Raw genomic sequence first — 115,343 nt, 5'->3', positions numbered from 1 at the left:
TCTAACTTACATTCTTTCTCTTAATATATGATATAAATCTTATAAATATGCTAGAAGGATAAATCATTATGTGAACGAAAATAACATTTTAATAAGGTACGTTTTCTATTTCTAAATTGCTAAAAAATTATTTATATAAGGTCACTTTTACTAGTTAATAGGTGATGATATCGGGATGCTTTGCATGTACATCCAGGTTGTTCCTTTCAAGATATGTATCATTTTAAATACGCCCTTTATTAGAATACTGCTCATACTTTTTTTGAGATTCTTTAGTAATACGTGCGTTAAGTAAAATTGCTAACAACAAAAACACTCCATATGTTCCCCCTGTAGCTCCTATGATAATTACACTACTACAAACAAGTACAATTAATAGGAGAAACGAAACTAAATAAATACGTTCATAGTTCTTTGACATCTTCTCGTATTTTATGCGTTCTTTCCTTGCATCCATCTAAATTCCTCCTTTACACTATCCATTTCACTATCAAATAAATCTCGCCCTTAAAAAGGAAACAATATCTCGTTTTAAATAATTAGTTTGTTTTTTTATCAACTAATTCATATAACGTAAAAAGAAATCCTACCAATATTAAGCTTTCCACCATGATAATCCCGCCCCTCTCCTTTCTTTTAACCCCAACACATCAGATAAAAATTATGTATATCCCATATTAGCTGCAGCAAACAAAAAGGATCCTCCCTTCTTTTAAAGGCTGATCCTTTTCTTCGTGTATTCAACTATTCTTGATTAATTAGAATAACAGCTGGTCCATCTACACGAATTCCACCAACTTCGATTTTTTCATAAGGCTCAACTGTAATAGAAATGACCCCTTCCCGCTTCTTTAATTCATTACTTAATTCTTTTGTTAACGTTTTTTTCATGTGTGCACTCCTTCTTACTGCTTAATTTATTATTGTTATGTAAATGAAATTTAAAATGGTTTCCTGGTCCGGAAACCATTTTTTGTAGTTGACCATATGGTGTTACCAGTTTGCTTATCAATTTTACGTAAAGAAGATAAACAATTACTATTCACTGTCTCAGTAGATGTAAGAAATTCTTAAAGATAGCGGTGAGATTGATTGTTTTTTCTTCTAGAAATAATGACTTAGATAGTATATTACCTAAAACAATGAAAGCCCTACCTCTCTTTCATCCTTACGGCTCCTTGTCCGTGCCAGTGTGAATCAGGATTGCAAAAATCAAGTTACTATTTAATCGAGTTATTTGATGAAACTTCGAACGTTCGTAAAAGAAATTTAAAAATAAAAATGGATTAGATTGAAGTAATAACAAAAGAGGTTCCTACTCTAAAAGTGAGTTAAAGAAGTTGAATGTCTTTGAAATGATTTACTTTTAATAATCATCATATTCCCGAAAAATTCAGGATATTTTCGGGGGATGTAATACATTATCTATAATGAATCTTAACAGAAACTTTTTATTTGATTTTCAGTGATTCCTTTAATTAATCCTAGTTCACTAATCAAAAATTCATGTGCGTTATCCAACATTTTTTTTTCGCTTGTATTAAGTGCCTTTTCTTTCTTCATACGCATTAAATCACGTACAACTTCAGCACCTTCTTGTATTTCACCCGTTTTTATTTTGTCCGTGTTCACTTTATACCTTTGTTTCCACGGCAATAATTTATCTGATTCTCCATGCTGAAAAATTTGTATAATGTGTTTTAATGCAAGTATATCAGTAACTGGGCGTATACTCGAACTTAATATTTTCCCCATAGGAATCATGACTTGCATATTACTGATCGACATTTTTATAACATAATACTGTTGTTTTTTTCCTGAGAATTCTTTTTCTTCTATGGCTTCAATTATACCTGCTCCGTGCATTGGATAAACAATGTTATCGCCAATTTGAAACATATAATCCACCTCCATATATGGTAACCTTCTCAACCTTAACATATATGTGATTTTTTATCAAATATTTTATAATATCATAAAATTGTTTTTATCGTCAACTACTTTTTTGACAAAAATTAAATTAAGTAAAAAACACCCCAAAAACAATAGGGAGTGTGTCAGATTCCCCCGCTTATATTCAGAAATCTCTACTCATTAACGTAGATCAGTTTTCCCTTGAAAACGACCAAATCGATCCCGTATTTTTTTCAATCTTGTGTGGTATTCCAAAATCTCAATTCTTGCTTTTTCAGCTAAAGGTGCAATTGGTCGTAAGTCTTTTAACCCCCAATAATCAACCACTACATCAAGTACTTGATCAAAATATTGTAGTGGTCCATAATTCGCTTCTTTTGCAATCACAGCCATTCTATTTTCAAAATCAGGCATGACGGCACCTGGCATTTTAAAATTCTTAATCACATTGGCAATATGATAGCAATAATTAGGTTCCAATTCCAAATGTGTTCGAATGACGTCTCGATAAAACGCATAATGAAGAGTTTCATCTTTTGCAAGACGGCGTAATAATGTAGCAAGATCTGGATCGTGCTTACTTGCAACCTTAGCTACATTATTGTAAAACACCATCGTTGCAAGTTCTTGTAGCGTCGTATACGTCATTGCTTCGATTGGTGTATGAAAATCAGGCTCAAATCCACCCTCAACGACTGACTTTCTTAATTCATGTATTCGTTTAGGGTTCACACTTCGTGTGAGTAGTAAATATGTCTCCAATAAATTCGAATGTTGATCCTCTTCTGAGGTCCAAGTATGAATAAAGTCTGTAATAACAGAAAGGGATCCTTTAAAAGTCGCAGATAAATACGTTGTAAACCATGGTAAATTCACTTCTGTTAATAAAGCTGTTTCGATGGCCGTAATTACACCAGAAGGAAGAGTAACTTGACTTTCATCCCAAGGAACTCTTTTAAAGTCCATTCCCTTATCCCACGGTAAAAACTCATGATAACCCCAGTCTATCTTCTGCGCTCTTATTTTATGTTGTTCATACAGTTCTTTTAAACGTGGTTCTAATCGGAAATCTAAATCATTTGTTAGCATCTATAAGTGCCCCCTTTTCTTATCATATAAATAGTCATTCTATTTTTACTCTTAAAATTTTCTACAAATAAATAGTACGTTCCTTTTTTAAAGTCAAACATAATAAATTTGTAACAAAATTCTTTAAGAGCCCTGTGTTTTTATATGATTTTTTCATATAAAAAGGGATACTGAGGATAACATTCATGGATGAAGATACTCGTCATGTTGTAAATCTTGGTGAGTGTAAAAAGGTGCATGCCTATAAAGAATCGTTTTATAATAAAGATTGATAGTGTTTTATACACACTAACAACTTATTTAGACGTAAGATCCAATATATTAGATTAAGCGCTTGAAAAACAAATACAGTTGATGAGATAGCCTTAAACGACAATTCCCAACAAGAACAATGTACATTGGCTATGATGAGTTAGACCGATTTTGTGAAACAGTATACAACACAAAGGGAAGAGGCGATAAACATGCAGTCAACGGAAGCGCATATGAAGGAAAAACAACGTAGAGAAAAAATAGAAATAATATTCAGTCACACGGTAAAAGGAGAGAGTTATTTTCACGGTTCTTCTTATAAATGGAAAAACATTGTATATCAAAATTATAATAGAATACAACAAAAAGAGTTGAAAATTGAACAAATCATTTCGGAAATGGAAAAAGAAGGGGTTCGTTTTGCGCAACATCGTTCCCTCATACACTATCCCGTCATTGATTTTGTAAAATATATAGCTAAGATTTCTAAAGAAACCCTCGAAATACAATAATCATATTTAAAGGAAACCTTTATAAAATGTTTATTTTCGAAGCTTTGTTAACTAAAAGCCCAAAACTCACTCTAATATTCTTTTTATTCGCAATACTATTCGTTTTTGTTATAATAACAACCATAACGTATTCTAGTCGTTTGTATATCTTCAGATTTTGTGAATTTTATTACACAAAAAGACAACCCTTAATTGGAGTTGTCTTTTATTTTTTCTTGATATACATAATACTGTTCTGATGCAAAAACTCCAAGATTCTTACAACCAGAGAAAAAGTAGGATTTCTCATAGGAGAGATGCTACTTTTACCATTGTAGCTCCAATTCATCACAGTACACATCTAACTCCGTAAAACAGTTGTGTAAATCCGCTTCAAAATCAATTTCACGAATTATGCTATCTACCTTTTTTTCTAAATCTGAAATTGTTTTGTAAGGAACATAAAATATATATTCTCCTGAACGTTGTTCCATATTGTATTGTGATATGAGAAAGGATTCGATATTCTTTCGAACCTTCCCCTTTCTTTGTACAAATTTATTATTATTTTCCACACGTAACAACATACGAATAATGGCTGTTTGTTCTTTAGTTTGTTCGCCTTTTTCGGTTTGCTTATTTTTTCGTATATATCGGTAGAGTGTAGCTTGACTAATACCTGTCATGTTTACAATTTCTTGGATACTATATTCTTTAGAATCATATAACTTCAATGCTCTCTGAATGAAACTATCCTTAACACGAGGGCGTCCACCTACTCTTCCCCTTGCTCTTGCACTTTCAAGCCCTTCTTTAGTACGTTGAGCAATTAAGTCTCTTTCAAACTGGCTGAATGCTTGAAATACTGTTAACATCAATTTTCCTTGAGGTGTATTGGTATCAAATTGTTCTTTAATACTAATTAGCTTAACTTGTGCAGAAATAATAAAGTTGTTTAATTTTTAATAAAGTCATTTAAAAAATAATATAGTTGTTTAAAAATCCTTATTCCACGAACGGAGCAGGTTAGTGGAAGCAATAGTAATTAGGTTTGACTTGGAAAATTGTCGATGATATTAAAAAAGACACCGAAGTGTCTTATGTTTTTCAAATTAAGCATACCGATAAATTGAAATTTAATTACTTAACATTATGCTTATCTTGGGAGCGAGGTATTTTATCGGTGAGTGTATACAAACCATGTAATGCTTGCTGTTAATAATGCTGACGAAATCAAAGCTGTAAGAACACTATATGTTTGCCAAATAAGTATCGTTGACCAATCGAAAGCACAGCACAGTATACCCTGGGCAATCGTAGCGATCAGGAAAATAACTGTTACGGTTATTCTCTTTTTTGTCATTGGCTGCCGCTCATTCGTTTTCCTTCTGCGTAATCCTAAGAGAAATAGCAAAACGGCCAATAGGCAAAGAATAATTGTGATAGACGACAAAATGATATCCAAAAGCTGTGTGCCGCTTATTTCATATGACTGAGTTAGATTGCCTTCTAATATATCTTTAACTTTTAGTACCATATTTATATTGGTATTTGCGCCGTTGCTCAGCAAGGAGACGGCTGTTCGTTCATTTAGCAGTATGACTACTTCGGTTCTGAAATTTGGATTGCCCCCAGTGTGTTCTATAGTCGTTTGTTCGGCGTTTACGGACCAGCCTGCCGCATAATACATACCGTTGACAGCCGAAACAGACATATCACCCCTATGTGATTTTTCGATAACCGTGTGAAATATTTCGGGTATGTCCTGCACGATACCCATCTGTATGCCCATCCAACGCGCCATATCTTTTGTATTAGAAATGATGTAGCCTGCGGGTTTATTCCCAGCATAATCCGGAGCTTTAAATGGAGTTGTCATAAAAAAGGAAGAACGGTAGCCCTGTGCCAACTGTCCAGTGGCTTGAGCATCTTCTTTATAAACATACGTCTGGTGAAGACCTAACGGCTGAAATACCTGTTCCTTCATAAAGTCTTCATAGCTTTGTCGCGACACAATCTCAATAACCAAACCCAATACATCATAATTAACGGTTCCATAGTTATACTGTTCACCGGGAGGGAACGCCAATTCAGCATCCACGAGCATTTCCACAGTCTTTTGCAACATATCCGGTGTATTGCCTTGTGGAATATTTTGAAGATGCCTAATATTTGTTAGACCACTGGTATGGTAAAGAAAGTTATTTAGTGTAAGACTTTGCATATCAACAGGTTTCCCTTGATACTTTAATGTAAACCAAGGTAAATATTTTTGGACAGGGTCAGTCATTGAGAGCAGCCCTTGCTCTTCCAACAGCATAATACCCATACCGGTAAAAGCCTTACTGACCGAGGCTAACTCATAGAGTGTATTTTCACTTGCAGACACCCCCTTTTCACGGTCTGCATACCCTGAAGAAAAGTAGAACACTTCATCATCAGCAAGTATTGAGATTGACATTCCCGGCACACCTGATATACGACAGGCATCATCTAGCAACGCTTGTATTGCCGCAGATTTCGAATCTGACAACGCATAACTTTGTGTTGCGAATCCTGAGAATAATATAAATATCGTTAATACAAAAACAATAATCTTTTTCATAAATTCTCCTTTTTGAAAAATTTTAAGAGAATAATATAAATAACCTATTTTTACAACTACTAAACTAAATTTTAATTTATCTTTCTATTCACCTATATAATATCAAGTAATTGTGAAGAGTTACACTTAAACGAACAGATGCGTTAGTTCAATAAGAAGTAAACAACTTTATTATTCATTTTTTAAGTATTATATAAACAGATGGATGTAATTTGAAACAACTTTAAAGAGCCCTGCTACGTCGAATGTAGTAAGGCTCTTAGCTTTTATTAATCAAAATTCAATAACTTTATTATCATTATACATAACTCCCTTATTCTCAAAATAATCAATAAGTTCAATTAAATCTTTGGTACTTCTTCCTAATCTAGAAAAGCTTTCAACAACTAATGTATCACCAGGTCTAATTTTATCTTTTAATCGAGTAAGCTATGGACGATCACTTTTCGTACCTGTTATTTTTTCAGTTAAAATTTCAGTACAGTTATAATTTTGAAGCATGTCTAGTTGACGAATCAAATCTTGTTGTTGGGTACTTACCCTTGCATAGCCATAAATGTATGAATTCATGAAATCACCTAACCTTTACAAGATGATTTTATCATAAAGGGTAATTAAAGTTAATTTGATTTTGACAATAGTTTTGATAACGTAGATAAGCGATTTATAAAGATTAAATTTTGTTCATTTTATATTTATCAAAAACCATCGTTTTTGAAACGCCTATAAATAATAAATCTAATGATTCTGTACTTTGTAATTGGTAAGAGTTTATGATAAAAATAGGGAATATCCCAAAAAAACACACGAGGGGCGTTGATTATGATTTTTTTTAAAGACTTTAACTACATAAATGAAGGTGATTATTTATATCCAGTTGAGTATTATCAATTTCGCCAAGCAAGCACACATAATACATTCAAAGTTGAACTATTATGTTTTGATGATCGTTATGATTTCCATTTAACAATTGATAATGAAGCTATCCCTTCAAAGTATAGACTTGTAACAAGCATCTCCTTTGAAATTTATGAAGAATTTGGATTTGAGCCTTATGATTTTAGTTCTAAACAAGCTACTCTACAAAGGGCAATTGATATGGCAAGTGCAATTGCAAAGAAATATTGTGAAAATCCAGTTAATCAATAATAAGTAAAGACCGGATATTAATATCCGGTCTTTTTTTGTATTTGCTGTATGTTAAGGTGGCTTTTTATGTTAAATTATCACAATTATTAATGCGTATTTTAAATTTGAGGTTAAGGACTCAAATTTAAAATAAAAAGAGAACCCAAATGGATTCTCTTTTCTTGGCATTCTTAGTTCTTTAGCAATCGCATCATAACTCCGTCCAACATTTTTATACAAATGTACAGCTTTCAATTTAAATGTCTCTGCATATTTTTGAAATGTTGTTCTTTTTTTGCCATTAAAATATCCCTTCAAGTATAGTGTAACATTCCACATTAAGAATGTAGTCTTTTTACAATGTCTACTTAAAAGGGATAATACCAACTAATATTACCTTACTTGCACCAGCTTTAAGCAATAAATTTCTCGCGGTTTCAAATGATAACTTTTAGTATGTACATTAGAATTATTTTTTATGAAAACCTTGTGTAATTCGATCTAATATAATTGCAATTACTACAATAGCAAGGCCTGCTTCAAAGCCCATACCTATATTAACTTGTGTAACCGACCGATAAACGTCTACGCCAAGACCTGGTGCACCGACAAGAGATGCAGTGACAACCATTGATAGAGAAAGCATAATACTCTGATTTACACCAGCCATGATTGTTCCAGTTGCAAGTGGAATCTGTACTTTGAATAGTTTCTGTGACGATGTTGAACCAAAGGCATTAGCTGCTTCAATTAAATCTTCTGGTACTTGCCTAATCCCTAACTCAGTAAAGCGAATAGTAGGTGGCATTGCAAAAATAACAGATGCAATAATACCTGGTACTACTCCAACACCAAAGAATGTAATTGCCGGAATAAGATAAACGAATGCAGGCATTGTTTGCATAAAATCAAGAGTTGGTTTTAAAAATTTGGAAAACCTTCCGTTCTGAGATGCCAAAATCCCAATTGGTATACCGATAATGATAGAGATAATAACTGACGTCAAGACAAGCGCTAGTGTTTGCATGGTCTGTTCCCAATAGCTAATGTTAAGGATAAACAGAAATCCAATTAAAGAAAATACCATAAGTGAAACTTTACGGGAGGTGTACCAAACTAATAAGCATGTGATTGCAATAAAAATAATGGCTGGGATAAATATTAATAGATTTGTTAATAAATCAACAAATCCCCCGATAATAAAAGAAAATCCTTTGAAAAACCCTTCGAAATGCTGATACAAACTTGTAACAAGTGTGTCAACCCATTCTCCTAAAGGAATACGAGGAATACTATTCATTATCATTCACCTCTTCCTCTACATTTCCTGCTAAAGCTTGAATAATACTTTCACGCTTTATTATCCCTCGTAATCTATGTTTATCATCTATAACAGGAAGAGGTAACTTTGTCTTAACCATTTTTATATACATTTCTTCTAATAGAGTATCTAAATAAACAGGAGGAATGTCTGTTACTAATAAATCCGCTATCGGAACCTGTCTTTTAATAGCTTTACTAGCATCATCAGCAGTTAAGACACCTAAAAACTCATGTTTCTTATTCACTACATATACGCTAGAAACACTAGCATTTTTCATGATTTGGAGTGCAACACGTGGACCGCGATCAATTAATAAGGTTTCCGGTCTTTTCATAATGGATTCAGAGGTTAAAACTTTTCCTAAATTTACATCAGCAACAAATTGCTCTACAAATTCATTTGCAGGGCTCACCATAATTTCTTCTGGTGTTCCAATTTGAACAATTTCTCCGTCTTTCATTAAAGCAATACGATCACCAATTCGGAGTGCTTCATCTAGATCGTGTGTAATAAAAATAATCGTTTTTTTCATTTTATCTTGCAGTTCTAATAATTCATTTTGCATTTCTTTTCGAATAATCGGATCTAACGCACTAAATGATTCATCCATCAGTAGGACATCTGGATTATTTGTTAGTGCTCTTGCGATACCAACACGCTGCTGCATACCACCGCTAAGTTGTTCCGGATAACTGTCTTTATTGTTTTCTAGACCTACTAATTTTAGAGATTCTAACGCTTTTGTTTCTCGTTCTTCTTTTGATACTTTTTGTATTTCTAAACCATATGCAACATTTTGTAAAACCGTTCGATGAGGGAATAAGGCGAATTTTTGAAATACCATACTCATTTTGTTTCTTCTTACTTTTCGAAGAGATTCTTTTCCCATTGTTGCAATATCTTCACCATCAATATATATATGGCCAGAAGTCGGTTTGATTAACTGATTTAACATACGAACAAGTGTAGATTTCCCACTACCGGATAATCCCATAATCACAAATATTTCACCAGCATAAACATCAAATTTTGCCTGGTTCACGCCAATATTCATACCAGTTTCCTTTAATATAGCAGCTTTGCTTTTTCCCTCTTCTAGTAAAGCGATTCCTTTAGAAGGATTTTTTCCAAATACTTTTGTAACGTTTTCAACACGTAATTTCGTTTCTTTCATTCTTTCACTCCTTTTCTTTGATTCTATACAAATACTGTAACGATTTCTAAACCAAATAGTACATTCCAATAGTTCATCAAAGACTTTTTTTTGTTTTTTTGTTAAGCTATTAATAGTTAGTTTATATTATTCATAGTTATAATTATAAAATATTTATTTATAAAAATAAAATATTTAGCTTTACTGAAATGATTTTCCGCGTTAGTTAAAGAAGAAATATCTAATCATAGAGACTAGGAGGAGCTTGATGAAGAAAAAAATATGGCTTCTGTGCATACTATTATTAATTAGTATAATTACTACTTCTTGTAGTGGTTTGAACAGTAATGCAAAGGGCAAAATCAAAATTGGTGTAACGAGTTGGAAAGAAAACATAGCTACCGCAAATATGTGGAAAGTATTACTTGAGCAAAAGGGTTATAAAGTTGAATTGTTATATTTAGAAAAGGCAGCCGTTTGGACCGGAGTAGCACGAGGAGATGTGGATGCCAACTTAGAGGTCTGGTTACCAATTACTGATAAGCCATTATATGAAAAATATAAGGATGATGTTGAAATAAAATCAGCGTGGTATAAAGGCACTGGTCTTGGTTTAGTTGTTCCTTCATACATGACAGATATCAATAGTATTGAGGATTTGAATATAAATAAGGATAAATTCAACAATAAAATCATTGGTATTGAACCTGGCAGCAGTTTAATGGGCTTAACAGATAAAGCGATAAACAAATATGGGATAGAGCTAAATCTTGTTCAATCTTCAGAAGCCGCTATGATGAGTGAATTAAAAAAAGCATATAATCAAAAGAAACCCATTGCAGTAACATTATGGAATCCACATTGGGCTTTTTCAGAGTTTGATCTTAAATATTTAAAAGATCCTAAAAAGGTGTATGGAGAAAAAGATAATATTTATTACTCTGTTCGTAAAGGATTTGAAAAAGATTATCCAGAGCTTATAAAGTATTTTGATAACTGGAACATGACCGATGAGCAACTAGGAACGTTGATGACCATGATTAATGAATCGAATGACCCTGAACAGGCCGCTGAAAAATGGATAAAAAAGAATGAAAAATTAGTAGATGCATGGATGAAAAAGTAATCATTTATGGGGTACGGCAACATCGCCATCAAGCTAAGAAAAACATAATACAGAAATATGTAAAATTTTCTTTGTAAAACTTCAAGAAAAAGGGATATATAGAAAAAATGGCACGCTAAATAACCCTTACGGGCTAAGTTTTTTTAAACTATTTCATTTTTATTTTGATAGATGTTGTACGTATGCAATACCTAAGAGAGGTGTCACCTTACATGCCCATCAACTTAAGAGTGAAAGGAACCTGAGCTTTTGTCTCATTGGATCAAACCATACCTAAAATAGAAGCATACTCTTAAAAATATGTATTCCAAATAAACTCTTACGGGTTTCATTTTTTAAATTATGCAACTTTCTTTTGTTTTTTCAATCCATTATACTCATAGACAGCACCCATGATATCAAAGACAGTCTTCTTCTCATATCTGTGAGATTTGCGCCCATTCTTCTCTAGAAGGTGGAACAGGCGGATTAAGATCTTTGTTATTTCGTGGGTGTTTCTCTGTATGGGGTTCAGCTTTTTTTAAAATTATTATGTAAATTAAAGAGGCTATATACATAATAACGATAAAAATCGCTTTGTTTTTGTTGTTATGTATATAAAGGAAAAATAAAAGAAAACAAAATACAGTAAATTCAAGAAAGACAAGAATGGCTAATTTGTTTTGAAGTATGATTACAAATTTATTAATAATAGCTGTAATTACTGTGATGACTGCAAATATTTTACTCCATAACTGCAACTTTTGTTCATTAAACATATGCTGTCCTCCTCTATACACTTTCTGTTTTCCTTATTGTAACTTGTATGAATAGCTTTTCATTATAAAATAAACAAAATATTCAGAATAATAATAGTATCCGATTTAATATTTGTTAATGAGAAAAATGAATTGTTTTAGGGTATTTTTGCCCATCACCCTTTTCGGGGGATGGGCAAAAATATCCATCTCGGATTCAGAAACACGTCAAAATGCCTCCAGAATCTTTTTTGTTCTTTTAATACAAATATATTAGAAAGATACGTGAACTACCCGCCACTTAACGTCCTAACGGACTGTTTGAAGTGGGGGCTTCTCGGTTAGTCGTTACTTTTGATAGCTAACGAATTCGTCCTAAGACAGCCGAGCTAACTCCCTTGTTCCAAAGGTTATTTTATTGCTATTTATGCTAACGCTAATAGGCGTATTGCTTCATTTTTGATATTGATAGCTGCGTTATAATCTCTATCGAGATTTACACCGCATATGCAAGAATATACTCGTTCAGACAATGACATGTTTTTTACATTTCCACAACTGCTACATGTTTTTGTGGAAGGAAACCATTTGTCTATTTTCATAAGTTGTTTTCCTTGTTCGTATAGTTTATAAGCTAAAAAAGAAGTGAACATTCCCCAACTATTGTCAGCGACACTTTTTCCAAAATGAAGTGCTTGCGACATTCCTTTCATGTTTAGGTCTTCAATAGCTACAACATCAAAATGAGTAGCCAACTCTTTAGACTTATGATGAAGGAAGTTCTTACGTTGGTTCGCTACTTTTTCATGTAACTTAGCTACACGGATACATTGTTTATTCCGACGAATAGAACCTTTGGTTCTTCTTGATAATACTCGTTGTGCCTTTGCTAATCGGTCTAACATTTTACGATAGAACTTAGGATAATTGGCTTTCTCACCCTCAGAACTAACATATAATCCATCCATCGCAAAGTCTAATCCAACAACTGTTTCTACTTCTTTTTGTACAATCTCTTTTTCGTATTCAGTCAAGATGGACACATAGTATTTACCAGTAGGTGTCATAGAAATCGTACATGACTTGATCATATAATCTTGTGGTATCTCTCTATGCTGTTTGATACGTACCATTTTCAGTTTTGGCAATTTGATATGACCATTAAGCAACATAATATTTCCGTTTACTACATTCGTTGTATAAGACTTTCTGTCTTTTTTACTTTTGAATGTTGGGAAGTCATTTTGACCACTAAAGAAATTCTTATAGGCAGTTTGCAAGTTTAGTTGAGCATTTGCCAAAGCTAATGAATCAACTTCTTTTAACCACTCAAATTCTGCTTTATATTTCGCAGGAGTTGGAAGCTTTTGTTTCTTTAGTTGTTCCTTATCATCTTTGTATTTTTCGTACGCTTCTTTCCGTTCAGCTAACATTCTGTTATACACGAAACGTACACAACCGAAGGTTTTACGCATAAGATATGCTTGTTCTTCTGTTGGATACAAACGGAATTTATATGCTTTATTATGCTTTGTCATATCATTTCACCTCACTTTTCACCTTGATTTTCAATATACTTCATTACCACGTCTATTGGTGAACCACCAGTAGTTAGTAAGCAAAAACTTCTTGACCAAAACATCTCTTTCCAAAGTTTCTTTTTTACTTGTGGAAAATCTCTTTTAATGAGTCGAGAGCTTGCACTCTTATAAGCATTGATGAATTTTGTCATTTCTGTATTCGGATGTGCCTTGAACAAAATATGAACATGGTCTACATCATGATTCCACTCTACCAGTGTTATGTTGTAATTCTCGGATAACCTGATAAACATGTCTTTTGCATAATCTGACATATCATCATCAAACACATTTCTTCTGTATTTTACGACCAACACAAGATGATAATATAACAAGAACACTGAATGATTATTGCTGTCTAATTCCATTGATATACCAACCTTTTTTTCTTTATAAGACTGATTATATCAGAGGTAAAATAAAAAGCAAAGCCTTTTGGCTACGCCAAACCGAAATTCATCTCCCACCTACCGCTGGGCTACGCCCTTCACGCGCTTGAGGAAGGAGAATTCTTTCGAGGAATTCGTTAAAAATGAAAAAACGCCCAGTTGGGAGACAAGGCGTTTCTCGAAAAGTCGAAAGATTATGAGCTGTTATTATATCATATCAACTTTTACTAGTAAAGGGAGGAATGTGGAAATGAAAGGCAGCGTAGTTCTAATGTATTGCAAGGATGGAGTGCTATATCCAGTAGCATTAACAAATGAACAAAACGAGATGCTACAAATGTCATCAATGTTATTTCAAGCATTAAAAGTGGTTTTTGATAAACCGCAAGGACAAGCTATCAACTTAATGGAGGGACGCAAAAATAATGGTTCTGGTGCAAAAATGATTACTTAGACAATCCAACATGAATGTTATATTCTCATGAGAATGAGTTGTTCGGAAATCAGTATAAAAATCCGTATTTTTATACTTTGTAAAGATTGAATGTTCGTAATTACTCTCGTATTTTTGTGTATATTTTGACAGCATTCGAGGTTTTCACCAGAACCTGAAAAAACAGGGAAGGTAATTTGGGAATTAAATACAAAGGGGAAAATAGTTGCAATAACATTTGATGATGGGCCTCATCCTGTCTTCACCCCTCAAATACTTGATATTTTAGCTAAATACAATGCGAAAGCAACCTTTTTCGTAGCGGGTAATAAAGTTAAAAGATTTCCTGCGATTTAAAAAAGGCAAGTAAAAGAAGGACACGAAATTGCTAATCATACTTATAATCATATTTATGATAAAAATATTACCGCCGCTAAATTAACTGCAGAATTAGATCAAGCGGATGAAATTATCAAATAAATTACTGGCTATAAACCCACTCTCTATCGTCCAGTCGGAGGCCTTTACAATGATTTAATTATTAATACAGCTATAAAAAATGGGAAGCTTATTATTCTATGGTCATGGCATCAGGATCCTCAAGATTGGAGAAATCCAGCAGCTAGCAAAATTTCTAGATATATAACCAAAGGTGTTAAACCTGGTAATATCATTCTACTCCATGATTGGAATGGTAGTGAATTTTCTCAGACAGTTAAAGCATTAGAAAGGATTATGAGATATTTATACAGAAGCGATTACGAATGTGTAACAGTATCTGAAATGCTCTATCTTTCCAAAAAAATAATCCCCTCCCCTTTTGATACTTTTTATCAGTGAATCTAGGCTTATTTACTATCTGTTTTTTTAAGTCTATCTTACTAACGGAAATTTATGAGAATTATCTAGAGGATAATATTTTTTAGTAACTCTATATACTAAAGATCATAATGTAAAAAGGAGCTTGCCCTTATAGATAAAAACTGAATGAAGAATTGAAAAGTAATTTATTCCTTAATAAATTACAATTTTAAAAAAGGAGAGACGATGTGTCTCTCCTTTTTATCCATGCATATTTAAAGTTAACGATTAACTCCACCGCCAAGTTGTTGTTCAGCCATTGCTACTAGACGTTTTGTGATTTCACCACCAACAGAACCGTTTGCACGAGCTGTTGCGTCTGCACCAAGTTGTACACCAAATTCTTGAGCAATTTCATATTTCATTTGATCAAGAGCTTGTTCAGCGCCATGTACTAATAATTGATTGCTGCTTCCACTATTATTGTTTGACATGTTATGTCACCTCCTTTACTTTTTAATATGTTTAAAAGTAATCGAAAATATATAATCCATTTTTTGTATTTCATTTTTTCAGTTTTTTAAAGTATAAATTATACATATATTTCACAAAATAGTAATGTGTAGGAGAGCGAAATAAAAAATGCTTGCCATAGAGTATCATGTATTAAACAGACCTCCAGAACACGATGAAACGGGTTGTGCTTTATGAAGGCACAGCCCGTTTTTATTGAAGGGGTTTCTCTTACATACCGATTAAAGAATTGGAGGAATACATATGAAACATATTGTTGCCTTATTAATTAAATATACCGCTATTAGCGCTGTATTATTGATGATACTAGGTATTTTTCAGGGTATTTCGATTCCAAGAATATTGTTTATTTCATTAATAATTACTGCAGTCGCCTATTTAATAGGAGATTTATTTATTTTGCCTAAGTATGGAAACATGGCGGCTACCATTGCTGATTTGGGCGTGAGCTTTGTAGGAGTTTGGGCATTAACGTATCTTTTAGCAGATATAGACTTGACTCGTAATATTGGAGCATCTGCTTTTTTTGCAACTTTGCTTATTAGTGTGGCAGAAATATTCTTTCATATCTATATGAAGAAAGTTGTTTTACACGAGGATGAAGATTCACGAGAATCCACTACTATTGGTCATGATAAATATGCTATGGAGATTTCTGACGAGTATGTAAATTATTCCAAAATAAAAAGAGTTCATCCATCTAAAAAAGTGAAAGATAGGACTGATAAATTGAAATAAAAAAGTGGCCGAGAGCCACTTTTTTATTTTTATCGTCAAGCTTGTTCAGAATTTCGAACATGTAATGGTGGAGGGACTACCCAGCCCTTCTTCTTACTTAAACGTAATAAAGTTACTCCAGCTTGCGCTTTTTTCATGTGAAATTGTCCAAAGAGCATGCCTACATCTTCTCGAAGGCATTTCCCCATAACTTGACTACAAGTTACTAATCCTGCTGCAAGACTTGCTGCAACGGCTGCTGCAATTTCAGCATCATTGATGCGTGCGCCAGGGGGAATATCTTCAATAGAGGCAACCGGTCTTTCTGGAGGTGCTGGTGGTAAAGCAACTCCATTCACCTTTAAAAGAACTTTTAACTCTTCTATTTCAGAAGTCATATCATTCTCAATTAAGTTTTGTAAAAACTTCTTTAAATCTTCATCACCTGTGTGATTCATAAATACTTGATGTCCAGCAACAGCTCCTTGTGCCGCAAGAAGATAACTCCAAATATCAAATACTTCTCCGTAATGTAAAGGCTCATTTTGAGGATTTCCACTTAATACACCCATTTTAAAATTCCTCCCTTTCGAAAATATCATAATAAGTATAGTTTTCAATATTGAAAAGATATTTTTAAGTATGTTTTTTCCTACAAAAGACTTTCTATCATGCATTGGAAACACCTTCCCAACAATGTATGTTTGTAGTCTAGTAAAGAAATTTGCAAACAAAATACTGAAAGATTATCAATAATCTTTCAGTGAAAAATCGTTTGCTATAAGGGTTTATTTTTAAATTAATTAAACAACAGAAATTGGTTTGAATATCTGCTACGACCTATACCAATTAACTCTTATTTATAGTTAAAATTAGCGGTTAATTCCACCGCCAAGCTGTTGTTCAGCCATTGCAACTAAACGTTTTGTGATTTCGCCACCAACAGAACCGTTTGCACGAGCTGTTGTGTCTGCACCAAGTTGTACACCAAACTCTTGTGCAATCTCATACTTCATTTGATCAATTGCATTCTCAGCGCCTCGAACTAATAATTCATTACGACTTCCACTATTATTGTTTGCCATATTGTATCACCTCCTATGTTTTTAACATGCTACGAATCACGGAAAAATATTAATTCCTTTTTATGGAAAATGAATCCCTTTAATTATGGGGTAGTACTAGCGTTCTTATAACTAGGGGCAAAGTAGCATTTCTATAGGAGAGATGCTATTTTTGCACCAGAACCGCAATTAGTGCTGTTGGCTATTTAATTAAAGAATTTCAAAAAACTAGGAAAAGAACACTTGGAATTTCAATAGAATTTTTGGTTCTTTTCTGGTCAATATGGAGTATATCGACTATCATAATCTAATTTGTAAAATATAATGTCTCTTGGATAAAACTTAATATTCCGTCAATACTACGGATAGGCTGTTAAACAGCCGGAAATCTCTTGTGTGTAACCTTACTAATCGAGACTTCCTTCAAGACTGAGCAGTTAGCTTTTGCTAGCTGTTTTTCATTTGAAATCAAATAGTGTTTTTGTTCAAAATGATGCCCCATTCATTTGGACACATTTACCAGTGTTTTTACCAAAAAATTCATGATATGGTTAATTAGTCGAGTACGTCATTACTTGACGATTACCCTTAGAATCCCCGCAGACAAACGGGGTTTCTTTTATTTAAATAGCTTTTTGGTTAAAAGCCTTTCACACTTAAACTAGACAAGCATATGTTATTGTATGGAGACCTTCCAAGCATAGCAATCTACCTTTCAAGGAGCATACTTATTAGTGTGCTCTTTTCATTTGCTACTAAATAACGATTTTGTTAAATTTTTTCGCCTTTTAACTGGACAAGCATATGTTATTGTATGGAGACTTTCCACTCATAGAAATCTACCTTTCTTGTCAAAGAGCATACTTATATGTGTGCTCTTTTTCGCTTGTTATGAAATAAAGATTTTGTTCATTTTTTTGATACATTTATGAAACATTCATGTGTTATCTTCAGTAAGTCCTTTTAAAAACAGAAAGATTTATTATGTAAAAGACCCTAGTCCCCTCTAGGGCTTTTTACGTTCAAATAAGGATTTCATTAAAAAACTGCACATACATTAATCATGGTAGGCTTTTCGATATGAGTCTTGGTCATAGGGCGCCTTAAAAAGCGCTCTTTATTTTTATAGTGACAGGCTCAATAACTCCAAGTAACAAATACAATATAAAAAATTCACTCATGAAAATCTGATTACGATTTTTTGAATTTTTTATATCTCATGAGACATTCACCTATCTTACTAAGAGTGCATATAAAAATGTGCTCTTTTTATTTGTTGTTAAATAAGAATTTTGTTTAATTTCCATTAACCGTTTTATCCACTTTACATATAGTAATATCACATGGAATTTCATAGGTTTCTCTGGACCAGTTACCTTGTATTCCTTGTGAATCTTGTGGAAAGAATCCGTTTATGACTAACGGGTTCTTTTATTTATTTTTCATACAACGATTATGCGTTGGGTTCATCAGTATGGTCCTGAATTGGACAAACGAATCCGTCGTCACCTCAAACAAACAAATGACTCTTGGAGAGTCGATGAAACCTATATCAAAGTAAAAGGTCAATGGATAACTTATTCCTTACAATGGTAAAAGTGCTATAGGAATCTCGCTAATCCAAAAGTTATATGAATCATATTTTGAAGTTTTACGATATGAAATAAATGTCCTTGGATGGAAAGCAACCGAATTAAGACATCTTATAGGTCGTCTAGGTGAATTCTTTTGTGTTCTTTATACGAATGACGAGCTATCCAAAGTGACTAATCAGCATGGATATGATGTCATCAAAGATGGGAGAAGAATAAGTGTTAAAACAACTGCCCAAGGAAAAGGTTTTATCACGATCAATCAAAATACATTCTACCAATTCGATGATTTCTTCGTAGTTCAGTACAAAGATGATGATTTGAAACTATTATTTTACGGGCCAAAGGAAGAAATTCCATCGCTTAGACCATATGGGAATAATTATGAGGTCAATATAAGTTCTTTAAAGAGAGTAGAAAAGACACTCCTTTAAGAGTGTCTTTTCCTATATTTTTTTAGCAGAAGCAACTGCATCCGATAATGATTAATAGTATAAAGAGTACAACGAGTAAAGCAAATCCGCCACCAAAACCGCAGCCTTCGCCGCAACTACCACCATAGCCCATAACAATAGTTCCTCCTTTAGATAAGAGAGTGAAACTAGGATTCATTCCATGTATTTTAACGGGTTCACTTTACCTTATGTTTTTATGCCTGAATTGAGCAGGTCCTAAAAAAAAGACGCCATAAGGCGTCCCCCACAATTGGGTAGATAAGGTTTAGTTTTCTAATTTAAAGAAATTATGTATCACACCTTGAGAGTATATCATAATATCTATTAAATTTAATATTCTATGCATTATTACATAAAAGAAAAGAGACCCTAATGTGCCTTTCTACTCTGTAACAAATTTAAATACATAGTACATAAAAAATAAACAAGATAGATATGCTAGTCTGCCAGCAATCAATTCTTTCATAAATTTCATAAGTATCACTTTGACAAGCAATGCTAAAAATAACGGTATAAACAGTACCATAGCAAGTTTGATCGCTATGTCATTTATAGTTGGGTTAAACGGTTCAAAATTAATTATGATATTCACTTACCTTTCTCTTAATCCTTTTATTTTTATAATACAATTTATATTGTTTTGTCCACTAAAAAATGACACTTTAAGTTGCCTTCCTCTCACTTAAACCACCCAAACTTGAAATTTCTACATTTTAATAGGAAATATTAGGAGGTTAATTTTCACTTTCATGTTAAAATATTCAATATTCGTATTGATATTAGGGAGATGAATAGTATGTCTGGTGATTTCAACATGGATTCTAATTATTATGTAAGTGGTGCTGAAATCTTAGAGTTATTAGGTAGTTTAAGTCGTTTATTAATCGTACGTGAATTGGTTGTAAGTGGGACTTTAACAGTTTCTCAGTTGAGTGCTGCGACGCATATTTCGGAACCTATGATTTTACAACACTTACGCAAACTAACTATAGGTAATATTGTAATTAGCGAGCGCAAGGGTACAAGGCTTTATTGTAGAATAGAAGATAAGAAAGTTATTGATATTATCGATTTATTAGGATTATTATATTAAGTTTTATTTGATGTCTTTTTTGAATTTAAGCACTTTATAATTGAAACAATAACAAATAAAAAAGACACCCTAAGGTGCCTTCCTGCGACTTGAACCATCGTATTGTAATATGGTATCGGATGCCAATCCAATTATTATTTTACCACGTTAAATAATTTCGGTTATTGAGAAATAATAAAAGCCCTCTTTTGAGTGCCTGTTTCTAATTTATTACATCCTTAATTGATTGTAAATTGATTTGAATACGTGAATTCACCACGATATTTAATTGCAGCTACATAAGTACCACTTGTATAGCTATCTGTGATAGGAGTTTGCCAAATTTCTGTTCCAGGAAGAAATTCTGGTTCTATTGTTTGGAATCGTTCTAGGGTACCATTTGTGTGGACTTTAAAAATTTTCATTTGCGCACCAAAATGTTCTCTACCAAAGTGCTGTGTTAAGTAAAATGTATCACCAGTTATTAAATCCCCAATTTTCCAATCAGGTTGATATGTACTTTCCACGGAACTTTCCAGATCCACAATGGTTTTAAATCCCCAATCATCATTAAATGAATCTGAGTAAGCTGCAGTAACTTGTGAGGTAGGCTTAATCATTTCTATTGCAGTAAACCCGCTAAATGTTAACGCCCCAATTAATACTAATTTTCCTAATTTCATTATTGTTTCCCCCTATTAATTTTCAGAAATATTAAAAATCAAAAGTCATACACACATAATAATATAATTGATTGTATTATATTTCAAATATTTTCTAAAAAAATCCATAAACACAAAAAAGACACCCTAAGGTGCCTTCCTCCGACTTGAACCATCTGAATTTTAATAATATGTATTGTACCCCATGCCCATCAAGCTAAGATTTTTAATTCTCCCCATAACAAAAATTTTATGCATCGTTGACTGCTGATAATGAGACATTATGTTAACTAGACGTGTATGAAATATACAATCAAACAAAATTTTTTCCATTTTTATTCTTATTTTAAAATAGATGCACAATCAAAATTCCACCAACAAATAAGATTGAAAATCCTACGACTATATATAATCCGTTTTTTGGTATTCCTAATATAATTGCAAGATAACTAAAAGAAAAAGCCCATTATGCTAAAACTATGATTTCTAACATCTTCTTTTTCATTAAAAGTTAAGCACCCCAAATCCCCTTAAAAAAGTTGTATTCGTAATATTGTGAAAAAATAAAAAAAGACCCTACAAGAGGGTCTTTCATCAGCTAATATTAAGCTTTTTGAACATTAGTAGCTTGTAGGCCACGTTGTCCTTTTTCTACTTCAAATGTTACACTTTGTCCTTCGTCTAAAGATTTGAAACCGTCGATTTGGATAGCTGAGAAATGTACGAATACGTCTTCTCCACCTTCACGCTCGATGAATCCAAAACCTTTTTCTGCATTAAACCATTTTACTTTACCTTGTTCCATAATTGTTGCCTCCTAGTGTGGATACCCACACATATGTTACTACCCTTGCTCAAATACCTTAGACAAAAAACAAAATTTATTCTTAATCTCAAACCGAACAAAAATAGGTCTTTCTTAAATTAACATACTTTCTGAAAAATAGCAAATTTCAAAAATAAGTCCTTATGGTAATTAGCTACTAATAGTTGTTGCTGGAGAAAAAGTCACTATGATAGTCATCACAGCAAGAAATTGCCAAAGGATCTCAACAATATCATTGGTTTGATTTTTTTCAGACATTCAACAACTGATAAAATTAGCTATTTTCGAGTTAAATTTTACTTCTGATAACGGTAATTATGTAAATGAGCTGTCCATTTGGACAGCTTATTGTATTTTTGCTTAGCGTGGTTTTTTTGATGCATGTTGATCGTTTTTATCGTTTTGGAGTAACTCGTCCTTGTTAGCTTGATGGATATGTGGTGCGACCCCAATAAAGTCGCTTTAAAAATAATAAAGTTGTTTAAAAATCTAAGTTTTATTCAACAATCGGGCCATTTTGTGGAAGATCAGCAGAAACTTTTGAGATCTTAATCAAAATAGTAATTAATCTATCGAAGTTGTAAAATAAGGGTAAGAATAGTTCTGGGGGGATTTATATCAATTATAATGCTATTAATCTAAGCGAGAAACTGTCCAAATTCAGTGAACACTGGTCGCCCAAAGTCATTGGTGAAATGAATGACTATCAGTTTAAGTTAGTGAAGATTCTGGGGGATTTTGTATGGCACGATCATAAAGACACCGATGAGGTATTCATCGTGATAGACGGCGAGATGTCCATCACATTCCGCGATGGACAGGTCAAACTTTCCAAAGGAGAAATGTATGTGATACCAAAAGGTGTGGAGCATAAGCCTTATGCTGAAAAGGAATGCCATATAATGCTGGTAGAGCCTAAAGGTGTAGTCAACACTGGTGAAACTAATTCCAAACTAACTGCTGAAAATAATATATGGATTTAAATCAATAATTCAGTTACTTTCTTTGGATCAACATATAAAAGGAAGTTACATATTTTCCACAATCGGGCGCTATTGTTGAATAAAACTTAGATTTTTAAACAACAGGTATTCCTTGGGATTCTGTTTATGACAAAAGAACAAAAAATGTCAACTCGGAGAAGTTTTATCAAGAAGCATTAAAGCTTGCCGGGGATTCAACATCTGACGATGTTGAATTAATTGAAACAGAGGAAGAATAAGAGTGTCAGTTTATTTCTTATTAAGAGGGTGATTATTATGACTTGCGTACACGAATTTGGGATACTTGATGATTTTGACATTCAAAAAAAATACAATGATTATATCCCTCAGAAATACAATTGTATTTCTGTTGATGATGATATTATCAATAGTTTAATTGATAATTTATCTATAGTTTAATTGATAATTTATCTATAATGAAAACATACTTTCATTCATTTAATCGCCCTGAATGTGGATTAGCCTATTACGGAATAACAATTATCCTACCCGAATCATTATCATTGTTTTATGATGTAGTCACATCATCAGGGTATTTTAAAAATTCTACCGAACTTAGTGAGCTGGCTTCAAAAATTATACAAGCAACAGAAGAAAAGAAATATATGATACATTATGGGGTTTGAACCTAACTAAGTTCGTTTTTTAGGTTGTGCCATAAAGATTTAACAGCTCCTATTTTTTAACAGCATTATTATTTAAACAGTAAGTGTTTTAAAAGATAAAAAAACAGCTGTTTTCAGCACAAAAATAGTACTATTTCCAAGAGGGATTTTTCACTTCTCCTTAGGATAGCACTACACTACATTAAATAACTTTATTATCATTTTACAACTGTAACTTCATTCACCTTTATTAATATTATTATATATACATTCATTAATTAATATATCGATGTCTTGACTTAAATACAAAACTTGCTTATGGGTAAACCCATACTTCTCTACAAGTTTAATTAGTTCTTGTTTCTTTGATTCAATTAGTTTTTGTAAATCTCTCATCTCCATATCTTTAAAAGCTCCTTTAATACTATTTAGCAGTTAAATTATAGTATAAATATAAAAATAAGGGAACTGGTAATTTTGGCAATTGAGATTTAAGGTAGAATTATATATGTAGGAATCTATATATGCAGAATTGCATTTAAAATCTTCTATATTGATGTTATACTAAGATTAATCGAGAAGCATCTAATTAATCACTACATTTTCTTAAATAGCATGTCAACGTATAAAAAGACACTTTAAGTAGTGTCTTTTTATACGTTTTGACCCCTAATACTAGGGTAGAACTAACACATAGTTATAAACTGTATAGAATCCCCTATTGTATGTTGTTTGCTTTTTTTATTATTATTCTGGTACGTGAAATTATAGTAATTTTGTTTGTTCTTTGTGTCACTTGTTAAAATTAATATAGCATTCTATATGGATTATGTGGTAATATATAAGTAGAAAATTTGTTATCCATTGTTTATACTCTATTGTACGTAGCGTGAAGGACAAACCTTACGCCCTGTTAACTCGGGCGAGGTTTGTCCTTTTTTTATTTAAAGGAGGAATTTACTATGAAAAAAATCTACAAAATCGGAGCACTTGTAACCACCCTATTCGTTGTTTGTATCACGATCTTCACTTTAACAAAAAATGAATCCGTCAAAACAGAAACTGTAACACCAGAAAAAGCAATTGTATCTGCTGTAGATGCAGAAAGAGCAACAAAAAATATAAAAGATATTTCAAAAGAAGAATTAAAGCAAAAAATAGAGTCTCAAGACGAGTTCATTGCCTATTACTATCAACCAGCGTGTCAATATTGTAAAAAAGCTGCCCCAGATATCAATAGCATGTCGCAGAAACATGATAGGACCATTTACCGTATTGATATCTCTACACCAGAAAATCAAAGTGCCTTTCAAGAGTTCGACATTCCTGGTACTCCAGTTGTTGTAGCTTATAACAGAGGCGAAGAAATTGAACGCCTTGAAGGAGCAGTGTCAGCTGCGACATACGATGGATTCTTTGCAAGACGTAATTCGAGCGCTAGCTAATATAGTGCTCGTTTTTCTTTTTTGAGAAAGGAGAATTTAGATGCAACAAAACGTTCGTATTCATTCGTTAGACATGATAAGAGGTATAGCCATACTATGTATCCTATTTGCTAATCTACCTACTATGACAGGACTAGATTCCTTTAATCAAGCAGGTTACTCCGGTATAGATAAAGTAGTTCGTTTTCTGGTAGATTTACTGATATCATCAAAGTTTTATACCATTTTTGCATTCTTATTCGGCATGGGATTTTATATCTTTATGAGAAATACAGAAAAAAAGGGGTATCCCATATATAAGCTATTTAGTCGTAGGTTATGTATTCTATTACTATTTGGTGTAATTCACTTTATCTTTCTTTGGTATGGAGATATTTTACATGCATATGCTATAGCAGGTTTTGTTCTATTGTTCTTTTATAAGCGGTCTACTAAGCTTATTTTTATAACAGGTTGTAGTTTTTTACTTGCTAGTTATACTCTACATGTTATTTTATTTTTATATGCAAGCCCTTCTATTCCTGAAGAGATACCAAAATACTATCAATATATGTTTACAGGCAACACTACTAATCACACAGTGAATCTATTTTCGAATTATTTACATCAAGTAAAAGCTCGTTTGTTCTTTCTTATGACACAGGAATTTCAGCAACTTCTAATAGGGATCCCGGAATATATTGGGTTATTTTTAATAGGTTTATGGGCTGGAAAGAAGAATATTTTTAGACGCGTATCGGAACTCAGAGGGAAATTTCAAATTTTACAGTGGAGTTCGCTATTCCTATCATGTCTGCTCTCCCTCCCTATCATCTATTATTTTATAGAAACAGATGTCTATTACTCTATCCATATCCAGTTATGGATTCTATTCGGAGGAAAATCCCTCGCTATATTCTACATATGTTTTCTCCTTTTAATATGCGAGAATGAAAAATATGTAGGGTGGTTACAACCTTTTATGGCTATTGGTAAATTTGCCTTAACTAACTATATTAGCCAAAGTATACTCACGCTAGTGATTCTCTCAGCGTGCTTCCAGGACATTTCACAAGTAACATACTGGCAACTATGTATCTTTGGGATTCTTATTTGTATCGTACAATGTATATTCAGTACACTATGGAGTAAGTATTTCCGATATGGACCTATCGAATGGCTATGGAGAAAATGGACTTATAAATAAAAAGACGTGCTGTTTTATCAAGCATGTCTTTTTATTTACTCATATTTAGATTATTTGTAACATCAGTACAATGAAGTTCATCGCTGCATGAACAATATAAGAAACTAATAATTGATTTGAACGTTTATATACGAAGGCTAATACAACCCCAATACAGAAATACCCAAAGATAAATGGAAAATCAAAATGCATAATTGCAAAGAACAATGCACTGATTACGATACTCCCTGTTTCTTTAAACTTCTTCATTAAAATATTCATGGTTGCATATCGAAATACCAGTTCCTCTACTAATGGGGCAAGAATTACAATGGATACAATCGCAATTGGTGATATCACTGCAGCTGCGACTGTACTAGATGTATTTTCTGATTGCGTAGATAACTGGAATAAACTTTTATCTAAAAAGCTACCAATCATCTGTGCAAAAAAAACGAATACGATTCCTGCAAGAATCCACCCCCATGTGGCTTTCGATAATTTGATTGATAGCCTAGGTTCTTTAATCCATTCTTTCTTATATAAAAGAAATATGATTCCTAGTGTAAGCAGAAACCCTATTAACTCCCAATGTACAAGGATCTCTTGAATCGCTTGTTGCTGATTCCTCTGAATACCATACCAACCTGTCTTAGCCAGTAATTGTACTCCTATAATTCCGACAAATTGAGTCATAACAAAATAAATAAGAATGACATAACCTGATTTGTATATATTACTATTATTCATATTCTTGGATTCATCCTTTACCTTTTTCTCTAGTTGCGATAGGTAAAACTTTGAAGTTATCTCCATCTTTTCCCCCGCTTAGCACTGTACGTGCGACTTTCATCGCATACAGCGCCCCATCTTATTCTTCTATACTAAAGCAACCAGATTACAAATAATGTTGTACTCACCAACGTATTAATTCCCCTTTCTTACGAAAGGTCACATCATCTTACTCGATCCTGTGAGTTACATCTAATTGATTTAGTTTTCAAAGAATAAGACTAAGGACTATCCCTCCACATTTATTACATGCTTCGTCGGTACTATGTCCCCACCTTCACAAGAATGAAGCAATTTTGGTTCATTAGAACCTTATATGCATCTGTCCGCTAGTAGGCGTTGGTGACAGTTTCTTGCTTACCACGTTCCGATTGACTTAGCTATACATATATCCTTAGGCGCTTGCTTTAAGCCTGTTATCTTTACACCCTCATCGTTGGATGTTCCGAATTTCATACTATTTACTCTTACTTTTCGGTAGATAACGTCGTCGTTGACGACATACACATTTCTGATGTATTAAACGTTTAGACCCGTACATTCACAAGTTCGCCAGTCCTTTGTCGGACATTCTCATCATAGATATTTTGTAGCATCCCGACTTATCCATCACCATATGATTTCTCACTTAGGTTTTGTTCAGCCGACTTCACCTAGCTTCATACAATTTGTGACTACTATCATGCCTTGCATGTAGGAGTATCAGATAAGTAGTTTCAGCTCAACCTGACGGCTTTCATTTCTACTTTCAGTCAATCAGTTGTTGTTATCGAATTGATAACCCTCCTATTTCGTGTTTGCACACTTATAAGGAAACGTGTCGCGCAAATAGCGTTTTTGTTAGAAACTCATCTTTTTCGTTTCCTTACATTTAAACTCTTATATATGGTAAAATATAGTAGATATATATTTTAAGGAGGTTTTAATATGCCACACGCAGTTTGGCTGCCTATTCTCCTAGCAATATTCGTCGTATTTTTCCTTGATAAAGAGGAAAAACACAAACAATAGCTTTATTTCTTTTTCCCAGCTTAGATATTGCGTACATATATTTAAGCTGGGATTTTTTTAAATAATGATTTTGTTAAAAACTTCTCACATTTAAACCGGACAAGCATATGTTATTGTATGGAAGCTTTCCATTCATAACATTCTACCTTTCTTATTTGAGAGCACACTTATATGTGTGCTCTATTTTTTTTAAGATAAAATAACGATTTTGTATTAAATCCGCACACCCCTGAGAACCTTACATACGATAGCATGTGGTATTCTTTTTCAATTTTAGTTTTAATCAGAGAGTGCCTTGGAAAGCACTCTTTAGTTTTCAAGTAAAAATTCTGGTCAAATGATTCACATTCTTAGAAAAAGTCACATATATTATCCTGTACTCTTTTACAGTAAGAGTCTTGGTCCTAAGAGCACTGTCAAAAGTGCTCTTTTAATTTATTGCAATGGATCACGTTTTACATACAATGCAATGAGCAGACAAGACATAGTTTCTATATAATCGTGTACATTTTTTGTACGCGATTTTTTTATTAAATAAGGATTTTGTTTAATTTCCATTAACCTTTTTGATCCCTTTGAATACATTATTATTGCAAGGAATTCCACAGAGTACTCTCGTCCAGTCACCTCGAATTTCTTGCATACCTTGTGTAAATAACCCGTTATAACTAGCGGGTTATTTTATTTTTGATTACAAGATAACTATTTTGTTTAGTTTCCTTGGTATTCAAGTTTGCTAGCATCGATTGATTCAATGTTTTCAATTGAACCAAATCCAGGATACTCATTTATCCCTTTTAGCCATTCTGTTGTTACTTTATTTATTTGTTCTTGAAGCTTTTCTCCCTCATCTGCTGGTATACCTGAAAGCCAAGATTCTGCAACCTCTCCACATTCATCGGTTGCTCGTTCATATAATTCATCTAACAATACATCCGCATTTATCCATGGTACATACTGTTTGAATTGTCCAATTTGGAATTCATTATCAACTGACGCTCTATCTGCAACCATTCTATCTGTCCAATCCTTTAAAGCCGCTTGAATAGCTTCTTCTTTAGTTTCGTATTTATCGCTTGTCCAAATATCGCTATTACTATTAAGGTTGTACATCCATTTCATATCTCTCATTCCCCTTTACGAATAATCATTTTTGTTTTGTGCATACTACATCTGAGCCGACTTCCCACCGGCTGTACTCTTTCAAAACGGAGCTCTCTCCTCCGTGTCGCTTAAGAACAGGCGGGTAACTTAATTAGTTGCCTGCCGTTTTTACGTATAATCGTAAAATTTCTTGTCCATACTATTTAGAGAAAACATCTTATGCCATTTGGAGCGACCTCCAGCACATGATATTTGTACGGCCGTTCCTATAAAAGGAACGGTCTTATTTTATCTTCACGTTCCCCTTTTCGATTAAAATAACGCTTTTATATGAAAAACGTGCACAGTTTTGACACATCAACCATCACAATTACTTGAAAATTCGTGATAATATTAATTTGTTGAATTCGCCAAATTTCGACATTGTACGACAACAATATCTCTCCTAAAAAGTCCCTGTCCCCGCAGGGATTTTCTCTTTTATTTATTACTTTTGGTTATACTGAATCCCCATCCCGAATGAAATTTAAATTGTATATTATTAAAATCTTTCGAATTATTATCTTTATATAAAAATTATATGATTTATAATCCAAAATATTCTTTTCCTACTAATCTCACGCTGCCTGCAGGTGTTTTAAACCTATTTCTAACGCACCCGTTCCACCAAACCCTTGATTAAATAAAAGCGGAACATCATACTTCTTCGCGTATTCCTTTGCTACATCAATAGATACATGGCCACATGCACCTTTCTGCACAACAATGACATCACATTTTTTAATGACACTACGAAAAGTCTTCTTTACGCCACCATGATTCTTTCCGTCATGAAAAATTACCTGACAATCTCTTTTTTTCGCTAGTTTTTCTAACGTCCTACCATTTGATCCACCTAATACTAGAATTGTATTCATTCCCACTCACTCTCCTTATTTTTCTTTTTTGTGTATGTACTTGGCGATGTTAGCAGTACAAGGTTACAAACTACAATATTCATTAACACTACGGCTACTACTATTAATATGGCAAAGACCGGCAACAAAAGCATAAAGATAAAAGCACTTACGACCAAGCATACAAAGATGAACCCGTTGCTCATGTCTTCATAACCGTCTAATCCTCGCACTATATTTAGACTATGCATCCAAACCGTGATAGCATCCCAATGTTCTACTAATAGATATCCTCCACCCAAAAACAAAGCCCATCCGAATAATGTCCCTAAAAATCCTGATCCCCTTCCAGAAGAATATCCCGCAAAAAAGTTTGCTGCTGTTCCAAATAACATTCTCATTTTTTCTTTCCTCCATATCTATTTCAAATCAGTTATATATATAGATTTCATTTAGCTATGGTTTTATTATATCAGAAAATTATGAATATTCAATAAATGTTTTTAGGGTACTCTTTATTTTTTTTAGAAAGGGTTGTGTTTTTTCTTCCACAACCCTCATTTTCCACTTAATCCACTGGTACTTCTTCTTGCCCGTGCGGAATTTGTTCAATTGGTGTTACAATTTGTGCATATTGATTGACTTGCACTTTAAATTGACGTGGTTCAAGGAAATTCACTTGTTGAATTTGAACTTCAATGTGGTACGTATCTACTTTTTTTCCGCGTTCTATTTTTGTAATACGAGCATTATAGAATTTATCTCCATGCAGGAAATATCGTTGTACAGCTTCTGTTGCAAGCATGCGCTCATTACTTGTCATTTTCATTGGCTCAATACCAAATCCAGCCTTTGTAAACAAATATGGCACATCATAACTGCTGGAAGATATTTTTCGTAGTAAGTCTTCTACTGTTTTTGTTTTCGCGATATATTCCTCTTCTTTTGTATCAAATCCCTTTGGCTTATCTCCAAGCATTTCTATTTCATCTTGATTTACTTGTTCTTCCTCTTGTACTTGTGATTTCATCATGTAACGATGAATGGTATTATAGGTAGCTACACCTAGCACTAAAACTATGACCCCCAATACCACCAAGTACTTACGAGGCATATTGGACAAAATATTGATTACTTTCTTCATCTTCTCTCATCCCTTATCAGTCTATAACATTACGGATTTGAGTCATATGTTGTCCTCTTGCCGTATAGTTTAGACCTGTAATTTGTACACCCTTATCATCACCAATATGAATCATTTTCTGATTCCCCATATAAATTGCAACGTGTCCTGGGTTTTCATAGAAGATGAGGTCTCCTGGTTGTGCATGATTGATGTCTGGTACTTGTTTACCTTGTCCAACTTGAGCACCTGTCCACTCTCCAAGTTGTACACCTATACTTGTTCTAAAGACATACTGCGTAAATCCTGAGCAATCTGAAGTGCCACCTGGTGGATTACGATCCCCTAATACATATCTAACTTTTCCTTGCCCAAGCCATTTTTTCGCTTCTGCTAGTACCTTTTGTCTTTTGTCATTCGTCATAACAGGAGAACCGCCTGATGATAATCCCGGATCATCATTTTTCTTAAAGAATTTCATTGGATCTGTTGGTTGGTCGTTAATACGAATCTGGAAGTCTAAATGGACAGCGTATCCATTCATATTAAGTAAACCAGTATCTTTATTATAGTTAGAACCGCCCATCTCCCCAATGATTTGTCCTTTTGTTACCATGGTTCCTGGTGCAACTGATATTTTACTCAAGTGTAAGTAGCGAGATACAATGCCATTTCCATGGTCTACATAAACACCTAAACCACCACCATTTACATTTCCTGTTTGGTTCGTTACAATACCAACTTCCATCGACCACACAGGGTCTCCAGCTTTTCCGGCGGTCATGGCCCCAATATCTACAGCGTTATGTTGTTTTCCACCACGAACCGCATCAAACGTATCTGTAATACGCCCTGATTTCGTTGGCCATTTCCAACCTTTATCAGACACCCATTCTCCATCTCCAGACGCTACGCAACCTAAATCTTTGTAAAATTTCAAAACTTTGGTAACGTACGTATAATCCCCATAACACGCTCCAACTTTGGTTCGGAAGTTATTAGGGTCAGAACAACCACCCGGATTTAAATGTGCCTTACTTCTTGAGAATTCAATGGCTGTTTCCTCTGAATAACCACCTTTTGCTAATGCATAGCTAATAAAACCACTCCCAAAATTATATGACTGTAAGGCGAGAGCGACGTCACCATTCGCTTGTCCTAGCACATCTTTAAATTCCTGTACTCCTGCTTCAATAGAAATATTCGGATCTGTAATACACCCCATTCGAGCATTTCCTTTTACACCTATACAAGATGGACTCAAGTCTCCATAATGTCCCTCTGATGCTTGCATCGGGTCATTTCCTGCTCCAGCTGATTCCTGCATCATTTGAGCTGCCAGAATACCAACATATTGAGCAACACCATGTTTTTCTGCCATCTCTTTAATTTTGGGAAGATAGCCTGTTACTTTTTCATTGATATTAACAGGCTCTCCACCAGGACTAACAGAACCTACGCACATGCCCCCGATAAATCCACCAGTTGGGGCTAGATGTCCATACATTCCCTCTAACATCCCTGCAGCTAATATCTCACGCGCACGATCTTTTTGACTCTCACTAAATTTTGCAAGTTCCATCGCTTTCTCTAGCCCATGAGAAGAGGTTGTCACCTTTTTACTACCACTAGCATTAATCTCATCTATTTTTTTCTTAAAATCTGTATCTCCTAAAATCTTTTTTACATCTGGTCCGGAGTAACTCTCAGATTTTGTTTTTTGCATCTCCTTTTTCTTTTTTTCACAAGGACCGTTTGGTCCTGCCTCACATACCTCTTTTTCCGTATATTCTTCATATTGGATATCCAAAAAATATGAAATCGCATCATGTGGATCTTTACCGGTGAGATCATTATCATACCGTGCCATGTCAAAAGCAACAATCTCTTTCCAATCCACATTTAGAGCCATTGAAACTTCCATATACTTTTTTACTTGTTCTTCTGTTTTACTTTCATCTTTTGTAAACGGTACAAATGATGCTAAAATGACACACACCACAATAATCAGCGACATAATGATAGCTGCAGGTAATCCAACCGCGGCTAATATTGACCCTACAATTTTAAGCGTTGCCTTTTTTAGCAGTTTGGCAGCAGCTTTCGCTGCCGCCCTTCCTGCTTTTCCTGCCAATTTTGCCATTTTCCCGCCAGCTTGCATCCCTTTTTTCTTGATAAAGTGAGACGCTACATCTTTTAAGGGATTGCTTTTTTTCTGTTCATTTGGATCGTTTGGATTCTGACTCATAGACTTGTCACACCATACTTTCCATGCTCATCATTTCGTCTTTTTCGCTGTGCTAAACGCGGGTTTGGTGCAAATGGAATCAGATTTTGCGGGTCATGTTCTGATAAATTCAGTTGTGTCTCTGCACGTACTACTTCGTCCTGTGTATGTGTAACCAAAATTTCTTCTTTTGGTTTAATACTGCTATCTTTTACTTCACAGATTCTTTCAATTCTTTGGTTTGTTTGTAAACGTGTATCTCCTTTTCCGAATGGTGAGATACGTGAAACTGTACCTTCTGTTGTGGTAGCTACCATATAACTACGGTCTCTTTCTACGACCATTTGTACATTCTTATATCCACCCTGGTCTAAATCGGACATGTAGAAATTCCCATTGTCTATTTTATGATTCACAGTGATTGGCGGTTCGCTCATTACTGGTTTTTGTTGTATTGGTCTTGGATTTTGATTTCCTACCAATTGATTTGGATTTGCATTAATCGAGCGATTTATACTAATTTTCCCACCACTTGAATCTTGTATATATGCTGGGGATGCTTTCATACCATTTCGGTACTGTGTCAACTGCCCGTCTGCAATATTTAAATCTTGATATACCATTTGTCCGGAACGAATGCTACTATCTCCACTACCATAACGAGATACAACTTGTGTCATCCCACTGGAATCTTTTGCTTCAATCCATGACTTGTTATTCGTCGTAACTAAACGTACAGCCCCTTTGGCAACAGATTGTGTTCCTGTATGGTCTGTTGTTGTTGGTACCATTCTCTGAATCTCTTGAATTTCTTTTGCTTCAGTTTGAACTGCTTTATTGTACGGGTTATATTTACTTACCGTACGTGCAGCTGCTTGGTAAGCACCTGCGCCACCAATCACACCAGCAGCATAGCTTAATCCTTTTGTAACATTGTAATGGCGTTCTGCCGCGTTACCTCCTAATGAAGTATGAACAGCGGCTGCACTTCCACTTATCGCTTTTTGTACTGCATTCCCTCCTGCCTGCTGAACAGCACTTGACGCATTAAAGTATGCTTTTGAAACATTCTCTAGTGCATTTGTAGGCATAAAATGTTTGACACCTTCCATCACACTCATGCCAATCTTCGTACTTTGCTGTGTCATACGTCCCACAGCTGAAGTGGGGATAGACATTTTACCAGCACTTTGTGCAATACTTGCTACACCTGCAGACGCATCTGCATACGAACGTTGAATTTCAGAAACGGAAAGATTTCCTGCACGCGCCATACTTGCTTGCGTTTGTGTAGCTGCATACACAGCTTTATTAATTGCACCACCTGCAGCAACACCGTGTGATCTAACTCCTTGAATAGAACTTGTAATCCCTGAGCTTACTTGTTGGCTCACTGTCCCAAGGGTTGCATGACTCTGTAAGCCTTTCGTTAATTGCGAAGCAAAAGCATCTTTATTGATATACGACTGGGCATGTAGACTCTTACCACTCGTATCTTTTGCTTGTACTGGCATCGCTCCAGTTTGTACTGCTGCTTGCTGAGCTACTGCTTTAAATTCATTTCCTTTTTGGTTTAAATGTGTCTGCCAAGCCTGCTCTTTTTGCGGTTGAGACATGGTTGGGGACAAGTTTTTCATAAAGGTTGCTTGTTGTTCTGCCGCATATCCCTGTTTAAAGGATTCCGTAGAAGCTTGGACCAGGTTCCCAACATTACTTACTTGTTTGGCATTCTGGCTTCCATATCCACTTGTCAAACCATGTGTTTTCACGCCATTGACTGCCTTTTGAATGCCTGCAGTACTGGATACACCCATTGCATTTAAGTTTGGATTATTTTGTAACTGTTGTGATAAATGAGAAGCGAAAGCTTTCTTATTCGCATAGCTTGTTCCATCTTTTTGCTGAACAATATCTGCTTGCTCCGCAGCTTTTTGGGCATGATTTTCGAAACCTTGTACTTTGTGGCCTACATGCTTGTTCCATGCCGCTTCTTTTTCTTGTTGTGGTAAATCCGCAGGCAATTGCTTCATAAATCCAGCCTTATGATCTGCAGTATATGCTTTCTTAAACGCAGCGGTTGAAGCTCCTACAAGAGCACCAACCTGTCCCATGTTTTGATGGCCACTCTCTAACGTTTCTCCTTTTACATCCTCCACTGCTTTTCCGACTTTTCCTAATGCAAGTTGAGAAGCAAAAGCATCTTTATTCACATAGGACTTATCAAACAAGTTATTTCCTTGCTTATCTTTTGCATCAACTGGCATTGCTCCAGCTTTTGTTGCCGCCTGTTCTGCATGATTTCTAAATCCTTGTACTTTTGAGTCTAAATGGTCACTCCATTTTTGCTCTTTCTCTTCAGCTGGCATACCTTCTGGCAGTTGACTCATAAACGTATCTTTATGGTCTGCCTCATATCCTTTTTGGAATGCATTTGTTGCTGCATTTACTAAATCTTTAGCGTTTCCATATGGTGTAGCGTTTTTCTTCATATTCTGAAAATCTTGTTTACGCTGATTTTTAAAGTGAGACATTTGATCACTATTGCTTTTCGCTACTTTCTTAGCAATTTCTGCATCGGATGCACCAGGAAATGCTTGTTTTAATCGACTCGTAACTGCTGAATCAGGATTATCCGCTTTCCAAGATTCAAAATCTTTTGTAGCTAAATCCTGTGCAATATCTTCATCGGTTAATTCTGGATAGGATTCTCCATTTAAATTTGAATACGTGTCCGCACCCTTCTTCACACTTGAACCAATATGTTTCCCTAACGCTACAGCTCCTTCGCCGACTGTAGCAGCAGTTCTACCAGCCACTGCACCAGTAATTCCACCCACTATACTACCAACCATTGTCCCTATTGCCATTCCTTCTGGTCCAAGCCCAGCTCCTGCGGCCATACCCGCAAGTCCCGTTGCCGCTTTACCAATTGAACTTCCAATTTGCCCTGCTTTTAACATACGAGCTGCACGAGATGTTGTACCAATATCTGTTCCTAAATTCGCTCCTAATGCATTTTTGGGATTATCAGCATCTTCTTTTGTCTCTTCTTTATTCCCTTTATCATTAGGTTTCGCTTTCGAATTACGGTAGTCATCACGAACACCTTTAACCAGCCCAGCCACACTTGCTAAGGCCCCCATACCCATCATCGTACCCGCTTTATGAATACCACCTGATGCATTGGTGCTAAGACCAATAAAACTTTTCACAATCTCACCTATTGGGATAAACATAGCAAGTAACATTAATTTGAGTAACGGACTATTTGCTGCTCCAATTAAAGAAATAATGAGCCATAAGGTAATCGCATGAATCGCTTGTATGAACACTGCCCCCATAAATTCACGTATCCAATATAATGTCTGTTGTTTCTTTTGTGGGAATAGCCACATACCTACCATTAAAGGACCCATTAACATTAAGACATATAGTGACACCGCACGCATTAAATAGTAAAAGTTTGCCCAGACGATGAGACCAGCTTCTATAAACAAACCAAATATAATAAACATATAGTCATTTTCATGACCTTTCAGACTCAGCTCAGTAATTGTAAGTCCAGCCCCACCAAATCCAGGCTGTAGAAATTTAGTACCCTTATCCGGGTCAAAATTCCCTCCACTTACTCCATTGATAGCGTCTCTGAACTCTACTATTACCCACGAATTGATATCAAATATAAGAGTATAGAAGTAATCCAAATGCCAAAGACAAATCGAGATAATCATTAAATCTTTCGCATACTCTATTAATGCCGTTCGATTATTCGGATTAATAGCTGTCGCTGAATATTTTGCTGCCGTAATCACTACACTGATGAGGACACAAAAAGCAACAAACTTAAACATGACAGGCATACCTGTGTCTAATACTTTGGTTAGAGAATCTCCCGAAAATAAGAAATCTAAATTTGTCCCTTTTCCTTCTGTCCCATTTCCCCCAAACACTAAGACTGGAAGAGGGTCCAAAGTCGCATAAACCGGACCAAGAAAAGCCTTCACTAAAACAATAATTAGGCCTCCGACCCACTCTACTATTTTCTCTAGCATAATTTCACCTTCCTTTTCAAAGGTACGCTATTACCCTGCGTACCCTTGTACTTTCTTCATGTTATTTAAAAGCTCTTGTAGTACTGCTTCATTCGATTCAATGAACATCATTTCTTTGTCTGATGGATCTGTTTGAATCCAAACCGAACTATCCCCTACACGGAAAATTCCTTCTCCTTTTCCTGGGTTGTTGAGAATAATATCAAGCTCCCCAGCAGTTAAGTTAAAGTTTTCTTGGATCTTTTTCTTATCGATCTTATTTTGTTCTAAGAAAAAATAAGAGAAAGTGGATTGCAAGATACCACGTGCTTTTACATTTTCTAAAATACGAACAAAGTCCTGACTTGCCCAACACATACCTGCATTTCTCTTACGAGAGCGGCGTGCTACTTTTTCTAAGAAGTTAACTGTTTGTTCATAGTCGATAAACTGCCACATTTCATCCACATATAACACTTTTCGTTTGATAGCGTGTTCTGGGCTCTTAATCCAATGCTCCCAGATATAGTTCAGGATAACGTGGAAGGCGATTGGTTTTAAGAATCCTTCTTCTAAATGACTAATATTAAAGTTAACAACACGTGATTCATTTAACTGTGTTTCCACACCACGGCCAAAATGACTTTGTCCATCAAATAATGGTTTTGAACCATCACGTAAGAACGGACGAATCGCGGCAATTAACTCTTCTGCTTTCACATCGTCCCCATGATGTTCTACTATTACATCGTAGATTTCTTTTAACTCTGGCTCAGGCTTTCTCACTTGAGACTGAATTAATTGTCCATCCATTTTTTTCACTTCATCTGTATATAAAGATGAAGGGTGGGAAGTAATGCCATGTTTATCAAACACTTCGCGAATCGCATCTTCCAGCATCGTACGTTGGAATACATTTAATCCTGGTTGATCAAAATCTTGTCCGCGAATAATAATGTCAAAGAATCCTAGTATTTCATTAATTTTCTCTAAAATTGGTACGAATCTTACATACTTCACGCCATCACGTTCTATGAGTTCTTTCTTATCATATTGTTCAAGTGCTTCTAATTCTTCATCTTTATCTGTAATCTGAAGTTCTGTTACCGCGATTGCACAAGGGTTAATAATGATATTACTTTCTGGTGAAATATTTAAGTTAATACCGCCTAGACGTTTTGTAATCTTTACGAATTCTCCCTCTGGGTCGATAATCATTGCATGTGTATCTGCAAGTGACGTTTCACGAGCTAATTTCATTTTTAAAAGTAAACTTTTTCCCGAACCCGAAATCCCGGTCACACCAATGTTATAATTTGGTGGGCGATAATCTGCATTCCCGAACGAATTTAAAAATTCTATTTGCCCAGTAATTTTGTTCTTTCCTATTGGTATACCACCATTAAATCTTCCGGATCCTGACACAAACGGTGCAAATGTACATAAGGCTCGTCTATCGATATTTCGATATGTATCTTGCAAAGTGTTTGGTGCACCTAGTGGCATAACCGCTTTCAAACCACTTTTCACACGATTCCAAGTACTTGCTATCTTAAAGTGTGATGCTTGCATTTCATCCTCAAGATACTCACATAAAACGTCTAATTCTTTCTTTGATTCTGCATACGCAACAGCCATCGTACTCACCATATAGGAGTCATTCTCATTAAACTGAATTTCATCCATTAAATTGTTTGTATCTTGAATTTTTGCATCTAAGTCTTTTTCTTGGTCAATGTTTCCTCTTGTGCGTTGGAAAGAAAGGTTTGAACGTAACATCGTTAGCTGCATATCTAACGATCGCATCGCTTTCGCTTTTGGCTCTTTATGAATATCAATCATGACATCGACTTCCCCAGCTGAAGTTAACATGTTCAACCAATTGGTTTGCATCATACGAGGGTATCCATCACGTGGAATATAAAACGGACGGAAGAAGGTATTACTTCCTAAAGACTGCTTAATCACCCCATAGTCTTCTGCATCAATTTTCATGCCTTCTGGGGCAATGACATCAAACACGGTTGTTTGATTATCTAATTGAGTGGGTACCTCTTCTTGCTCCTGCTCTTCCTCCTCTAGTTCCAATTCATCCTTCTCTTCTGCTTCTAATTTCTTTTTTTCTTTTTTCTTCTTTCCAAACAACTTCATATTCACGCCACCCCATTATTTGATTTTTCAGCTTTTTCTTCTGCTAGAACTTTCTTTATTAACTCTAGTTTTCTCTCATTTGTTTCACCTGTTGAATACAGAGAGAAGTTTTCATTTTCAATTAAATCTTGGAAACGCGCTTTCACAGCTTTACGGCGATTAAACGATACGTATAAGAGTTCTATCAATTTATCTTTCGTTAACATTTCTACATTAATTTTTGCTTTTGATAATAAATTTCGCGAAGCATTATAACGACGATATAATTCGTTAAACGCTTTATCTACAATCTTTTCTTCCAATTCTTCCTCTGTATCAGCTGTAATCGTACTAATATCCACCTTGTATGGGTAAATTAAATAACGTTTTTGCTCATATCGGGGCTGTGAACATTGCCAGTACTCTAAGTTATCGATAACTTCTTGACCATATAGTATTGTCTCTGGTGTAAGGTCCTTCGCACCTTTCATCGTTTCTGTCATTTTTCGTACAGGATCTGTTAAATCTACAAATTTACTTTGGATATATACTTTTGTATTAAACTCTAATGTTGTTAACCATGATTCAATTTTGATATCAATTGCTTCTTGTTCCATGTTGGAAAGTAAGTAATAGTTTACTGGATGTGCTTCCGCGATTAGGACAAATGTGTCATCATGATATCGAATCATATGATTGTCAATTTCCTTAATGTCCTCTACAAAATTGCTAAAGAAGTCTACATTGTCCTCATCAATTGTCGATTCGGCAGGCGCATTCTTTTTGTTTTTCTTTCCACCTTTATCAGCAGTATGCTGCTCTACTCCCCCCTGTTTCTTTCCCTTTTTCTTAAATCCAAACAGCGGCTTCCCGTTCATTTTTCGATAAAAGAAAAATCCCACAATGGCTATCGCCGCAAAATATATCATCTCTAACATCTATAGATTCTCCTTTACCCATGTAATTGGCTCGTACCCTTTTCTCCACTTCCCTTTTTCGGAACGGCTACGCATTTTAATAAGTAAATACTTATCTAGATACATGTGTTGTTTTTCTTTATAAATAAACGCAAATGCTATCACACCTACTACCGTCGGTAGTGCTAAAATTAAGCAAATAAAAAATGCTACCACCACATCAATAGGTGCAAATAGCCGCCATAAGAACGGTACATATAAATATAGGGACGCCCCGCCACCTAATAGATAAATTAATTGACGTTTACTCAGCACACCTAACAGTGTTTTTTGTTCCGAAGTCATATCAACAGGAACAGTTACTTTTCTCATTCTGTTTTCTCCTTTGTATAAGAGAAGCTCTCCCCAAATAGAGGAGAGCTTGTATAAACTCTTATGTTAGATTGTTGTAACCCAAGAAGCGATGTCGTACGCTTTGATCATGATAAAGCCTCCAATTGCCGCACAAGCCAAACCAAGCATAGCTTGTGTACGATTTTCTGGGTTTTTCCCTTGTGCACCTGATAGTTTAATACTTGCGAATACAACACAAGCAACTACCCAAATACCACCAAAACCAATTAATGTTTTTACAAGGGTATTCATACTATTTTGAACGGTTTGCGCACTCGTACCACTACTTTTTCCAAGACCACTCGTAAAACTACTTTTTGCCAGTAAGAAATCTCCTACTGATGTTGTCATAAGTTTTGCAGACAACCAATTCAACATAATTCCTGCACCTCCGGGTGTTTTTGCTCGCAAAACGCAAAAAGACCCCAATATACGCACACGTCCCCTAAGGACATGGCGCATATTGAGGTCTTCTCTTATATGCGAACTGATTAATTTTTTATTTTATCGTTAAATCCTATTACATTTATATTATAGCAATACGATTTTTAAAACACAAGACTTTCTTTACATATTTAACAAAAATAAAAGCAAGATAGACATTTCTTCTGCCATCTTGCTTTTATTTTTGCTTATTTTCTTTGTTTGGATCGTATAAGATCATTTGAATTTGGAAAATGTCACTGTCCGTAATACCTAAAACATTCTTTTCTTCTTTAAATGAACGCCATGTTTCTATTTTTATGGATTTTGTAGTTTTGTCTCTAAGTGTATACACATTTACATAATAAGCTTCTTTTTTCTTTTGCATAATACGTTACCTCTATAGTCTTTATAATGTAATAATACAACACTTAAATATGTAAAAATTACACAATTAAGTGTTGTATTTTAAAGGGAATACTATAATTAGTATATATATATCATATCTTCTTTATCATTGTAATTAAATTGAATATAGCTCAATATATTATTGTATACTTAATTTAAGAGATTTATTATGAATTGAAGGTAAAAAACCAATACAATTATGTTTTTAGTGAATGGAGGTAATTTTTTGAAAAGAGAAAATTTGAAGATATTTACTAAAATTTCATTCTTAATAGCATTAGCTACAATTTCAATTATACCAATATCCTTATGCATTTCAGCACTAACTTCCAATGCGAATGTAGAATCAATATTAAAAGTCTTTATATCAGTTACATTTTTTGCTTCATTATTTGCAGTTCCTTTAAGCTTCATTTCAATGTTCAGCAAAGAAAAATTAGTCATAAGAATTTTCGCTTTATTTGTAAATTCATTGCCAATTGGGCTTTTCACTTATGCTTTCATTCTAGAATTTATAGACGAATTCTTCCAAACTGCACCTTAAAAGAATAAAAAAAGAGTATTAACTATTACATATTAGGAGAATGAAATAGAAAAGCTTTACCTGGAATATCAAAAGTTATTGGCTTATCTATTAGATTCAAGATGTATTAACAGCATGGATATTAAATTACTCTAAATCCTATTATGCTATATAAATAAAATATGGTATGAAACGACAATTTCATACCATATTAAAAAACTTATATATAATAATAACTACCTTCCTAATCTACTAAGCACGTTATATTTTTCAAAGCCTTTATAAATCTCGGAATTTCTTAATCCGTATTCATAAGCCTCATCTCCCGTTCCGTTATAACGTGACAATGTTTCTTGTATTTCTTTAACATTATATTCAAGCATATTAACACTAAATCCAAGGAGATGAATAGCACCCCATTTTAAGACCCAAGCCGCAGTCTCGATATTATAATCTGGACTTGTATGTAATGCTTCCCAAATAACCCTTAAATGAGTAGGATTACTAGGATCAAGAATTTCTTCTTCTAAATATCCATTGTATACGGCCCACCCTCTTGCTTTAATTGCCGTGGCTGCGAATATTTGAAAAGGACCTGTACTAGAGTCCTTTTCAAGATGCAGTAAAACTAGATAACGGAAATTATTCTTTAAAAAATAGCCAATTTAATGAAAAAAGAAAATGGGAAGAAAAAGAAGTGCAAAAAGTTATACATGAAATGTCTCACCAAAAGATTGGCGCTGAAGAAAAATTTGGATTTCTTTTAATTACACAAGAACGTATAAAAAGTCTACACAATATAGTAAACAATCATAAATTCATTTCAGAAGTTGCATATAAGGAAATTTTAAGAAGTTGGGAAAAAGGAGACTATAGTGATGCCGTTTCACAACATAATAAAGTTTGGAGCTTACAATATGGACAGATTGGTGAGGCACTTACAATTTTGTCATCGGAAGAAGAAGTAGCTTATATTAATAGTACATTAACAAGGAATCTTACTTATTCAGGAAATTCTATTGTAGGGTGGAGTAAAAAACAGAATCCGGAGATAAATTAATGCTTCCATTAATAATAGCTAAAATACAATAGTTGTTTATTAACAAAAAACATAAAAAAACAGGTAATTGTTTGTAATCACAATTACCTGTTTTATATCATTTATATTTACTCTTTATTTTTTAGAATTTCATTAACCTCTTCCACACTTAATTCAGTGGCTTCCGCTACTTTCTCAATAGGTACACCGACATTAATTAAATTGTGAATCATCTCTATCTTAGTTGCTATTCTAGCTTCTTTTGCTGCTTTTTCCGCGGCTTTTTCTTCTGCCGTCTCTATTTCTGATATTCTATCTTTGATTGCCTTCTCTCTCGCCTCATATAAGCGTAAAAAGTCCTTATCACTACTTAAACGCTCCCAATCCTCTATTGCCTTTTTCAAAACTGGATCTTTTTCCATCGCGATTCCCTCCAGGATTGTAGTTAATTTCTCATCTTCATATGCAGGAAATAATAATAGCCAACGTGCTAATATATCCTCCCATGGATCCATTCGTTCTTCTTGCCATTCTCGAATTACTTTTGGAATCTCTAGAAAGTGCAATTGCATATTCTCAGAAATTATGTGCTCTGATTTTTTGTTCATGACTACACCGACATTATGAAAGTCTTCTTCTTCTGGAAACAGAATGAAGTCCACTATATTAATACAAATAGTTGGTCTTAATTCTGTATACTTCATCCCCTGAGTCATTTGGGAATAATACATGCCAGCCCAGTAGAACAAAGATCGCTCGATCATGTCTTTTTTGTCGCGAACCTGTATCTCTATATTTAATTTTATACCACTATTAAGGGTAGCTCGCAAATCTAAAATAGATAATTTATCATCCTTTTGCTCCCTTGGAAGATGCGGATCATCTAAATGCAAAGAAATAATTTCCTCATCTAAAGAGGATTGTAATACTGCATTAAGAAAACCAATAAGTATAACCTCGTTTCCCTCTACTCCAAACAAGCGCTTGAAAGCAAAATCAACTCGTAAATTTACTAGATTTTTTTTCATAGATGTATTCATATTCTCTTCTACCTTTCTTTTAGTTAATTTAAACTCTCTATAGTAATTGGGTATAAGAAAAAGATAGAATTACAAACTCTATCTTTTTCAACCTACCTATTTATGAAAATATCAACCTAATTTTTGACTTTTATAGTCTCTGAAATACAGGTTTAAATCCCGCTTGCATCGTATCATCCAGACCCTTACCTTGCGTTGGATTCCAGGCAGCTATGATAACGTTATAGCCCTCTTGCTTTAACTTTGTCGCAAAGTCTATAAGAGCTTTTCTTACTTTTTTATTCTCTACTAAATCGGCATCAAACGCTAGATAGACATTTTCTACTCCCATATCCTTTAATACAGGTATAGCAATTCGCCAAGCATTTACACCAGGAATCGCAAGAACCGTTGTCCCTACTTCAGAAAGTTCCGCTTTATTAAATCTCTCTGGCAGCAAATCAGCAATCAGATCTGCTTTCATAGGTCCCTCTGTGATCATTACTGATTTCGTTTGATGTAAAGTACCAGAATTCCAATGCTTCAAGTGAGAGCTTGGTACCGCTACGTGTACAGGAAGTGGATTTTCACTACCTCCTCCTGCACCAGTTCCTTGATTTTTGTTTGCTGATGAGAGCCATAGGTATTTTTGTCCTTTATGAATCTTTACAACAATTCTTTCCTCTCGGAATGGAATTTCTACTTTTTTGCTCACTTCTAGTTCGCCTTCAAAGATACAATCACCATTCTTAGTTATCTTTACAACATTAGGTTGTTCAATTAATTCTGCTTGAACTCCAGTGGGGGCAGATTTCACATGAACTGAGTTTTTCACTTCATCCACACGAACCTGCCATCCAACAATTTGATTATACTGGTTTCGAAAAGGGATCAATATACCAGAAGAGCCTGACATCAAACGAAGAGAAAGTTGACCTTTCTTCATCTCATAAAATCCCGGAATACCCTGCCAGCAATTTTTTCTCCCAATTTGTTCAAATAGTTTCTCCCAAACTGTCGAGTACGTATTATCCTCTACTAACACAATTTGTTGTTTTAAGAACGAACGATATTGACGTACTTGTATTTGTTCCTCGTTCATTTTCCTATCTCTTAATAAATGTGCATGATGATGCTCTTGTAAGGGTATAAAATCCATTAACTTACGATTAAACACATCTAATTCCTCATTACTTTTCTTATCATGAATCTGAACTTCATCCGCCTCAGGCAATTGATACTTATCTTTTCCATTTATGTAGTGAATGTAGCTTGGGTTACCCGTGTTTTTTCCGTAAATCCATTTACTTTCTACACGTGTACATGCTACCTTCTCTTGCGAAACATGCAGCATGCAATTACCTGTATCATGACAAATCGGACACGTAACACGGTAAAATTCCCACCAGCTCCCTCTTGGATAAGCACTCGTTAAACGAAATTGACCTTTTTGAATGTTATAATTCATTATTCCCCACTCCTTGTATACTGTTTATTATATATGGAACAGCTATTTCCATTAAACTCTTTATACTTCTATTTAGATGTTTTCTTTGTTCTCCTAACGGATATACGAAAGAATATGTATCACAAACTAAATAATCGTTTCTATGTTTTTGATTTAGTAAAGCTGATTCTACATACGCTTCAAATGCTCTAGCAAACATTTCATGATTCGTAGACCAATACTTTTTGGTTCTCTTCTTATCTAACTTAATGGCTGTATCAAAGTATACAGACCCTTTCGCTTGATAAGATATTTCATTAAGTTTTTCGCCTGTTTTTTTATAGTGATAAGCAGCCAACATTTGTGCGGTTTTCTCAAATTCTTTTTCAATCTTACGTTCCATACGCGTCTTAGATGCCCCTGATAAGGTATCCAGATTTCTGTACGAACTTAAGTGATATGATTCTAGAATACCTGACACATTTCCCTTACATACATCATAACTATTAATGACATTACCATAGAAATACCACTTTCTATCATAGGCAGTTTCCACATTAATTACTCTGGCCACTTTTCCTTGTTTACAGGCATCTAGCACAGCTTGCATCTTATCTTTGATAATAGCAGGCAAGATATTCCCGACACTCTTCCCACTTGATAGGAAAGCAAAGCTACCGTTTTGAAAATCATGACTACAATCATACAAGAAATGATCCAATGCATGGCCCCATTCATGACACAATGCTCCAACTCCATTATCACGAGTTAAATTAATTATTTTGGTAGAAGGTTCATAATGTGCTAATGCATTGCCGCTTCCTCTCGCACCAATCGCAAGTCCTAAGCGTCCTCCTAGTCCTATATATTCAGGTGGAATCCCCAATATACGAGCTAAATCATGTAACGCTTCAGATACATGCCCAATATGCTCTTTTGCATATTGTTCGGTGCAATAATGCCCAAATTGCATTCCTTTTAAACCAAACATAGCAACTACGTCTTCAGGTTTGGTAGCAAGTTCTAATCCTGGTCCTTTTCTTTGCAGGGTATCTGGCAGTTTCCTACTCCAAGCAGCTGCGGATTTCTTACGAGTCGTAACCTTTTTTGTAAGTAAATCATTCCATGTTAGTTCATGTGATACACGATGATACGTAGAATTAATACTTTTAGAATTTGTACAAAGTGATATGAATTTCTTTCCTAGTATTAATAACTCCATACCATCTGCATCAACAAACTCATCAAAATATTCTTCCACCATTCTTTTAAATGTGTATGTGACACTCTTATTTTTTCTAAATGCAGACCAACCGTTGCTCATTTCCATACCATAAGAAACAACAAGATCTACCCATTGTTCTAAGGTATATACTGACTGTATATCATTCCATATTCTTCTACATGCTTGAACATACAACTTCCTTGCAGTCGGTGTGTCTACAATTGGCTTCTTATTTATTCTACCTACCAGTAGTTGCTTTAACTTTGCAACATGTGGCGGGATATCATTTTCTTTTTCTTGTTCAAAAGAAAATGGAATCAATGTGTTTCGATCCAATGCATTTAGCGCCTCTACTGCAGATTCTTTTTCAATTTCCGCTAAAATTTCTAAAGAAAATGATACTAAAAATGATTCTTTTAAAGCTCGTATCTCTTTCTTTGCTCCCACTAATTTCTCACCTACATCATAACTGTATCGATTGCGAACTTGTTTATCTGTTCTCACATCTTGTACCATTACGTTTTCTCCTACCTCTAAATCAAACATTTCAAATAAATTCATACTCTAATCCTCCTCAATAAAATAAAAAGACAGAAATTCATAGTAATTTTTCACTACGGATTTCTGTCATTCCCTCTGTCTGCATACTTCCATATGGTTTTGTAAATCATTCATTACGATACACTTACACCTGTTAAAGAGAATAAATCCTCTTTTGTTGGATTAAGTGATTGTAACCAGCTATCTACCTTTAGAAAGTTTACTTTTTTTAATTGTTCGCCTTTCTCCGCACGCTTAACCACTTCTAAACATCCATGATGATGAACAAGCATTGTAAGATCATCTTTCTTAAAAATACAATCTACATCTGAAGACTTTACATGATGGCTATGCAGAATCGGTTTCCATTGCTTGAGCAAATATCCCTCTACCTCTAAAAATCCACGGATGGCTGTAAAACGAAAACTCGTCCCACTAAAGCACTTTTCCAATAAAAAAAGGAAATCTCGTATACATCCATTAAAATAGACATGATACAAATAGATTTCCCCTGCTTGTTTTGCCTCTTGTTGCGACAAATTTGATGGTTTAATAGAAAACTGATAACAATCTCGTTCCCAAAACGCTCCTTCTTTTGTAACTCTCATTCGTAATGCACGCAAACTCGGTATAAAGTCATTTGGATGTGCAGAACAAAATATGGATACTTCATAACTCATTTTCACAATAAAATCCCCCATAAATAATAATTTTTGCCCGATATGATAATGGCTCATATAAATTCAACAGACTTGAAAACAACACAAAAAGGGCTTCTTCAAGTCGATTAATAATGTGCATAGCAAAATAAGCTATATATACACTAATCGGCTCAAAGAAGCCCTTTCACAATTGAAACAAGACGCAACTTGCTTCTACAACTCAACCACAACACATAAGGTGTGGGAATAAACGGAATCAATTAAACAATAACTATAATTTTATATTAATGAATTCATACCAGAATTTCAACAATTTTATGTTTCATCAAGATATTCCGCTCATTTCTTTTGCATTTTTTTCAAATGCTGTGTAATAAAAGTATCCTACACGAGATATTGAGTCGTATCTCATTCGTCATTTTAAAAAAGAGGGACAATAAAATGACCCTCTTTTTTGTTTCTTTCTCATAAAAATTTATTTATTTTTTTGGTTTTGAAATCACTAAATATAAAACTGTATATAGTATCGTTCCCACTATTACTATTAATAGGGAAATAAAAACATCTGAAATCAGGTTGAACCACTCTTTATTTTGAACATATTTGATAATATCTTTGTAAAATATTAGGTTCATAAAGAAAAACATTGGTATACCCCAAAATAAAAAATTTATTTTATATTCTTTTTTAAAGTTTGATAGATTCACTTTTAAACCTCCTTTCAATTTAAATATTATTATATTAAATTAAAACACTGTTTAATAGTTTATTTACCATAACAAGAAAAAGAGACCTAAGTCTCTTACATTATTTTAATGCTAACCATTCATAACTAGACCAATCTTTCGGCTGTTTGTCATACTTGATACGACCAGTTGTACAAAAGGAGGCAATAACCCATTGAATAAGGTTCATCTTTGCATAAGGATCAATACAATCTTCTAACTTTTTCAGCTGATAGCCTGTACTGTTTTTCTGCCAAATCACATACAAGCGAAAATGTGTAGTAGTAACTAGCCTAGCTTTTGTTGTAACTTGCCATTTTGCAATTTTCGTTAAATCCTCTTTGACTTTTCTCTCATACTCTTGTTTTATGACTTTATAGCTCTTATCTTTATTAATTAATCCATTAGAAAATGCAAAAGGCATTTGATGCACCTCATAGACAGTTCCTTCTTCATCTCCTAATATGTTTGATTCTACTAGAAATATATTTTTTAGTTTTAACTGTTCCGTTAATTCTTTTCCGCTCCAATAAAACGGCTTTTTTATCTTCTGAAGCAGGACAACCTGTACAATTAATCCTATAAGTAACGGATACGCTATTATAAAGACCATATTAATAAACATGTTTACAAGAAGTACTCCTACTAGTGCGAATATCGTGAAATAAATATACGTTTCTCTTTGATGAATGATTCTACTATTCAAGCCCAGATACCTCCGTTTTGATATATAGTGAAAGCAACATACACAATAGCTCCTAATAAAATAGAACAAGCCCCTGGAAAGCTCTGAATGAGCTGTATTTCTTTCTTTGGTAGTTTCGCACCAAATATAGAGGCAGCATGCTCTAATTGGTCTTTAATAGCTCCCACAAACCCTAAAATCTTAATTAACCGATACACACTAGCAATCCAAAAGAATAGTAAATGGAAAGCTGTTAATGTAATAGCGGTAAGCATAGCCGATTCTTCTACTACATTGCTAACATATAAAGCTACCACCACAAGCATTTTCGTATCACCGGGTGAAGAAAATTTAAACGTCTCTAACAATAAACCACATACTAAGGCCATGACTAGTACAATCGCAATCTCTTTTCCTGTTCGTATCCCATCAAAATAAGTGATTCCTATACCCACAAGTAAGAATAGTAGATGCCACATATTTTTTGTTTTTCTATACTTCAAATCAGTAATTACATTCAGAATCATATACCCTATCAGTATTCCCATTACATATATGCTCATATTTTCTCTCTCCTTATTTCATTCATGTTTAGATGACTTATTAAGGTCCACTTACTAAAGACCATGTGACCGTAGAAGTATAAGTTGCTTGCCGATTCTTCCCTACATAGGTTGTCCCTGGGTCTAGCTGAAGCTGAAATGCATTTTGACCAAAATCTATTTGATATTCTCCAATCGCTACATCTTTTGGAGCCTGAATAATGGTGTGTGCTGCCCCATTATCAATAGGAGCATTTGGAACCTGTACAGTAGGTTTTCCTGTCTCTGGCCCTTTTACTTTTGTTACACTCACTTGATTTTTCAAGTATAGAGAACCCTTTGGCAATTGTTTTGATATGTTCGACTCTGTAAATGGTGATATAGTAACATTCAATCTCCAACCATCCGCTTGATTCCGACTATCATGTATCATGATTTCCCCTAGCGTACCAAATGAATTTTGTTTTTCTCCATTTAATTGGATAGGACTGAATTCCACACTTTTTGGTACAGTGAGCATGTCTACATGCCCTTTTTGTGTGGTAGAAACATGCTTTGTTGCACTTTTATTTCCAGCTTTATCTACTGTTCGGATATGTACATATTGCGGCTTAGAATAATCCGTCGGAAACTGAATGCTAGTCTGACTTGTAAACTGAACACCACTTACTTTATCGATAGATGTATCGAGTTTATCATTTACTACATATTCATATCCCTTTACGCCACTTGTTACAGTTGCAGGAACCTCCTTAGAAAAGTCCGAAGCTCCATTCCTACCAACTCCACGAATTTTATAATGATAGGTACTCCCTTTATCTATCGCGGAATCAAATGTTACTTTTGTTTCCTTTAACTCTCTATTTTCTATTTGAAAACCTTCAGGTGCAGTTGGTACAGCTTGATCCCTTGCTTCTTTATCTACATAGTCAGAAAGTCTACCTTTATATATTTGCTGATTCCCTCGGTATACTTCTGCTTCTGATGCATATCCCACTTTTAATTCATCCACATATGTAATTCCTTCTGAATACGCAAGCATATAAAACGTTACGCCTCGTTGCTCAGTAATATAAAAAGGATTATTTGCAACTTGGGTATTCATACTAAATGTAGACCATCCATTTATGTCTTTATTAGAATCATCCTTTGTGACCGTACGATTATTTGGTAATTGGATAGGTGCTGCCCATTTTCTTGCTTTTAAGCGTTCTCCTTGTTTAATCGGATTCGCAATGGGAGCGTTTAAAATTAATTTCCCCTGTCCAGAACCATCCTGATAAGGAATTACTTTATCTACCATCGGAGAATCTTGATACACATCTTTGTTTACATCCGAAGTTATATGTTTTCTATCCCTTGGTATGTTGGTGCCTGGTTCTCTTTCTGGAAACAAGGATATATTACTAATTTCTAATTCTTTCGAACCGCTCGGCACATCTTTTAAAACAGTAGCGTTGTAGTAATCAAACTCTCTCCCCGTTTCCCAACTTCCATCCCCATAAAAGCTAATCTTTCCTACTCCTTGTGACTTTGCTTTAAAGGTAGCGGAAATATAAGCATTATTAGGCACGTTTAATCGCTTAAAAACAGCAATGGAACTTTCTCTTACTGTATAAGGATATAAGACTCGATTCCCTCCTAATTTTGTATCAAATACTTTGTATCCGCTGGTATCTGCACCATTTGGATAATAGACTTCTGATTGTAAACTTTGATTCCCATTCCCATAAAATTCTCCCCAACCATTCATAAAATTGACATCTTTAGGGTTATTAAAATCAATTTTCCATAGTACATCTTGATCTAAGATATCAATTGCCCATTCCAATTTGACCTCATTCTCTTTTCCACTTGCAGTGAGAGTTGGAATACCATTCTGCTGTTTTTCTACTTGATCAGCTAATATAGAATTATCTTTTGAATCAAGAAATAGGTATGAAGCACTTAAAAGCATGATTGAAGTGAAAAGCTTCCCCCATTTCACCGTTGTCCCCTCCTTTCGTTTTTTTGCTCTCTAAGAGGCTTTCTTTTCCTCTTGCTGTTTTGCATGCTTCTTTCTCCACCATACAAATACAAATATTGAAATGATTACTATAACAACACCAGCCACTATCATATATGTTTGATTAGAAAACGTCGGTAATACCTTTACTGCACCAGTTTGTTCCGCGTACTCTGTCACATTAGAAGCAGTTATCTGGAATTCTTCTGTATATGTTTTGGGTACACCATTCTCTTTTATTGTGACTTTTAGCATATACTTTCCATCTTTGTATTCTTTCGCTTTCCATGGAATAGCCAATCCTACCTTGGATTTCGGGGCAACATTGAACGCTGGGATATTCCCATGAAATAGAACGTTATCCTTAGATAAAACTTCATAGTAAACTGCCACATCCCTCACTATATTTGCATTTGTATTTTGAATAAGTGCATGTACTTGCGGTTGTGTTGGATATGATTCAATCGCTGTGCCATTTAACTTCAAAGATGAGTTATTAACTGAATTTTCAGTCTTATCTACATTCAATTGTATCGCGACCGCATATTCGATACGGTTATGTACAGAGAAGTTCAGTCCATCTTTTTCAAGATCCTGCGATTTTGTATCTTGTGCTAATTGAAATAATAATCCGCCCAAAAATACTCCATCTTGATTAGGTATCGTTACATGTATCTCTACGGTTTTCGTTTGATTTCCTTCTAAAGTAACAGTAGAAGGAGCTTGCACATACTGATCCATATAAAAATCTGTATCCATTAACGTACTTTGTGAAACCTCACGATTTGGCACATACATAATACCACCATTTGTAGAGGTGAGAGCATTGGCCACCTTTATATTCACTTTAATTGGGGTATTAGCTTTATTGTGTATATCCAATTTCACTGTTTGGTTCTGTTTCTTTTTCACCTGCAAATTAAAATAGTTTTTGATATCGCCTAATTGATTATCTGGAACATAAATGTTTACATCAAATGGTAGACTATCTTGTTTTTCTTCTGCATAAACAAGCTGAAAAGGTTTTAGGCATAAGCTCAAAGCGAACACAATACCCACCAATATACTAATAGAAATTTTATACGCATAACTTTTCATATTGCACCTTCTTTCTATATACAGAAGAGAAGCATATCTATAATATGTATCTCTTCTGCACTATAATTTCTAATCAGGGTCCTGTTACAATCGAATAAGTAAGTTTCGACTCATATGAGGTAGCACCAGCCTTATTCTCTACATATGTACTATGTGGATTTAAGGTTAACGCCATAGACTTATCATTAAAACTCACGTTATACTTTCCCATACCCTCATCTTTTTTCGCACTTAAAATTGTCACCTGGTTATCGGTGTCAATTATAAAATTTGTTGATTTAAACTCCGGATTGGGTGAACTCGTCCCTCCTACTTTCGTAATAGCAGCACCGCCATTATTCAATACTAAAGAGCCCTTTGGAAGTGTTCGATTTGATTTGGTATCTCCACTGACCTTAAATTGATCTGCTTTTACATTAATTCTCCAGCCATCTCCTGAACCCGTCGCATCTGTCACTGTTAGTACACCAGGATTGGCATTTGTCACTTGTGTTTCTCCACTTAGTGTCATCGCATTAAAATTACTAACTGGTGTGACAGCAACATTATGTTCGCCACCAGTTATACTTTGAGTTAGCTTTGTCTCCGCTGTTGTCGCCGCACTTGCAGGTGTACCCAATAGTGACATGCCAAGAGCTACTGTTACTAAAGTAGGAATCATTACTTTACCAAATTTCATCATAATACCTCCTAATTTTATTTTATAGAAGGAGCCACACGATACGTGACTCCCCTTATGTGCGAACCTAAAAAGTTTAATTTAGTTCCAAGAATCTACATCTGCATTTTTTGATGCTTTTGTGAATCGTGCTAGAATCGTATCATAACCACCTTGGATTGCTTTCCATACAAATGGTCCAATGACTAGTACAATAATTACCGCTAACGCGATTAGCATACCGTTTTCTGATGATAACTGTGAATCTTCGTTTTTTAACCAATTTTTCGCTTTTACTAACATTTTATTTTTGCCCCTTTATATATCGATTTTAGGAAACTACTAGGATAAGAATTTACCTAATTAAAATTTTATTACTTGTTCCAAGAATCCACATTTGCATTGCTTGATGCTTTTGTGAATCGAGCTAGAATTGTGTCATATCCACCTTGGATTGCCTTCCATACAAATGGTCCAATAACAAGTACAATAATTACCGCTAACGCGATTAGCATACCGTTTTCTGACGACAACTGTGAATCTTCGTTTTTTAACCAATTCTTCATTTTTGCTAACATGATTGAATCTCCCTTATCTATTTATTTGAGCTATTTCTAACAAACATTATGAAACTAACCTTTTATTTCTTGTTCCAAGAGTCTACATCTGCATTGCTTGATGCTTTTGTGAATCGCGCCAGAATCGTATCATAGCCCCCTTGAATTGCTTTCCATACAAATGGTCCAATGACTAGTACAATAATTACCGCTAAAGCGATTAGCATACCGTTTTCTGATGATAATTGTGAGTCTTCATTTTTCAACCAATTCTTCATTTTCGCTAACATATGTTTTGCTCCTTTACCTATTCAATTTGGGATAATGTCTTTTTATATACTTGCAAATCCTTGTGCTAAGGATTGAATAACAATGACCATTGGATAAATAACGATACAACCAATAACCGCAACGTTAAATTTATTCATTTCCATTGGTTTATCTTGAATCAGACGGTTGTAGTTCTCATGTTTTAATTCACGCATCATTTTGATTTGCGAATCCATAATACGTAGACTTTGTACCTTGTCCGTTTTTTGCGCTTGTTGTAACGCAATCGTAAAAGTGTTTACTTCTGGACTATTTAAAGCTGCTGCGAAGTTCCTAAACGGTTGATCCGAGCCCGCATACATTTCTAATTCTGCTGTAAGAGTCGATACATACGGACTAAGATGTCTCCCTGCATATATCTGTGCCTTTTTTACTGCTTCTAATGTTGTATGTGTCTTTAACAACTGCAGCAACGGAATTAAATACTCCGGTAATTCAAACTTCCTTGCTTCTATCGCCTGCTTCATTTTTCTCTTTAATAAGTAGTCTGGATAGAAATAAAGGAATGGCGAAATTAAAACACCTACTTTAAATAAGTAGTAATCATGAAATACACTACAAATTAGGAAAACAGAGGTGAAAATGATGGGATACGCAACCTTCATTTTTAAATATTCTTCTGGGTTTGTATCCAAACCAGCTTCTTCTAGTTTTTTCTGAATCTGCTCTTTCTTTTCTTCTGTCAAATACTTATGTGATAACGATTGGAAAGGAGCAAGCATCATTTGATTCAAATTCTTCTTTTCAATCCGCTTCGCATTTTCTACATAATGGGTAAGTAGACTCCCACTGTCTTTTTTGCTTTGTAGAAAGGTGGAGAATACCCAGTACATGACGACAAATATGACTAAACCTAAAAACGCGTCCATCTTATTCCCCCCTTTCTGTCGGGTTATAATTTGCAATCTTTTCTACACGGGTTGCTAGGAAAAATACAATAAACATATTTACCGCTAATGCAATTTTCCCCATCATAGAACCTGCTAAAAATCCATACGCCTCTTTTGACATCACCATAATGACAATCGGCATGGCGATAACTATTAAGCAGTTCTGTACAAAAGCACGTTGTGCTTGTGACAAACTAGAACGTAATCTTGCCAGGTATAGCTTTTGTTTTTCGAAATCTTCTGCAATATCTAGTAAGACTTGCACTGAATTCGCTCCACCTTCTCGGCTACATACTTCCAACATTTCGTGGAAGAAAACCAATTCTCTAAAGTTAAAGGTTTCATTAAACCCTCTAAATGCACGGTGCATCGTTGTTCCACCTTCTAATAAAAGAGAAACTTTTTCTATTTCTTCTTGAATACTGTCATGCATCATCGGTTTCACCTGAAGTAACACACGTTTTGCGTTATTACTAATTTGAAGTGCATTTGCTACAGCTTTCATATAGATAGATAGACGGTCTATGACAACCAAGTAGTAACGTTTTTTTCTTCGATAGAGAAGAAATCTTGGAACTAAAAACCCACATAAAGCGGAAATCAGTGTAAAAGGATCTCTCCCAAAGGAAAAATAGAATACTGCTGCAATACTCATGCCTGAAAGTGCCGTATATACCCAGTACATACTTTTCGTCAGTTTCCACTCGTACTTTGGGGCTTCCTGGATAACGGATTGCGGAAGATACATCCTTATTCCTTTGATATTCCGTAATTCTAAGCGTCTTTCTTCTTTCTCATTTTCTTGTACAAATTGAGAAAGGGCAGAACCCTTAGATTTTGTAAAAAGTAAAACTAACAATAGTACACTCATGAATATGAGTAATATACATCCATAAGCTAACAAACTATGCATACTGCACCTCCTGTTGTGTAAGGAATGGTGCATAAAGAGCTGGATTTACTGTAGAAGAACGGAACTTCCTTTCCATATCAGCCGACATTGTCGCTGTAGCGATATGATCTCCATGAATCTTTCCTACTCTCTCATTCATTTCATCATGTTCCTCATATGTCGGGATAAACTGAGAAAGCTGATTGAACTGTATATCATCTCGATAATCCAATAGTTCAATCATCTCTGTAATATAACGATTCCCATCATCTTTCTTCTCTAAAAAGACAATCACATCAAATGTCTGTGAAATTAATTCATATAAATACTGGGCGTCAATGTTCGCACCACTTTGCAGACACATGAGCATTAAACGTCTAACTGCTTCTTTTGCACTTCTTGCATGGACAGAAGTAAAACCAGGGTGTCCTGTTTGGAAGAAGTTCAGCATTTTTAATGCTTCTTTCCCCCTTGATTCCCCTACTATTAATCGCTTTGGTCCTTGCCGTAACGCATTTGTTAGCAATCTATCAAAGTCAATTGTATTCTCTTCTACTTCCGATGCCCTACACTGCATCGGAACAAAATGATGTTCTGGAAAAATACGATGCAAATATAATTCTGGGTTATCTTCTACTACGAGAGTACGTTCTTTCTTTTTCCCTTTCGGAATATGAGAAGCAAGATATTTCATAAACTCTGACTTCCCTGTACCTGTTGCTCCCGCCACTAAAATATTCATTTTGGCTTTCACGGCTGCGGCCAAAAAGTCCAACATCTCTCTCGATGCTTGATTTGTAGATAACATACGCTCTTCAGAGGCACGAAGATGATCCGCATTCTTACGAATCGTTATCGTTGTTCCTAGTCCCCCAAGTTCATCTAACGCAATATTGATACGTATATACGGAAATACACAATCTACATATGGCTTTGCTGTATTTAATGATTCTGACGTACTGTTTACCATCTTGTAGGCTAAAGCTTTGACTTCTTCTTCCGTTTCAAATCGGTAAGGAAATGTACATTCTCCCTCCCCAATTTTTTCGTAAATAATCTCTTTTGTGCCATTTATATAAATATCGGTTACGTCCTTATCCTCTTTCAAAGACTCTATAATCCCGAATCCCACAATGTCATCACATACCATGTTTAATAACTGATCCGAAGGAACATCTGCGATAACAACTTGATTACTTAACAAAAAGTTTTTAATGATCGTTTCTACAGCAGCTCTCTTCTCCTTATTCATAAAGGACTCACTTAAAATATCACGATGTTCTTTTACTAAAAACGCACGAATTTCATCCGTTATATCTTTAATTTGTTGAGCTGTAGTCGTCCCTAATTTTCGAGCCGATTTGGAACGAATCATATAACCAAAATGGTATAAATCTACTCGATTTCGTTTTAAGGCCACTTGTTTTGCCTGTAAATAACCCCACATACTACTAACCTCCCCTTTTAATTTCGAAAACCAAAGATACCCTTTTTCATAGAGGATGTATGCTGGGATGCAATATCAAGACCAGCTGCTTCCATAATGTGATGGACCTTTGTATTAATTTGTGGGGAACCAATCTGCATTCCCCATTCGTAACTTGTACGATCTCTATCATATGGAATGGTCACCGCAATTTTTTGAGAAGAAAGCTTTTCAATATCTTCTACATAATTCTCATCCCCCATGTTCAAAACATGAATCATACGAGGTAATGTCAGCTTCGTTTCTTCTATCAACTGCAATTCTTGCTTAATTGCTAAAGCACCACGAGGATTACTATTTAGCACATGAACCACAATATCTGATTGATATAAGATTGGGTAACTCAGTACCTCTGATAATTCAGTTGGTACAGATAGAATGATGTAATCGTATTCTGTGGCTACAAGCGATTCGATGAATGTTGTTACAAATAATTCTTTGTTTTGAATCTCAGGGAAGTGAGCCATGTTATATCCTGATGGAAATACTAGAAAATCCATCTTATCGTGCAATTTTTGTATCAACCTTGGATTCAATTTTTTCTCTACCAAATCTTGTTTTGTACAAATATACTGCAAGAGATTGTACTCATTTTCTTTTTTAACAAGCTCTAATATATTTTTGCTGTCATGGGTAAGACCTGTTCCAACTGCAAAACTCGGCCTTACTTGGTCTGCTTCTACATACAGCACCTTTTCCCCTAAATGAGCTAACTCATTTGCCATCGCAATACTTAACGTGCTTTTCCCTACATTTTCGTTTGTCGCATAAAAAGCAACCATTCTGACTTGCCGCTCCATCTTAATACCCCCTTTCTTATTTGGATTCGTTCAGATACTGTGCAACATATTCTTTTACATTTTTAGAAATTGGATTGGTTGAATGTTTCTCTACATAATCTAAAATGTTCTTCTGATCAGATATTTGCGAGAACCCTTCTGCTGGTTGTAATTCTTTCCCTGTTTGTTCTACCTTTTGTCCGACTGCAACAGGAATCACATCTCCAAGCATTTTCGCACGATTTAAGTATTGGAGTTGTTCTGGTGAAACAGCTAATGTATATAAACGAGTTACCTTCGGTTTTTGTTTCCCCTCTTGTTCCTCTTTTGATTCTTTCTTTTCTAACACGAATGCATCTTCCGTATTACTATCTTTTGCTGCCGTAACACGTACACGTTGGAAAAGACCACCGAATACAACCTTCTCATTGTCTCCTTCTTTCACAACCTGTTTGAAATACAAGTCCACGTATGTATTAGGAATAATACTATTCCCGGAACTTGTTTCAAGATCAACGAGTAATGGGAAAGCAACTTCTTCATTTTTTAGGTTTAATATTGCAGAGTCTGGTAACTCTTCTTTCTTTACCACTTTATTTTTGAAGAGATAGCTATTTTCTGTAATGGGTTGCCCATCATTTGTCCATTTTCCTACGACCTCTTTCTTACTCACGCGTAATGCATTGGGCGGAATGGAATCACCAGGTAATGTGCGTTCAACTAGCATATCCTCTTTAATCTCTGTATGAGCGGGTATATCCTTTGCGGCTACGACAATCTTTGTTGGTTTTACTGCATTCTCCACTGCAAAATGATTGTATCCATAGATACCAGCGACTGTTGCAGCGGCAAGACCAACCGCAGCAATCTGCTTCTTTTGAAACTTAGATGGCTTCAATGTTTGTGTTCCTCCTTATGTAGCCTTTAAACGCAAAAAAAGGACACACCTATGGCATAAAGCGCCTTAGGTGTGTCCTTTTAGCTAATCTAAAGTCTATATGAAAATGTTGGATTTGTTTTCTTTAATATTACAATTTCAATATTATGATATATGCGGTTTTATGTCAATCATTTCTAAAAAAAATCTATTTTTTCTATTCCAACGCACGAATTACAAAAAACAAAAAACCTTTAAAAACGTTGTCATATCAAGGTTTTTAAGCTATTAACTACCCATTAAATATGATATAATAGATGTAACGTAACTGAATATTTCAGGGTGGTCGGTTGCTATCCTTTCTCTTTCATTTTATGGGGAAAGGAGGTGACCAAATGGACATTCTTTTCACTATAGCAATTGAAATTTTGAAAGTTATTGCTAGAGAAGTCGCTGTATTTTTTGCAAAACGAGTAGGTAAATTCCTATCAACGTCTTGGAAACAAATACAAAAAAAGCGACGAAAAACGAAAAGAACCACCCTCAATGCCAGCAAGCGTCTGAAGGGCGGTTCTAAGAAAAAATAAACTTTTTTAGCAACCAACCACCTTGCGGTAGCAGTTACATTAGTCGGAGTGTTAGCAGCACTTCGACTTCTTTAGTTTATGCAAAAACTATTATTATAATACTTCTACACATATTATAACACCAACTATCGTACATGTCATGCAGATTCGTCTACAACAGTTGATGAAAAAAAGCAAATTGTTATTAAAAAGAAATCAATTTTGTTCCTGTTTCAAAATACTTTGCAGGAGCATAGCTTTTCCCATCCCGATCCTGAAATTCACTGCCAATGCACAGAGATACAATCATTGCGACAACCCCGATGAAAATTGCACGTCTCACACGTTGTTTTTTCTTTTTATCCACTTTACATTCCCCTTTCTACGAAAAAAAGGCACATCCCAATTAAGGGATGTGCCTTTGGTTTATCCATTCAGCTACTAGTTTCAGATGGATTTTTTTGTCGATTCATCTTATTATACAATATTACTTTCTATTTTTCATATAATACCAGTCTGACAAATCAGTGATAATATGTTCTTTTCCGACCCAATTCCAGCCTGGCGTTTGTACAGGGAATGGAAGATCAGCAAGTACTCTTCTCTTTTTGAAGTCATCGTACACAACGCCTTTAATTTCTATCTCATTCGTCATACATAAGCTCATTTCGTTAATACCTGCTGGGTTTGTTTCAACATTAAACGGATATTTTCCATCTTTCGTTTTCAATGGTGCATACCATTTACGTTGGCCATCAATAATTTTTTCCTGCCCATCCCAATATAGAGACTTAGTAGGTCTTTTACTATCAAATACATGACCTGTTATTTCAGACAAATACATATTTTTAGGTAGGAATTTCGATGTCAATCCATTATTAGAAACACGCTCCAAATCTTGTGTAGTTTTTAATCCTTCATCAGCAAAAGGATATTGCGCCGTTGCTTCTGTAAATACACCAGGGTAATTTGCATTCCAATCATTTTTGTATTTTCCGTTTATTTCATAAGTGAATCCATATCCACTATGAAGCTTAGAAGGTACTAGATTATCAATACTTCCACTTAATGTTTCATAATACATTTCTCCAACTGTTTCATCTTTAGAAACACGCTCACTGACTGTTTCTACCACACCTTTTACGCTAGTTACACCACACATCCCTTTTTCATGTGATGGTGCATAGATAGCTGTTTTAATAGGATTATTTTTGTATGTGGTTTCTTCTATATCTATACGATTACCAGCAGGGTTAATTTCCGCTTGAATTGTTCCTTTCCCTTTATGCTGCCAGTCAAGGTTCAATGTTTTCTTTTCTCCCTCTGTTAGTCTTACTTTTTGTGAAGCCACCTGTTGCCCGTTATGTTTTAGCACGACTACTGTTTCAGGATTCACATATTTTTCTTCTAATCCATCTAACTTCTTAATTTTTTTCTTCTCTTTATCTAGCTTCTCTCTTGCCTTATCTAACCTACCCGCAGCGTTGTCTAGTCTATTCTCTTCCCATGAGCAGTCCCTATCATAATAGTGGTGATTTCCTTCCGCATCTATTTCATGAATAGGATCACGACGGCAATAACTTAGACTTGATTGAGCGCTATCTCTATCTGATTCAGTGCTATTTACTTCCTGCTGAGACTTATTAATGTTGTTATTTACCTTCGTTCTATATTCGTCACGGTCTGGCTTAAAGTTATCACGTGATACATCTACCCTTGTTTTAATATTTTTTCCTTCTCTTGCTGTTTCACCTTCAATTCGATCAGCCGAAAAATCAATTTTATATTTATACTCTTCTTCATCACCTGGATCTGGGTTAGGTGTCACTTCTGTACCACAATTACCATCTACATTAAAGTTGACTGTTTTCTCATTTGAATCCCTTTGAACAGCGTCTGTTACTTTAATTTTCGCAGTATAGCGCCCGCACATTTGCGGCTGCCAGCTTACATCTTCTTTCGTAAATTGTCCTGCATCGCCTTCATTTTGTTTCTCGTTATCTTTCTGCGGATTCGAACGTAAGTAATTCTCCTGATGATGCACTGTTTCTCCATCTTTTGTAATGTCTAGCACCCATTTCACACGATTTCGTTCACCAGCTGCTGCTTGATATGGATTTACTGTTGTCCCATTCGGATCTTTATCGTTGTATCCTTTTCCTTTACTTACATATTCAAAACCGTTAAATGTAAATTTCACAGGTACATCTTTTTTACTACTAGACGCTTTAAAATCTTTTATTTCAGGCCTACTGGTACGGACATACCACAAGTTATAATTATTAACCCCACTTACTCCACCAGATCCAGCATATCCACCAGAAAGATATGCAATATCACGAATCCAATAGAATAACCCATATCTTGAACCTTTTGTATTTACAATTTGATGTGATTTTAAATTCTCTAAAACAAACTCTGAATTCCCCCAATACTTATTAGAGATAACCGCAGAATCAATCCGTTCTTTCTCAGTTATCATCCTATCCCCAACAGTAATCGATGGATTGATATAACCTTCATTAGAAATTCGTACATACGGTTCACTTGAATCGATATTTTGAACTAAATTTTCCCATGGATTCTCCCAATTAAAAGCCCCATTATATACAGCTGGATAATGCAAATCAGATAAATACATTAAGCGCTCAGCTTCATATCCCTTTCCTGGACGAACGTATTTCCCCTCCATTTGCAATTGTCCAGATAAAAGATAAGTATCCTCATTCCCATTGAAGAAGGGAATATCATTATTCTTAGCATCTACTGAAATAGGAAGTGTCAACAGTAGTGATGTACAAGCAAATAGTATTTTCTTTTTAATTTTCATGAATATTCCTCCTGAATACAAAAAAGGACACACCCGTACCATTGGCTGGTACGTAAGGTGTGTCCTTTACGTAATTTTAAAATCCGTATATGAAACTATATATTGATTCTAGCAAATTATATTTCTCTTTACAATTACTTTATTTACTCTGTACTTGAATATACATCATTTTATCAGCAGTTGAATGTCCAATACGAACTTTATGATTTTGAGTAGTGTAATTATTAATCACTTGAGCATCTACTGTCTCTTGGATTTCTTTATCTAAATTTAATTCAGGGTTTATGAAAGTAACCCATTTCTTAGTTAATTCTACCGTTGCTTTATTATTATATAAGAAGGCGATTTCAAAGTTATTTTTATCTGTTGCATCAACATAGAATTGTGATCCAATTGAACCTGCTGGTAAATACATATCTTTATCAATAAGTTTTACATATACTCCAACATCGCTATACTTTAAATTAGTATTATATTTTTTGTTGATAGAGCTAACAATATCTTGCCCCTCTTTGGTTACTTGTTTTTGAACAGTAACGTTATTGTTAAAAGCTTCTTGATTAAATTCCATATCTTTAGTTGCTAAATTTTCATTTAACCCTACTGGCAATTTAATTTCAGGCTTTGTTTCTGGCTTTTCTTCTGGTTTTGTTTCAGGTTTTGGATCTGGCTTCACTTCTGGTTTTTCTTCTGGTTTCGTTTCAGGTTTCGGGTCTGGCTTCACTTCTGGTTTTTCTTCTGGTTTTTCTTCTGGTTTCGTTTCAGGTTTTGGGTCTGGCTTCACTTCTGGTTTTTCTTCTGGTTTCGTTTCAGGTTTTGGGTCTGGTTTTACTTCTGGTTTTGTTTCTTTTTCAACTGCATTAATAGAGTTATATAAGAACTGACTATATTGTTCACGGGTTACATGTGTATATGGTGAATACAGCTTACCTCCTGTACCAATAGTAACGCCATTTTCTTCTAATGCACTAATTGCTTTTAATGCCCATGAGTTTTTATCAATGTCAGTAAACGATGTTGTCTTAGTAGCTTTGAATTTGAAAGCATTTGTAAGTACTTGTGCCATTTGTTCACGAGTTAAAATATCATCTGGACCATATTTCCCATCACCAAATCCATTAACAAGTCCTGCTTTAGCAAGTGCTAAGATTTCTTTTTCAAACAAATGTCCTTTAATATCAGTAAATGGATTTTTGAAGCTAGCATCTGCATCCGCTGGTTTTACGTACATATAAATCATACGAGCAACTTGCCCACGAGTGACATTATCACCAAAACCAAAGATATTATTTCCGTACCCTTGCACCACTTTACGATTTGTTAAATCATAAATTGCTTTCGTAGACCAGTGATCTGCTGGAACATCATTGAATTTTAGTGAATCTGTTTTATCAGCGGCTTTCGCTGTAAATGCTCCTGCTCCTAATAAAGATGTTCCCATAATTGTTATTGCTGTTGCTGTTTTTAAAAATTTGTTAGCCATTGTTTGTTCCTCCAAGTATATTAGTTTTTTTATAGATTCCTTTATTGTACCGAATTTAAATATAAAATCCAGATACTTTAACATATAAATTAACAAATTAACGTTTTTTATAACCGCTGTTCTATATGGAAAATATTACCATATAGAAATAGGCTTGTAAAGTATTTTTATATATTTATTTATAAATATATTTTTCTAGTAAAAAAACTACACTTTTCAGTATAGTTTTTCACCTCTTTTTATACATATTGATATTTTCAACGGAAATAGATTTGTCCCATTCCATCTTTGTTAGCCCATATCGGTGCTTTCACACTATCTATCCCTATCATTTTAAAAATAAAGAAGTGATGTTCAGCTTTTATCTTAAAATTCAATGGCTGATTATGATCTACGCGCCCTTTTGTATATTCATATTTCCATCCATCCATATTCTGCTCTTTCATTTTCTTCTCTATATCAGGAATTAGATTTACGTTTTTCCCTTCATACGTGTACTGAAAGCCACCTGTTTGTTCTGCTAACTCTACTGTACTAGAAGCAAAATCATGTGCCTTTATTAACTGCATTCCATACAGTACACCTTCTGGTATAAGAGTTATCAATAATAAAGAAAGCGTTAGAAAAAGCGCTGTTGTTACTGTATTTTGCATTTCTTACACACCTACTTTTTCCTATTTATTTCACGTTTCCTCCAGCTTTCTTGTTGTCAGAATCTGCTTCATAAATAAATATGTGTTTTGCGTTACTCTTAATGTTGCCTTTCTTTTCATCAAATTGTTTAGTATAACTAGCAGCTTCCGCATCTCCTTCAACTGCAATCATTGCTGGGTTTTCTTGTACAGCATGTACAGAAAAATCACGTTTTGACGCTGGGTCCTTAAATATTGCATTTTGTTTATAGGATTCTTCAAATTCTTTCTTTGCAATTTCTGGATCGATAGCAATTTCTTCTTGTGCACGTAAAACACCAACTTTTACGGATTTATCCATTGCTACACTTCCAGCACGCTCTAAAGCAGACTTATTATCTGAGTGTGTTGTATCTCCGATAATCATATCTGTCATTAAAAACAGGCAACCAACAAATAATAATACTGAAGCAGCACCTATAATAAATTTTTGCATATTATATCATCCCTTCTTAACTTTCAGTCTTTCGGAATCTAAATCCGCTTAAAATGGAGCTTTTCTTCTGGTTCAATAATTCATTTGGTAGTAATAACTCTGCTATCTTCTTCATTATTCCTTCTAACTCTCTATAATAGTTACGACTTGATAGCAAAGTGCTACTATTTAACTGTGCTTCAAATACATTCTCAATTCCATAAGGTGGTATAGCTGCTAATAACTTCTGTCCTAAACATTCTTCCACTACCTCGTGTTTTAACAATGATGATGAAAATTTATTCCCAATTACTTTTGTTTTCTCTAATGCTAAGTAGGAAACTAACTTTCTTTCTTTTTGCGTAAGAGGGTGTGCTATCTTTAACATTTGATGAAGATCTGGCTCCGCTACAAAGAATATGTAATCAGCCATTTCGCATATCTCATGGTATAAATCTTTGTCCCAATCATTCCCTGCATCAATAATAGAAATAGGTGCTTCTTGGTTCCCCAATAAGACCTTAATAAAATGGTCAAAATCCTGCTCTGTTTCATTTTTCAATTCTTGGTCCACAATCGGATTCTTTACGATAAAGTTTATCTTTCCTTGCTTCCACTTTGGAATCGATAATATATCGGATTCCTTCTGTAACATCTCTTTATAGCGCTGTAACATGAACTCGCTGCGATAATTTTCTGGTGCTTCTGTATAGCCCTTTAATAGTGGATACGTATATCCCTCATCGTATAGATTCTCTATATAGTTCACATCAATCTGTAGTTCATTCAAATAGGCAGCTAGGAGATGTGAAACAAAAGTAGCTCCACTTCTCCTATTCATACTGGCCACAACAATTGTTTTCCTTGGAATTGCTATACCAATCTGCTTCTCATATACAGGTTCAAACGATAATTTATATTGCTTTTTAATTATTGGTGCTTTTACCGTTTCCTCTTGTACAGACTTACGTTTTTGTTTGTTTTTAAATATTTTTGACTTAGAGGCAGATTCATCATTGCGTCCTTCCTCTAAGTCACTTGGCACTTCCTCTTCTTCCTCAGCAGGAATGTCCGGTAATTTCGTTTGTTGCGGTGCCTGACTTGCTCCAACAATCTTGGCTACATTCTTAATATCCGACACCTGTAGCAACTGCGGGATCACTTTATTATCAATATCAATTCTACGAGAGTTGAAAATGTCATAGATACCTAGATAAATCAGTTTCGCCAAAAACTCATCATCATTTTCACGTTCTGTAAAAACTACAATACGAATATCTCGATTAAAACGTATATCCCTTAACTTCTGTAAGATAATCAATTCACGTTTATCTTCCTGTCCCGCATCAATATTTAATCGTTTGTCATTAATACATAGAATCTCGGGTTGTTCCGTATCTAGAATTTCATCTAGATATTTAATATGCATCACATCACTATCAGCCACTTCAAATCCCGCGCCAACAAAATCTTCTCGTAAATATGCCGTATATACAGTATCACTGATGGCTAATACAATTTTTTTGACCATGGTAGACCTCCTTTAACTTTTAGCGTTGGATTAAAATCATGTTTTCAATTGGAATTTGCGCCTGTTGATGAATCTTCCCAAAAATCTCATTCAGAATATACTCCACTTCAACTTGCTCCAATGGTCGTGGTGCCTCAAAATCAGAATTAAGTTTTATTCGTATTTCCAGTCGATCTTGAATTTCATTTAATGGTGTATCGAGATAAAGAATTCTGTAGTATAAAACACCATCTTCAATGCTTTTTTGAATCATATCTCTTGTTTGATGAATAAATGTAACCTCTGCAAGCTCAATGAAAGGATTGTCTATCGTTACTCCGCTATTCCAAGTTAGATTCCAAATCTCACAATGTTCTTCCGCATGCACAACAACTCCATTTACTGAAGGCGTAATTGCAAAAAGACGATCTACAGGAACTTTAGTTAAAGTAGTGGTATCCCCATTTACTAGTTCCAATCCTTTTTCCAATCGTTCGTGTTCAAACGCGCATTCAGCGCCAGCAAATGCAATTTCGCAAAATACTTGTTCTAGTAATGGACGAATCCCCTCAAATGTTCGTATTGCAAATACACTAAATTCCTGTGTTTCATCTGTTCGAATGATTTCATATAATTCAAACTCAGATGCATTAACTAAAGCAAAAGGAATATCTTTAATAAGATTCGAATCAGTATATAGCTCCTCTGGAATGTGGGTTTCAGGATGATGTACAAACTCAAGGCATAGTTGATATCCTTTTAAAAATGCATTCTTGGCTGCTGCTGGGAATAGAGTTTCAAAGCGCTTTACATTGTTCTTAAATTTCTTTTCTTCAACTTCGTTATTAAACTCCCTTTCTTGTAGGATATTAGCTTTGTTACCTAACAATAAAAAGTAATGATTAATGATACGACTAATACTTTCTTCAAACATTGAATTATCCTCACAATACTTTGCAAATCTCTCTTTACTCATGCTTACAATTTCATTCATAGTTCTGATTTCTCCCTTTCAAATGTTATTAATACATAAAAAAAGACACACCGATGGCAGGTTATGTGCCTTCGGTGTGTCCGTTTAGCTAAAGAATGAATCTATTAATTTGTATATTTCTCTTAGTAAATTGTTGTTCATGTATTAGAATACATCTCTGAATTTTAAAAGTCAACAGTTTCAAAAAATCCTAATGCTAATATATTCACTTATATTTTTCGTATTTTTTATGTATCTAATCTAAAGAAAACAATATTTCAAATAAAAATATATTCAAGTATTTTATATAAATAATACAAGAATCATATATAACTAAACTCAATTATTAAATATAAAGAGAAAATACAAGTGCTTATGAATCCTTATATACCATACGTTCTTTTATAATAAACCAAATTACATATCGTACTATCCCCATTACATACAAGTAATGAATCATAAAAAACACAAATTAAGAAGCTACATATCATATTACTAAGAATTCACAGGTTTTAATATATAGTATTAAGATAATCACAAGTATTGAATCGAATTATAAACAAAATGAATCGTATCCAAAAGCTGCATAAACTGTTTATATATTTACGTAAAAGTGCCGATAAAGACATTTCCTTAACAAAAAAACATGTCCTCAAATTAAAGAACATGCCAAATAACCCTTGCTTTTATGTGATTTTTTAACAAGGGCTGCTGCTTACTATATTTTTTAAGATTTTATGAAGTCTGGATAGGCACCATTTTGATTATAATAATTCATCATTACATCGTGTCTTTCTTCTACAGACAAGCTTTTTTCCGTAAAATCAGTCCAGGATTCTCTAAATTGTACTCGCATAAATGCAGGAATAGAGAATATTTCTTGCTCTTTCGTATAATTTTCAACCTGATCTAATGCATAAGTCATTGCGGTAATCAGTAATTCGTTTTGTTTTTCCTTTGTTGGCATGTATGCAGCAATGTCCACAATTTCCTGTTTAAATGCAATCATCATATTTTCACGATCTTTCTTTCGTAATGATTGTCCCATATATTTTAAACGAGATACTGCTTCCTTTCTGCATTTCGCTACTGGCCTATGTAAATCTTTTTTATCATTCTCAATTACGCAGTTTGAAGAAAACACCACATTGAACTTTTCAATGATGACTTGTTTCACCTGTTTTCTAACACGCGCTATGCGAGAGTCGCTAGACTTCTTTTCCTTAGAATCAATTGCTGTAAATTGCACAATTGGTTTTAAAATTTCTATGTATTGTCGTACCTTCTTTGCATTACGATTCAATTTATCCTTTAAAAAACCCATTCTTCTTGTAATCTCGAACTCTTGAATCTGGTGCTTATAATGCTCCATACCAATTTTTCTCGAAAAAGTATTTATTAATTCTAATAGGAACATAATCCCTCTGTTATCACGAGCCTTTACAAGACTACTAAGTATAGTTGTTTGAATAAGATGAAATGGAATTCGGAAATATGATAGTGATATATCTGTAGTTTTTGTAGTTTCTGCAACAGTATGGTTATACAAGGCATAATCTACAACCTCATATACAGTACGATTTCCAACAGGTGTCTCTTTTACGAGCTTACGCTCCAAGCAAACTTGAAACCCCGTATAAATTGTTGTGTAGGGAATCCCACTGTTCTTAGCAAGATCCATGATTTGAAATTCACGTGGTAGCATTCCTATATCATTACATTCAAAGTGAAGCAAGATATAAGTAGCTAAAGCTGAAGATGGTAATTCTTTTCGTTCATTTTCTAGTTTTACGATGTTCAATAATCCATCGAAAAACTTAACCCCATGTACTTTAAAGTTCTGTTGGGAAAAAGTCATTTGCGTATTCATAGTTTTCTTTTACTCCCCTCCCAAAAAACACAAAAAAGACACACCGCTGGCAGGTAATGCGCCTTCGGTGTGTCCGTTTAGCAAATTTTTTTATTTACTTATTTGTATATAATTCTTAAACAATTGATATTCATGTATAAGATTATCTTTATAAAATTAAAATGTCAATACATTTTCTCATTTAAGTTTTATAAGAAATAAAACCTATAATTGGTTTAATTAGAAGTTGTACCGTAGATATCTTCTTACTGTTAATAATATGCGTTCGACTTCCTATCATTTCCATTTGAACAGACTTTCCCCATAACAACCACACTCTTTTTAGCGTAACACTATCAGTATGTCCAAGTTTAGGAGATTACTTGCAAAAAACTTTAGTGTTTTGCACCAAAACCTTGCAACCTTTATATACAGCCGGATTTTCAAAACTACTTAGTACATAATTAACTCCCATATTAATATTATGTAAACAATTAAAGCTCATTCCAGAGAACGCATTCACATTAACATATCAACTGACATTAACATGTAATGAAATTCCCATTGTTAAATGTTGATTTCATATCAACATTTAACAATGGGACAAGTATACACACACATTCATTTGACAGCATTAGCAACCTTATAAGAAACCCTTCTAAATGACTAGAATTATAAATACCTATAGAACCTGCCCAGGCTTGCACCAGAGTTAAAAGCTAACAAAATATAATAAAACTTATAAACCAATACATACTTCAGTGTATTAATAACCTCTATAACAAATCTCAATTAATTTTTTGATATATTTCACCTAAATAAACACTACTTCGATGGAGCTTCAAAATTCACCCTTAACTCTATGAAACTAAACCCTTAACAAGTTGTCCTTTTAGTTGATACAAAATTAACAATAAGTATAGCATCGTATTCAAATATCAATCTCTTGTTAATAGCATTATAGTTTCATGTTAATGATAATAATATAGATATTCTTAACAGTATCCCTCAATAACCGGTCAACATGTTAATTTCATTCTCTTTATTCACTTTGTTATTTGCACACATAGTTAATCAATTAACACCAACAAGGTATTGATCGACTTGTTTAGATGATCAGAAGGAAACTTTAGTACATTTAACCTTCATATTAAAGTGTTCTATAAAATCTATCACTATATATTTATTTTATTTTCATATTAATCAAAGCGATTATTGAACATTCTATATTGAAAGTGCCCTATATGGAAGACCACCGTAGATACAGCAGGCGCCCGTGATTGTTTTAGTTGATAAGACATTAACACTGATGAGAGGTTGTTCTTATGCAACTTATTTCATATCAACGTCACATTCTATGTTAATGTCAATACAAAACCAAGATTTGCCCTGAATCGAATGTTTTTCACCTTTATTAAAAAACAAGATGTTTTATGTTAGATAAATAACGTCTTTAAGCTGTTTAAAAACTACTAGTATTAAATTAACTATGCAAATCCAACCAAGTTATCCTATACCATATTAAGATACTCGTACATTTCACATTAATGGTAGCGTAGAGTGGGAATTAACTCTTACAGTTTATTTATCTTGATTCTGATCCTATATCGCTAAGTACATTTAAATTCACCAAACAATACTAATGTAGTAGTATTATTACCTTTTTTTCTAGTTTTTATACATTATAATTTAAATTCCTTAGTTTAGTATGCTTGTTTTTCCATAGTATACTTTAATTATATCCTTATAACTTATTTACAAAACACCTATATTTCCTTATCATTAATATTAAGTGACATGATTTGTTAATCTCATGGCAACTATCATTAATCTTACTAACATAAAAGATAGGTATTTCCATCGATAGAACATTATCATTTAGACACTTAGAGTTAACAGTAATATCAACAAATTAAGCATATTCCGTGTTAACAGTTAATGTTTTGTTAACAAACATTCAGTTACATGTTAATTTTATATTTCATGTCAATTACTGAATAGGTAGGGATTTGCATGATTATTATCGAAATAATGCCTAACATGTCAATTTCAGTTCACATGTTAATTACAAATCGGGTGTTTATGAGTGATTTTTAAGGAGGTAGTTACAGTGATTGACCAAAAAAACGAATCACAAGACCATCAAACTAATGATGATGACATATTAAATGATACTGTTTTTGAAAAAGCATGGCGAATAACTGAATTTTCTAAACTGGTCGGACGTCATCATAATACTGTTTATAATTGGTTCAACATTCTAGAGGAAAAAGGGCTTCACGAAACTTTAAGAACCCAAAACACAAACGAAAAACTCTATAATACGTTAGATCTTGAAATTGCTCTATTTATAAAACAAAAAAGAGATGAAAAATGGTCTTTAGATGCCATTATTGACCTTTTACCACACCAGTTTGATTTAAGACCAGTTTCACCAGAGAATCAAACAAATGAAGTATCTACCGAATTAAACCTTCAAGCCGCTGCAGAAATTATCGAAAAAATGGTAACTAAGCAGTTAGAGGAAAAAATAAAACATATTGAATCTCATTATGAAGAAAGGGTTGAAAATATACTAAAGCAGTTACCACAACCAGAAGATGTAGAAACCATAAAATTACGCCAACGCCAAGATAGACTGGATAATTTCATTATTGAGCATAGAGCACGTCAGGAATTAAGAAAACAAGCCGAAAGCCTGTGGAATAGTAAACCTGAAGAAGAGCGTACTAGAAAAGTAGGATGGTTTAAAAAAGAGGAAGATTTGGGTAGAAAACAACTCTTCATTGAGCAGTACATACAGGATAATATTATTGATTATATAAAATCTCTTATGAATACTGTGGAATAACAAAAAAGTCTGGATCTTTCTCCAGACTTTTTCGTTATTTTGTAGTACCGAACATCTTATCTGGATCTAGAAAATCCGCTAATTCATCATCTTCATTTGCTCCAGCATCTTTATTTTCTTCATCACTACCCATATCAATAAAATCTCCAAATGCAAAGCCTAAGTCGTCATCATCATCTACATTCTCTATTGTACTAATTTGAGACTTTGTGTACTGAATTTGGCTTTGTCTTTCTTTAAACTCATTAAATTCTTCAACTAAACCTTTAGATAACCTTGATGGTAATGCATCAGTTTTATAGAACGTATATACACTTCCTAAGAAATCATTCTTACTTACTAAATACCCGTTAAAAACGGTACCATTTATAGGTAGATTATTTGAAACTTCTACTTTAGCATCATCCATAAAGGAATCATCAATGTTTTTTTGCTCATCTAAGATAGCCAGCATGCCAAAATGATGTACTCTTGACGCTTCAACAGAACCATCGTTATTTTTCTTCATCAAATCAATTGGAGGATGGAATGAGCTTCCTCTTAATGACTCTTGGAACATCTCTATAATTGCATGGCTATTTTCTATCTGGTTCATATTGCGTGAAACCTTATTAATAACTAAACAGCCCGTTTTCTCAAGTAAAATACGTTTAAAGTCTTGAGAATCAAGTATTACAGATGTACCAGATCCATTGGCAGCAGTATTTAACTCATGAATAATCTCACTAATGCGTTGATTTGCATAGTCTCGTGAATTGGCAATACCTTTTTTCTCATTTTCATTTAATTTCTTAAATTCATCATAAAAGTGCTGGTTATCAGCAAATACTACAAATGCTACACCTTTTGATTTATCATTTGCTAATTTCCAAATCTCCTGTGAAAATTTATTTACTTGTCGTAATACATCTGGCCCATCTGCTCGGACAGGCAGTGTTACAACAATCCCCATTTTTATAAAGTCTTTGCGTTCAATAGCATTTTCAAAGGCGATTCTTGTAAACTTCGCTTGATTTGCTTTTATTTCAGCCATTGGGTATTGCTGAGCAACTTTTTGTAATTCTTGTCTAATTACTGGCTTATTATGAAAAGCCGAAAACTCTTCAATGGCCTTAATGATTGTAGAAGTTCCTGTGCCTCCACCAAGTCCTGCAAAAAACAAAACAAGTTCATCAGATGGTCTTACACGTTCAGTTATAAATTCTTTTAATTTTTCTTTTGCGTCATCATTTGAATCAAGAACCTTTACCGCACGCTCAGGGTTTTTACCTAAACCACCTAATTTAAGTGAAACTTGATTGCTTTTTGGTACATTTTTTAGTTCGGCTAGATCCCCATCATTACTATTTAGCGCTAAGCAGTTATATACTGCTGTTCCGTCTGTATGTTTATATTCCGCAAATTTATCTACCATTCTAGTACCAGCTTGACCAAAACCAATCATCGTCATTTTAACTGCTACTTCATTCTTCAAGAAGTTTTTTGCCATTATTTTATCTCTCCTTATTCACTTTTTTTCTTTTCCCTAATTCAATAAGTACTTGTTGTCCTCTATAAGTTGAGATTAAAAATTTATATGGGTGCATAGTCTTTTCATAAATTAAAGACATTGATGATAATGTACTCACACTTATTTCAGCTGAACGCCTTGATATATTTGTACGTTCAACTTCTAATGAATAAGATTTTCCTTTTGTTTTCTTTACTCTCCTGTCAATAACTACATTTTCCACTATTTCATTAATGGATATGCCCCTCATATATTTGGTCTCTTGAAATTGTTTGTTTACTACGTTTCCTATGTATAGAAATACACTGTATAGTATCTCGTCTTGTTCAAGAATATCAGCAAACATGTTTACTACTTCATCTGCAAACTTGATTGTTTGATATTTTTCACTTAAAACCTCGTTCAAGTTGTCCCCCCCTTAAAGCATTGGTTAATTATTCCTAGAAACATAGTACATCATTATACGTCGTATATCAAGTCATTCTATATAAAACTTATATATAGAACTTATAAGTCTTGTAATAGAAGCAATCTGTATTTTACCTAGGTTCATATATACGATGTATATATAAAGCGTATATATGATATATCAATCTTACACTTCATGTAATTCACATTTTAACAAGGATTGCTTTACTATCATGACTACATGAAATGAACATATCAAAAAATAGCTCTATTTTTTTAAAATAAAACTTATAAATTATCAACCCAAAACCTTGTGCATTTTATATATACACTTTGTATATACAGCGTACATTAAACACTATATATATCAATAAATTTCATTCTTATATATATATCAATTTCACATCAACACTACAAAGTAAGCGGTACATATAAGTTGCATGTATAAGACTTATATGTACCGCTTATATAATAATGAGGGAAAAGTTCTGTATTTTAATAATTAACATTGCACTCATCTATTTATATTGATTAAAAGCTTTCATTAAGTTTCTTTAAAAATTCATACTTCATTTTTCCTTCATTAACAATTTGCTTTTACATGATTCATCTCTTGTTAGAAAAGGGATTGTTAATGTTATGTCAATGCATTTCTTCACTTAACCCTGTTATTAATTCGCATAACTGTGTATGCAGTAAAAACAAGGGTGCTGCATGTGAATCCAATTTCTTATCAATTTCAGTCATTCCTAAAAATCTATTAGGGAAGATTGTTAATTTCATATCCACAAAATCACTTGATTATTTCGTTAAACACTTTGTAGGTTAAAATGATTGAGAAGTTTACTTCGATCGTTCTGACATTTTTACTCCATTATTTTCATATGAACAAAAGACGGTATCTCAAAATTTATTATGTAGTTTTATGGTTTAGTGAATGGGGAGTCTATGAAATCTATATTAAGGTAAAGAGCCCATGAACGTATTTATACCGTGCCGTTGATTCAGAAAGAAATAACATTAATTTTCATCTAAGTAAATTGATGATTCAACACAAAAGGAAAAGCCTAAAAAAAATGGAATCTCGCACTGAACCAGTAGTAGAAGTAGACACTCAATCACAAAAAAGAAAATAATAATCTAATAACGAGGAAAGAAAATCACTCTTTGTTATCAAAATCCTTTTTCTAATTCTTGAATAATTTCAATCCATAAAAATCTTAATATTCCTATCTACGTCTTGTTAGGGCGGTATAACATCACTTTATTAGTGATTTTTCTTTTGAATGCTTGTTAGGTATCTAGCAGTACCCCGTCCTAACAATCAGAACAATCTCGTAAATCCCATTAAATCAATAATTTTCTACAGATTTATAAAGCAAGTTATCATCCCAACTTTGGAGTACAAGAGTAGGTATCTCTAGAAGGCAAATCCTCTCATTCATTTTTTCTTGTTTTACAACCAATATTTAGATGTACTAGTATATATAAAATGATACTTATTTAGTTTTAGTTTAATTTAAGATACGAGGTGTATATAGTGTTTAAAAAAGTGTATAAATATAAACGGCCAGGTACCCAAAAATATTTTCATCTAAAAGAAGCAGACATATTTGTTTTTACAGTTTTATATTACAAAAGAGCCCTTACAACACGTCAAATCACTACGTTATATAGTGCATTTGAGGGGAGGGAATGTTCAGAAGCAAGCGTATTTACAAAACTCGATCGATACTCCCAATATGGTGCTATCCTAACTAAAAAAATAGATAAAAGGGATGACAGTATAACAAAACGCGCTTTATTTTCCTTGAAAGAGAAAATAATTGAATTCTTAAAAGAGATAGGGAAGCTCCCATCTGGCGCTTCAAAAAAAAGATATTCACGTATAAATTCACTTCACACTTTATGTTCACGTGAGGTTCTTGTTCGTACTCTACTAGCTACTACAGAGAAGACACAAAACAATGGGATATTATCTAAATTAGATATCCGCTCTTATTACCTGAAGAAAAATATGAAAATTGAGGATGGCCAGTTACCGGTGATACCTGATGAACACATTTCATATCAAGATAAAAATATCTATATTGAAATGGATATGTGTAAAGAAACCAATTCTACCTTAGTTGAAAAAGTAGGGAAGTATGTAGAATATGCTCAAAAAGCGAAGGACAATGTTTCAGTTATTTTTGTCATGTACGACAAATCAATGTTCCTTGCAGAAGAAGCAGAACCACCATACGTACGTATGAAGAATCTATTATTTTCTATGAGGGAGTATCACGAACTTTTAATGACAATACCTAATCTAAATATGTACGTCTGCTCACTTAAAGATGCTGGAGACCTTATTTCAGATATCATTCTTGGAAAAGATGACAACCAAAATTTCGAACAAGATATTCTTGTGCCTTTATCTCAACGTACAGTAGGAGATGCTGAGTGGCGTTATGCATTTGTTGAGAACGTACAAACATTTAAGGAACCAATAGATGGCGGTCTACGTCGAACTTATAGGAGAGACAAATACGTTATACAAGATTTCTTCTTTATTTTTGGGAACGAAAATGATTACCGAATGATCGCTAGATTAGATGACGTCGTGTTTTCAAGAAGAGAAGGGGATGACGGTGTTCCACTTGTAGTTATCTATCCTAAACGTGAAAAGCCCAGAGATATTCTTCTGATGGACACTTATGAAAATGTACGACTGCTATCAACCCAAAATGAAAGTATCCATATAGACACGGATGAACAGATCATGGTACGTACTGCAAATAACGTTCATCCGAAAAGACGTAAACTTGTTGAGTTATGCTAATCTGTTATTTTTTATATAACACTATATAATTTTATTGATTTTCATTATTTAAAGTGGTAGAATAACGTTTGAACATATAATTAAAATTACAATCAAATCAGAACAGATGAATTAAGGCAAGCGACACACGCTGTTTTTACAGTGGGTGTCGCTTGCCTTCTTTTATTTGGAGAAAGGTGGAAAATGAAAATGAACTTACAATTTACAACTGCATTAACAGCCAATGGGGGAGTGCTTTCTGTGAGAGAGGCATTAGCAAATCCAGAACTAGTACTTGAACATATTACAGAAGAAGGTGCGGAGTTCAGCGTTTCACTACAAGATATTCAAATACCTGGTAAGCCTAATTATTATTGGTACGACGTATTGATTGAAACTGCAGCTGCTAAGAAAATAGAAGTGAATATTGCTGTACTTTCTCAAGAAGAATATGACAAACTTTGTGAAAAAGCTAGTATCGACCTATATTTAAAACAGACTGAAGATGCAGCGAAGTTCTTTCTAGAAAAATCAAAAGAGCGATTTAATCCAGAGTTACAAGATCGTTTTACATTTCGCCATAAAGCTCAGCTGTTTCTGTAAGGAATAGGTGAGCCTTTATGAATACGTTTAAGCAAAGGTTGCCTTTATTTACAACTATTACACTAATTAGCGCATTTATTATTTCTTTTGGAGTCGGTTTAATAAACTATATAAAGTTACTATACTATGCATTTGAACCACCGTCTTATCCTATAGAAATTACATATATACCACTTATCTTAATGTTCTTCTCTTTATTTCTAGGAGAATTTAGTTTTCGTTTCTACAGCCGTATTCCAGCTTTACATGTGAAAAATGGGAAACTTTTCATTCTAATTGCTTCACACATCGCAGTTGATATCCAATTCTTATGGTTTGCAACTGCTCCTATTCACGCAAAAGTTATCCCTTATCTCACGGATAAAGCAACGCATGTTAATTTTGGTGAATATCAGACAGTAGGACATGTATTAACGGGGAATTTCCACACATTAACCATGGTATTTGTGTTTTTACCGACTGTATTTATGATTTTGTTTACCCTTTGGTATAGCGGGCATATTGTTCGTTACCGAGAAGAAATTTTAAAATGGGTACAAAAATATGAATACAAAAACCACAAGTTACAAAAATGGTTTAATAGTCAAGAACAACAAATATATCCTGATGTAGAAATTGGTCCTCATATTGAGCATAAAGAAATGGTTCGTATTAAAGGGAAAGATCGAACACTAAACGGAATCATTATTGGTCCGATTGGCTCTGGTAAAACATCTAGTTTAATTATTCCAATGATTAACCAAGATTTACACTGGATGGTACGTTTCATTAATAAGTTCGAAAATGCTTATAAAAAAATGATTATGATACGGAAGAAGTAAAAGGGACCTTTTTAAATGGCGTTACTGTAATTGAACCTAGTAATGATTTATGTCAGAAAGTATACAAATTAGTTCAAGCACACAAAATTCCTGAAAGCTCTGTTTACTATATTGATCCAACTAATCCAGATACAAAAAACATAAACATTCTGCGTGGGCCAGTTGATAAGGTAGCAGAAGTGTTCGCGATGGTTATTCAAGGTTTATCTGAATCAAACAATGCATTCTTTGAGCAAGCACAGCGTAACCATCTTAAGCAACATATCTATTTATTAAAGCAGCACAACCCGCAAAAAGATGTAACCTTCGACGACTTGATAGAGATGTATGATGATGTAGAACGTGTCCATCGTATGCATAAACTGTTAAAAGTACAGGTGGAAAAGTTATACGATTTTGTTCAAACTGGCGCTGCTTCGCGGGACCAGAACAACGAATATAAAATTATAAAAGGGATAGATGAGTGGTTTGATAATACCATTCGAGAAAAAACAGATTCTCAAGGCGAACCTGCGGTTTATAAAAAAGGGAAATACCGCGGGCACCCCATGCATTATGATAGAGAAGAAGAATATGTAAAAGGATTACGTAATATTTTAAAAGACCTTGCTTCGAACGTACTAATACGACGAGTTTTATTTGGTAAATCCGATTTCGATTTTGATGTACATTTAGAACAAGGTGGAATTTTATTAGTAAATACGGCAAAAGGGGAATTGGCAGACCTTTCTAATGTATTAGGAAAATTCGTCTTACTTAGTATGCAGAATGCTGTATTCCGCAGAGAACCAAACGTTTCACCATACCACCATATAATTGTCGATGAATTCCCAGATTACGTTGTCCGCCCGTTTAAAGAATTCCCTGCACAATCTCGTAAATATAAAGTAATCCTGACAATTGCAAGCCAAACACTATCTCAATTAGCTCTCGATTTCACAGAGCAGTACATGTTTACCTTGCTGGGCTCATTCCGTAACAAAATGATATTTGGAGATGTAACGCCATATGATGCAAAGATTTTCTCTGACATGTTTGGCGAAAAAGAGGAATTTAAAGAATCTGAATCTGAACAAGGCATTTCTCCTATGCAAGAGAATCCCGTTAGTCGTTTAGGATCAACCTATCAAAAAACAAAAGAAGTGGTTATGTCGCCAGGGGATATTATGGCACAAGGTGCATTTATTTGCGCTGCTCGTATCGTACAAGATAATCATGTGCAGCCTGTACAACAAATCACAAGTAACTTTGTACCTGAAGAAGAGTTTGCTAGAGCGATTATTCAAGTAGACGAAAGACTAGGGCAATATTGGGAAAATGAGCGTCTCCTTCTAATCAAGGATTCTATTAATAAAGCAAATCCAATGAAGCACGTAGATGCAAAGAATATGGAGAAAATAGAACCACTACCACCTATACAGAATGATACGATGGAGCAGAACAATTCCCTAGAAACAGACAGTGAGCAACAACATCTTGTATCATTAAATGATTATAAGGATCATAAATCTGAACATGAAACAAAATTAGTCGAAGATATAGCTGTATCAAATACATCCATTGCTAGTGAACAACAGACAAACCACAATGAGGAAGAGGAAGCTGAAAATGAAGCTGCTCTATATGGAGAGATTAAAAGCTTCGTAATTGAAGTACAGCATGTCTCGCCATCCCTTCTACAAAGAAAATTTAGGATTGGCTATATGAAGACAGCGCGATTAATTGAGAAGTTAGAACAAAATCTAGTTGTAAGTTCCTATATAGGAAAAGAACCTCGTAAAGTTCTAATTTCAAAAGATAGTAGTGTTCCATTACCGACAGAGGAGTCTGATATAAAATCTCCCGTTTTATTCGAAACAAATACCGGTGAGAGTATTCAGCAAGAATCAGCCATGCCAAGCGAAGACAAGAAAGCCGTGCAAGAGGAGACAAGCTTCTTTAAAGATGTCCTGTATGATGATGTGGTAGCTTTTGTGAAGGAATCCAGGACTGCCTCCATATCTGCACTGCAAGATAAATTTAATATAGGTTATACACGTGCAGCACGCTTACTAGATGCTTTACAACGTAATGGAGTCTTAAGTGACATAGGTACGCAACAAAAGTTGGAATTTGGAACATCTGCAATACAAGATACAGTGGCAGAAGAAACAATTGAGGAAGTAATTAGCATAAATCAAGCCGATATAGCAGCTTATCCTGAAATAAAAATGGATGAAGCAGAACTTAACAAAGATTTATCCATTTCTATACTGGAACAAGACTGGAATATGGATACCACAATTAAGACCGAACCATTTCTAGAAAAGTTACAAGTAGATGGAATTGCAATTAAAATAGCGGAGCAATTAGAAACAAATATAGATGTAAGGCCGAATCCATGTACAGAAGTAGTAAAGCTTCCGGTAGAAAATAGACTTGATGCAGAAGTAGCAAAAGTCTACGAATCAATTAGTACTACTGTCTATAAAAACTTAGAAAAAAATATGGTTGAGAATACTAGACACGATGAAGGGCAGGGAGAGTATAAACGTATAAGTTATAAAGAACGTCAAGAACGTTTGAAAGCTCAACAGAAAAATAAGTATAGTGATACGCAGCCACTGTCATATAGAAATGAACAACCTAAGAAAAATATATCTAACGTGATGAGCAAAGAATTAGATGCTTTTTTTGATTAATAAATTCTTTAATTTAGAATAGAACTTAGAATATCTACGTTCTAGATTTTATTTTTCAAGGGAGAATATGCATAAGATAGGGGTCTAGAAGTTAGAATTAAAAATCTAACTTCTAGATTCCAACCTTTAGATAAATATGTTGATGAATGGAAAATAAAAAGCTAATTTCTATGTGATAGAATTAGCTTTTTACTTTCCATTTACTCAATACAGAAACTTGAACCTACATTTTCAAACCTAGTCTTATCAAAACTATCATAATTCTCATATGAATTTTTATTCTCTTTCTACAAATCCCCTTATGAGTGAAACTTCTTTATTTTGATTTTCTTCTATATAACATTCAAGATATAATTCTCTAACTAAGCTTGTTAAATCTAATACTTCATATTTTCTTACAGGATATATTAATAAAAATGTAGATTTTAAAGATGCTAACATATAACTAGTAAAAATATAAACAAGACACATAATAACCGCAATTTCTATAAAAATAAAATTCAACATAAAGATATGTCCATTATTAGTAAGATCAAATTTAGCATCTTTAAAATTAAATATTGTTTGAATATAGTAAGTACATAAAGGAATTAAAATACTTATAAGTAAAGATAAACGAGATATATTAAAACGATTTTGATATTCTTTTTCTAAAATATCCATAAACACCTTCAAATGTTTTTCAGTATAAAATCCTTTTTCATGAAAATATTGACGTAATTTAATTATTTTTTCTTCTCTAATCGATTTAGAATCATTCAGAGTCATTAAAAATTTGGTATCCACAACAAAAGACATACATATACCAATCTTGTTTTTAAAAGTTAAATCTTTCAAATTCCCTAATTTTTCTTCAATCCTGTATGTTAGGCGTGCAACAGAAATAAATGTTGCGATTGTTATTATCGTTATTACTGCATAGTTCTTAAATGTGTTTCGTCCTAAAATAAGTGTAAAAAATAGCAGAATCATTAATGATAAATAAATTAAAACATTGAATTTTACTTTACTAAATAACTTTGAATTACTAATTTTCTCTTCGTAAAAACTTAATAATTGCTGTAAATGTGTTTCCATCTTCCAACCTCCTTAATACATACTAATCTATTTTACCATTAATATTTTTAAATTATAAAAACTTAATATATTTATTTATAGCTAATCGTTATCGAAGTTACTACAATTAATTTTAGAAAGATGTATTACCAAAGGATTATTTCAATATTTCAAATTGATAAGATATCTGACAGAAAATATTTAAAGCTGAACTAAATAACACTTGCATAAATCTCCAAATACTATTATATTTTAATTAATAACTATATAAATAAAACATAACTTACGTGAAGGACACACCTTACGTACCATTCCAACGGTACAGGTGTGTCCTTTTTTACGTTCTAGGAGGAAAATAGGATGACAGTAGAGAGAGAAACAACACACGTTGCAGAAGAACTAGGGATGGCTTTTGAACAAGAAATCACAGTAGAAGAAACACCAGTAGAAACAAACTTCAATCAATTTGAGCGAGTACGTGAGCATGAATTAGAAGAGTTAGCTCGTATGAAACGTGAACGTATTATAGGTAAAGGCTTAATTACAGTTGTCTCTGAAAAGTTGTTCCCAACTAAAAATGGTAAATCAGAACGCATACCCGTACTTACGATGCAAATTGGTACCCATACAACTGCATATTGCCCGATTACAGAGGCGGGGATAACAATCCCTAAGAATCCACAATGGCTGGTAGGTAGAACAAAACCTGTTATCATTGAGCATTTCCAAAAGACAGAGGAAGGGAACTTTGCCGTTGTATCAATCACAGCAGGAGAGCTCGCATTACAAAAAAGATTATATGATGAAGTAACCTCACAAGGTGGGAATAAAGTATACACAGGAACAGTTTCAGGTCATATTCCATCTGCACAAACCGTTCTGGTTGAAGTCCATGGTGTAACTATAGGGGTAAGGTACTCACATTGGTCACATTCATTTGTACGTCCGGAGGATATTATTATTGGTGATGTTGTAGAGCTCATTATCGATAAAGTAGTAGAAAAGAACGGCCGCTATGAATTTAGAGGAAATAAAAAGAAACTAGAAACAGATCCAATGGAAAAGCTATTAGATCTTAAGAAACGACGTGACCGTTTTGTAGGTAAAATTGTAGGTGTAGATGCCATTGCTGGTATTTTCGTAGAAGTTGCACCTGGTATTCAATTTAAAGGATTAAAGAGCCGTAATCTTGCTAATCCAACTCCAGAAGATGCAATTAACCAAACAATCGTTACATGTGAGCTGCTTAATATTGATCCAAAAAATCGCAGAGGAACTGTACGTATTTTAAATTATCCTCAAGGCCAAAGTAAAAAATCTAGTTCTGCAATCTTTCAATTTTAATGAATGACTATGCGTACAATAGAGAATCAAATGTCTCCATATCTCCCTTCCGTCCCACATTTATCAAATGAGGACGCACAGGGACTTCAGGTATATCGGATACATAGTCTGGATAAAACCTATGTATTCCATTCCTATGACGAATTAGTTACGTTTAAGCAGCGTTTAACAGAAGAACAGCATGCAATACTAACTTTCATCGGTATTCATACATCTGTTCGTTTTAATCATTTATTATATCTATTCAAAGATAAGTTTTCGCGTAAGAGAATTAATGATGCACTTCAAGGACTACTTTACTATCGTCTCATTGAAAAATGGCAAGTAGCGATTTTTGATATGGAAATTCTTGAGGAGGCTTATACGTTATCCGATAATGGGTTTAAGCTCTTAAAGTACTGGCAAGGAAATATGTTTTACTTTGCTCCGGAGCGCCTTGATAATCACGGCAAATATGTTCACCTACGTTATTGGCATGATATAGACTTACTCTGCCATCTACGCTATGCTCCGTCCTTTGTGGGGCATATTATGCATCCATCTATAAGTAAAGGTGTTTTCACCCCTCCTTTAAGTTTTGTAGTAAGCGGTGGAGAAGATCGTAAATTTAATTTTGTTGTATACTCCACCTTATTATCAGATACAAAGGATCGATTAAAGCGGATTATCGCTAGATGGAAGACTTTTGTAGAGTCCGGGAAAGATGTTATTATGCAAGACTTAGGGAATAATCCTACAATCTTAGTTGTTTATGTTTCTACTGAAAAACAGGCAAAGCAAATTAATAATGATCTACTACTTGATTTAATTCCTGGTAAAGTATTGCTATGTATAGGAGAAACCTTACATTCTCAAGGATTACAACATGCTTTTTATCAGCCTCTTGCAGAAGGGGAGATTAAACAATTAAATACAAAGCTATTCGCAACAAACTAAGCCACCCTTACAAGCTATTGCTTTCTTTTAAAGGGTGGCTTGTTTACTTTTACAAATAGAGATGATTTGCGTGTTTTATCATTTGAAATCATCAAAAACTACGATGTTATCGGTATAGAAGATCTGCAAGTATCGAATATGCTAAAGAATCATAAGTTAGCAAAAGCAATTAGTGAGGTATCATGGTCACAGTTTTGAACCATGTTGGAATATAAAGCAAAATGGTACAGCAAACAAGTCATTGTCGTATCGAAAACATTTGCTTCAAGCCAATTATGTTCTTGTTGTGGATATCAAAACAAAGACGTTAAAAACCTAAACCTACGTAAATGGGACTGCCCTTCTTGTAGTACACATCATGATAGAGATATTAACGCAAGTATCAATCTAAAGAATGAAGCAATAAAGCTTCTAACCGCAAGGACTGTGGGGATAGCCTAATAAATTAGAGTTCGATAGAACTCTTTACTTTGGAATCCTCCACTTCTAAACGAAGTGAAAGTGGGGGTAGTTCAATGCTTTGTATTCGCTGCTTAAACTCTTTCGGTAAACAGTTATTTTCTTTTTTAAACAACTTATAAAACTGTGACATGTTTGCAATTCCAACTTCGCATCCGACATCTGTAATACTAAGGTCACTTGTTATTAATAAACTTTCAGCTTGTTTGATGCGCTTATAATTCACATAATCTAAAAAGGAAATACCCATAATTCTTTTAAAGTATTTGATGAAATAATGATAGCTTAAATTTATTAATGCACATGCTTTGGTTACGGTTATCTTTTCTCCTAAATGATCTTCTACATAATCAAGTACTGGTTTTAAACGAGCAAAGTCGTCTTGTTCACTATAATTTAATATGTTATGTGTGTCGTTTCTTACTAGTAATAAAAGTAATTTCTTAATGGCAGCACTAATTGCGATTTCATATCCGTTCATTTTCATTTTTGATTCTGTAAAGATTTCTGTAATAAGAACATAAGCCTCATGTTTCACCACTTCATTTTGTTCAAAAATATAGTTTAACTCATTTAAGGATTTTGTTTGTTCTGAAAAGCAATGTAAATATTGTATAATGCTTCGGTCAAAGTGTTGTTTTAAATTTACTTGAAACACAACGTAGTGTAACGAACCTGCAGAAGGTTTATGTGACCGATGCAACTCAGATTTCCCAAAAATAAAAACATCTCCAGGGCCAAGAACAATATACTTATCTTTATTTTGTATGCCTAAATCTCCTTCTATAATTGCTAGAAACTCAATCTCTTCATGATAATGCCAAGGGGCACTCTCAATTTGATTATTATAAGAGGTTTCCATAACAATGTCCCATACCTTTAAAAATAGTAATGGATTTTGATAAATAACCTTTTCTTCAATTGCTTCAGCAAGCTTATTACAAATCCCTTCTGACATAGACGTTTACACCTCCTTATTAGCAATATAACACCTTTATCAAAATGCGATAAGTAAGTTGCCTTATTTCTTATAGAAAAAGGCAACTTTTGATAAAAACATAACGATATATAGCATATTTTTTCAGTAAAAAAATTTCTATAATAATTTCAAATCAAGCAAAAGGAGGATATGATAGTGAATATTTTAAAAGTAGGTGTTATTGGCTGCGGAAGCATCGCGCAGTATCGTCATTTACCAGAATACGAAGCAAACCCATATGTACAGATTGTGGCTGTTTGTGACAGTAATAAAAAGCGCGCAAAAGAAGTTGCCAATAAGTATGGTGTAAATATGTACACTGACTATAACGAGCTTATCAATTGTGAAGAGTTAGATGCAGTGAGTGTATGTACACCAAATGATTTACATGCATCAATTTCTATCGTTGCTTTACAATCGGGTATCCATGTACTATGTGAAAAGCCAATGGCGACGTCAAAAAAAGATGCGGAAATGATGATTGAAGCTGCTGAAAAAAGCGGTAAAAAGTTAATGATTGGTCATAACCAGCGATTTGTTACTTCTCACCAAAAGGCAAAACAATTGATTGAAAATGGAGAAATCGGAAAAATATATAGCTTCCGTACAGCATTTGGTCATAGTGGTCCTGAAAATTGGAGTGTAGATGGAAAAGAGAGCTGGTTCTTTAAAAAAGATGAAGCGTTTCTTGGTGCAATGGGTGATTTAGGTGTACATAAAGCGGATTTAATTCGGTATATTCTTAATGAAGAAATTACAGAAGTTGGTGCCTTTGTTGAGACGAGCGCAAAAACATTTTCGAATGTAGATGATTGTGCTGTATGTATGTTGAAAAGCGAAAGTGGCATTATCGGAACACTTGCAGCAAGTTGGTCTTACGTTAGCAAAGAAGATAATTCAACAATTATTTATGGTGAAAAGGCCACTCTTCGACTAGAAGATGATCCGACTTACTCACTCATTCTTCAATATAAAAATGGTGAAGTTGTAAAATATGAGCTTGATAAAATTCAATCGAATGCTGCAATTGGTCAAAGTAATTCACATGTAATTGAACAGTTTGTAGAATCTATCCTTTCTGATAAAGAGCCGTTAATTAATGGTGTAGAAGGAATGAAATCGTTAGAAGTCATTTTAGCAGCCATACAATCAAGTGAAACAAAACAAATTGTTACAATTCCATTATGAGAAAAGGTGAAGACATGAAGAAACTACGCATTGGAATAATAGGGGCCGGAGGAATTGCACAAGGTCGCCATATCCCTGCATTTGTAAATTTACATGAATATTGTACGATTACGGCTATACATGATAGAAACATAGAACACGCAAAACAAATCGCTGAAACATATAACATTCCTTATGTATTTGAAACGTATGAAGAAGTCTTTAAAGAAGTTGATGCTGTTTGTATTTGTACACCTAATAAGTTTCATGCTGAGATTTCTATCGCAGCATTACAAGCAGGGAAACATGTATTATGCGAAAAACCGATGGCTTTAACAGCGGCAGAATGCGAAAAAATGATAGAATCTGCAAAAAACAACGGTAAAAAACTTGCTATCGCGTATCATTATCGTTACATGAAAGAGTCGCAAGTTGCAAAACAAATGATGATAAGTGAGATTGGCACACCTCTTGTTGTTCGTGTAAAAGCACTCCGTCGCCGAAAAGTACCAGGCTGGGGCGTTTTCACAAATAAAGAATTACAAGGTGGAGGAAGTTTAATAGATTACGGTTGTCATCTTCTTGATTTAGCACTTTGGCTAATTGGAAATCCAAAACAAACAGACGTCATTGGTAGTGTCTATAATGCCGTTAGTAAGCTACCAAATCAAGTAAACATGTGGGGAAAATATGATTACAAAACATTTCAAGTTGATGATCATGTTACCGCATACATAAAATTTGAAAATGGGGCATCATTGTTATTTGAAACTTCTTGGGCAGCAAATATTAAAAATGATGAAGTACATGTGAGTATCTCCGGAGTAAACGGTGGAATAAATGTTTTTCCAATTGAGTTATATACAATAAAACATAATATGATATTAAATAGTGAACCGGTTTGGATAGCAAATGACGGTGATCCTGGAATTTTGCAAGCAGAAAACTTTGTAAAAGCTTGCTTATACGATGAAGAATTAATTGTAAAGCCTGAGGAATCGCTGCAAGTATCGCAAATTATTGATGCAATTTACGAAAGTGGGAACACACATGAAGAAGGGACGGGAAGATAAATGAAATTAGGAGTATTTACAACACTTTTCTCTCACATGGAATTTGAAGAAATGCTAGATTATGTACAAGCAGCCGGTTTGCATGCAGTAGAAATTGGTACAGGTTGTTATCCTGGAGGTTCGCACTGTAACTTAGATGTATTATTAGAAAGTGAACAAGGCAGAAGCGTATATATAGAACATGTACAAAAAAGAGACTTAATCATTAGCGCTTTTAGTTGTCACGGAAATCCATTATCCCCAGATGCTGCTTTTGCAACAGAATCTCATGAAACATTGTTAAAAACCATTCAACTAGCTTCACTACTAGACGTACCTGTTGTGAATTGTTTTTCAGGCGTAGCAGGTGACCATGAAGGCGCAAAATACCCGAATTGGCCTGTTGCACCATGGCCAAATGAATACAATGATATTTTAAAATGGCAATGGGAAGAAAAGCTCATTCCTTATTGGAAACAAGTTGGTGAATTTGCAAAAGAACATGGTGTAAAAATTGGTTTAGAACTTCACGGTGGTTTCTTAGTACATACGCCATATACATTACTAAAACTACGTGAAGAAACATGTAACGCGATAGGTGCTAACTTAGACCCTAGTCATTTATGGTGGCAAGGAATTGACCCTGTCGCCGCTATTAAGTTATTAATGAAAGAAAATGCAATTTATCACTTTCATGCAAAAGACACTTACATCGATCAAGATAATGTAAATATGTATGGTTTAACAGACATGCAGCCCTACGGTAAAGTGAAAACAAGAGCTTGGACGTTCCGTTCTGTTGGTTGTGGCCATAGCTTAGAAGAATGGTCGCAAATGATGAGTGCACTTCGTACATATGGATATGATTATGTTGTAAGTATCGAACACGAAGATCCACTCATGTCTATTCAAGAAGGATTTAAACGTGCCACAAAAAATCTTCAATCTATTTTAATTGAAGAAAACCCTTCACAGATGTGGTGGATGTAACTTCCTTTAAAAAAGCAATAAGTAACATTTTTTTCAGAGAAGCCATTCGTAAAAGAATATTAGCTTCTCTTTTTTTTAAAAGAAACGTTAAAAAAAGGACGAAATATTCAAAAATAAATTACAAAAACTAATTATCCTGTATCTACCTCTATACAAAGTACGGATTTTACGAAATAATATTGTTTGATAGCTCTTTCAACGATAACGATATATACAAATATATTTTTTTTTAGAAAGAGTATATATAAGAAAGGAGTAATACATTGCTACGTATACAAAGAGGGTTCATGTACGATCCAGATGATAATAAGGTAATTGTTAATGAAATTTTCTATGATGCTACATCTGAACAAAAGCTAGGAAGCAAAATGGGTGTGTTCGATGCAATTAAACTACCTACTGCTATTTTTCAAAAGGTTCAAGAAAATGAAAGGATGTCCTACATGGAAAGTATAGAAGTAGAAGAGGGAAACCTAAAAGAAATACTTTGTTATTTAGAGAAGAATCAAAAGCCAGACAAACTCTATTTTGAACTGCAGTACATGAAGTAACACAAAGAACTGAAAATAAGAGGGGATTTATAGCAGGGGAAACAGGGGCATTATTAAACAATACATATAACAGCTGCATATAAAATTCCTTCTTAGCTTCATTCAATTAAAAACAATTGAATATAATATAAAAATAGCTTAATATAAACGTATATTTATTGTTTATTTGATTCCGTTTATTCCCACACCTTACGTGTTGTGGTTGAGTTGTAGAAACAAGTTGTGTTCTTGTTTCAATTGTGAAAGGGCTTCTTTGAGCCGATTAGTGTATATATAGCTTATTTTGCTATGCACATTTTAATCGACTTAAAGAAGCCCTTTTTGTGTTGTCTTCGAGTTCGGAATCACTTATACATAGACCCTCAGGGCTAAAAATTTGCTAAATGATAAAGCACATATTTTGTGCTTTTTTTGTTTAATTTAGAGGAGAGATAATATGGAATTTTACAGAGTATGGCATAAGAAAAAAAATATGAGAGTGATTTATGCTCGTAGTTCTTATGAAGCCACAAGGTTTTATTTATTAGAAACGTATCATGATTGCGATTGTGTAGAGGATCTAAACGTTCAAAAGTTAAGCACTTCAGAAAAACTTAAAGTCATGCATAACGGATTTGAAACGTTTAGAACACTACAAGAAATATGTAGTGAGAGAAAATTTGCAAGCGCCCCTTGTACTGTAGTAGAGATACTACAATAAAAGAGGATGAAAAAGTCAGGTATTTAGGTATTACAACTAAAAAATAATGTAAAGAAATAGCACATGATTTGTGCTTTTTTCATTTGGAAAAGGGGATATTAAGGATAATAGAGAAAATTCTTGCACACTTAGGTGTACAATTTGCTTATAAAGTAGAATCGCAGGAATTCTATTTCTATTATGGAGAAAAACACTTACCAGGTCTTTATCGCCTCTTATTATTGTTAAAGATTTTTGAATTTGACGGTAAAGAAAGATATTAAGTGCTAATTTATAGTAAAGTAGAGAAAGAATGGAATTTAAAAGATAAGCACTAGGGAATTTATATATATGAAAGGTACTTGTTGCAATGCTAAAAGCACGAGAAATTAGAATGTAAAACTTGAGAGGAGTTATATAAAATGATTACAGTTAACCGAGGATACATGTATGATCCGGAAGATAATGAAGTCTTAATTACTGAGATTTATTATGAAGCTGCTACAGATACTAAATTAGGAAGTAAAATGGATAGTTTATCCTATACAGTCGTTCCTAATGAAATTAAAGAAAAAATTGAAGCTGCTGCTTCATTATCCTATATGGAGAGCATTGAGATGTCACAGCAATTAGCTACTGTATATCAAAATGAAATTAACATGTATGGAAAACCGGAAAAATTGTACTTTGAGTACACAAACCTGTAAGAGTAGAGAAGACATTGAACGATTTGGTTCAATGTCTTTTTTTTTGAATAAAACCGCAGAGGAGCATAAATGATAAATTATGTAAATGAAATAGAAACGAGTCTTTGGACAATTTGTGTAGGGGATATTTTTAGTAATGGTCGTATGCCGTATCACTTAAAAGTTGTGAAAATTGAAGTTGAAGATATGGCTAAGCCAGATGATGCAAGGATATATAGCGTACCCGTTCATCCTAAGAATCATAGAAGACGTATAAAGGTAATGGATGTATCAGAGGATATTTCTTATAGAGCATGGTATTACAATGATTTTTGGAGTAAGTAATATACTTGCTATGAAAGAGTGCTACTGTGAATTTGGAATAGAGTACTATGTTTTAAAAAGATGCGATACTATATTCTGATGTTAATTTTTATAGTAAAAAGTACGTGACCTCACTTATCAAGTCACGTACTTTAATTATATACTCTCTTTTGTTATTTTGATAAACTGCATTAAAATTGCAGTACCTGTGAAATTCAGTACAATACTTGTTCCAAGTGAAACTCCCCATAGTACACTTGGTAACGATACTGTTAATGATAACAGTAAGAATACAATACCTACTGAAACAAAAGTAAATCCCAAAAACATTTTGTTCAATCTAAACACCTCCATTGTAATTATAGTTTAGCAGTATTTACCTTACAGTTTCAAATAACATTTCAATATACAAACATTTAAATGCAAGGCCTCAGTACGAGAAAATGCGAGTTGTTCGTAAACTCTGACTTGCATCAAAAATAAAGATAGTATAATATACAGATATATTTATTGTTTAATTGATTCCGTTTATTCCCACACCTTTTTGTGTTGTGGTTGAGTTGTAGAAGCAAGTTGCGTCTTGTTTCATTTTTGAAAGGGCTTCTTTGAGCCGATTAGTGTATTTAGCTTATTTTGCTATACACATTTTTAATCGACTTGAAGAAGCCCTTTTTGTGTTGTCTTCAAGTTTGGAGTTATTGTATAGCCCACACTTTAGGCGATTATTTTATTACTTAGGAGGGAACATCATGAATACAATCATGGAAAAATCACAAAATAATGTTCATTTACATGCCATCATTGAAGAAATTAAAGAACTAGCTAATCCATTATGGATCAGTTCAGTAGCATTGTTGCATGCGCACAATCAAAATTTCAATACAAAGGCTACGACATTTAAGGATATTACCATTTCTGATTTAAGAGATTTGAAAGTAAGCTTAAATCTTATTTATGCAGCAAGGAATATCAGTCGCACGAGTATAGAAGAGTTGAATTTGCGCCTATCTATTCAATCCGGAAAGGATATTACTTCCTATGAGGATTGGCTACTTCATGAAAACAGAGGGATCATATGTGAAATGATTTATGAATTTCGAAAGAACGAGTGGGTACATTCAAATCCGAAATAACAATTTCATTCACATAAATGGAACAAAATCAAATAATGTAGGGGGATTATTATGACGAATATGATGGAAAGTTTACAAGCCGAATTCCCATTAGAACAATTAGGATGGAAAATTACACATACATTCGAAAGCCAAGGGCGTTTTTTCGCGTATGTAGCTCCATTTGTTGACGCTCGCGCCATTCAGGACCGATTTGATGAAGTCTTTGGTATCGATAAATGGCAAGTGTCTTATGAAAAATGGGGTGAGAACGCAACGAAGTGTACCATCTCAGTGTTTTTGAATGAACGCTGGATATCAAAAGAGGATGGAAGTGAAGAGTCTGACTACAGTTCTGTAAAAGGCGGCTTTTCGAATAGCTTAAAAAGAGCTGCTGTACTTTGGGGCGTGGGAAGATACATTTACAATATAAAACCTAGTAAGGTAGAACTTTCTACACGTAGTAATGGCCAAAATAGTATCTATGTTTCTTATCAAAAGAAGGGATATTATTTCACACCACCAACTATGCTACAACTAAAGAATAAACAAGGAAGTTCAAAGAGGGAACAAGTCAATAACCAAGCTAGTCTAGAACTTTTGATTCAAGACATGCAACGGCTAGTAAAACCGTTAGGAATTACATCTAAAGATGTTCTGCTTGCTTATAATCACAATCATAATGCACAAGCAAGAACATTCGAGGATACAACGACTGGTGGATTAGAGGACATTATAACTCGTTTACGGTTGATTCATGAGGCGATAGATATTAGCCATGGGAATGAGGAACAGCTTAATCGCTGGTTATCTACCTATATAACTGGCGATATCACGTCTTTTAGAGAATGGTTACTTCATGGTCATGCAGAAGCCATTCATCAACTCATAGCAAAGTTAAAAAAACAACAAAGTGCGTAAAGCTTTGTTTTATAGCAGGGAAACGAATGAACAGGATATGAGGTCTGTTCTTTTTTTATTACTTTTTTGGAGGGAAAAATTATGAAATTTACTATTAACCGTACTTTATTTATCGAAAAATTAGAGAAAGCTAGTGCTACTGTAGACGTTAAAAACCCAATGCCAGCATTACAAGGTGTTTTATTAGATTGTAATCAAATGGGAATGATCCTAATGGGTTCAGACGGTACAGAAACAGTAACATTAGTGACACGCTTTAATGTAAACAGTGGGGATTGTACTGAACCAGGGAAGGTGCTTTTTGCAGCTGCTCCAGTTCTTAAAACGATTAAGAAATTCAAAAGTGAATTCATTGGTTTAGAACATAAAAACAATGAGCTAAAAATTGTAGAAAATGCGAAAAAGCAATTTAGCTTTTGTACCATGGATCACGAAGAATATCCTGAAATCAAAATTGAGGCAGGGGAAGATTGGATTTCGCTTTCACAAGAACAATTTGTAACAATGGCCAACGGAACTTTACATGCTATTCCTGCAATGGATACACGTAAGATCCTAACCGGTGTGAACTTAAAATCAGTAGATGGTAAGTTCTTTAGTACTGCTACTGATGCGCATCGCTTAGCTCGTTTACATTTTGATTGTACTAAGATCACTATCGCAAAAGATGGTGAAGTCGTGTTACCAATTAAGTCCCTTAAAACGGCTCTAAAGCTCTTTAATCGTGAAACGAATTTACAATTAAAGCTCATTAATGATACACAGCTATTAATTCGTGGGGAAAGTATTATCTATCAGTCTAGGTTACTAGCTGGTACGTATCCTGATACTGCACGCATGGTACCTGAAGGTTTTGAAAGTGAAATACAACTATCACGTGAAGAATTTAAAAACACGTTGGAACAGCTTTCTGCCTTTTCTTCACTAATCGTGCTTACGTCAGAAGGAAAAGAAAGCATCCATCTTAAACCACAAAATTCACAAGTAGGTACTGCAAGTGTAGAAATTCCATGTAATCAAGTAGAGGCATTTACATTGGCCTGTAATGTGGAATATCTGCTGCAAGCATTACAAACGATATCTTCTGAAACAATCGCGATAAAAATGATTAGTAATCAGAGACCTATCGTGGTAGTGGGAGCAGAGGATACAACTCACTCTAATCTGCAGTTAATCCTACCGGTTCGTGTGTAAGGGGGAAGCAAAATGAGTATGAATCACAGTGACTTCTTTGACTTATTACAGTCAAAAGAAGTCCTTCCTAATAATCAAGAACTTCGTCAATCCTTTGAATCGCTTATAAATGGATTTATTGCGAACGAAATGCCTGATTTAGAAAACATACCATTAGAACATATAGATGAATTTGAAAAGCAATTTGAGCAGCTACGACATTATGTCACGTTTTATAGTGGTAATTCATTTCGGATAAGTGGCCCAGATTGTGTATTAAAGGAAATGCTACATTTACATTTTTTCACTGAACAACTAGAAGATGTAGAAAAGCAGGGGCTAGAAGATGAGATATTTATTTAATCAGGGAAATGAGATGAAAGTATACATTCGGATGCTACGCATACAAAAATTAATTCGCAAATATAACATCCCATTCTTAATCAATATCAATGATTTTCACAGGGACAGGTTGCATATAACAAGTGAACTATTATTCGAGTCGCTTGCGCGTTTTAACGAGCAAACACGTATATTTTGTCACTTTGCCTTCGGAACTGAAGAAAACCTGTTAGATGGGACGTTATTTAGCTCAGAAGACATGTATTCGAATTTCGCTTCGGATATTAGTTCTATGGCTGCGGAAGGATGTTACTTCGACACAGCTGGTTACTATCTATGTATAGGGTCGAAACATATAACACAATCCGATTTTCAATTCGTGTTACATGAATTTTCGTTTAACACCTATCAAAGTGAAGCGTATCCCAGTCATATTTTGATTGAATTTCTAGAGGATGGTTATGAACAGTACTCATTTGATGAATGGGTACTTTCTTATTATGAAATTATAATCCGTCTTGCGGCAATGATCCGAGAAAAGACGAAGGGGAACCAGGTATGAAATTATTATTTACATACAATCAGCAGAAAGTAAGAAAGTATCTACTTTCGTTAAAAATACAAAAAAATGATTACTTACTGCATGAATTACTTGCAGATAAGAAACATCATGAAGAAATTTATATATTAGATTGCTTAGAGAACTATAGAAAAATAGACTTCAGTAAAATTTCAGAACGCTCCATTCATCATGTAATGGCTGCTGTCTCCTATTTAGAAGAAGACTCAAATTTTTCAAATGAATTAATTGATTCACAATTACTACTAGAAATTTTTATGATTGTGCAAAATTCATTAGATATTGACCTTTCCTGCTTCTATACATCGCAACTGTATATTATGGAAATCTTTATGCGTAAATATAGACTAGGAATTCCCGTATCTGAGTATTTTCCAACATATTTAGAACGAGATAATTTCGAAGAACACGATTGTGAGGAGTCATTTAACCGATGGGGTAATGATTTAATACAAGATATGAAATTAGGTCATGAAGAGGTAGACAACGATGATAAAAATCATCTAGCCAAATATTCGGATTTATTTCATACCTCCATGGAAGATTTAAACGGCATTGTTGCAAATGCTTGGAGTTCAATTGGAGAAATGTTTTCTAATATCAAGATAGAGGATCAAAGTTTCTTTCGTGCAATTCAAAATCAGTTTGATATACGTATGCTTTACCAAGCTGAAGAGGAAAAACTTTACCTTTTCTATGATGATGATACATATTTTCCAGCAATTAAACGAATTGAAATGTTACTTCGTATCTTTGAAGAGATACAGTTAGCAAAAAATATAGCAAGTTAGTACAGAGGACCTAAAAATGAAGAAATTATTTGGATATTCATCTAATGTAGCGATGTCAAATTATTTACTATCACTTAAGTTAAACAAAACTTATAGCATCGTAAATTTGGAACAAATTAAGCAAAGATACCAAGAGGAAATATATATATTAGAAAGTCTTTCAAAAGATATAGAGATAGATTTCAACAAAATCTCTCATGAGGCAATCGGTAAAATCCTAACTTGTGTGGACTTTTTAGATGTAAATCAAACTTTAAGTTGGAAGGACATAGAATCCACAGATACGATTGTAATCTTCTTACTTTCCATGAACCTATTGAACATAAATCTATTTAAATTTTATTCATGTCAATTTCATTTCTTACATTACTTTAAAAGAATGCATTCGCTTTCGATTAATGTAACACAGTATTCTCCCTTGTATTTAGAACGAGAGAATATCTATGAATTAGACCATGAAGAAGAATTTGTGAATTTGGGTACGGACATGATCGAAGAAATGGGCTTAGAAGCTTTTCCTATTGAAGAGGAAGAAGAGTATGAAACGCTCTCTACACTATTCGACATACCATTAAAGGAAGTACAGAAAGTAGCAGAGGACACATGGGGTGCTATAGCTGAAACAATAGAAGGCATATCACCAAAACATAAAGAAAAAATTTCTAAATTACTAGATTGTTATCCAGTAAAGTATTCTTACCAAATTGATGAAGAATCTCTTTATCTCTATTATGGCGAGGAACCATTATACGGACCATATAAATTTGAGATGTTACTAGATTTATTGGAAACAATCTTTACGCAGGGGGAACCAACACATGAAGACAGTAGCAATATTTGATGCTTTAGAGCCAAAAGGAATTGTAACCATTCAACAATTTAACAATGAATTATGGCGTGGTGAAACTGCCGTTACTTTTAAGGACTTTTATTTAGCTTTAAAAGAAGTGATGGAGCAAGGTACACAAGATAATACCCATTACTCTAGTGGTGTACTCCCAAAAGGGTGTGTAAAACACGAGGTGTTGTCCAAGAGTGGTGATAAACAAGCTGTTTGGATTGAAGTACCAAAGGCTCAGTGGGATATTCAATTTTTTGAACGGCCGTTTCAACAAGTAGGCTTTCCACGTCTATTATTTCGTTATACGGTGTATCAAAAACGAGTTACGAATATCTCTGTCTTTGCTGTAAAAGAAGACATGGAATTAGAAGAAGGAATGAAACTATACCAATTTCCTTACTCTAATGTTCATGCTAATGGATCTGTATGTACGGGTAGAGTTATGATTCCTGAATTCCGGACTTTAAAAGATTTAGAAACATTTCATGTTTTATTCTTTGCAAGTTCATTCAACCATGACCTTACAAACACTCATACGGAACCAGTAGGAGAGTTATTTAAACGATTTGAAAACCAAAGTTTTTCTGATTCCATTCTAATAGAATCAGAAAAGACTTTTTAAAAAATAGCAGGATCAATTACAAGCAAACATACTAGGAGGAGTATTTATTATGACAAACTTATTCGATTTTTTTGATATGGAAACAAAAGTAGAGGAAACAACAGTACCGGTGAAAAAAGCTGCATCAGAGCAAGCCACTGCTAAGAAGGAAGAGAAGAAGGAGAAAGCAAAAGATAAGACAAAGAGTGGTAAGAAACCTAAGGCTTCAAAAGCTACAGATTGTCTAGATAAAATCAATACAACAACGGTGGTTCGTCACGTAGTATTTGGAGATATACCGTTAGTAGATTGGTTTACAGAAGAAGAAATTACACATGGAATTGCTGTTCAAAATGGAGATTCCACAGATGTAAGAAAAATAGAAGCAGAGGACATTCGCGTGAAATTAGAGCAACGTTATCCTTCGTTCGTTAAAGACTTAACAGTCATTAAACATCACGAAGATACAAATGCATTAATTCCGATTTTAACTGTCGGTGCTAAAGGAGCAAGTACTGTAGAGGGACAATCCATTTCAGATTGTCCTTTTTCTTTTCTAAGTACTTGGCGTAATCACTTTTTACCTGGGGATTTTATTCCGAGGACTCTATTAATGGACTTTATTATTATTGCACAGTCCATTTCTCGTAAATGTGATTGCGAATTGCATGCTGATATCTATTTCAATAAAGAGCGTGGTTATTTTATGGACTTCCCACGCCAGCAGGTAGCGACTGAAATTGTAATCCCAGAAACGAATATAGAGATGCAGTCTATTGCTATGAAAGTAATGGAGATACACAGCCATCATCGTTTTCCTGCTGAACCAAGTGATTTAGATGATCAAAGTGAACGGGCTCCTATTCTCTATGCAATAATCGGCAGAATAGAGGATGTTTTCCCTGAACTACGTGTACGCACTTGTATCGATGGGGAATTTCATTCTATTAACCCTAACTTTATATTTGCAGGAGAATATGCAACGAAAGGGATAAGCCAAAATTACGATTTAAGTGGGATTACACTTTTAAAATAAATACACAGGGGGGCGTAAAGGAGACATATTTTCATGTCTCCTTCTTTATTATGACAACATTAAAAACAATTCACGTATCGATGTTTACAAAGATAAAACATTACATGTTACTTCTTACAAAGAGTGAACGAGTAGTAGAGGAAACACATCATGACTATGAGCTATTTCAATTTATGTGCAAGTTAGAGATGAATAACATATATGAAGCACTAGAAGGACAAGGGAATGATACCTATATTGATTTAAACGCGCATCAAGTATATGTACATACACTTATTGAGCAGGTGAATTTACTTCAATATGTTGTATCCATTGTGCAAGAGGAAGGAGTCGTTCATGCTACATCGATACTATTGATGCATTCATTTGACTTGTATACGGTGCATAGGATTACAAATTTATCGATTCCATTTCTACGGAATTTGGAGAATACACTATCAAAAGAAAATTAGGGGGATATAAAAATGAGTATTGTTATTGATATTGCAGAAGGAAAGAAGATTGTACCGCATATTGTATTAGTAGGGGCTGGAGGAAATGGAGGATTAATTTTACAACATATTGCCCAAATGATGAGTATTTTCCAATTAGATGGTGAAATTGTAGTTGCAGATCCAGATATCGTAGAAACCAAAAATCTAGGAAATCAACTCTTCATTCGACCTGATGTTGGTAAATACAAAGCGGAAGTACTGGCTCGTCGATATAAAGCTGGCTATAACGTTCCTATCTCTTCCTATACATCACAGTACATTGAAGACACAGAAACAATGCAGCAGTTGTTTGGTAATAAATACGATTTATTAAAAAAACAATATCAAGACGACTACTTGTATTTACCAATTGTAATTGGAGCAGTAGATAATATGTTTTCTCGTGAGGTCTTTCATCAATTCTTCCATCAATCGGATAATCTTATTTACATCGATGTAGGGAATACAGCTGTAACAGTTCCTGATAATTGGGGAGAAGTAGGTAAAAGACATTGGACACCTCAACAAATAGCCGATTATAAAAACAGTGGTTATAACGGTCAAGCAGTATGTGGGATTAAACTGAATGGCGAGGTCATTCTTTCTCCGCTTGGCGACTTATTCCCAGACGCTTTTATGAAGAAAGAAACGGCACCAAGTCAATTAAGTTGTTCCGAATTAGCTGCTTCAGAACCACAGCGCGTTATTACAAATAAATTCGCTGCCATGACTGTTGCACAATTCGTCAACGAACTCTTTGATGAAGGTACCGTATCGAATCACTATATCATTTTCCAAGCTCAAAAGGCTTTTATGAAAGCAGCACCAATTGGGGAGTAGTGATATAGGAGGGGACAAAATGAGAGTGTATCAATTAGATTCCACTCAATTACAACGTACATTAACACCGACAAACATGTGTAATGGTGTTCTTCAATACTATCAATATAAGAATTATGCCGTTGTATCTGTACTTGATTTATCAAAGCATGATTCCGAAATGATACCATTGTTTCTGGCTTGTTTAGCAGAGGCTCTAATTCATTTCAACCCAGATTCTTTTTTAGCTAAGGATGAATCTGACCTCTTATATTGGTGTAGAAAGAACTTCAAAGGATTTCATAGTATCTCTGACGATGGATTCTTACAAGATTTCAGGCAGGTATACGAATGTTATCAAGCATTGCAAAACGTTGGAAAACAAGAGAGAAGTATAAAAATAAATATGTAATAGCTAGGAGGAGAGAAACCCATGTATAATGTAATCAAACGTCAATATAATTCAATTATCCAAGAGGTGATTCGGATTAACGAAGAAGCACAAAGGGAACTGGACCTATTAGTACAAAAAATTCGTGAAACCGTGTCTTCTGTCCAAAAAATTATCCTTTTTGGCTCTCATGCCTATGGCACACCAAATGAAGACAGTGATTTTGATCTCTGTATTGTTGTGGAAGGTGTAGGAGCGAGAAAAAGGGAAGTCATTAATCGTATCAATTGGGGAATTTACGATGTAATGGAAACACCAGTTGATATTTTAGTGTATGGACCTGAAGAGTTTCAAGAACGTGCTAACCGTAATGTAACCATGGAGCATAAAATTGCACAAGATGGGAAGATCCTATATGAAAAATACTGAGGATCTAAAAGAGTGGGTATTTATCGCAAAATCTGATTTAGATTCTGCTAGTTACTTAACTCATATGAAACCTTTCCCTACTGCAATTATTTGTTATCATAGTCAACAATGTGTGGAGAAACTTCTAAAAGGATTTCTTGCACTAAATGGTAGAACAGTCCCTAAAACTCATAACCTTTTAATGCTGCACAAATCGTGTCGTAAATTAGATGAGGAATTCTCTTTGATTTTAGAACAGTGCGTGCAGCTGAATGGTTATGCTACAGACATTCGTTATCCGTATTTCGAAGCCCTTACCGTTCAAGATGGGTTAATGGCTATACAACATGCTCAAAAAGTAATGAGTTTTTATAAAGAGGCTTTAAACAAGCTAAAGCTAAATATAAATGAAATCGTAATCGATTAAGAATAGAGGAAATACGTAAAAGAGAGTGCCTTTAATGAGGGACTCTCTTTTTCTATCTAAAAAAAATAGAAATGACTCATCCAAAGGTGTTGGGTAAATACCCCATTCGAATAATATTAACTAAGATTATTTTTGTTAAATATTTAACCGTTTATAATTTCCCCACCATTCACGTGCAGAATTTGCCCTGATATGTAAGATGCATCATCAGAAGCCAAGAATACATAAGCAGGTGCCACTTCAAACGGTTGACCGGCTCGCTTCATAGGAACGTGGTCTCCAAATGTGGCAAGCCATTCTGGAGGCAAAGAAGATGGAATTAATGGCGTCCAAATTGGTCCTGGGGCCACACCATTAACTCGAATTCCTTTCGGTACCAGTGATAATGACAGCGAACGTGTAAATGAAACAATGGCTCCTTTAGATGAAGCGTAGTCAATTGCATCTTGATCTCCATGATAGGCACTAAGGGATGTTGTATTTATTATAGAGCTCCCTGAATTCATGTATGGAAGAGCGGCCTTCGTCAAAATAAACTGCGAAAAAATATTTGTGTGAAAAGTACTTGCTCGTTGGTTTGAATCTACATCAAGTAGATCGTTCTTTATGTATAGTACACCGGCATTATTCACCAAAATGTCAATACGACCATACTGGTGAATTGTTTGCATTACTGCTTGTTGGCAATGCTGCTCATACCCAATATCACCTGGAATGGTAATGCAACTACGACCATACTTTTTGACATAGAACTCCGTTTCTTTTGCATCACTATGTTCATTTAGGTATGAGATTGCTATGTCTGCACCCTCTTTCGCGAAGGCCACAGCGACAGCCCTTCCAATTCCACTATCCCCACCAGTTATAAGCGCTACCTTATTTATAAGTTTACCAGCTGGTTTATAATCGGGGTTATCAAATATAGGTCTAGGTATCATTAATGATTCAATGCCAGGTTTACTTTGTTGTTGAGGTGGGAAACCCATCATAATCACTCCTCTCTGAATTTTCATGTAATAAATGAAATTCTGGTATAGGTTATGATTATCATCAGGAAAATATATCCTCAACAAGGAATTAAATAGAGGAAGTGAAGGGGGGCTTAATACTGAGTGAAGAATAATGTACGACTATTTCATGAATATCGTTCCATAAATAGATATTTATATTTCTCAGCTGATATCTTAATATACAATTTATAATTTATTGTCTTAAACAAAGATAGTAAAATAAAATACAAAACATAAAAAATATATGGAGAAGTAACTCACTATGAGGGCAAAAATCGAAAATGGATGTAAAAACACTTTTGTCACAACAATGGGCAAGCTGCTTAGATGAAGAAGACTGGTTTCCGCCACTTGAAAAAGTGCTAAAGAATATTACTTTTGAAAAGGCAATTTGGAAACCGGAGGGGGAAATGAATTCCATTTGGGAATTAGTTTGTCATTTATTTTTCTATAAAAAGAGACTTCTGATGCGATTTCTTGGTAAAACAGCGAATGAACCCCAAGCAGAAGATAATGAATCTACATTTCGAAGACTATTTAACATCTTTTTATTGTAGTAAATGAACAAGAAAGAGGTTATTTACTACAGATTATCTAAACCATCAAATCAAAATGAGAGTTGTAAAGTGTTTAATTTACATGTAGAAAAATAAAAAACCACTTAGAGTGGTTTTTTAATCGCGCATTGCTCCTGCCTCACGGGAGGTCATTGCTCCTTGCCCTTGGCTAACATCTTTTTGAATTTCTTGTTTTACTTTTTGTGCATCAGTTCCCGCAAATTTTTGTTTCATATTAGAACCCAAATTTTCTTTGTCTTGTTGATTCTGTAGCATAAAAGTCCTCCTTTATTTATTGATTTAACAATCCTATTATTTACAAAAACACTTAGTATATTCCAAGGATTCGATTGAAATTCACTTAAAATAAAGGGACTTTCGTTTGAATAATAAACATATATTCGTTATTCAACTAACGTATGCGTTAGTTGAATATGACAAATGCTTTAAAAGATAGCCTGTATCAATAATTACTTGGTAATCATCGATACAGGCTTTATATTTCAATAACTAATCGTCTTTCTATATATTTAATTTAATATCCTTACTATCTTTACTGTTAATATTCATGTGTCTTTAATCTGTTGTATTGCTTTGAACGTGCTTGAGTTGAACTTGTTGTAAATATCGGAAATATCTTTTTAGAGATATCTTAGTTTTGAACCCCATTCTACTTACCAATTCATCTTCATTTATTCCTTGCTTAATAAGACGGAGAATAAATGTATTCCTCATCTGCTGTGCAGAAATACGCCTATTTACCCCCGCACGTTTTACTTCAAGTCGTATCATCTTTTGAACAGCAACCTCGGATAATGCTTTTGGTGCATCCTTTTCGTACACCCATCGATAAGTACCACGATTAAAATCAAATGCCACAAATAGGGGGTTATCTGTATGTTGTCGAGGTCTTACAGGTTCCGGAATAATCGTATAGTATTTGTAAAGTTGCTTTGTATCTTCATCAGTTAAGGAGACAATCCTAGTTACTCCACTTTCTCCCGGAACAATTAAAATGTTTCTAGCAAACTGTATATGGCTTATATTAATCGATACAAGCTTTTGCAAGGATAAACCATAGTTTACTACTAAATTTATTATACAAGCTAAATATCGATAATTAGAGGTCGATATTTAGCTTGTCTTTCTGTAAACCCCTTTGTCGAAAGTATAGTTTGTTTTAAAAGCTTTTCTTCCGCTTGGGTAATAAAATCATTATCACTTAGTGATTGATCTGGAATTAAAGAAAGTTGGATGTCATCTATTGGACTATTTATCCCTAAGAACATGTGAAATTTCTTTAGGACAACCCATATTCGGTGCCTTGTTTTAAGGGAATACTTACGTTTGTTTTCTAACTCCGAAAAATATGCTTGATAATATTCTCCAGATAGTTCATGCCATAATTTGATATGTGAAAGTATCTCATTTACTTCTAACCATCTATGAAAATCCTTAATATCGTATGAATAACGTTGGATCGTAGAGTGTTTTCGACCTTTTTCTGTTAAATAAGCAGAAAAAGCTTCTAATGTTTCTTCTAAGCTAATTGCCTCGTTCATTATAATCACCTAATTTCTTTGGGTATATTATAACAGGAAATAGGTGAAAAACCTGCTACCGCCCTCTGCTACGCATGGTTGCTGGCATATCAAAAACGCAAACGGACAAACACCTCTTTGCATTTTTGATATGTTGATTATTATTTACAAAGCCATATGAATAAGGCTATCATAATACTCCAAAAAGGGAATACTAATAATAGTCCCCCAAAAATCCCTTTAAAAAATCTAATTTCGCTATATTCATTCATTGCTATATTAGTTGTATTCTTTAGTACGACCATGTTTAATCCTCCAATTTTTAATTGATTATAAAATGAAAAAAGGACAAACCTCGTCCTGGTAGGGATACGTAGGTTTGTCCTTTAGTATGTGGGTAATGATATGTTTAATTACCATTATTATAACTGAATTAACAAATATTTTCAATTAGGTCTGACATCTTATTAACAATCATACTAGTAATAATAAAATCTATTATAAATATATATCTTATATATTAAAAAGAAATAAAGATAAAACTTTTATAGGTTATCAAAAATAGGGAAAAGACCTACTCCCACAAGGGGAAATTTGATGTTAGAGCATAAAAAATCATAAATGCTAGAAAATGTATCCGTAGATTCAATGATTATTAGACTTTCAAATCTACAAAAAAGCAGAAAGAAAAGCATATGTTGCTACATGAAATCGGAAAGAAATTGATACAAATCACATTATATTTATTCAACCGTGGAAATAGGGTTTATTTTCTTTATTTTGGTAAATAGAGCGGTATCTAGCGTCCAATTATCCACATTTTGTTCAGATAATGTAGTTATTTGTTAACATTACTCAGTATTTACACATAACTCACATTATTATTGATGATTTTTATTAGATAAATGCAACGACACTAGTATTCTCAAGGATATTGGGGAAATATTATTCACATTTGATCATATTTGTCCTCATATCCACTATTTTTATAAATATCTTTTTGATTTTTTGTAGATATAAAATCGGATGTTTTACTACAGATGAAGAATATTCAATGTGTAGTGTGGAGATTCTTCTATAGGTAGAAGAAGATTTGTATAGAAATGTATAAAAAAAGACTCCATTTTACATGAAGTTCTTCTGATTTGGTATTTATAAATAGAGTAGTAGAAAAGGGATGTTAATGAAACAAACACGAATAGCCCTCCACTTTCGATTTTTTCAAAAATAGAGAGCTCGTTGCAATTATTTTATTTCCATTGCGGTTAGCACCTGATCTGGAGCTGTTATTGTTACACCAGCACGTACTAAACGTTCGAATGTACGCATAAACTCTAGTAAATTAAACTGTTTTGGTAGTTCAATAACACGAAGTTTTTCTTGTGGCAGCTTATCAATTGCCTCGATAAACCATTCACGTACATCACTTGGAATCGTGCGTTCTTTATGACCACGAACTTTTAATTTTTCACGCATTGCAATTTCTAAAGCGATATATGCATGGAGATTCACTCCTTGATCATATGCATATTTTCTAAATAACGTTTCTTCCTGGTATTTTAGATAATTACGGTGATAAGACTCTTCCGTCACTGGTACCGCAAACTTCTGCTTCAGTAGTGCATGCACATTTTTAAACATCTTCTTAATGTTGCGAAGAGAGTACATGGAATAATGTAGACCGAAATTAAAGACAGCTTGTTCACGGTCACTATTTCTCTCTTTTGGTACATGTTGCGCAATAAGAGGGTAGATGCCTTCTTTCGCCGCAGTATCAAGAATTTGATATTGAGATGTTTGATGCAATAATTTTTTCAATGTATATACAATTTTCGTTGGGTATCCTTCTTTTCGATCAACCATGTCACGAAGTCCACGAATTACACCACGAATTTGACGATGACAAGTATGCTTTAATACATGAATGAACTTATTCATGTCTGAAGACAGTTCACCGATATTCATTTCTTGTAGAACTGATTCGATGAATTTTGCTTTACGAGCATAGGTAGCTTTTGGTGTAAATGGATCCCTGTGTTGTTCTTCTCCAGATTCTTTCGTACATAAGAAGTCCGAATGGATAGATAGATATAAGGTTGTATATCGTTTTGTATGCCTTACACCTTTTTGCATTTTGCAAATTTTGAATAGGGGATTACCCGTACATGGTAAAGCAGTTGTTAATTCTTCGATAACCGCACGGATTTGGTGCGGATATTTTTTATGTAAGAAACGATACATCCCACCAAAGTGAGTTTTGTTGCCCCTTTCGTCCTGCTTGTCTAAAGAACGCTTTAACGTTGTTTCGGTATGTTGTTGCATAGCAATGTCTAAGAATAGTTTCTTAGCTGCTACAGATAGCTTAAAGAAAGCCTTTGTAAATACAACAGGACTAATATATACGTACGGATTTGCTTTTTCTGTTTCCTCATTCATAAAATGAGTGAGTTTGATTGTATATCGGCCATCTACTCCATTTTCAACGGAGATAATGTTATGTAAGTTTAATTTCTTTAAAGCGATATAGAATTGAGAGTGCTGGATGTATGCAAACTCTTCTTTGTATTGCTTGTAATCTTCCCACATCATATGTATTGTTACATTTGGAATGACACCATTTGTATAGCATTTTTTATGTAGATATAAGAACACTTCAAGATCAGCATTCGTAATACCATATAATTTATGTTTTCTTCCTGTTTTTTCTGCAAGTGCAGACATTGCACGACGTGAAAAAGATGGTTTCGCTTGTTCGACAAAGCCTTCTACATCCGCAATACGTTCTTCGTATGTCATGTGCTGCAGAATATCTTCTAAATATGTATCTTTATAGCTGTAGTACTTCTCCTCAAATGTTTCCACAAACTTTTGCCAAGATTTTAGTGTTACTAACACAGCATTGGTTGTTTTTCCATTTAAGCTACGCTGATTTTGAATAATAAATGATTTCCCCATCTTTTTCACCTCCGTTCTGCAAATTCAGAAATATATGTCAAAATACTATAAAATATACCAATTTTGATTATAGCAAATCGAAAAATGGTGAAAGGTGCTCCTTTAAGAAGAAAGATAGCAACTTGCAACAGCTTATAAAGCTAGGTGTATCAAGGGATATGAGAATTCTATTAATTTTTTTTGTGTTAAGGATACCGCAAACGTGTTGCAAGTTGAATTATATGTATAAGAATAAGTAAAAAAGCATCTCCACACTTGATATATAAGGGATTAGATTGAAAAAGACAAAAAAGTTAGGGTAAGGATACCGCAAACGTGTTGCAAGTTAAGAAGTACGCTTATTAATCATGAAATATAACGATTATCGTTGATGTGATAGGTTTAATTAGATTTGTATGGATTACGATAGGGTGAGGATACCGCAAACAGTGTTGCATCTTATGCGAAAAATAAGGGTAAGGATACCGCAAACGTGTTGCAAGTTGAATTATATGTATAAGAATAAGTAAAAGCACCTAATTCCTTGATATATAAGGGATTAGATTAAAAAAGACAAAAAAGTTAGGGTAAGGATACCGCAAACATGTTGCATTTTATTTGAATAACTTGTTGTAAGTATAAAAAAATCACTCGAAAATTTAAAAATAGAACGATTTTTTGTGTAATGTATTAGGTTGAGAAAAAAATATACTGTTGCAAGTTAGACGAAATAGGGTAAGGATACCGCAAACATGTTGCAAGTTGTAGAGTAAAGGAAAGAAAAGCGCAAAAGGAATGCAAGTAAAGAGGAATAGGGAAAAGAAAGAGCAAACGTGTTGCAAGTTGTAGAGTAAAGGAAAGAGAAGCGCAAAAGGAATGCAAGTAAAGAGGAATAGGGAAAAGAAAGAGCAAACGTGTTGCAAGTTGTAGAGTAAAGGAAAGAAAAGCGCAAAAGGAATCAAGCAAAGAGGAATAGGGAAAAGAAAGAGCAAACGTGTTGCAAGTTGTAGAGTAAAGGAAAGAAAAGCGCAAAAGGAATCAAGCAAAGAGGAATAGGGAAAAGAAAGAGCAAACGTGTTGCAAGTTGTAGAGTAAAGGAAAGAAAAGCGCAAAAGGAATCAAGCAAAGAGGAATAGGGAAAAGAAAGAGCAAACGTGTTGCAAGTTGTAGAGTAAAGGAAAGAAAAGCGCAAAAGGAATCAAGCAAAGAGGAATAGGGAAAAGAAAGAGCAAACGTGTTGCAAGTTGTAGAGTAAAGGAAAGAAAAGCGCAAAAGGAATGCAAGCAAAGAGGAATAGGGAAAAGAAAGAGCAAACATGTTGCAAGTTAAGGAATTAAGGAGAAGAAACCGCAAAATCTTGTAAATATCTGTTACAATAAATTAAATATAATAGTAGTAAAGATTTTTATGATGAAAACTACTTTGTTGTGATCCATGGTTTAGGGAGGAATATAAAGTGGATAACTTATTACAAATGTTCCGAGATGCATTGCTAATCTCTGAGCCAATTTATAAAACGAACGAGCTATTATGGAATAAGTGGAATGCGTACTTTAAAGATGTTGAAAATAATAATAACAAAGTACTAACCTCACACTATGCTTCTCCATCATTTACTGCATTAGTATCTTGGTTAGAGAAAAAGCAAGAATCCGGAATTACATTAGTACAAATTTATGCGAAGATTGATTCTTATAAGGAAGAAATATATAAGGAAATTGAAGAGTATATAGAAAAAGAATTTCAGAATGTAGCGCATTCAAATTCCATAATATTAGAAAATGATCAAAATATAGATAAGACAAATATAGTGAACCATGAGGATTATTACGAAGTAAATAATTCTGCTGTTTATTATAAACTAAGAGATGGAATTGCAAAGAATCAATTTGAAGAAGATGAAAAAAGTAAAGTCCTACAGTATCCCATTGAAACGAAGTCTTCTAATGGTGTAGCTCAACTTTCTTCACACAAAGACGAGGATTTAAGACTTACAAATACTGAAGAATCAGCTCGATGGAATACCCTTGTTGATGATGTAATGAGTAATATGGATGATTTAACGGCAGACTGTTTAGATGCAATTACAATACAGTGGATAAATGAGGCAAAATCTCCAGATGAATTCATTGATTTTTCATATGAGCAAGTTTTAGAGATGTGCAATATTCCAAAGACAGTCGTCAAAAATAAAGAATATTATCGAGCGGAAGATAAAATTAAAATAGCAAAGAGAATTGCGGCTTTAGCAAGTATTTTTATCTATTTAAATGATGATAATGAGGTCGTAGTACTAAACGATCGTGATGACGAAGGAGAACGAGTAGAATTAAAGCGTGAGGTTATTAAAAGGTTATTTGTTTTAGATTCGGTTGTATTGTGGAGACATAGTGTTACAAACGAATATATGGGGATTGAATCTTGTCGTATTAAGCCAGGTAGTTTTTTAACGAATTATTTATACGGATCAAATAATACAACAGCATTATTGTCAAAAAAAGCACTTGAATACAATAGTTATAGACATAAATATCATAAAAGGTTAATTCGATATTTAACATGGCAATGGAGAATTAGACAAATGTATTCATCATTGAAAAAGCCATATTCTATAGGAGGGGACAAGGGTTTACTATCAGTAATGGATATTCCAAAAGATTGGAAGCCGAATCGTATTAGAGAACAGTTAGAAAATGTTCTAATGGATTTAGAAAATGAAAAAGTAATCTCTCATTGGCAGTATAGTGATCCTCTGGATGAACAACAAATTGGGAAACGTAACTGGTTTAAAAATTATTACTCTAACTTAGGAATAACTATTTTACCGCCTGAGGAAATGTTACAGTCAATGGATAGGGGAATAGGAAAGAAAGTTATAGAGGAACCACAAGAACAATTACCTGTAGTGACAGTTGTTGAAGAAGTTAAAGAGACTGTAGAACCAGTCGAACAAAGAGAGAAGAAAATCCGTGATCAAATATTGAAAGTGCATAATGAAAAACATGTAAGTATTCGAGAAATAGCTGATGAAGTTAGTATTTCTCCGTCGACGTTATCTAGATTTTGTAATCATAAAACAAAACGATTGTCTAAAAAAGCATTAGAAAAGTTAACGAAATGGTGTGAGAGACAAGAAATACTAGAAAAAATGTAATGTAGACTAAAAACTACTCTTAGAAATAGCGAAAATGAAAATACACATACATTATGTATGTGTATTTTATTTAGCATAATAGATGATAGGAACCACCTACTGCATTTTAAAATGACTATTGATATTGTCTTGTGAGAATGAATTCATTTAATATATTAGTTAAAAGGGGGAGTATTGAAAATGAAATTAAATAATTGGGATGAAATTAGTATTGAAAAAAGTACAAGCATTGGTAAAGAAGAAATGGAGTTATTATTACTAGCTGATCCTTCATCAGAAGTAGTTAATGGATACCTTAAACAAGGGGACTGTTTTGTTTTAAAAAAGGATACTATTACTGTGGGGATTATGATTTTAATTCCTACTCGTCCTGAAACAATTGAAATTATAAACATAGCAGTTTCTGAAAAAGAACAGGGAAAAGGATATGGGAAATATTTGCTTGGGTTTGCTATAGACTATGCTAAAAAAGAGAAATATAAAACCATAGAAATAGGGACGGGAAATTCTAGCTTAATGCAATTAGGCCTTTATCAAAAATGTGGGTTTAGAATAACAAATGTGGATAGGGGTTTTTTCTTACGCAATTATGAAGATGAAATATATGAAAATGGTATTCAGTGTATAGATATGATTAGGTTAACGCAATATTTATAAGAAAATTAAAAAGTAATCATATATCAAAAATCGTAACTCTCAGTTGATTGATGAGATGTTACGATTTTTTATTTTGAATAATGTAAACCTTAACCCTTCATTAAAAAATGAAGTATGTGAGACGGCTGGAATCGAATTGTAAATTCTTTTAATGCAACTTTATATTTAGAAAAGGTATATCTTTTATAGTTTTAATTTCAAAATGTTTTTATTATTCAGACAGATGTTTTTCTATTAATTTCAATAAAAAGTAAAAACAGTAAAAATTATTACAGTTAATAATAAGTTAATACTCTTATTAACAAATTGATGAGTTATATTTTTCGAATTAAAAGAGAGGAAATTCTTTCTTTTTTGAGGGAGGTTCTTAATAAATGCAGCTATAACAAGTATTATGTTGTTTTAACGATATAAGAATATAGTTTTTTTAGATTAATATTTTTATAAAAATAAAATTTATTCTACATTGAGAAAGTAAAAATAAGGAAAAAAATGATTGAATCCCATAAAATAACATGTGAATATTATAGATATATAAAATACATCGAAATTCTAGATCATTTTTATAAATCTAAATGTGCAACTAATGAGGAGGAATGATAGTGTTAATGATTTAGTTTGTTTCATTATTCAATCATTTACGTACATCTATGGGCTTTCATAACGCGCAATTATCTTTTACTGGTAAGAATTTTAATATCAAATTTCTAGGGAAGTGATAAGTAATGGTCACTGTATTAAATAATGAAATTAAAAAAACATTAGTTGAAAAAATTGTAAATAAAAGTGCGTGTATTGGGTATATTGGTCTAGGATATGTTGGACTACCATCGGCTCTTAAATGTTTAGAAGTAGGTTATACGGTAAGAGGATTCGATAAAAACCTCACTAAAATAGAAAAATTAGAATGTGGAACAAGTTATATCAGTGATATTCAGGATACTGAAATTCAAGACGCTTTACATACAAATAGATTTTTTATTAGTACAGAAATGAATTATATAAATGAATGTGATGTTGTTGTTATATGTGTTCCTACTCCTTTAGAAAAAGATAGTAAACAACCAGATTTAACATATATTCATTCAGCAGTTAATGAATTAGTCAAATACATTAGAAAGGGTACATTAATTATTCTAGAAAGTACTACTTATCCAGGTACAACAAGAGAAGAGATTTTATATAAATTAGAACATGAAACTAATTTTGAAATTGGTACAGATATTTTTGTAGCATACTCTCCAGAGAGGATTGACCCTGCGAATAAGTCATTTTCAATCCAAGATATTATTAAAATTGTAGGTGGAGTTACGCCTAATTGTACAGATTGTGCTGCAGCCTTTTATAGTCACCTAATTAAGGGGATTCATAAGGTTAGTAGTCCAGAAGTGGCAGAGACAGCGAAGTTATTAGAAAACACTTACCGTTTTATAAATATTGCTTTTATTAATGAAATGACACAAATATGTAATGAATTAAACATTAATATTTGGGAAGTAATTGATGCCTCTGGGACTAAGCCGTTTGGATTTCAAAAATTCTATCCAGGTCCTGGTGTAGGAGGACATTGTATTCCAATTGATCCTATATATTTTAAATGGATTGCAAATAATAAAGATTTAGCAACAAAAATGATTGATGTAGCACAAGAAATTAATGAAAATATGCCTAAGTATATTATTAAGCGGGCATTACAGTTGCTACAGGATAAAGATGGAAAGAATGTTCTTATAATTGGCGTTGCATATAAAAAAAATGTTAACGATGCCAGAGAATCGTCAGCTTTGGATATTATGAATGGTTTAATGCTAGAAGGGTATAACGTCGATTACCATGATCCATTTATTGAGGAGCTAATTGTGGACAAGCATAAAATAAAAAAATCGATAGATTTAACTACGAATGCATTAAATAAATACAATTTAATTATTGTTCATACGGATCATGATTGCATTAATTTTAATTTGCTCAATGAGGAAAATTGCTTAATTTTAGATACAAGAAACATATTTAAAGATGAATCAATATATAAAAAAAATATTATATGTTTGTAGGTGATTATATGGTAGAATTTATTCCTTTTTATCGACCAGAAATAAATGATGAAGATGTTGAGGGAGTTATTCGTGCTCTTAAGTCTGGATGGCTTTCAAAGGGGCCAAAAGTGATAGAGTTTGAAGAGAATTTAAAAGAATATCTAAATACTGAACATGTAGTAAGTTGCAATTCAGGGACTGCGGCGTTACATTTAGCGTTATTGTCTTTGGGGATTGGATTAGAAGATGAAGTAATAGTTCCAAGTTTTACTTTTTGTTCAAGTGTAAACGTTATTATGCATGTAGGTGCAAAACCAGTATTTGTAGACATAGATGAAGAGGATTTATGTCTTGACCTCCATGATGTTAAAAGAAAAATCACGAAAAAAACTAAGGCTATTATTGCAGTTCATTTTGCTGGATACCCAGCCAAATTAAAAGAACTTCAAAAGATATGTAAAGAACACGGGTTATTTCTGATAGAGGATGCGGCTCATGCATTAGGAACTAAGTATGATGATACTTTGATTGGTACACATGGAGATATTATTTGTTTTAGTTTTTATGCTACTAAAAATATAACAACAGGTGAAGGTGGAGCGTTAGTCACTAAAAATGAGGAGATTGCTGAAAAAGCTAGATTATATGGTTGGCATGGCATCACCAAGAATGCATGGAATCGTTATGGCGAAAAAGGAAGTTGGCGTTATGATGTTCTATTACCTGGATTTAAGTATAACATGATGGATCTACAAGCTAGCTTAGGTATTAGTCAGTTAAAAAGAGCTGATGAAATGATTGAAAAACGAAAGAGAATAGCGGAAATATACCAGGAAGAATTAAAAGAAATCCAAGAGTATATAACATTACCTAACTATGTAAACAATCCAAGTATAAAACATGCATGGCATTTATTTGTTATAAAGATTAATCCTAATTCTCCTATCAGTAGAGATCAGATGATTCAAGAAATGAAAAAGAGAAATATTGGGCTGAGTGTTCACTTTATTCCCGTTCATATGCATCCATATTATCAAGAGAGATTTAATGTACATTTACCCAAAACAGAAGAAGTATTTGATCAAATTATTTCATTACCATTGTATAGTGCACTTACAGAAAATGAGGTTGAACATATCGTTACATCTTTAAAAAGTTTATACCAATTAAAGGTAGGGAGGTAAATATTTATGAAGATAGGAGTTATTGGTGGCGGTGGATTTATTGGTAAACATGTTACAAAGGAGTTAATAGCAAGAGGTTATGAAGTAATTATATTTGATAAATTTAAACCAAGTATTGATGTTCCTTTTGAAGAAATTGATATCTTAGATATTGCGACATTAAGAGAAAAGCTTATTAATGTGGATGGAGTCATACATTTAGCTGCATTAGTAGGTGTTGATAATTGCCGTTCAAATGAAGAAGATGTAGTAAGGGTGAATTTTGAAGGTACGAAAAATATTGTAGAAGTTTGTATAGAAAATGGAATAGATAAGTTATTATTTTCTTCTAGTTCCGAGGTGTATGGGGATGGTGTGAGTGTTCCGTTTAAAGAAAATGATGTCAAAATTCCCAAATCAGCTTATGGAAAAGCTAAATTAATGTCAGAAGATTTTTTGAAAGAATATGCTAATAATAGTTTTAAAGTCAGAGTGGTACGTTATTTTAATGTATACGGTTCACAACAAAATGAAAACTTTGTGATTTCTAAGTTTTTAAAA

At 34.0% G+C, this 115,343-nt stretch carries 110 protein-coding genes and 10 pseudogenes (1 of these 120 only partly in view); 51 read left to right on the top strand and 69 right to left on the bottom strand.

Annotated features, from left to right (window positions below; genetic code table 11):
* Nucleotides 1-223: 223 nt before the first annotated feature.
* From MKX66_RS29830 to MKX66_RS29815, 4 genes are all read right to left on the bottom strand, one after another.
* Entirely contained in the window at nt 224-457 is a 234-nt protein-coding gene (locus tag MKX66_RS29830; protein ID WP_085309725.1) for a hypothetical protein, read from the bottom strand.
* Between the two features lie 287 nt (nt 458-744).
* Nucleotides 745-891 (bottom strand): BC1881 family protein, encoded by a 147-nt coding sequence (locus MKX66_RS29825; protein ID WP_341088100.1) that lies wholly within the window; start codon nt 889-891, stop codon nt 745-747.
* Between the two features lie 546 nt (nt 892-1,437).
* Nucleotides 1,438-1,899: a CarD family transcriptional regulator gene (locus tag MKX66_RS29820; RefSeq protein ID WP_002166152.1), complete on the bottom strand. Its 462-nt coding sequence runs from the start codon at nt 1,897-1,899 to the stop codon at nt 1,438-1,440.
* 195 nt (nt 1,900-2,094) lie between these two features.
* Entirely contained in the window at nt 2,095-3,003 is a 909-nt protein-coding gene (locus MKX66_RS29815; RefSeq protein ID WP_070169563.1) for an acyl-ACP desaturase, read from the bottom strand.
* A gap of 464 nt (nt 3,004-3,467) precedes the next feature.
* Here MKX66_RS29815 and MKX66_RS29810 point away from each other — a divergent pair, with 464 nt between their 5' ends.
* Nucleotides 3,468-3,767, top strand: coding sequence for a hypothetical protein (locus MKX66_RS29810; RefSeq protein WP_002090721.1), 300 nt, complete (start codon nt 3,468-3,470; stop codon nt 3,765-3,767).
* A gap of 305 nt (nt 3,768-4,072) precedes the next feature.
* On the opposite strand, the pseudogene MKX66_RS29805 reads toward MKX66_RS29810, so the two are convergent.
* From MKX66_RS29805 to MKX66_RS29795, 3 genes and pseudogenes are all read right to left on the bottom strand, one after another.
* Nucleotides 4,073-4,708: pseudogene (locus tag MKX66_RS29805) on the bottom strand (recombinase family protein); the annotation flags it as partial.
* A 215-nt stretch (nt 4,709-4,923) separates the two neighbouring features.
* Nucleotides 4,924-6,351 carry a serine hydrolase domain-containing protein gene (locus MKX66_RS29800; protein ID WP_341085487.1) on the bottom strand — a complete coding sequence of 476 codons (1,428 nt, stop codon included), beginning with the start codon at nt 6,349-6,351 and terminating at the stop codon, nt 4,924-4,926.
* A gap of 306 nt (nt 6,352-6,657) precedes the next feature.
* Nucleotides 6,658-6,921: pseudogene (locus tag MKX66_RS29795) on the bottom strand (recombinase family protein); the annotation flags it as partial.
* A 252-nt stretch (nt 6,922-7,173) separates the two neighbouring features.
* Here MKX66_RS29795 and MKX66_RS29790 point away from each other — a divergent pair.
* Nucleotides 7,174-7,500 carry a hypothetical protein gene (locus tag MKX66_RS29790; protein ID WP_341088095.1) on the top strand — a complete coding sequence of 109 codons (327 nt, stop codon included), beginning with the start codon at nt 7,174-7,176 and terminating at the stop codon, nt 7,498-7,500.
* Between the two features lie 448 nt (nt 7,501-7,948).
* Here MKX66_RS29790 and MKX66_RS29785 read toward each other — a convergent pair whose 3' ends face one another.
* Complete coding sequence (locus MKX66_RS29785; RefSeq protein WP_341088094.1) at nt 7,949-8,779, bottom strand: ABC transporter permease; 831 nt, start codon at nt 8,777-8,779, stop codon at nt 7,949-7,951.
* A complete protein-coding gene (locus tag MKX66_RS29780; RefSeq protein WP_061674714.1) occupies nt 8,772-9,977 on the bottom strand; it encodes a quaternary amine ABC transporter ATP-binding protein in 1,206 nt (401 codons plus the stop codon). The genes MKX66_RS29785 and MKX66_RS29780 overlap by 8 nt, the downstream gene beginning before the upstream one ends.
* Before the next feature lie 247 nt (nt 9,978-10,224).
* Here MKX66_RS29780 and MKX66_RS29775 point away from each other — a divergent pair, with 247 nt between their 5' ends.
* Nucleotides 10,225-11,082 carry a glycine betaine ABC transporter substrate-binding protein gene (locus MKX66_RS29775; RefSeq protein ID WP_341088093.1) on the top strand — a complete coding sequence of 286 codons (858 nt, stop codon included), beginning with the start codon at nt 10,225-10,227 and terminating at the stop codon, nt 11,080-11,082.
* 340 nt (nt 11,083-11,422) lie between these two features.
* On the opposite strand, the pseudogene MKX66_RS29770 reads toward MKX66_RS29775, so the two are convergent.
* The 3 genes and pseudogenes from MKX66_RS29770 to tnpA form a co-directional block, all read right to left on the bottom strand.
* Nucleotides 11,423-11,587: pseudogene (locus MKX66_RS29770) on the bottom strand (IS4 family transposase); the annotation flags it as partial.
* Nucleotides 11,588-12,244: 657 nt separating this feature from the next.
* A complete protein-coding gene (locus tag MKX66_RS29765) occupies nt 12,245-13,357 on the bottom strand; it encodes an RNA-guided endonuclease TnpB family protein (RefSeq protein WP_341088092.1) in 1,113 nt (370 codons plus the stop codon).
* An 11-nt stretch (nt 13,358-13,368) separates the two neighbouring features.
* Entirely contained in the window at nt 13,369-13,767 is a 399-nt protein-coding gene (tnpA, locus tag MKX66_RS29760; protein WP_341088091.1) for an IS200/IS605 family transposase, read from the bottom strand.
* Nucleotides 13,768-14,038: 271 nt separating this feature from the next.
* Here tnpA and MKX66_RS29755 point away from each other — a divergent pair, with 271 nt between their 5' ends.
* The gene (locus MKX66_RS29755; protein WP_341088089.1) at nt 14,039-14,242 is read left to right on the top strand and encodes a hypothetical protein; all 204 of its coding nucleotides are present in this window, start codon (nt 14,039-14,041) and stop codon (nt 14,240-14,242) included.
* Between the two features lie 174 nt (nt 14,243-14,416).
* Nucleotides 14,417-15,061: pseudogene (locus MKX66_RS29750) on the top strand (polysaccharide deacetylase family protein).
* Between the two features lie 242 nt (nt 15,062-15,303).
* Here MKX66_RS29750 and MKX66_RS29745 read toward each other — a convergent pair.
* The gene (locus tag MKX66_RS29745) at nt 15,304-15,516 is read right to left on the bottom strand and encodes an alpha/beta-type small acid-soluble spore protein (protein WP_002140088.1); all 213 of its coding nucleotides are present in this window, start codon (nt 15,514-15,516) and stop codon (nt 15,304-15,306) included.
* 283 nt (nt 15,517-15,799) lie between these two features.
* Between MKX66_RS29745 and MKX66_RS29740 the strand changes: the two genes are divergently transcribed.
* Complete coding sequence (locus MKX66_RS29740; protein ID WP_341088087.1) at nt 15,800-16,294, top strand: YndM family protein; 495 nt, start codon at nt 15,800-15,802, stop codon at nt 16,292-16,294.
* Between the two features lie 35 nt (nt 16,295-16,329).
* Here the strand turns inward: MKX66_RS29740 and MKX66_RS29735 are convergent, their stop codons facing one another.
* Together MKX66_RS29735 and MKX66_RS29730 are read right to left on the bottom strand one after the other, a co-directional pair.
* A complete protein-coding gene (locus MKX66_RS29735; RefSeq protein WP_341088085.1) occupies nt 16,330-16,845 on the bottom strand; it encodes a DUF3231 family protein in 516 nt (171 codons plus the stop codon).
* A gap of 300 nt (nt 16,846-17,145) precedes the next feature.
* Nucleotides 17,146-17,358 (bottom strand): alpha/beta-type small acid-soluble spore protein, encoded by a 213-nt coding sequence (locus MKX66_RS29730; RefSeq protein WP_098916876.1) that lies wholly within the window; start codon nt 17,356-17,358, stop codon nt 17,146-17,148.
* A 1,410-nt stretch (nt 17,359-18,768) separates the two neighbouring features.
* Between MKX66_RS29730 and MKX66_RS29725 the strand changes: the two are divergent.
* Together MKX66_RS29725 and MKX66_RS29720 are read left to right on the top strand one after the other, a co-directional pair.
* A pseudogene (locus MKX66_RS29725) lies at nt 18,769-18,912 on the top strand (IS6 family transposase); the annotation flags it as partial.
* 19 nt (nt 18,913-18,931) lie between these two features.
* Nucleotides 18,932-19,363 (top strand): annotated as a pseudogene (locus MKX66_RS29720) (DUF6998 domain-containing protein); the annotation flags it as partial.
* 22 nt (nt 19,364-19,385) lie between these two features.
* On the opposite strand, the gene MKX66_RS29715 reads toward MKX66_RS29720, so the two are convergent.
* The gene (locus MKX66_RS29715) at nt 19,386-19,496 is read right to left on the bottom strand and encodes a YjcZ family sporulation protein (protein WP_078401698.1); all 111 of its coding nucleotides are present in this window, start codon (nt 19,494-19,496) and stop codon (nt 19,386-19,388) included.
* Nucleotides 19,497-19,766: 270 nt separating this feature from the next.
* Nucleotides 19,767-19,976 (bottom strand): hypothetical protein, encoded by a 210-nt coding sequence (locus MKX66_RS29710; protein WP_341088079.1) that lies wholly within the window; start codon nt 19,974-19,976, stop codon nt 19,767-19,769.
* A gap of 204 nt (nt 19,977-20,180) precedes the next feature.
* On the opposite strand from MKX66_RS29710, the gene MKX66_RS29705 reads away from it, so the two are divergent.
* Nucleotides 20,181-20,477 carry an ArsR/SmtB family transcription factor gene (locus MKX66_RS29705; protein ID WP_341088077.1) on the top strand — a complete coding sequence of 99 codons (297 nt, stop codon included), beginning with the start codon at nt 20,181-20,183 and terminating at the stop codon, nt 20,475-20,477.
* A gap of 218 nt (nt 20,478-20,695) precedes the next feature.
* Here MKX66_RS29705 and MKX66_RS29700 read toward each other — a convergent pair whose 3' ends face one another.
* Both MKX66_RS29700 and MKX66_RS29695 read right to left on the bottom strand, forming a co-directional pair.
* Nucleotides 20,696-21,139, bottom strand: a complete 444-nt coding sequence (locus MKX66_RS29700; protein WP_341088074.1) for a DUF5065 family protein — start codon at nt 21,137-21,139, stop codon at nt 20,696-20,698.
* A gap of 583 nt (nt 21,140-21,722) precedes the next feature.
* A complete protein-coding gene (locus tag MKX66_RS29695) occupies nt 21,723-21,923 on the bottom strand; it encodes a cold-shock protein (RefSeq protein WP_060750964.1) in 201 nt (66 codons plus the stop codon).
* Between the two features lie 638 nt (nt 21,924-22,561).
* Between MKX66_RS29695 and MKX66_RS29690 the strand changes: the two genes are divergently transcribed.
* A complete protein-coding gene (locus MKX66_RS29690; RefSeq protein ID WP_050001571.1) occupies nt 22,562-22,927 on the top strand; it encodes a cupin domain-containing protein in 366 nt (121 codons plus the stop codon).
* Between the two features lie 276 nt (nt 22,928-23,203).
* Nucleotides 23,204-23,574 (top strand): annotated as a pseudogene (locus MKX66_RS29685) (short-chain dehydrogenase).
* Nucleotides 23,575-23,790: 216 nt separating this feature from the next.
* On the opposite strand, the gene MKX66_RS29680 reads toward MKX66_RS29685, so the two are convergent.
* Complete coding sequence (locus MKX66_RS29680) at nt 23,791-23,955, bottom strand: aspartyl-phosphate phosphatase Spo0E family protein (protein ID WP_002166777.1); 165 nt, start codon at nt 23,953-23,955, stop codon at nt 23,791-23,793.
* 560 nt (nt 23,956-24,515) lie between these two features.
* Here MKX66_RS29680 and MKX66_RS29675 point away from each other — a divergent pair.
* Together MKX66_RS29675 and MKX66_RS29670 are read left to right on the top strand one after the other, a co-directional pair.
* Nucleotides 24,516-24,998, top strand: a complete 483-nt coding sequence (locus tag MKX66_RS29675) for a thioredoxin family protein (protein WP_341088072.1) — start codon at nt 24,516-24,518, stop codon at nt 24,996-24,998.
* Nucleotides 24,999-25,038: 40 nt separating this feature from the next.
* Nucleotides 25,039-26,184 (top strand): DUF418 domain-containing protein, encoded by a 1,146-nt coding sequence (locus MKX66_RS29670; protein WP_341088070.1) that lies wholly within the window; start codon nt 25,039-25,041, stop codon nt 26,182-26,184.
* Nucleotides 26,185-26,229: 45 nt separating this feature from the next.
* Here MKX66_RS29670 and MKX66_RS29665 read toward each other — a convergent pair whose 3' ends face one another.
* The 14 genes from MKX66_RS29665 to MKX66_RS29600 all read right to left on the bottom strand — a co-directional run bounded on the left by MKX66_RS29665 (nt 26,230) and on the right by MKX66_RS29600 (nt 42,524).
* Nucleotides 26,230-26,913, bottom strand: a complete 684-nt coding sequence (locus MKX66_RS29665; protein ID WP_341088069.1) for a CPBP family intramembrane glutamic endopeptidase — start codon at nt 26,911-26,913, stop codon at nt 26,230-26,232.
* 1,764 nt (nt 26,914-28,677) lie between these two features.
* Complete coding sequence (locus tag MKX66_RS29660) at nt 28,678-29,088, bottom strand: hypothetical protein (RefSeq protein ID WP_341088068.1); 411 nt, start codon at nt 29,086-29,088, stop codon at nt 28,678-28,680.
* 599 nt (nt 29,089-29,687) lie between these two features.
* Nucleotides 29,688-29,987, bottom strand: a complete 300-nt coding sequence (locus tag MKX66_RS29655) for a DUF2325 domain-containing protein (RefSeq protein ID WP_002169762.1) — start codon at nt 29,985-29,987, stop codon at nt 29,688-29,690.
* Nucleotides 29,984-30,367: a hypothetical protein gene (locus tag MKX66_RS29650; RefSeq protein WP_341088066.1), complete on the bottom strand. Its 384-nt coding sequence runs from the start codon at nt 30,365-30,367 to the stop codon at nt 29,984-29,986. The genes MKX66_RS29655 and MKX66_RS29650 overlap by 4 nt, the downstream gene beginning before the upstream one ends.
* 167 nt (nt 30,368-30,534) lie before the next feature.
* Nucleotides 30,535-31,110 carry a hypothetical protein gene (locus MKX66_RS29645; RefSeq protein ID WP_002166785.1) on the bottom strand — a complete coding sequence of 192 codons (576 nt, stop codon included), beginning with the start codon at nt 31,108-31,110 and terminating at the stop codon, nt 30,535-30,537.
* A 16-nt stretch (nt 31,111-31,126) separates the two neighbouring features.
* Entirely contained in the window at nt 31,127-33,337 is a 2,211-nt protein-coding gene (locus MKX66_RS29640; RefSeq protein ID WP_341088064.1) for a lysozyme family protein, read from the bottom strand.
* Nucleotides 33,334-37,368, bottom strand: a complete 4,035-nt coding sequence (locus tag MKX66_RS29635) for a hypothetical protein (protein WP_341088063.1) — start codon at nt 37,366-37,368, stop codon at nt 33,334-33,336. Before MKX66_RS29635 ends, MKX66_RS29640 begins: the two co-directional genes overlap by 4 nt.
* 30 nt (nt 37,369-37,398) lie before the next feature.
* On the bottom strand, nt 37,399-39,498 hold the full coding sequence (locus tag MKX66_RS29630) for a VirB4 family type IV secretion system protein (RefSeq protein ID WP_147740120.1): 2,100 nt from the start codon (nt 39,496-39,498) through the stop codon (nt 37,399-37,401).
* A gap of 2 nt (nt 39,499-39,500) precedes the next feature.
* Nucleotides 39,501-40,415: a hypothetical protein gene (locus MKX66_RS29625; protein WP_326996351.1), complete on the bottom strand. Its 915-nt coding sequence runs from the start codon at nt 40,413-40,415 to the stop codon at nt 39,501-39,503.
* A complete protein-coding gene (locus MKX66_RS29620; RefSeq protein ID WP_305927892.1) occupies nt 40,416-40,766 on the bottom strand; it encodes a PrgI family protein in 351 nt (116 codons plus the stop codon).
* Nucleotides 40,767-40,832: 66 nt separating this feature from the next.
* Nucleotides 40,833-41,249, bottom strand: coding sequence for a hypothetical protein (locus MKX66_RS29615; protein WP_326996350.1), 417 nt, complete (start codon nt 41,247-41,249; stop codon nt 40,833-40,835).
* Between the two features lie 160 nt (nt 41,250-41,409).
* The gene (locus MKX66_RS29610) at nt 41,410-41,598 is read right to left on the bottom strand and encodes a hypothetical protein (protein ID WP_326996349.1); all 189 of its coding nucleotides are present in this window, start codon (nt 41,596-41,598) and stop codon (nt 41,410-41,412) included.
* A gap of 170 nt (nt 41,599-41,768) precedes the next feature.
* Complete coding sequence (locus MKX66_RS29605; protein WP_046956582.1) at nt 41,769-42,110, bottom strand: hypothetical protein; 342 nt, start codon at nt 42,108-42,110, stop codon at nt 41,769-41,771.
* Nucleotides 42,111-42,377: 267 nt separating this feature from the next.
* The gene (locus tag MKX66_RS29600) at nt 42,378-42,524 is read right to left on the bottom strand and encodes a hypothetical protein (RefSeq protein WP_341088045.1); all 147 of its coding nucleotides are present in this window, start codon (nt 42,522-42,524) and stop codon (nt 42,378-42,380) included.
* 314 nt (nt 42,525-42,838) lie between these two features.
* On the opposite strand from MKX66_RS29600, the gene MKX66_RS29595 reads away from it, so the two are divergent.
* Nucleotides 42,839-43,201, top strand: a complete 363-nt coding sequence (locus MKX66_RS29595) for a DUF6241 domain-containing protein (protein ID WP_326996348.1) — start codon at nt 42,839-42,841, stop codon at nt 43,199-43,201.
* Nucleotides 43,202-43,308: 107 nt separating this feature from the next.
* Here the strand turns inward: MKX66_RS29595 and MKX66_RS29590 are convergent, their stop codons facing one another.
* The 18 genes from MKX66_RS29590 to cpaB form a co-directional block, all read right to left on the bottom strand.
* A complete protein-coding gene (locus MKX66_RS29590; RefSeq protein ID WP_201063543.1) occupies nt 43,309-44,220 on the bottom strand; it encodes an Rpn family recombination-promoting nuclease/putative transposase in 912 nt (303 codons plus the stop codon).
* Between the two features lie 130 nt (nt 44,221-44,350).
* Nucleotides 44,351-45,667, bottom strand: coding sequence for a DUF3854 domain-containing protein (locus MKX66_RS29585; protein ID WP_326996347.1), 1,317 nt, complete (start codon nt 45,665-45,667; stop codon nt 44,351-44,353).
* The gene (locus MKX66_RS29580) at nt 45,657-47,432 is read right to left on the bottom strand and encodes an LPD1 domain-containing protein (protein WP_326996346.1); all 1,776 of its coding nucleotides are present in this window, start codon (nt 47,430-47,432) and stop codon (nt 45,657-45,659) included. Before MKX66_RS29580 ends, MKX66_RS29585 begins: the two co-directional genes overlap by 11 nt.
* Before the next feature lie 113 nt (nt 47,433-47,545).
* Entirely contained in the window at nt 47,546-48,097 is a 552-nt protein-coding gene (locus MKX66_RS29575; protein WP_002139706.1) for a hypothetical protein, read from the bottom strand.
* A 455-nt stretch (nt 48,098-48,552) separates the two neighbouring features.
* Nucleotides 48,553-48,780, bottom strand: a complete 228-nt coding sequence (locus MKX66_RS29570; protein WP_002139707.1) for a hypothetical protein — start codon at nt 48,778-48,780, stop codon at nt 48,553-48,555.
* A 100-nt stretch (nt 48,781-48,880) separates the two neighbouring features.
* A complete protein-coding gene (locus MKX66_RS29565) occupies nt 48,881-49,504 on the bottom strand; it encodes a hypothetical protein (protein ID WP_326996345.1) in 624 nt (207 codons plus the stop codon).
* Nucleotides 49,501-50,046 (bottom strand): hypothetical protein, encoded by a 546-nt coding sequence (locus tag MKX66_RS29560; protein ID WP_341088042.1) that lies wholly within the window; start codon nt 50,044-50,046, stop codon nt 49,501-49,503. Before MKX66_RS29560 ends, MKX66_RS29565 begins: the two co-directional genes overlap by 4 nt.
* 40 nt (nt 50,047-50,086) lie before the next feature.
* A complete protein-coding gene (locus tag MKX66_RS29555; RefSeq protein WP_016102688.1) occupies nt 50,087-52,012 on the bottom strand; it encodes a WxL domain-containing protein in 1,926 nt (641 codons plus the stop codon).
* 30 nt (nt 52,013-52,042) lie between these two features.
* Nucleotides 52,043-53,128: a DUF916 and DUF3324 domain-containing protein gene (locus MKX66_RS29550; RefSeq protein WP_341088041.1), complete on the bottom strand. Its 1,086-nt coding sequence runs from the start codon at nt 53,126-53,128 to the stop codon at nt 52,043-52,045.
* Nucleotides 53,129-53,201: 73 nt separating this feature from the next.
* On the bottom strand, nt 53,202-53,807 hold the full coding sequence (locus MKX66_RS29545) for a WxL domain-containing protein (protein ID WP_016102690.1): 606 nt from the start codon (nt 53,805-53,807) through the stop codon (nt 53,202-53,204).
* 81 nt (nt 53,808-53,888) lie between these two features.
* A complete protein-coding gene (locus tag MKX66_RS29540) occupies nt 53,889-54,089 on the bottom strand; it encodes a hypothetical protein (RefSeq protein WP_016102691.1) in 201 nt (66 codons plus the stop codon).
* A 71-nt stretch (nt 54,090-54,160) separates the two neighbouring features.
* Nucleotides 54,161-54,364: a hypothetical protein gene (locus tag MKX66_RS29535; protein WP_002166805.1), complete on the bottom strand. Its 204-nt coding sequence runs from the start codon at nt 54,362-54,364 to the stop codon at nt 54,161-54,163.
* Nucleotides 54,365-54,426: 62 nt separating this feature from the next.
* Nucleotides 54,427-54,633 carry a hypothetical protein gene (locus MKX66_RS29530; RefSeq protein ID WP_000879954.1) on the bottom strand — a complete coding sequence of 69 codons (207 nt, stop codon included), beginning with the start codon at nt 54,631-54,633 and terminating at the stop codon, nt 54,427-54,429.
* Between the two features lie 42 nt (nt 54,634-54,675).
* Nucleotides 54,676-55,542 (bottom strand): hypothetical protein, encoded by an 867-nt coding sequence (locus MKX66_RS29525; protein WP_341088037.1) that lies wholly within the window; start codon nt 55,540-55,542, stop codon nt 54,676-54,678.
* Nucleotide 55,543: 1 nt separating this feature from the next.
* Nucleotides 55,544-56,476 (bottom strand): type II secretion system F family protein, encoded by a 933-nt coding sequence (locus MKX66_RS29520; protein ID WP_341088034.1) that lies wholly within the window; start codon nt 56,474-56,476, stop codon nt 55,544-55,546.
* Nucleotides 56,469-57,902, bottom strand: a complete 1,434-nt coding sequence (locus MKX66_RS29515) for a CpaF family protein (RefSeq protein WP_341088032.1) — start codon at nt 57,900-57,902, stop codon at nt 56,469-56,471. Before MKX66_RS29515 ends, MKX66_RS29520 begins: the two co-directional genes overlap by 8 nt.
* 17 nt (nt 57,903-57,919) lie before the next feature.
* Nucleotides 57,920-58,741, bottom strand: a complete 822-nt coding sequence (locus MKX66_RS29510) for an AAA family ATPase (protein WP_341088030.1) — start codon at nt 58,739-58,741, stop codon at nt 57,920-57,922.
* A gap of 16 nt (nt 58,742-58,757) precedes the next feature.
* Nucleotides 58,758-59,618 (bottom strand): Flp pilus assembly protein CpaB, encoded by an 861-nt coding sequence (cpaB, locus tag MKX66_RS29505; RefSeq protein WP_002139727.1) that lies wholly within the window; start codon nt 59,616-59,618, stop codon nt 58,758-58,760.
* Nucleotides 59,619-59,992: 374 nt separating this feature from the next.
* Here cpaB and MKX66_RS29500 point away from each other — a divergent pair, with 374 nt between their 5' ends.
* Entirely contained in the window at nt 59,993-60,184 is a 192-nt protein-coding gene (locus tag MKX66_RS29500) for a hypothetical protein (RefSeq protein ID WP_215559645.1), read from the top strand.
* A gap of 184 nt (nt 60,185-60,368) precedes the next feature.
* On the opposite strand, the gene MKX66_RS29495 is transcribed toward MKX66_RS29500, so the two are convergent.
* The 8 genes from MKX66_RS29495 to MKX66_RS29460 all read right to left on the bottom strand — a co-directional run bounded on the left by MKX66_RS29495 (nt 60,369) and on the right by MKX66_RS29460 (nt 69,936).
* Entirely contained in the window at nt 60,369-60,530 is a 162-nt protein-coding gene (locus MKX66_RS29495) for a hypothetical protein (protein WP_002166813.1), read from the bottom strand.
* A 120-nt stretch (nt 60,531-60,650) separates the two neighbouring features.
* A complete protein-coding gene (locus tag MKX66_RS29490; RefSeq protein WP_341088027.1) occupies nt 60,651-62,993 on the bottom strand; it encodes a hypothetical protein in 2,343 nt (780 codons plus the stop codon).
* A 139-nt stretch (nt 62,994-63,132) separates the two neighbouring features.
* On the bottom strand, nt 63,133-64,539 hold the full coding sequence (locus MKX66_RS29485) for an S-layer homology domain-containing protein (RefSeq protein ID WP_341088162.1): 1,407 nt from the start codon (nt 64,537-64,539) through the stop codon (nt 63,133-63,135).
* Between the two features lie 194 nt (nt 64,540-64,733).
* Nucleotides 64,734-65,129 (bottom strand): DUF4320 family protein, encoded by a 396-nt coding sequence (locus MKX66_RS29480; protein ID WP_001181740.1) that lies wholly within the window; start codon nt 65,127-65,129, stop codon nt 64,734-64,736.
* A gap of 25 nt (nt 65,130-65,154) precedes the next feature.
* On the bottom strand, nt 65,155-65,604 hold the full coding sequence (locus tag MKX66_RS29475) for a hypothetical protein (protein ID WP_341088026.1): 450 nt from the start codon (nt 65,602-65,604) through the stop codon (nt 65,155-65,157).
* A gap of 16 nt (nt 65,605-65,620) precedes the next feature.
* A complete protein-coding gene (locus tag MKX66_RS29470; RefSeq protein ID WP_341088024.1) occupies nt 65,621-67,114 on the bottom strand; it encodes a hypothetical protein in 1,494 nt (497 codons plus the stop codon).
* Between the two features lie 19 nt (nt 67,115-67,133).
* Nucleotides 67,134-68,087, bottom strand: coding sequence for a hypothetical protein (locus MKX66_RS29465; RefSeq protein ID WP_326996330.1), 954 nt, complete (start codon nt 68,085-68,087; stop codon nt 67,134-67,136).
* A 706-nt stretch (nt 68,088-68,793) separates the two neighbouring features.
* Entirely contained in the window at nt 68,794-69,936 is a 1,143-nt protein-coding gene (locus MKX66_RS29460) for a hypothetical protein (RefSeq protein WP_341088021.1), read from the bottom strand.
* A 2,089-nt stretch (nt 69,937-72,025) separates the two neighbouring features.
* Here MKX66_RS29460 and MKX66_RS29455 point away from each other — a divergent pair.
* The gene (locus MKX66_RS29455) at nt 72,026-72,766 is read left to right on the top strand and encodes a hypothetical protein (RefSeq protein WP_002069459.1); all 741 of its coding nucleotides are present in this window, start codon (nt 72,026-72,028) and stop codon (nt 72,764-72,766) included.
* A gap of 34 nt (nt 72,767-72,800) precedes the next feature.
* On the opposite strand, the gene MKX66_RS29450 is transcribed toward MKX66_RS29455, so the two are convergent.
* Together MKX66_RS29450 and MKX66_RS29445 are read right to left on the bottom strand one after the other, a co-directional pair.
* A complete protein-coding gene (locus tag MKX66_RS29450) occupies nt 72,801-74,255 on the bottom strand; it encodes a cell division protein FtsZ (protein WP_326996328.1) in 1,455 nt (484 codons plus the stop codon).
* 4 nt (nt 74,256-74,259) lie between these two features.
* Entirely contained in the window at nt 74,260-74,682 is a 423-nt protein-coding gene (locus MKX66_RS29445; protein WP_341088019.1) for a hypothetical protein, read from the bottom strand.
* Between the two features lie 783 nt (nt 74,683-75,465).
* Between MKX66_RS29445 and MKX66_RS30970 the strand changes: the two are divergent.
* From MKX66_RS30970 to MKX66_RS29430, 5 genes and pseudogenes are all read left to right on the top strand, one after another.
* Nucleotides 75,466-75,629 (top strand): annotated as a pseudogene (locus MKX66_RS30970) (replication-relaxation family protein); the annotation flags it as partial.
* A 595-nt stretch (nt 75,630-76,224) separates the two neighbouring features.
* Complete coding sequence (locus MKX66_RS29440) at nt 76,225-77,508, top strand: replication-relaxation family protein (protein ID WP_341088017.1); 1,284 nt, start codon at nt 76,225-76,227, stop codon at nt 77,506-77,508.
* 189 nt (nt 77,509-77,697) lie between these two features.
* On the top strand, nt 77,698-78,090 hold the full coding sequence (locus MKX66_RS29435; RefSeq protein WP_002139747.1) for a hypothetical protein: 393 nt from the start codon (nt 77,698-77,700) through the stop codon (nt 78,088-78,090).
* 17 nt (nt 78,091-78,107) lie between these two features.
* Nucleotides 78,108-78,911: a hypothetical protein gene (locus tag MKX66_RS30965; protein WP_445662219.1), complete on the top strand. Its 804-nt coding sequence runs from the start codon at nt 78,108-78,110 to the stop codon at nt 78,909-78,911.
* Between the two features lie 188 nt (nt 78,912-79,099).
* Entirely contained in the window at nt 79,100-81,592 is a 2,493-nt protein-coding gene (locus MKX66_RS29430; protein ID WP_445662218.1) for a DNA translocase FtsK, read from the top strand.
* A gap of 276 nt (nt 81,593-81,868) precedes the next feature.
* Here MKX66_RS29430 and MKX66_RS29425 read toward each other — a convergent pair whose 3' ends face one another.
* Nucleotides 81,869-82,669 carry a hypothetical protein gene (locus tag MKX66_RS29425; RefSeq protein ID WP_341088015.1) on the bottom strand — a complete coding sequence of 267 codons (801 nt, stop codon included), beginning with the start codon at nt 82,667-82,669 and terminating at the stop codon, nt 81,869-81,871.
* Between the two features lie 339 nt (nt 82,670-83,008).
* Between MKX66_RS29425 and MKX66_RS29420 the strand changes: the two genes are divergently transcribed.
* From MKX66_RS29420 to MKX66_RS29410, 3 genes and pseudogenes are all read left to right on the top strand, one after another.
* Nucleotides 83,009-83,992 carry an RNA-binding protein gene (locus tag MKX66_RS29420; RefSeq protein WP_341088013.1) on the top strand — a complete coding sequence of 328 codons (984 nt, stop codon included), beginning with the start codon at nt 83,009-83,011 and terminating at the stop codon, nt 83,990-83,992.
* A gap of 9 nt (nt 83,993-84,001) precedes the next feature.
* Nucleotides 84,002-84,928 carry a hypothetical protein gene (locus MKX66_RS29415; protein ID WP_341088161.1) on the top strand — a complete coding sequence of 309 codons (927 nt, stop codon included), beginning with the start codon at nt 84,002-84,004 and terminating at the stop codon, nt 84,926-84,928.
* Nucleotides 84,929-85,003: 75 nt separating this feature from the next.
* A pseudogene (locus MKX66_RS29410) lies at nt 85,004-85,369 on the top strand (RNA-guided endonuclease TnpB family protein); the annotation flags it as partial.
* A 4-nt stretch (nt 85,370-85,373) separates the two neighbouring features.
* On the opposite strand, the gene MKX66_RS29405 reads toward MKX66_RS29410, so the two are convergent.
* Nucleotides 85,374-86,345: an AraC family transcriptional regulator gene (locus MKX66_RS29405; protein WP_341088011.1), complete on the bottom strand. Its 972-nt coding sequence runs from the start codon at nt 86,343-86,345 to the stop codon at nt 85,374-85,376.
* A gap of 177 nt (nt 86,346-86,522) precedes the next feature.
* Here MKX66_RS29405 and MKX66_RS29400 point away from each other — a divergent pair, with 177 nt between their 5' ends.
* The 7 genes from MKX66_RS29400 (at nt 86,523) to MKX66_RS29370 (ending at nt 91,836) form a co-directional block, all read left to right on the top strand.
* Nucleotides 86,523-87,554, top strand: coding sequence for a Gfo/Idh/MocA family protein (locus tag MKX66_RS29400; RefSeq protein ID WP_326996320.1), 1,032 nt, complete (start codon nt 86,523-86,525; stop codon nt 87,552-87,554).
* A gap of 14 nt (nt 87,555-87,568) precedes the next feature.
* Nucleotides 87,569-88,606, top strand: coding sequence for a Gfo/Idh/MocA family protein (locus MKX66_RS29395; protein ID WP_445662217.1), 1,038 nt, complete (start codon nt 87,569-87,571; stop codon nt 88,604-88,606).
* Entirely contained in the window at nt 88,607-89,575 is a 969-nt protein-coding gene (locus tag MKX66_RS29390) for a sugar phosphate isomerase/epimerase family protein (RefSeq protein ID WP_326996318.1), read from the top strand.
* Nucleotides 89,576-89,838: 263 nt separating this feature from the next.
* Entirely contained in the window at nt 89,839-90,126 is a 288-nt protein-coding gene (locus MKX66_RS29385) for a hypothetical protein (protein WP_326996317.1), read from the top strand.
* Nucleotides 90,127-90,562: 436 nt separating this feature from the next.
* Nucleotides 90,563-90,826, top strand: a complete 264-nt coding sequence (locus tag MKX66_RS29380; RefSeq protein ID WP_341088006.1) for a hypothetical protein — start codon at nt 90,563-90,565, stop codon at nt 90,824-90,826.
* A 401-nt stretch (nt 90,827-91,227) separates the two neighbouring features.
* Complete coding sequence (locus MKX66_RS29375; protein ID WP_326996315.1) at nt 91,228-91,512, top strand: hypothetical protein; 285 nt, start codon at nt 91,228-91,230, stop codon at nt 91,510-91,512.
* A gap of 72 nt (nt 91,513-91,584) precedes the next feature.
* Complete coding sequence (locus MKX66_RS29370) at nt 91,585-91,836, top strand: hypothetical protein (protein WP_326996373.1); 252 nt, start codon at nt 91,585-91,587, stop codon at nt 91,834-91,836.
* A gap of 135 nt (nt 91,837-91,971) precedes the next feature.
* Here the strand turns inward: MKX66_RS29370 and MKX66_RS29365 are convergent, their stop codons facing one another.
* On the bottom strand, nt 91,972-92,154 hold the full coding sequence (locus MKX66_RS29365) for a hypothetical protein (protein WP_326996375.1): 183 nt from the start codon (nt 92,152-92,154) through the stop codon (nt 91,972-91,974).
* 410 nt (nt 92,155-92,564) lie between these two features.
* On the opposite strand from MKX66_RS29365, the gene MKX66_RS29360 reads away from it, so the two are divergent.
* The 14 genes from MKX66_RS29360 to MKX66_RS29295 all read left to right on the top strand — a co-directional run bounded on the left by MKX66_RS29360 (nt 92,565) and on the right by MKX66_RS29295 (nt 101,730).
* Nucleotides 92,565-92,948, top strand: coding sequence for a hypothetical protein (locus tag MKX66_RS29360; RefSeq protein ID WP_326996314.1), 384 nt, complete (start codon nt 92,565-92,567; stop codon nt 92,946-92,948).
* Between the two features lie 51 nt (nt 92,949-92,999).
* On the top strand, nt 93,000-93,848 hold the full coding sequence (locus MKX66_RS29355) for a Rad52/Rad22 family DNA repair protein (protein WP_326996313.1): 849 nt from the start codon (nt 93,000-93,002) through the stop codon (nt 93,846-93,848).
* Between the two features lie 81 nt (nt 93,849-93,929).
* Nucleotides 93,930-95,042 carry a DNA polymerase III subunit beta gene (gene dnaN, locus MKX66_RS29350; protein WP_326996312.1) on the top strand — a complete coding sequence of 371 codons (1,113 nt, stop codon included), beginning with the start codon at nt 93,930-93,932 and terminating at the stop codon, nt 95,040-95,042.
* A gap of 12 nt (nt 95,043-95,054) precedes the next feature.
* Nucleotides 95,055-95,384, top strand: a complete 330-nt coding sequence (locus tag MKX66_RS29345) for a hypothetical protein (protein WP_326996311.1) — start codon at nt 95,055-95,057, stop codon at nt 95,382-95,384.
* Entirely contained in the window at nt 95,368-95,925 is a 558-nt protein-coding gene (locus MKX66_RS29340; RefSeq protein ID WP_326996310.1) for a hypothetical protein, read from the top strand. Before MKX66_RS29345 ends, MKX66_RS29340 begins: the two co-directional genes overlap by 17 nt.
* Nucleotides 95,922-96,734 carry a hypothetical protein gene (locus MKX66_RS29335; protein ID WP_326996309.1) on the top strand — a complete coding sequence of 271 codons (813 nt, stop codon included), beginning with the start codon at nt 95,922-95,924 and terminating at the stop codon, nt 96,732-96,734. Before MKX66_RS29340 ends, MKX66_RS29335 begins: the two co-directional genes overlap by 4 nt.
* A gap of 16 nt (nt 96,735-96,750) precedes the next feature.
* Complete coding sequence (locus MKX66_RS29330; RefSeq protein ID WP_326996308.1) at nt 96,751-97,575, top strand: hypothetical protein; 825 nt, start codon at nt 96,751-96,753, stop codon at nt 97,573-97,575.
* Nucleotides 97,553-98,197, top strand: a complete 645-nt coding sequence (locus MKX66_RS29325) for a hypothetical protein (protein ID WP_326996307.1) — start codon at nt 97,553-97,555, stop codon at nt 98,195-98,197. Before MKX66_RS29330 ends, MKX66_RS29325 begins: the two co-directional genes overlap by 23 nt.
* A gap of 49 nt (nt 98,198-98,246) precedes the next feature.
* Nucleotides 98,247-99,212 carry a hypothetical protein gene (locus MKX66_RS29320; RefSeq protein ID WP_326996306.1) on the top strand — a complete coding sequence of 322 codons (966 nt, stop codon included), beginning with the start codon at nt 98,247-98,249 and terminating at the stop codon, nt 99,210-99,212.
* 50 nt (nt 99,213-99,262) lie between these two features.
* The gene (locus MKX66_RS29315; RefSeq protein WP_326996305.1) at nt 99,263-99,664 is read left to right on the top strand and encodes a hypothetical protein; all 402 of its coding nucleotides are present in this window, start codon (nt 99,263-99,265) and stop codon (nt 99,662-99,664) included.
* 12 nt (nt 99,665-99,676) lie between these two features.
* Nucleotides 99,677-100,525: a ThiF family adenylyltransferase gene (locus MKX66_RS29310; protein WP_326996304.1), complete on the top strand. Its 849-nt coding sequence runs from the start codon at nt 99,677-99,679 to the stop codon at nt 100,523-100,525.
* Nucleotides 100,526-100,544: 19 nt separating this feature from the next.
* Complete coding sequence (locus tag MKX66_RS29305; protein WP_326996303.1) at nt 100,545-100,916, top strand: hypothetical protein; 372 nt, start codon at nt 100,545-100,547, stop codon at nt 100,914-100,916.
* Nucleotides 100,917-100,937: 21 nt separating this feature from the next.
* Nucleotides 100,938-101,324, top strand: coding sequence for a nucleotidyltransferase domain-containing protein (locus MKX66_RS29300; protein WP_341088001.1), 387 nt, complete (start codon nt 100,938-100,940; stop codon nt 101,322-101,324).
* Complete coding sequence (locus tag MKX66_RS29295; RefSeq protein WP_326996301.1) at nt 101,311-101,730, top strand: HEPN domain-containing protein; 420 nt, start codon at nt 101,311-101,313, stop codon at nt 101,728-101,730. The genes MKX66_RS29300 and MKX66_RS29295 overlap by 14 nt, the downstream gene beginning before the upstream one ends.
* A 143-nt stretch (nt 101,731-101,873) precedes the next feature.
* On the opposite strand, the gene MKX66_RS29290 is transcribed toward MKX66_RS29295, so the two are convergent.
* Nucleotides 101,874-102,716, bottom strand: a complete 843-nt coding sequence (locus tag MKX66_RS29290) for an SDR family oxidoreductase (protein WP_193653448.1) — start codon at nt 102,714-102,716, stop codon at nt 101,874-101,876.
* A 305-nt stretch (nt 102,717-103,021) separates the two neighbouring features.
* On the opposite strand from MKX66_RS29290, the gene MKX66_RS29285 reads away from it, so the two are divergent.
* Complete coding sequence (locus tag MKX66_RS29285) at nt 103,022-103,297, top strand: DinB family protein (protein WP_242312071.1); 276 nt, start codon at nt 103,022-103,024, stop codon at nt 103,295-103,297.
* Between the two features lie 117 nt (nt 103,298-103,414).
* On the opposite strand, the gene MKX66_RS29280 is transcribed toward MKX66_RS29285, so the two are convergent.
* The 3 genes and pseudogenes from MKX66_RS29280 to MKX66_RS29270 all read right to left on the bottom strand — a co-directional run bounded on the left by MKX66_RS29280 (nt 103,415) and on the right by MKX66_RS29270 (nt 107,793).
* Nucleotides 103,415-103,573: a hypothetical protein gene (locus tag MKX66_RS29280; RefSeq protein ID WP_172805467.1), complete on the bottom strand. Its 159-nt coding sequence runs from the start codon at nt 103,571-103,573 to the stop codon at nt 103,415-103,417.
* 300 nt (nt 103,574-103,873) lie between these two features.
* Nucleotides 103,874-104,859: pseudogene (locus MKX66_RS29275) on the bottom strand (tyrosine-type recombinase/integrase).
* Nucleotides 104,860-106,083: 1,224 nt separating this feature from the next.
* Complete coding sequence (locus MKX66_RS29270; protein ID WP_326996300.1) at nt 106,084-107,793, bottom strand: hypothetical protein; 1,710 nt, start codon at nt 107,791-107,793, stop codon at nt 106,084-106,086.
* Nucleotides 107,794-109,228: 1,435 nt separating this feature from the next.
* Between MKX66_RS29270 and MKX66_RS29265 the strand changes: the two genes are divergently transcribed.
* The 5 genes from MKX66_RS29265 to MKX66_RS29245 form a co-directional block, all read left to right on the top strand.
* Nucleotides 109,229-110,926 carry a helix-turn-helix domain-containing protein gene (locus MKX66_RS29265; RefSeq protein WP_326997913.1) on the top strand — a complete coding sequence of 566 codons (1,698 nt, stop codon included), beginning with the start codon at nt 109,229-109,231 and terminating at the stop codon, nt 110,924-110,926.
* Nucleotides 110,927-111,106: 180 nt separating this feature from the next.
* Nucleotides 111,107-111,583 (top strand): GNAT family N-acetyltransferase, encoded by a 477-nt coding sequence (locus MKX66_RS29260; protein ID WP_326997914.1) that lies wholly within the window; start codon nt 111,107-111,109, stop codon nt 111,581-111,583.
* A gap of 725 nt (nt 111,584-112,308) precedes the next feature.
* Nucleotides 112,309-113,637: a nucleotide sugar dehydrogenase gene (locus tag MKX66_RS29255; RefSeq protein ID WP_341087993.1), complete on the top strand. Its 1,329-nt coding sequence runs from the start codon at nt 112,309-112,311 to the stop codon at nt 113,635-113,637.
* An 8-nt stretch (nt 113,638-113,645) separates the two neighbouring features.
* Nucleotides 113,646-114,803, top strand: a complete 1,158-nt coding sequence (locus MKX66_RS29250) for a DegT/DnrJ/EryC1/StrS family aminotransferase (RefSeq protein ID WP_002068789.1) — start codon at nt 113,646-113,648, stop codon at nt 114,801-114,803.
* Nucleotides 114,804-114,809: 6 nt separating this feature from the next.
* Nucleotides 114,810-115,343, top strand: partial view of an NAD-dependent epimerase/dehydratase family protein gene (locus tag MKX66_RS29245; RefSeq protein ID WP_341087991.1) — the 5' portion only. The gene runs 390 nt beyond the window's last position; the window shows 534 of its 924 coding nt (coding positions 1-534); the start codon lies at nt 114,810-114,812; the stop codon falls past the right edge of the window.

The organism is Bacillus sp. FSL R9-9530 (assembly GCF_038008145.1).
Taxonomy (GTDB): Bacteria; Bacillota; Bacilli; order Bacillales; family Bacillaceae_G; genus Bacillus_A; species Bacillus_A mycoides.
The sequence above is the reverse complement of the archived record's forward strand: the minus strand, read 5'-3'. Positions and strand labels throughout refer to the sequence as shown.

What these genes read in the sequence shown, in the direction of transcription:
- MKX66_RS29375 (WP_326996315.1), top strand. Translation starts at nt 91,228, where the DNA reads ATGATTACAGTTAACCGAGGATACATGTATGATCCGGAAGATAATGAA.
- MKX66_RS29270 (WP_326996300.1), bottom strand. Translation starts at nt 107,793, where the DNA reads ATGGGGAAATCATTTATTATTCAAAATCAGCGTAGCTTAAATGGAAAA.
- MKX66_RS29590 (WP_201063543.1), bottom strand. Translation starts at nt 44,220, where the DNA reads ATGAATACATCTATGAAAAAAAATCTAGTAAATTTACGAGTTGATTTT.
- MKX66_RS29800 (WP_341085487.1), bottom strand. Translation starts at nt 6,351, where the DNA reads ATGAAAAAGATTATTGTTTTTGTATTAACGATATTTATATTATTCTCA.
- MKX66_RS29405 (WP_341088011.1), bottom strand. Translation starts at nt 86,345, where the DNA reads ATGTCAGAAGGGATTTGTAATAAGCTTGCTGAAGCAATTGAAGAAAAG.
- MKX66_RS29615 (WP_326996350.1), bottom strand. Translation starts at nt 41,249, where the DNA reads ATGCGCCATGTCCTTAGGGGACGTGTGCGTATATTGGGGTCTTTTTGC.
- MKX66_RS29250 (WP_002068789.1), top strand. Translation starts at nt 113,646, where the DNA reads ATGGTAGAATTTATTCCTTTTTATCGACCAGAAATAAATGATGAAGAT.
- MKX66_RS29480 (WP_001181740.1), bottom strand. Translation starts at nt 65,129, where the DNA reads ATGCAAAATACAGTAACAACAGCGCTTTTTCTAACGCTTTCTTTATTA.
- MKX66_RS29435 (WP_002139747.1), top strand. Translation starts at nt 77,698, where the DNA reads ATGAACTTACAATTTACAACTGCATTAACAGCCAATGGGGGAGTGCTT.
- MKX66_RS29695 (WP_060750964.1), bottom strand. Translation starts at nt 21,923, where the DNA reads ATGGAACAAGGTAAAGTAAAATGGTTTAATGCAGAAAAAGGTTTTGGA.
- MKX66_RS29500 (WP_215559645.1), top strand. Translation starts at nt 59,993, where the DNA reads ATGGACATTCTTTTCACTATAGCAATTGAAATTTTGAAAGTTATTGCT.
- MKX66_RS29360 (WP_326996314.1), top strand. Translation starts at nt 92,565, where the DNA reads ATGAATACAATCATGGAAAAATCACAAAATAATGTTCATTTACATGCC.
- MKX66_RS29645 (WP_002166785.1), bottom strand. Translation starts at nt 31,110, where the DNA reads ATGAAGAAAGTAATCAATATTTTGTCCAATATGCCTCGTAAGTACTTG.
- MKX66_RS29425 (WP_341088015.1), bottom strand. Translation starts at nt 82,669, where the DNA reads ATGGAAACACATTTACAGCAATTATTAAGTTTTTACGAAGAGAAAATT.
- MKX66_RS29680 (WP_002166777.1), bottom strand. Translation starts at nt 23,955, where the DNA reads ATGGAGATGAGAGATTTACAAAAACTAATTGAATCAAAGAAACAAGAA.
- MKX66_RS29740 (WP_341088087.1), top strand. Translation starts at nt 15,800, where the DNA reads ATGAAACATATTGTTGCCTTATTAATTAAATATACCGCTATTAGCGCT.
- MKX66_RS29345 (WP_326996311.1), top strand. Translation starts at nt 95,055, where the DNA reads ATGAGTATGAATCACAGTGACTTCTTTGACTTATTACAGTCAAAAGAA.
- MKX66_RS29290 (WP_193653448.1), bottom strand. Translation starts at nt 102,716, where the DNA reads ATGGGTTTCCCACCTCAACAACAAAGTAAACCTGGCATTGAATCATTA.
- MKX66_RS29305 (WP_326996303.1), top strand. Translation starts at nt 100,545, where the DNA reads ATGAGAGTGTATCAATTAGATTCCACTCAATTACAACGTACATTAACA.
- MKX66_RS29820 (WP_002166152.1), bottom strand. Translation starts at nt 1,899, where the DNA reads ATGTTTCAAATTGGCGATAACATTGTTTATCCAATGCACGGAGCAGGT.
- MKX66_RS29460 (WP_341088021.1), bottom strand. Translation starts at nt 69,936, where the DNA reads ATGAATACGCAAATGACTTTTTCCCAACAGAACTTTAAAGTACATGGG.
- MKX66_RS29655 (WP_002169762.1), bottom strand. Translation starts at nt 29,987, where the DNA reads ATGAATACAATTCTAGTATTAGGTGGATCAAATGGTAGGACGTTAGAA.
- MKX66_RS29515 (WP_341088032.1), bottom strand. Translation starts at nt 57,902, where the DNA reads ATGTGGGGTTATTTACAGGCAAAACAAGTGGCCTTAAAACGAAATCGA.
- MKX66_RS29355 (WP_326996313.1), top strand. Translation starts at nt 93,000, where the DNA reads ATGACGAATATGATGGAAAGTTTACAAGCCGAATTCCCATTAGAACAA.
- MKX66_RS29380 (WP_341088006.1), top strand. Translation starts at nt 90,563, where the DNA reads ATGGAATTTTACAGAGTATGGCATAAGAAAAAAAATATGAGAGTGATT.
- MKX66_RS29470 (WP_341088024.1), bottom strand. Translation starts at nt 67,114, where the DNA reads ATGGTCAAAAAAATTGTATTAGCCATCAGTGATACTGTATATACGGCA.
- MKX66_RS29420 (WP_341088013.1), top strand. Translation starts at nt 83,009, where the DNA reads ATGACAGTAGAGAGAGAAACAACACACGTTGCAGAAGAACTAGGGATG.
- MKX66_RS29465 (WP_326996330.1), bottom strand. Translation starts at nt 68,087, where the DNA reads ATGAATGAAATTGTAAGCATGAGTAAAGAGAGATTTGCAAAGTATTGT.
- MKX66_RS30965 (WP_445662219.1), top strand. Translation starts at nt 78,108, where the DNA reads ATGAATACGTTTAAGCAAAGGTTGCCTTTATTTACAACTATTACACTA.
- MKX66_RS29745 (WP_002140088.1), bottom strand. Translation starts at nt 15,516, where the DNA reads ATGTCAAACAATAATAGTGGAAGCAGCAATCAATTATTAGTACATGGC.
- MKX66_RS29625 (WP_326996351.1), bottom strand. Translation starts at nt 40,415, where the DNA reads ATGTTAGAGATGATATATTTTGCGGCGATAGCCATTGTGGGATTTTTC.
- MKX66_RS29610 (WP_326996349.1), bottom strand. Translation starts at nt 41,598, where the DNA reads ATGCAAAAGAAAAAAGAAGCTTATTATGTAAATGTGTATACACTTAGA.
- MKX66_RS29390 (WP_326996318.1), top strand. Translation starts at nt 88,607, where the DNA reads ATGAAATTAGGAGTATTTACAACACTTTTCTCTCACATGGAATTTGAA.
- MKX66_RS29260 (WP_326997914.1), top strand. Translation starts at nt 111,107, where the DNA reads ATGAAATTAAATAATTGGGATGAAATTAGTATTGAAAAAAGTACAAGC.
- MKX66_RS29730 (WP_098916876.1), bottom strand. Translation starts at nt 17,358, where the DNA reads ATGGCAAACAATAATAGTGGAAGTCGTAATGAATTATTAGTTCGAGGC.
- MKX66_RS29475 (WP_341088026.1), bottom strand. Translation starts at nt 65,604, where the DNA reads ATGCAAAAATTTATTATAGGTGCTGCTTCAGTATTATTATTTGTTGGT.
- MKX66_RS29560 (WP_341088042.1), bottom strand. Translation starts at nt 50,046, where the DNA reads ATGAGCATATATGTAATGGGAATACTGATAGGGTATATGATTCTGAAT.
- MKX66_RS29640 (WP_341088064.1), bottom strand. Translation starts at nt 33,337, where the DNA reads ATGAGTCAGAATCCAAACGATCCAAATGAACAGAAAAAAAGCAATCCC.
- MKX66_RS29785 (WP_341088094.1), bottom strand. Translation starts at nt 8,779, where the DNA reads ATGAATAGTATTCCTCGTATTCCTTTAGGAGAATGGGTTGACACACTT.
- MKX66_RS29280 (WP_172805467.1), bottom strand. Translation starts at nt 103,573, where the DNA reads ATGCTACAGAATCAACAAGACAAAGAAAATTTGGGTTCTAATATGAAA.
- MKX66_RS29315 (WP_326996305.1), top strand. Translation starts at nt 99,263, where the DNA reads ATGACAACATTAAAAACAATTCACGTATCGATGTTTACAAAGATAAAA.
- MKX66_RS29650 (WP_341088066.1), bottom strand. Translation starts at nt 30,367, where the DNA reads ATGAGAATGTTATTTGGAACAGCAGCAAACTTTTTTGCGGGATATTCT.
- MKX66_RS29660 (WP_341088068.1), bottom strand. Translation starts at nt 29,088, where the DNA reads ATGAAATGGATGTACAACCTTAATAGTAATAGCGATATTTGGACAAGC.
- MKX66_RS29285 (WP_242312071.1), top strand. Translation starts at nt 103,022, where the DNA reads ATGGATGTAAAAACACTTTTGTCACAACAATGGGCAAGCTGCTTAGAT.
- MKX66_RS29735 (WP_341088085.1), bottom strand. Translation starts at nt 16,845, where the DNA reads ATGGGTGTATTAAGTGGAAATCCTCAAAATGAGCCTTTACATTACGGA.
- MKX66_RS29815 (WP_070169563.1), bottom strand. Translation starts at nt 3,003, where the DNA reads ATGCTAACAAATGATTTAGATTTCCGATTAGAACCACGTTTAAAAGAA.
- MKX66_RS29765 (WP_341088092.1), bottom strand. Translation starts at nt 13,357, where the DNA reads ATGACAAAGCATAATAAAGCATATAAATTCCGTTTGTATCCAACAGAA.
- MKX66_RS29580 (WP_326996346.1), bottom strand. Translation starts at nt 47,432, where the DNA reads ATGAATTTATTTGAAATGTTTGATTTAGAGGTAGGAGAAAACGTAATG.
- MKX66_RS29295 (WP_326996301.1), top strand. Translation starts at nt 101,311, where the DNA reads ATGAAAAATACTGAGGATCTAAAAGAGTGGGTATTTATCGCAAAATCT.
- MKX66_RS29630 (WP_147740120.1), bottom strand. Translation starts at nt 39,498, where the DNA reads ATGAAGTTGTTTGGAAAGAAGAAAAAAGAAAAAAAGAAATTAGAAGCA.
- MKX66_RS29585 (WP_326996347.1), bottom strand. Translation starts at nt 45,667, where the DNA reads ATGAATTATAACATTCAAAAAGGTCAATTTCGTTTAACGAGTGCTTAT.
- MKX66_RS29825 (WP_341088100.1), bottom strand. Translation starts at nt 891, where the DNA reads ATGAAAAAAACGTTAACAAAAGAATTAAGTAATGAATTAAAGAAGCGG.
- MKX66_RS29780 (WP_061674714.1), bottom strand. Translation starts at nt 9,977, where the DNA reads ATGAAAGAAACGAAATTACGTGTTGAAAACGTTACAAAAGTATTTGGA.
- MKX66_RS29550 (WP_341088041.1), bottom strand. Translation starts at nt 53,128, where the DNA reads ATGAAAAGTTATGCGTATAAAATTTCTATTAGTATATTGGTGGGTATT.
- MKX66_RS29395 (WP_445662217.1), top strand. Translation starts at nt 87,569, where the DNA reads ATGAAGAAACTACGCATTGGAATAATAGGGGCCGGAGGAATTGCACAA.
- MKX66_RS29790 (WP_341088095.1), top strand. Translation starts at nt 7,174, where the DNA reads ATGATTTTTTTTAAAGACTTTAACTACATAAATGAAGGTGATTATTTA.
- MKX66_RS29300 (WP_341088001.1), top strand. Translation starts at nt 100,938, where the DNA reads ATGTATAATGTAATCAAACGTCAATATAATTCAATTATCCAAGAGGTG.
- MKX66_RS29490 (WP_341088027.1), bottom strand. Translation starts at nt 62,993, where the DNA reads ATGAAAATTAAAAAGAAAATACTATTTGCTTGTACATCACTACTGTTG.
- tnpA (WP_341088091.1), bottom strand. Translation starts at nt 13,767, where the DNA reads ATGGAATTAGACAGCAATAATCATTCAGTGTTCTTGTTATATTATCAT.
- MKX66_RS29510 (WP_341088030.1), bottom strand. Translation starts at nt 58,741, where the DNA reads ATGGAGCGGCAAGTCAGAATGGTTGCTTTTTATGCGACAAACGAAAAT.
- MKX66_RS29755 (WP_341088089.1), top strand. Translation starts at nt 14,039, where the DNA reads ATGAAAGGCAGCGTAGTTCTAATGTATTGCAAGGATGGAGTGCTATAT.
- MKX66_RS29520 (WP_341088034.1), bottom strand. Translation starts at nt 56,476, where the DNA reads ATGCATAGTTTGTTAGCTTATGGATGTATATTACTCATATTCATGAGT.
- MKX66_RS29600 (WP_341088045.1), bottom strand. Translation starts at nt 42,524, where the DNA reads ATGCTTGAATATAATGTTAAAGAAATACAAGAAACATTGTCACGTTAT.
- MKX66_RS29830 (WP_085309725.1), bottom strand. Translation starts at nt 457, where the DNA reads ATGGATGCAAGGAAAGAACGCATAAAATACGAGAAGATGTCAAAGAAC.
- MKX66_RS29255 (WP_341087993.1), top strand. Translation starts at nt 112,309, where the DNA reads ATGGTCACTGTATTAAATAATGAAATTAAAAAAACATTAGTTGAAAAA.
- MKX66_RS29335 (WP_326996309.1), top strand. Translation starts at nt 95,922, where the DNA reads ATGAAATTATTATTTACATACAATCAGCAGAAAGTAAGAAAGTATCTA.
- MKX66_RS29430 (WP_445662218.1), top strand. Translation starts at nt 79,100, where the DNA reads ATGGTTATTCAAGGTTTATCTGAATCAAACAATGCATTCTTTGAGCAA.
- dnaN (WP_326996312.1), top strand. Translation starts at nt 93,930, where the DNA reads ATGAAATTTACTATTAACCGTACTTTATTTATCGAAAAATTAGAGAAA.
- MKX66_RS29525 (WP_341088037.1), bottom strand. Translation starts at nt 55,542, where the DNA reads ATGGACGCGTTTTTAGGTTTAGTCATATTTGTCGTCATGTACTGGGTA.
- MKX66_RS29540 (WP_016102691.1), bottom strand. Translation starts at nt 54,089, where the DNA reads ATGTTAGTAAAAGCGAAAAATTGGTTAAAAAACGAAGATTCACAGTTA.
- MKX66_RS29535 (WP_002166805.1), bottom strand. Translation starts at nt 54,364, where the DNA reads ATGTTAGCAAAAATGAAGAATTGGTTAAAAAACGAAGATTCACAGTTG.
- MKX66_RS29665 (WP_341088069.1), bottom strand. Translation starts at nt 26,913, where the DNA reads ATGAATAATAGTAATATATACAAATCAGGTTATGTCATTCTTATTTAT.
- MKX66_RS29530 (WP_000879954.1), bottom strand. Translation starts at nt 54,633, where the DNA reads ATGTTAGCGAAAATGAAGAATTGGTTGAAAAATGAAGACTCACAATTA.
- MKX66_RS29450 (WP_326996328.1), bottom strand. Translation starts at nt 74,255, where the DNA reads ATGGCAAAAAACTTCTTGAAGAATGAAGTAGCAGTTAAAATGACGATG.
- MKX66_RS29620 (WP_305927892.1), bottom strand. Translation starts at nt 40,766, where the DNA reads ATGAGAAAAGTAACTGTTCCTGTTGATATGACTTCGGAACAAAAAACA.
- MKX66_RS29325 (WP_326996307.1), top strand. Translation starts at nt 97,553, where the DNA reads ATGAAGACAGTAGCAATATTTGATGCTTTAGAGCCAAAAGGAATTGTA.
- MKX66_RS29330 (WP_326996308.1), top strand. Translation starts at nt 96,751, where the DNA reads ATGAAGAAATTATTTGGATATTCATCTAATGTAGCGATGTCAAATTAT.
- MKX66_RS29340 (WP_326996310.1), top strand. Translation starts at nt 95,368, where the DNA reads ATGAGATATTTATTTAATCAGGGAAATGAGATGAAAGTATACATTCGG.
- MKX66_RS29705 (WP_341088077.1), top strand. Translation starts at nt 20,181, where the DNA reads ATGTCTGGTGATTTCAACATGGATTCTAATTATTATGTAAGTGGTGCT.
- MKX66_RS29635 (WP_341088063.1), bottom strand. Translation starts at nt 37,368, where the DNA reads ATGCTAGAGAAAATAGTAGAGTGGGTCGGAGGCCTAATTATTGTTTTA.
- MKX66_RS29810 (WP_002090721.1), top strand. Translation starts at nt 3,468, where the DNA reads ATGCAGTCAACGGAAGCGCATATGAAGGAAAAACAACGTAGAGAAAAA.
- MKX66_RS29545 (WP_016102690.1), bottom strand. Translation starts at nt 53,807, where the DNA reads ATGAAATTTGGTAAAGTAATGATTCCTACTTTAGTAACAGTAGCTCTT.
- MKX66_RS29310 (WP_326996304.1), top strand. Translation starts at nt 99,677, where the DNA reads ATGAGTATTGTTATTGATATTGCAGAAGGAAAGAAGATTGTACCGCAT.
- MKX66_RS29675 (WP_341088072.1), top strand. Translation starts at nt 24,516, where the DNA reads ATGAAAAAAATCTACAAAATCGGAGCACTTGTAACCACCCTATTCGTT.
- MKX66_RS29670 (WP_341088070.1), top strand. Translation starts at nt 25,039, where the DNA reads ATGCAACAAAACGTTCGTATTCATTCGTTAGACATGATAAGAGGTATA.
- MKX66_RS29775 (WP_341088093.1), top strand. Translation starts at nt 10,225, where the DNA reads ATGAAGAAAAAAATATGGCTTCTGTGCATACTATTATTAATTAGTATA.
- MKX66_RS29715 (WP_078401698.1), bottom strand. Translation starts at nt 19,496, where the DNA reads ATGGGCTATGGTGGTAGTTGCGGCGAAGGCTGCGGTTTTGGTGGCGGA.
- MKX66_RS29415 (WP_341088161.1), top strand. Translation starts at nt 84,002, where the DNA reads ATGCGTACAATAGAGAATCAAATGTCTCCATATCTCCCTTCCGTCCCA.
- MKX66_RS29320 (WP_326996306.1), top strand. Translation starts at nt 98,247, where the DNA reads ATGACAAACTTATTCGATTTTTTTGATATGGAAACAAAAGTAGAGGAA.
- MKX66_RS29700 (WP_341088074.1), bottom strand. Translation starts at nt 21,139, where the DNA reads ATGAAATTAGGAAAATTAGTATTAATTGGGGCGTTAACATTTAGCGGG.